This is a genomic window from Streptomyces sp. CNH189 (assembly GCF_000527195.1).
This window is the reverse complement of sequence record NZ_AZUS01000005.1, coordinates 110,536-222,619: the sequence shown is the minus strand read 5'-3', so window position 1 is coordinate 222,619 and position 112,084 is coordinate 110,536. Positions and strand designations below refer to the sequence as shown.

Below are 112,084 nucleotides of genomic sequence, written 5' to 3'. Positions count from 1 at the left end.
GCGGTCACCCAACCGGATCAGTGCGAGCACGATATCCCTGAGTGCCAGTTTTGGGGAGGGTTCGCGGCACTGAGTGCCACCCGTGAGGTTGGGCACCGCGTGTCCGTGACCCAGGCCACCGTGGGCCCTCGGGGGTGACGCGGATACGGCAGGATGACCGCGTGACCGACCGAGACGCCGTTCCCCTCGATCTCGCCTCGATGCGCAAGCAGTACCGGAGCGAGGGGCTCTCCGAGACCGACCTCGCCGCCACCCCCGTCGAGCAGTTCGCGCGCTGGTTCGCGCAGGCCGCGCGGGAGGGCGGGCTGTTCGAGCCGAACGCCATGGTCGTGTCGACCGCGGACGCGGCGGGCCGGCCCAGCTCGCGCACGGTGCTGCTGAAGCAGTTCGACGAGGCGGGGTTCGTCTTCTACACGAACTACGACTCCCGCAAGGGCCGTGACCTGGCCGAGAACCCGCACGTCTCGCTGCTGTTCCCGTGGCACCCGGTGGCCCGGCAGGTCATCGTCACCGGCACGGCGCGGCGCACCGGCCGCGACGAGACGGCCGCGTACTTCCGCACCCGGCCGCACGGCTCACAGCTGGGCGCGTGGGCCAGCGGGCAGTCGACGGTGATCGCGTCCCGCGAGGTGCTCGACACGGCCTACGACGAGCTGGCGGCGCGCTACCCGGAGCCCGAGCGGGTGCCGGTGCCCCCGCACTGGGGCGGTTTCCGGGTGGTGCCGGAGACGGTGGAGTTCTGGCAGGGCCGCGAGAACCGCCTCCACGACCGCCTGCGGTACGTGGCCGTGCCCGGCGGGGGGTGGAGCGTGGAGCGGCTCGCTCCGTGAGTTCCCTGCGGTGCTCGTCAGGGCGTCCCCGGGCTACACCGTGCGGCGCCCGCCGAACTGCCAGGCGACGCGCGCACGCCGTAGGCGGTGCCGTCGGCGGCACCCTCAGCGCAGGGCGTCGTCCAGGAGGTCCGCCCATTGGGCGACGACCCGTTCGCGGCGGGCGGTGTCGTCGGTGAGGAGATTGGCGAGGCCCAGGCCGCGGGCCATGTCCAGGAGGCCCTGGACGGTCTCCCGGGCGCCGGGGCGGGACTCGTCCGCGCCGAGGAGCTCCACCGCGATGCGGTGCGACTCGCGCCCGACGCGCAGCTCCAGCTCGGTCACGCGGGGGCGCAGCTGCTCCTCGTTGGAGGCGGCCACCCACAGGTGCAGGGCGGCGCGGAACAGCGGGCCGGTGTAGAGGCCCACGAGGGCGGCGACCACCGCGCGGCGGTCGGAGGCGGCGGCCCCCTCCGGGAAGAGCGCGCGCAGGGCCGTGGAGCGTTCCTCGGCGACGTACTCCACGGCCGCCGTGAACAGGTCCTCCCGGGTCGGGAAGTGGTGCTGGGCGGCTCCCCGGGAGACGCCGGCGCGTTCGGCGACGACGGAGACCGTGGAGCCCGCCCAGCCGTGTTCGGCGAGGCAGGCCACGGCGGCCTCCAGCAGCCGCTGACGGGTGGCCCGGCTGCGGTCCTGCTTGGGGACGCGTGCCGCACGGTCGGCCGTGCTCACCTCACCCATGCCGCGCTCACACCACCCATTCCGGATCCCGTCGTTCGAGGAACGCCGTCATGCCCTCGCGCGCCGGCGCGGAGGCGAAGAGGCGGGCCGAGAGCGCGGTCAGGGCGTCCGCGTCCCGGTCGAAGGTCTCCAGCACCCTAGCCGTGAGCAGCCGTTTCGTCTCGGCGAGGGCCTCGGGGGCGGACCGGCGCAACCCGTCGAGGACGGGGGCGAGGGTGTCGTCGGCGTCGTCACCGGCCGCCGTGAGCAGGCCGATGCGGGCGGCCTCGTCGGCGTCGAAGCGTTCCCCGGTGAGGTAGTAGCGGGCCAGGGCGCGGGGGTCGGTGCGGGGCAGCAGCGGCAGGGAGATGACCGCGGGGGCGACCCCGATCCGCACCTCGGTGAAGGCGAACGTCGCCGCGCGGGAGGCGACGGCGACGTCGCAGGCGGCGAGCAGCCCCAGCCCGCCCGCCCGGACGTGCCCGGTGACCCGGGCGACGACCGGTTTGGGCAGCTCGACGATCTGCCGGAGCAGGCCGACCAGCGCGGAAGGGGCGGGCGGGTCCTTGAGGTCGGCGCCGGCGCTGAAGGTGTTGCCGGTGTGGGTGAGGACCACCGCGCGGACGCCGGGATCCTTCCCGGCGTCGGTGAGCGCGGCGCCGAGGTCACCTACGAGGGCGGCGGACAGGGCGTTGCGGCGCTCCGAGGCGTCGAGGGACAGCGTCTCGACGCCCCGGGTGCGACTGCGGCCGATCAGGGTCACGAGGGCTCCTTGTGCGCCGCCCGGAGTTCGCGGCGCAGGATCTTTCCGGAGGCGGCGCGGGGCACGCCGTCGATGAAGGTGACGTGCCGGACCCGCTTGTACGGGGCGACGCGTTCGGCGACGTACATCATGACCTCGCCCTCGGTGAGTTCCGGGGCGGAGGGGCTACGGACGACGAAGGCGTGCGGGACCTCGTTGCCGTCGTCGTCGTAGACGCCGATGACGGCCGCGTCGGCGACACCGGGGTGGGTGAGCAGCAGCGCCTCCAGCTCGGCGGGCGCGACCTGGAAGCCCTTGTACTTGATCAGCTCCTTCACCCGGTCGACGACGAACAGCCACCCGTCGTCGTCGGCGTGGCCCACGTCCCCGGTGTGCAGCCACCCGTCCTCGTCGATCATCGCGGCGGTGGCGTCGGGGCGTCCGAGGTAGCCCTTCATCACCTGCGGGCCGCGGATGAGGATCTCCCCGGACTCGCCCGGCCCGAGGTCCTTGCCGGGGTCGTCGAGGGACACGATCCGCATCTCGGTGCCGGCGACGAGCTTGCCGACGGTGCCGGGCGGGGCCTCGTCCATGAGGTCCAGCGGGACGACGTGGGTGCCGGGCGACAGCTCCGTCATGCCGTACGCCTGGCCGACCGGAGGCAGGCCGAGCCGCTGCGCGCAGGCCGCGGCGAGCTTCGCGTCCAGGGGCGCGGCGGCGCTGATGACGTGCTTCAGGGAGGACAGGTCGTACTCGGCGACGAGGGGGTGCTTGGCGAGGGCCAGCACGATCGGCGGGGCGACGTAGAGGGCGGTGATGCGGTGGTTCTGGACAGCCGCGAGGAACTGCTCCAGATCGAAGCGCGGCAGCACGACGACGGTCGCGCCGTGCCGCAACGGGGCGTTCATCAGGGCGGTCAGGCCGTAGATGTGGAAGAACGGCAGCACGGCGAGGATGCGGTCGCCGGGGCCCGCCGTGATCGCCGGCTGGAGCTGGGCGAGGTTGGTGGCGATCTGCCGGTGGGTGAGCATCACACCCTTGGGGATGCCGGTCGTCCCGGAGGAGTACGGCAGCGCGGCGACGTCCTCGGCCGGGTCGATGTCGACGACCGGCTCCGGACCCGTGGAGGCCAGCATGTCGATCAGCGAGCGGTGTCCGGGCGCGCTGTCACAGACGAAGATCTCCTCGACCCCGCCCGCGAGTTCGGCGGCCCGGCGCGCGGAGTCCAGCAGCGGCGAGACGGTGACGATCCAGCGGGCCGCGCTGTCCTTCAGCTGCTTGGCGAACTCCTCGGGTGTGGCGAGGGGATGCACGGTGGTGACGGAGGCGCCCGCTCGGGTCGCCGCGTAGAAGGCGGTGGGGAAGGCGATCGTGTTGGGGCTGTGCAGGGCGAGCACGTCCCCCTTGCGCACGCCCGCCTCGGCGAGCCCGGCGGAGACCCTCCGGTGGAAGCGGTCCAGCTGTTCGTAGGTGAGGGTGGTGCCGTCGGTGCCGTCGATCAGCGCCGGAACGCTCCCGAACTCGGCGGCGCGCCCGAGCACCGCCTCGTGGATGGGGAGGTCGACCGGCGTGACGTCTGCGTACTCGCTGCGGAACATGGTTCCTCCAAGACGGCCGGAGAGCCTGCCTGTCGCCTAGTACGACTTGGGCAGGCCCAGGGTCTGGTGGGAGACGTAGTTGAGAATCATCTCCCGGCTCACCGGAGCAATACGAGACACGCGCGCGGCCGTTATCAGCGAGGCGAGCCCGAACTCGCGGGTGAGGCCGTTGCCGCCGAGGGTGTGCACGGCCTGGTCGACGGCCTTCACACACGCCTCCGCCGCCGCGTACTTCGCCATGTTGGCGGCCTCCCCGGCGCCGATGTCGTCGCCGGCGTCGTAGAGGTGGGCGGCCTTCTGCATCATCAGGCGGGCCAGTTCGAGGTCGATGTGTGCCTGCGCGAGGGGGTGTGCGATCGCCTGGTGGGAGCCGATGGGCGCCTTCCAGACGGTGCGGTCGCGGGCGTACTCGACGGCGCGGGACAGCGCGAAGCGGCCCATGCCGATCGCGAACGCGGCCGTCATGATGCGCTCGGGGTTCAGCCCGGCGAACAGCTGGAGCAGACCGGCGTCCTCTCCCCCACTGCCGAAAGCGTGGGAGGGACCCCCACCGACGAGTGCGTCGGCGGGCAGCCGCACGTCGTCGAGGACCAGCTCGAACTGCTTCTCCGACGCGTTGAGTTCCATGTCGATCTTCTGGTGCCGGAAGCCCGGGGTGTCGCGCGGGACGATGAACAGGCAGGGCTTCAGACTCCCGGTGCGGGCGTCCTCGGTGCGGCCGACGATCAGGGTGGCGTCGGCGATGTCCACGCCGGAGACGAACACCTTGCGGCCGGTGAGGAGCCAGTCGCCGCTGGCGGGGTCGCGGCGGGCGGTCGTGGTGATGCGGTGGGAGTTGGAGCCCGCGTCGGGCTCGGTGATGCCGAAGGCCATGGTGCGGGTGCCGTCGGCGAGGGTGGGCAGCCAGTCCCGCTTCTGCTCCTCGGTGCCGAAGCGGGCGATCACCGTGCCGCAGATGGCCGGGGAGACCACCATGAGGAGGAGGGGGCAGCCGGCGGCGCCGAGTTCCTCCAGGACGATGGAGAGTTCGGAGATGCCGCCGCCTCCGCCGCCGTGGTCCTCCGGGAGGTTGACGCCGAGGTAACCGAGTTTGGCGGCCTCCGCCCAGAGTTCGGTGGCGGGCCTGCCTTCCTCGACGGTGCGGGTGAAGTAGGCGCGGCCGTACTTGTGGCCCAGGGCGGACACCGCTGCGCGGAGGGCCTTGTGTTCTTCTGACTCGATCACCGGCATGTGGGCTCCTTGGGAGGAGGGGGCTTGAGTCGTCGGGTGGGTGCGGGTTCGTCGTGGCTGGTCGCGCAGTTCCCCGCGCCCCCTTGGGTGGTTCCGGTCGTGCGGTCCCTGCGGGTTCGTCGTGGCTTGTCGCGCAGTTCCCCGCGCCCCTGAAGGGCCCGCGGCCCTTCAGGGGGTTTCCTGCACCACCGCCAACAAGGTTCCGAGCTCCACTTGTTGGCCCTCGGTTGCGTGTAGGGCGGTGAGGGTTCCTGTGGTGGGGGCCGTGATTTTGTGCTGCATCTTCATCGCCTCCAGCCAGAGCAGGGGCCGGCCCGCTTCCACCGCCGCGCCCTCGGTGACGCCCTCGGCGATGCGGACGACCGTGCCCGGCATCGGAGCGAGGAGGGAGCCGGGGGCATGGTCGGCCTGCGGGTCGGGGAAGCGGGGCAGGACGGTGAGCGCGGTGGCGCCGACGTACACGCGGTCCCCGTAGCGGCTCACCTCGTAGCGGCGTCGTACGCCGTCGACTTCGAGGATCACCAGGGCCGCGTCCGCGTGGACGACCGTCACGCCGTCGGCCGCGAGGCCGGTGCGGGTGTGGCGGTAGCGGACCTCGTGCTCCTCCTCGTTCATCGCGTATCGCTTGACCTGCGGCTGCGAGGGCACGTTGCGCCAGCCGCCGAAGCGGGAGCGGCCGTCCGCGTCGGCGAGGGCGGCGGCGAGCGGGGCGTACGGGTCTGCGGCGGGCGCGGTGAGGGCGGGCAGGTGGCGGTCGTAGAAGCCGGTGTCCATGCGGCCCTGGGTGAACTCCTCGTGGCGCAGGGAGCGGACGAGGAGGTCGCGGTTGGTGACGGGGCCGTGGATCACCGCGCGTTCCAGAGCGGCGGCCAGCTTGCGGACCGCCTCCGCGCGGGTGGGGGCGTGGGTGACGACCTTGGCGAGCATCGGGTCGTAGTGGACGCCGATGTCGTCACCGTCGGTGTAGCCGGTGTCGAGGCGGACGGCGCCGGGGACGGCGAGGCGGTGCAGGCGGCCGGTCTGCGGGGCCCAGTCGTGGGCGGGGTCCTCGGCGTAGAGGCGGGCTTCGACGGCGTGGCCGCGCGGGGCCGGCGGCTCGGGATCCAGGGCGTGGCCCTCGGCGACCCGGATCTGCTGGGCGACGAGGTCGACGCCGAACACCTCCTCGGTGACGGGGTGTTCGACCTGGAGCCGGGTGTTCATCTCCAGGAAGTGCGCCCGCTCGCCCGCGACCAGGAACTCCACGGTGCCGGCGCCGACGTAGCCGACCGCGCGGGCGGCGCGTACGGCGAGCGTGTGGAGTTCCTCGGTGAGCGCGCCGGTGAGGCCGGGCGCCGGCGCCTCCTCGATCACCTTCTGGTGCCTGCGCTGGAGGGAGCAGTCGCGGGTGCCGAGCGCCCACACCGTGCCGTGGGTGTCGGCGAGGACCTGCACCTCGACGTGCCGGCCGTTCTCCAGGTACGGCTCGACGAACACCTCCCCGTCACCGAAGGCGCTCGCCGCCTCCGCGCGGGCGGCGGCGAGTTCGGCGTCCAGGTCGGCGAGGTCGCGGACGACACGCATGCCGCGTCCGCCGCCGCCCGCCGCGGCCTTCACCAGCACCGGCAGGTCGGCCTCGGTGACGTCGGTGAGCGGTGCGACGCCCATGAGCTGCTTGGCGCGCGTCTTGGACGCCATCGCCTCGATGGCCTTCGGCGGCGGCCCGATCCACACCAGTCCCGCGTCCTGGACGGCGCGCGCGAAGCCGGCGTTCTCGGAGAGGAAGCCGTAGCCGGGGTGCACGGCGTCCGCGCCGGCCGCGAGGGCGGCCTTCACGATCAGGTCACCGCGCAGATAGGTGTCGGCGGGCGCCGAGCCGGGGAGCCGTACGGCCGTGTCGGCGACGCGCGTGTGGAGGGCGTCCGCGTCGGCGTCGGAGTGCACGGCGACGGTGGCGATGCCGAGGTCGCGGCAGGTGCGGGCGATGCGGCAGGCGATCTCACCGCGGTTCGCGACAAGGACGGAAGTAATCACGGGTTGCCTCACATCCGGAAGACGCCGAAGCCGCCACGCGCGCCCTCGTACGGCGCGGTGTGGACGGCGGACAGGCACAGGCCGAGGACGGTGCGGGTGTCGCGCGGGTCGATGACGCCGTCGTCGTACAGCCGCCCGGACAGGAACATCGGCAGGGACTCGGACTCGATCTGCTGCTCCACCATGGCGCGCAGCGCCGCGTCCGCCTCGTCGTCGTACGGCCGGCCCTTCGCGGCGGCGGACTGGCGGGCGACGATGGACAGCACGCCGGCGAGCTGCTGCGGGCCCATGACGGCGGACTTGGCGCTGGGCCAGGCGAACAGGAAGCGCGGGTCGTAGGCCCGTCCGCACATGCCGTAGTGGCCGGCGCCGTAGGAGGCACCCATGAGCACGGACAGGTGCGGGACGCGGGAGTTGGCGACCGCGTTGATCATCATCGCGCCGTGCTTGATGATGCCGCCCTGCTCGTACTCCTTGCCGACCATGTAGCCGGTGGTGTTGTGCAGGAACAGCAGCGGGATGTCGCGCTGGTTGGCCAGCTGGATGAACTGCGCGGCCTTCTGCGACTCCTCGCTGAACAGGACGCCCTGCGCGTTGGCGAGGATGCCGACCGGGTAGCCGTGCAGGGACGCCCAGCCGGTGACGAGGCTGGTGCCGTACAGCGGCTTGAACTCGTCGAAGTCGGAGGCGTCGACGATCCTCGCGATCACCTCGCGCGGGTCGAAGGGGATCTTCAGGTCGCCGGGGACGATGCCCAGCAGTTCCTCCGGGTCGTACTTGGGCGGCTCGGCCGGGTCCGGATCGGGGTGTGCCTTGCGGTGGTTGAGGCGGGCGACGACCCTGCGGGCCTGGCGCAGCGCGTCCGGCTCGTCCACGGCGAAGTGGTCGGCGAGGCCGGAGACGCGGGCGTGCATCTCCGCGCCGCCCAGGGACTCGTCGTCGCTCTCCTCGCCGGTCGCCATCTTCACCAGCGGCGGGCCGCCGAGGAACACCTTGGCGCGTTCCTTGACCATGATCGCGTGGTCGGACATGCCGGGGATGTACGCGCCGCCCGCCGTGGAGTTGCCGAAGACGACGGCGATCGTGGGGATGCCGGCCGCCGACAGCCGGGTGAGGTCGCGGAAGATCGCGCCGCCCGGGATGAAGATCTCCTTCTGCGACGGCAGGTCGGCGCCGCCGGACTCGACCAGGCTGATCAGCGGCAGCCGGTTGGCGAGCGCGATGTCGTTGGCACGCAGGGCCTTCTTCAGCGACCAGGGGTTGCTGGCACCGCCGCGCACGGTCGGGTCGTTGGCGGTGATCACGCACTCCACGCCCTCGACGACCCCGATGCCGGTGACCATGGACGCGCCGACCGTCCAGTCGCTGCCCCAGCCGGCCAGCGGGGACAGCTCCAGGAACGGGGTGTCCGGGTCGAGCAGCAGCTCGATCCGCTCCCGGGCCAGCAGTTTGCCGCGCCCCCGGTGCCGCTCGACGTACTTCTCGCCGCCGCCCGCGAGGGCCTTGGCGTGCTCGGTGTCGAGTTCCGCCAGCTTGGCGAGCATGGCGTCCCGGTGCTCGCGGTGGTCCGGGTCGGACGGGTTCAGGGCGGACGCGAGGACCGTCACAGGAGCACCTCCGGGATGTCGGCGTGGCGGGAGCGCAGCCACTCGCCCAGCGCCTTGGCCTGCGGATCGAAACGGGCCTGCGCGGCGACGCCCTCGCCGAGGATCCCCTCGACGACGAAGTTCAGGGCGCGCAGGTTCGGCAGCGCGTGCCGGGTGACGGGCAGCTCGCGGGCCTCGGGGATCAGCTCCCGGAACCGCTCGACGGTCAGCTCGTGCGCGAGCCACCGCCAGGCGTCGTCCGTCCGCGCCCACACACCGACGTTGGCGTTCCCGCCCTTGTCGCCGCTGCGGGCCCCGGCGACCCGGCCGAGGGGCGCGCACGTGGTCGGCCCCGGCGGCAGCGGGTCGGGAAGGGCGGGTGGCGGTACGGCGTCGAGGGCGGCGGTGTCCTGGGGCGGGTCCACGGTGATCCGGCGCCCGTCATGGAGGACGGCCACATGGTCGACGTCCCCATGGGGCACGTACACATCCTCGAACACCCCGTAGGGGGAGCCCTTCCCCGGTGGCGCCACCACATGGAACCCGGGGTAGCTGGCCAGCGCCAGCTCGATCGCGGCTCCGCTGAGCACCCGCCCGACCTTCTGCTGGTCGGCGTCGCGTACGACGAGACGCAGCAGCGCGCCGGCGGTCTCCTCGGTGTCGGCGTCGGGCTTGTCGGTGCGGGCGAGGTCCCAGCGCACGTCCGCGGGCGGGGACGCGGCGAGGGCGTCGCTCATCTGCTCGCGGACCAGCGCGGCCTTGGCCTCGATGTCGAGCCCGGTGAGCACGAAGACGACCTCGTTGCGGAAGCCGCCGAGCCGGTTGCGGCCGACCTTGAGCGTGGGCGGCGGGGCCTCCCCCCGCACCCCCTCGATCCGCACCCGGTCGGGGCCGTCCTGGGTGAGCGTGACGGTGTCCAGGCGCGCGGTGACGTCCGGCCCGGCGTACCGGGCGCCGCCCGTCTCGTACAGCAGCTGCGCGGTGACCGTGCCGACGTCGACGAACCCGCCGGTGCCGGGGTGCTTGGTGACCACGCTGGAGCCGTCGGCGTGGATCTCGGCGAGAGGGAAAGCGGGGCGGCGCAGCTCGCGGGGGTCGTGCTCGCCGAAGAAGGCGTAGTTGCCGCCGGTCGCCTGCGCCCCGCACTCCAGGACGTGCCCGGCGACGACGGCGCCGGCCAGCCGGTCATGGTCGTCGGGCTTCCAGCCGAAGTGCGCGGCGGCGGGCCCGGTGACCAGGGCGGCGTCGGTGACCCGCCCGGTGACGACCACGTCGGCGCCGGCCCGCAGGCATTCGGCGATGCCGAAACCGCCGAGGTAGGCGTGGGCGGCGAGGCTGCCGGGGTGGCGGGCGGTGAGGTCGTCGCCCTCGACGTGCGCGACCCGCACGGGGATGTCCAGGCGGCCCGCCAACTCCCTGACCGCGTCCGCGAGTCCGGCCGGGTTGAGCCCGCCCGCGTTGGTGACGATCCGGACGCCCTTGTCGTGCGCGAGGCCGAGAGTGTCCTCCAGCTGGCGCAGGAAGGTGCGGGCGTATCCGGCGGACGGGTCCTTCAGCCGGTCCCGGGCCAGGATGAGCATGGTCAGCTCGGCGAGGTAGTCGCCGGTGAGGACGTCGAGGTCGCCGCCGGTCAGCATCTCGCGCAGCGCGTCGGAGCGGTCGCCGTAGAAACCGGAGAAGTTCCCGATGCGCAAGGGCGCCGCCGTCACCGCGCGTCCTCCCCCTTCGGCTCCCGTCCGCCGCCGGGCGGTCCGGCGAAGGCCTGCGCGATGTCCAGCCAGCGGTCGGCGTCGGGGCCGTCGGCGGTGAGGGCGAGGTCGGCGCGATGGGCGCGCTGGGTGACCAGCAGACAGAAGTCGAGCGCGGGGCCGGTGACGCGTTGCGGGGCGTCCTCGGGGCCGTACGCCCAGACGTCACCGCCGTCCGGCGCGGTCAGCTCGACGCGGAAGGGGTCGGCGGGCGGAGTGAGTCCGTGCACGCCGTACGCGAAGTCCCGGGTGCGTACGCCGAGCCAGGCGATGTGCCGGAGACGGTCGGTGGGCGGGCGGGTCACGCCGAGCGTGTCGGCGACGTCCTGGGCGTGCGCCCAGGTCTCCATCAGGCGGGCGGTGGCGACGGAGGCGGCGGACATGGGCGGCCCGAACCAGGGGAACCGCGCCCCCGCCGGCGCCTCCCGCAGCGCCTTCTCCAGCGCCGCGCGCCCCTCCCGCCAGCGGGCGAGCAGCGCGGCGGGCTCGGCGCGGGCGTACTCCTCGGCGCCGTCGTCGACGTACGTGTGCGGGGCGGCGAGGGCCTGTTCGACGAACGCGCGGAAGCCGTCGGGGTCGGTGACGGCGGTGCGGGCGCAGTGGTCGGTCCAGGCGAGGTGCCCGATCTGGTGGGCGACGGTCCATCCGGCGGCGGGCGTGAGCGCCCTCCACCGCTCCGGCTCCAGCCCGGCCACCAGCCGGTCGAGCTCCTCACTCTCCTCACGCAGATCGTCGATCACAGGCGTCGGATCGGACACGAGGTCGCTCCCCTCGGGGCACGGACACGGCGGTGTGCGGCGCGGTTGGGGGGAGCATGGCAGGGGGCTGAGAAACAAGCAAGCGTGCTTGCATGGATTTTCGCCGCAACAATGAAGCGCCGATTATTGGGTTGCCCTGATACCTGATGGCTCCGGCGCTGAGACGTCCGACGGTCGGTGCGATCGAGAGGAGCCGCTACCGCAACATGCGAGAGTTACGCCCGCGCGGCGGCGCAACGGTGAGCATCAGGATGCTGTTCGTCTTCGACCCCGAGCGGCGGGCGATCTTCCTGGTGGCCGGCAACAAGGCCGCCCGGCGGCAGTGGGCGGACTGGTACCCCCGAGCGGTCAAGGAGGCGGACGACAAGTACACCGCCTACCTTGAGGCGCTGGAGCAGGAGAAGAAGAAAGGGCAGGGCACATGAACCTTGGCTCCATGGACGATCTGACGGCCGACATCACCCCGGAGAAGCGTGAGCGGATCGACGCCATCAAGGCGGAGATGATCGACGCGGAGCGAGGGCACGAACTGTCGTCGCTCCGGAAGGCGCAGGGCTTCACCCAGGCCCAGGTGGCCAAGGCGATGGGGGTCACCCAGGGCCGGGTCAGCCAGATCGAGCGGGGCGCGGCTCGCCTCGACACCTCGACGATGGCGGCGTACCTGCACGCCATCGGCGGCGAGCTGACGATAACGGCCACGGTCGGCAACCTCTCGGTGCGCCTCTAGGGAACGCCGTTCACCGACCGGCCTTCTTCCCCCTCCCCCGCCCCACCTGCGTCCGCACCGCCCCCATGCTCGCCGCGATGACCAGGGCGATGGCCGCGGCCTCCGTGGCGGCGAGGGTCTGGTCGAGGATGAGGAAGCCGGCGGTGGCCGCGAGGGCCGGTTCCAGGCTCATCAGGATCGCGAAGGTCGACGCGGGCAGCCGCCGCAGCGCCAGCAGTTCGAGGGTGTACGGCAGGACGGACGACAGCACCGCGACCGCCGCGCCCAGCGCGAACGTCGTCGGGTCGAGCAGCTTCGTACCGGACTCCAGCACGCCCAGCGGCAGGAACAGCACCGCCGCCACCGCCATGGCGAGGGCCAGCCCGTCGGCCTGCGGGAAACGGCGGCCGGTGCGCGCGCTGAAGACGATGTACGCCGCCCACATGACGCCCGCGGCCAGGGCGAACGCGACGCCCAGCGGGTCGAGGCCGCTGAAGCCTCCGCCGCCGAGGAGGAACACACCGGCGAGGGCGAGCGCGGCCCACACGAGATTGACCGCGCGCCGGGAGGCCAGCACGGAGAGGGTGAGCGGGCCGAGGACCTCCAGGGTGACCGCCGGGCCGAGGGGGATGCGGGCGACGGACTGGTAGAAGAGGCCGTTCATCGCCGCCATGGCGATGCCGAAGACGACCACCGTGCCCCAGTCGGTGCGCGAGTGCCCGCGCAGCCGCGGCCGGCACACCACCATCAGCACCACCGCGGCGACCAGCAGCCGCAGGGTCACCACCCCGAGCGCCCCGGCGCGCGGCATCAGCGTCACCGCGAGTGCCCCGCCGAACTGCACCGAGATCCCGCCGGCCAGCACCAGCCCGACCGGCCCCAGGGAGCCGCGTCGGTCTCCCGGGGCGCCGGCCTGCGCGGAGGCGGGGCCGTGGGCCTGCCCGGAAGCGGTGGACGAGGTGGCGGCGCTGGGGGTGGTCACGGTGCCTTCCAGGGACGTGGGAGCCGTACGGCACGGAGGAGCCGTACGGGACGGAGGCGGATGCACGACTGCACCGAGTGTGCACCCAGATGGACTTGCCAGTCCAGCGTATTGGACTACGTCAGGACCGTGCGGCGTTTACATACCTGACGATGCGGCCCGCATCCCGTCCGGGTCAACTCCGTCCACGGGCCGGACGTCCTACCCGGTAGCGTTCCCCCTGGTGACGCCCGTGTCCGTTCCCCCGACTGCCGAGGCCCCGTGCGACGACTCCTGGTCCGTGTCTGGCGACTCCTCCGCCCGCTGCAGAGCCGCATCATGTGGCTGCTGCACGCCAAGTTCGTGGTCGGTGTGACGGGAGTGGTGCGCGACGACGAGGGGCGGGTGCTGCTGCTCCGTCACCGGATGTGGCCGCCCGGCCGCCAGTGGGGCCTGCCGAGCGGCTTCGCGCGCAAGGGCGAGGACTTCCGGGCGACCGTGGTGCGCGAGGTCAAGGAGGAGACCGGCCTCGACGTGGAGGTCGGCCGCCTGGTCATGCTGAACAGCGGCCTGCGCACCCGCATGGAGGTGGCCTTCGAGGCCCGCCTGCTGGGCGGCGAGATGCGCCTGGACCCCTTCGAGATCCTGGAGGCCCGCTGGTGCGAGCCGGACGCCCTGCCCGAGGGCGTCCAGCCGGTGTGCCACCCCCTGGTCCGGGGCGAGACGACACCCTGAGACGTGGCGTGGCTCAGCGGGGGACGCCGAGGGCGTCGAGCCGCCGATTCCGCCCACCCCCGCACCGCGGGTCAACGCCGACGATCACTGCCGTGACCTGCACGTGCGTGCGCCGCGGCCCCGCCCCGCAGGGCTACCGCACCTCGATCCCGAAGTCCTGCACCAGTTCCTCCGTGCGCCGGAGGGCCTCCGCCTTCCGGTACTCGCGGTGGTCGCGCTCCACGCGCCGCTGATGGGCCCGCGCCCGCTGCTCCTCCTGCCGGCGCCGCCTGGCGTCCGCCTCCTGCTGACGCTGCTGCTGCCGTTGCATCTCGGCCCAGACGCCGACGAAGCCGGTGGAACGACGACTCATGTGCTGCGGGCCCTCCCCCAAGGCGTTCCGGTTGTCCCCACAACCAGGTACGACGGGACGACTCTAGCCAGCGTCCGCCGCCCCGCACAGTCACTTGACACAGGCCGGCGGCGTCCGCGCGACCGTGCGCGCGGACCGCTCCGACGTCGCCACGCGGCGTGGGGTGCGCGAGATCGAGGAGCGCCCCCCTGACGCGCGCCCGGCGCGAACGCCGGTGGCGCTCGTCGAGACGCCCCTCCCGGCCGACCGGCATCGGCGTAGACGGGCCACGACGATGGGACTAGGCGTGGCTGGAACTGCGCCATCCGATTGCCCGGGTCAGCTGGGTGGTCACCCCGAACCTACAAACCCGCCCGCCCCGGGTTGACGTGATCGGCCACCCCGCCCGCCCGTCCCTCCCGCCACCATGATGGCCCGCTACACCACGGCTACGGAGCAACAGATGGCGCAACCGATGAACGGTCCGCAGCGAACGGCTGTATGGCTCAAGGCACTGGGCGTCGTCGCCGTGGTCGCCCTGGCGGCCATCGGCGCCTGGACGGCCCTGCACCGGGCCGATCCCCCGCCCACCAACGCCTGCCACGGGCAGGCGGTCTGCGGTCAGGACAACGACGACAACCACGTCGGCGGCGAGCCCGCCGCGAAGCAGTGAGGAGGGGAACGGCGGCCGCCGTGTTCGCGGCCCTCGTGCTGGTGGCGTCCGGCGCCTCCGGATGCAGCAAGGAGACCAACAACTGCAGGGAGCGGTCCGTCTGCGGCGAGGACAACGACAGCAACGGGTTGTCGGACGAGGCCGCCGGAAGCGTCGACGGCCCCGGCGAGGATCCCTCGGCCGACTCCGCCGACCCGGCCGACTTCGCCGAGGCCCCGGACCCGACCTCGACGGACCAGGAGCAGACCGCCGAGCCGTTCCCCGACGAGGAGTCCGCCGGCGACGGCCCCGGGGGCGCCGAGAAGTCCCCGTCGAAGGACGGCGAGACGCCTCAGCAGGGGCCGCGGACCCTGTTCCTGAGCGACGCGCGCCCCATCGAGAAGAACGTCGGCGAGGGCACCACCGAGATCGCGGGGACCACGTACACCTCCTCCATCTGGAAGGACATCGGACCGAGCAGCAGCCTCAACAGCGTCTACGTCGTGTACGCGCTCAACGCGGACTGGACGACCTTCACCGCGGAGGTCGGCCCCGACAGCGACTCGCGCTCCGACGTCGTGGTCGACTTCGAGGTGTACCTCGACGACAGGAAGCTCGGGGACACCCACCGGACCACCGTCACGGAGTCCGCCCGCATCGAGGAGAACGTCACGGGCGGCATCCAGCTCCGCCTCGTCGCCAAGTACGTCAGCGGGTCGAAGAGCGGCGCCTACTCGGGCCAGGCCGCCTGGGGTTCCGCCCACCTCGAATAGCCACGGCCGGAGGGCCGCCCCCTTGTTAGGGTGCCGCGATGGCAACGATCAGGCAGGTTCAGATCACCTTCGACTGTGCGGAGCCGGAGCGGCTGGCGCGGTTCTGGTGCGAGGTGCTGGGGTATGTCGTCACGGCGCCCGAGGGGTTCGCGTCGTGGGACGACTTCAACCGGGTCCAGTTCCCCGAGGGGGACGGGGCGTGGTGCGCGTGCAGCGATCCGTCCGGCGCCGGGCCGCGGCTGTTCTTCCAGCGGGTGCCCGAGGGGAAGACGGTCAAGAACCGGGTGCATCTCGACGTACGGGTCGGCACCGGGCTGTCGGGTGAGGAGCGGCTGGCCGCGCTGGAGGCCGAGTGCGCCCGGCTGATCCCCCTCGGCGCCACCCGGCAGCGGCTGCTCTACGACGGCACCGACTCGTGCATCGTCATGCAGGACATCGAGGGAAACGAGTTCTGCCTCGACTGAGGACCGGCCTCACCCGGCCTCGTCCAGGGCCGCCGCCAGAATCTCCGCCAGGTGATGTCCTCGGACGTCCGCCAGCTGCTCCAGCTGCGTCCGGCAGGAGAAGCCGTCCGCCAGGACCACCGCGCCGTCCGGTGCCTCCCGCACCGACGGCAGCAGCTGTTCCTCGGCGCAGGCGCGGGAGACGTCGTCATGGCCTTTCTCGAAGCCGAAGTTGCCCGCCAGGCCGCAGCACCCGCCCGCCAGTTCGCCCGTGAGACCGGCCGCCTCCCGGAGTCTGCGGTCGGGGCCGTCGCCCAGGACCGCGTGCTGGTGGCAGTGGGTCTGGCCGGTGACCGGACGGTTCAGGGCAGGCGGACGCCAGTCGGGGGCGTGCCGCTCCAGCACCTCCGCGAACGTCAGGACACGCGAGGCCAGTTGAGCCGCTCGGGGGTCGTCGTGCAGCAGCTCCGGGGCGTCCGTACGCAGCGCCGCCGCGCAGCTCGGTTCCAGGACCACCAGGGGCGCGTCCGTCGCGAGGACCGGCTCCAGCAGGTCCAGGGTGCGGCGGAGCACCGTACGGGCGCGGTCCAGCTGGCCCGTGGAGATGTACGTCAGCCCGCAGCAGACCCGGCCCCTGCGTGCCGTGAGCACGGACAGCGGGGAGCGTGAGCTGCCGTCGCCCAGCCGGGCGGCCGACGGCAGCCGCAGCGTCGGGGGCAGCGCCACCCGCAGCCCGGCCGCCTCCAGCACCCGTACGGCCGCCCGGCCCACCGAGGGCGACAGGTGCTCGGTGAAGGTGTCCGGCCACAGCACCACCAGCGGGCCTTCACCCGCAACAGGCCTCCGCCTCCACCAGCGGGTGAACGGCTCCGTCGCCAGCCGCGGAATCTCCCGCTCCCCCGCGATGCCGCCCACCCGCTTCACCAGCCGCGCGAGCGGCCGCACCGACGCGAGCGCGTTCGCCGCCCCCGCCGTCCGGGTCCGGGCGGCCCAGCGCAGCCACACCGGCAGCCATCCCATCGCGTAGTGGGCGGCGGGACGGCGGCGGCCCGCGTAGTGGTGGTGCAGGAACTCCGCCTTGTAGGTGGCCATGTCGACGCCGACCGGGCAGTCGGAGCGGCAGCCCTTGCAGGACAGGCACAGGTCGAGGGCGTCCCGCACCTCGGTGGAGTGCCAGCCGTCCGTCACCACCTCACCCGCGAGCATCTCGTGCAGCAGGCGGGCGCGTCCGCGCGTGGAGTGCTCCTCCTCGCCCGTCGCCCGGAACGACGGGCACATCACCGCGGACCCGGCCACCGACGTCGTACGGCACTTGGCGACGCCCACGCAGCGCCGTACGGCGGCCGAGAAGTCGCCTGCGTCGGCCGGGTAGCCGAAGGCGACGTCGACCGGTTCGCGCGGCAGGACGGAGAAGCGGAGGTCCGTGTCGAGGGGGGCGGGGCGGACCAGCATGCCGGGGTTGAGCAGGTCGTCCGGGTCCCAGAGGGCCTTCACCCGCTCGAAGAGGGCGACCGTCTCCGCGCCGTACATGCGGGGCAGCAGCTCGGCGCGCGCCTGGCCGTCGCCGTGCTCCCCGGAGAGCGAGCCGCCGTGGGCGACGACCAGGTCGGCCATCTCCTCCGAGAAGCGCCGGAAGCGGGCGACGCCCGGCCCGGTCAGCAGGTCGAAGTCGATGCGGACGTGGATGCAGCCGTCCCCGAAGTGCCCGTAGGGGGTGCCCCGCAGGCCGTGCTCGGCCAGCAGCGCCCGGAAGTCCCGCAGGTACGCGCCGAGCCGGGCGGGCGGCACCGCGCAGTCCTCCCAGCCGGGCCACGCCTCACTCATGTCCGGCATGCGGGTCGCGGTGCCGCTCGCGTCCTCCCGGATGCGCCACAGGGTGCGCTGACGGGCCGGGTCGGTGACGACCAGCGCGTCCACGACCTCCGCCGCCCGCACGACCGCCTCGGCGGCGGCGCGGGCCTCCGCCTGCGTGTCCCCGCCGGTCTCCACGAACAGCCAGGCCGCCCCGCGCGGCAGGTCCGCGCCGGCCGGCACCAGGTCGGCCGCCATGCCCTCCACCGTCAGCGGCCGGTACGGCAGCAGCCCGGCCGCCGCCTGCGCGGCCCCGCCCTCGTCCGCGTACGCCAGCACGGCGAGCGCCCGCGCGCGGGGCGCCCGTACGAGGGTGACCTCGGCCTCGGTGAGCACGGCCAGGGTGCCCTCGGAGCCGCAGAGGGAGCGGGCGACGTCGGCACGGTTCTCGGGCAGCAGGGCGTCCACCGCGTACCCGGAGATGCGGCGGGGCAGCTCGGGGAACCCCGTGCGCAGCCGGGCGAGTTCGCCATCCACCAGCTCGCGCAGGCCCTCCGGGGCGCCCGCCCAGCCGGGTCCGGGGCGCAGCCGCTCACCGCGTGCGGTGATCACGGACAGGGTGCGCACGTTGTCGGCCGTGGTGCCCCAGGCGACCGAGTGGGAGCCGCAGGCGTTGTTGCCGATCATGCCGCCGAGGGTGCAGCGGCCGTGGGTGGACGGGTCGGGGCCGAAGCGGAGGCCGTGCGGGGCGGCGGCCTCCTGGAGCCGGTCGAGGACCAGGCCGGGCTGCACGACGGCGGTGCCCGCGTCCGGGTCGAGGGACAGCAGGCGGTTCATGTGGCGTGTGAAGTCGAGCACGATGCCGGTGCCGGTCGCCTGCCCCGCGATCGACGTCCCGCCCCCGCGCGGCACCACGGGCACGCCGTGCTCCCGGCACACCGACAGCACCGCCGCCACGTCGTCGGCGTCCCGGGGCGCCACCACGCCGAGCGGAACCCTGCGGTAGTTGGAGGCGTCCATCGTGGTCAGCGCCCGCGCGGTGACCCCGAAGTCGGCCTCTCCGCGCACCGCCGCCCGCAGCGCCGCCGACAGTTCCCGGTGATCCGTCATGCCTTCAGGATGCCCCCGCCGGAGCGCGGCGCGGGCGTCGGCACACCCGCCCCTGAGCATGTCCGGGACGCCCCACCATGACGGTTTAACCAAAAACGGAAGCAGAATCTTCCCAAGCCGATCACGAACTCCCATATAGTGACCGCGAGTTGCGCGCAGTTGTCGGACCTCGTTCGCAAAGCGACCCCTGCATCAGGTCCGGCGTCGTCCCATGGAACCCGCCCGAGGGCGGCGCAGCCACGACGGTGCACGCCCGCGGACCCGACCGAGGACCTGACCGAGGACCCTGATTGATGACCTCCCCCCTGCTCCCCGGCGACCGCCCCACCCCCCGCAGTCTGCTGCCCGCCCCCGTGCTCACCGCCGCGGTCTGCGCGGTCGCGGTCGTGGCCTCCTGTTTCCTGGTGCCGGACACCGCGATCTACGCCGTCCTGGTGACCGGCGTGGCCGCCTCCGTGCTGCTGTGCGCCGCCGTCACGGCCGCCGCGTACGCCACCCTGTCGGCGCGTGCCGCCCGGGCCCGGCTCGAGGCCGTCACCCAGGACGTCGGCCGGCTGCTCCAGGAACGCTCCCGGCTGACCGAGGAGTCCCGCCGCCAGCACGAGCGGCTGACCGGCGAACTCAACCGTGAGCGCGCCCGGTTGTCCGCCGAGCTGGACCAGGAACGGGCCCGCCTCGCCGAGACCCTGGCCGCCGAGCGGGAGCGCCTCGACGAACAGCACACGGCGGAACTGGCCCGGCTGGCCCACGAGCGGGCCGAGGAGCGGACCCGGCTCGACGACGCGCACACGGCGGAGCTGGCGCGGTCGGCCGAACGGCACACCGCCGAACTGGACCGCGTCATCGCCGAACACGAAGCCGCGCTGGCCCAGGTGACCGAGGAGTACACGCGGGAGCGGGACCTGCTGCGCGAGGAGCGCGACCTGCTGGCGCGCGAACGCGAACGGTTCGCCGGGGAGAACACGCGGCTGACCACCCGGCTGCGGGAGGCCGAGGGCGCCCGCTCGGCCGCGCTGTCCGCCACCGCCAACGCGGCCGGCCGTATGCAGGCGCTGGCCACCGGCATGCTCGCCGACCTGCGCGCGATGGAGGAGAAGCACCACGACGAGGAGGTCCTCGCCGACCTGCTCCACCTCGACCACCGCACCGCCCAGGCGGGCCGCCTCGCCGACTCCGTCGCCGTCCTCACCGGCGCCCGCTCCGGCCGCCGCTGGGCCCGGCCCATCCCGATGGAGTCGATCCTGCGCGGCGCCATGGGCCGCATCGCCGGCTACCAGCGGGTCCGCGTCCACTCCGCCAGCGACACCTCCGTCGCCGGGCACGCCGCCGAGGGCGTCATGCACGCGCTCGCCGAACTCCTCGACAACGCCGCGAACTTCTCCCCGCCGACCGCCGAGGTCCATGTCTACGTCGAGGAGGTCCCGGCCGGCGTCATCGTGTCCGTCGAGGACAGCGGCCTGGTGATGGGTGAGGCCCAGCTGCGCCGCGCCGAGGGCGCCGTCTCCGGCGATTCCACCGGACTGGGCGGCCTCACCGGCACCCGGCTCGGCCTCGCTGTGGTCGGCCGGCTGGCCCGGCGGTACGGACTGCGGGTGTCGTACCGGCCGTCGGCGCGCGGCGGCACGGGTGTCCTGGTGCTGCTGCCGCAGGACCTCCTCGTACCGGCGGACGCGGCGCCCGCGAAGCCGGGAGCGGCCACGGCACCGTCCGGCGCCTCCGCCCCGGCGGCCCGCCCGCTCACGGCCACCGTGAACGGCACGAAGGTCACGAAGGTCACGAAGGACGAGCCCGGCCGCACGGCGTCCGGGCCGGCGGCCCCGGACGCCGCGGAGCTGCCCCAGCGGCGCGGCGGACGCCCCGGCGAGGCCGGGTCCGCGACCGAAGCCGGGTCCCGGGCCGGGACCGTGAGCCGAGCCGACGCCGGCGGCGAGCCCACGTCCCCGCCCGAAGCCGGGGCCCGTACCGGAACCCAGGCCCGGCCGGAGACCGGACGCGCGACCGCGGCCGGGACCCAGGCCGAGTCCACGGCCCGGTCCAGGCCCGACGCCGGCACCGAGACCGACGCCAACACCGAGACCACGGCCGGACCCGAGACCGAGGCCGGACCCGGGACCGACGCCGGGGCCCGGACCGCGCCCGACGCCGAACCCGCGTCCCGGACCGCGTCCGACACCGAGACCGGCACCCAGACAGGGGCCGGGACCACCACCGGAACCCAGGCCGCGCCCGACGCCGAACCCGCGTCCCGGACCGCGTCCGACACCGAGACCGGCACCCAGACAGGGACCGAGACCACCACCGGAACCCAGGCCGCGCCCGACGCCGAACCCGCGTCCCGGACCGTGCCCGAGGCCAACACCGGAATCCAGACCGGTACCAGGGCCGGCACCGGACGCCAGGCCGCCCCCGAGGCCGGAACCGGAGCGCAGGCCGCCACCGGAACCCACGCCGAGGCCGACACCGCGCCCCCGGCCGAACCCGAGGCCGATCACGGCTCCGCCGACGACACCACCACCACGCCCGGCGTCCCCGCCGGCCGCACGGAAACGGAGCGCACGACGGCCCTCACGCCCGACCCCACCCGCCCCGCGCCCTCCTACGCGGCGGCCCGCTCCGGCGGCGACCTCGACACCGACCCGGAGCCCACCCACACGTCCCCGTCCCCCGACGACGACGTCCCGCCCCTGGTGCTGCCCCGCCGGCGCCGCGGCCGCACCCTCGCCGAGGCGGAGCGCCGCGGTGGCGCCGCCGGCCGTGCCGCCGAGCCCCGGCCTGCCCCCACGGCCGAGGAGACCCGGGCCCGCACCGCCCGCTTCAGCAGCTTCCGCCAGGCCGTGCGCGCCCCCACCCCGGACGACACGGCCGACCCGGACGCGGGCAGCACACCGGCCGCCCGTGACCTCGTCACCGCGTCGGACGCCACCACCCCCGACCCGACCCCCGTATCGCAACCCACCCCCGTGACTTCGGAAGGCGACACCACCTCATGACCGGCACGACCACCGCGGACGAGAAGCTCACCTGGCTCATCGAGGGCCTGCTGGAGCGCACGCCGGGCGCGCGGCACGCGCTCGTGCTGTCCCGTGACGGCCTGAAACTGTGCCGCACGCCCGAGCTCTCCGCCGACCAGGCCGACCAGCTCGCCGCCATCGCGGCCGGCATCCAGTCGCTGTCCCACGGCGCCTCCGTCGAGTTCGGCGACGGCACCGGCGGAGTGCGGTCGGCGATGACCGAGTTCTACGGCGGTGTGCTGTTCATCGTGGAGGCGGGCGAGGGGGCGCACCTGGCCGTCGTCACCACGGAGGACGCGGACGCCGGGCTCATCGGCCACAACATGAGCGAGCTGGTGGAGCAGCTCGGCGAGCACCTGACCGCGCTGCCGCGCAGCTCATGAGCCGGCCCGGCAGGGACGACGCCCCCGACCGGCTGTACACCCTCACCGGGGGGCGCAGCCGGTCCGGGCCCGGCAACCCCTTCGACCTGGTGACCCTGGTCGTCGCCGAGTGCGACCCGGTGCCCGGCATGCAGTCCGAGCACGCGGCGATCCTGCGGCTCACCGGACGGCCCACCGCGGTCGTGGAGATCGCGGCCGAGCTGAAGCTGCCGGTGAGCATCACCCGGATCCTGCTGTCCGACCTCCTGGCGGCGGGCCGGGTCAGCGCCCGGCACCCCCGAAGAGCCGCCGTACCCGACCCCGACATCCTGGAGCAGGTGCTCGTTGGACTCCGCAACCTCTGAGACGCACACGGCGTCCGAGACGCGCACCCCGCTGGGCGCGTCGGCCGACAACGGCCTGAAGATCGTGGTCGTGGGCGGCTTCGGCGCCGGCAAGACGACGATGGTCCGCTCCGTCAGCGAGATCCGTCCCCTCAACACCGAGGAGACGATGACGCAGGCCGGCGAGGGCGTCGACGACGTCAGCGGGGTGCGCGGCAAGACCGCGACCACCGTCGCCTTCGACTTCGGCCGCATCACGCTCGACGAGCGCAACGTGCTGTACCTGTTCGGCGCGCCGGGGCAGGAACGCTTCTGGTTCCTCTGGGACCGGCTGTTCTCCGGCACGCTCGGCGCGGTCGTGCTGGTCGACACCCGGCGCATCGACGACTCCTGGTACGCCATCGACCGGCTGGAGCGGCACGGCACGCCGTTCATCGTGGCCTGCAACGACTTCGGCGGGCCCACCTTCACCCCGCAGGCGATCCGCGAGGCCCTGGACCTGGACCCGCACGTCCCGCTGGTCAACTGCGACGCGCGGTCCCGTGAGTCCAGCAAGATCGTGCTGATCACGCTGGTGGAGCACATCCAGGCCCTGTACGCCGATCCGGCCCGAGCCCCCCGTCAGGAGCTGGTGTGAGTCCCGCCTCCGTCCCCGACGCCGTCCCCTTCAGCGGCCCCCTGCTGCAGGACGACCCGGCGCGCGTCTACCGCGAGCTGCGCCGGCAGCACGGCAGCGTGGTGCCGGTCGTGCTCGACGGCGACGCCCCGGCCTGGCTGGTCCTCGGCTACCGCGAGCTGCACCAGATCACCGGCGACCCGGTGCTGTTCAGCCGCGACTCCGAGCTGTGGAACCAGTGGGAGAACATCCCCGACGACTGGCCGCTGCTGCCGATGATCGGCCGCCGCCAGCCGTCCATCCTCTACACCGTCGGCGAGCGGCACCGGGAGCGGGCCGCGATGATGGTGAACGCGCTGGAGGCGGTCGACCCGACCGAACTGCGCGGCCACGCCGAGCGGTTCGCGGACGAGCTGATCGATGCCATCTGCCCGCGCGGGTCGGCCGACATCATCGGCGAGTTCGCGATGCTGCTGCCGGTGCGCGTGCTGGCCCGGCTCTACGGGTTCCCCGACGACAAGGGCCCCGCGCTGGTCACCGCGCTCAACGACATGATCGACGGGCGGGAGCGGGCGCTCGCGGGCCAGACCCACCTGTTCACGTCGATGACGGAGCTGGTGGCCCAGCGCCGCAAGGAGCCCGCGGAGGACGTCGCCTCCCGGATGCTCGCCGACACCTCGGGCTTCACGGACGAGGAGATCGTCCAGGACCTGATGGTGATGATGGCGGCCGGGCACCAGCCGAGCGCCGACTGGATCGGCAACTCGCTGCACCTGATGCTCACCGACAGCCGGTTCGCCGCCTCGCTGTTCGGCGGCCGCAACAGCATCGCCGAGGCGATGAACGAGGTGCTGTGGGAGGACACCCCCACGCAGAACGTGGCGGCGCGCTGGGCCTCGCGCGACACACAGCTCGGCGGGCGCCGCATCCGGGCCGGCGACATGGTGCTGCTGGGGCTCCAGGGCGCCAACTCCGACCCGCAGGTGCGCACCGACGGTTCGGCGCTCACCGGCGGCAACAGCGCGCACTTCTCCTTCGGTCACGGCGAGCACCGCTGTCCGTTCCCGGCGCAGGAGATCGCCGAGGTGATCGCCCGGACCGGTATCGAGGTCGTGCTGGACCGGCTGCCGGACATCGACCTGGCCGTGCCGGCCGGCGCCCTCTCCCGCCGCCCGTCGCCCTGGCTGCGCGGCCTGTCCGAGCTGCCGGTCACCTTCACACCCACTCCCGCCCTTGGAGGCTCGCTCGCATGACGGCTGGTACGGATCTCACCGCGACCGACACGGAACAGACCCGCATCCCCCTCGACCCGTTCGTCTCCGACCTGGACGCGGAGAGCGCCGCGCTGCGGGCCGCCGGGCCGCTGGCCGCCGTGACCCTTCCCGGTGACGTGCCCGTGTGGGCGGTGACCCACCACGCCGAGGCGAAGAAGCTGCTCACCGACCCGCGGCTGGTGAAGGACATCAACGTCTGGGGCGCCTGGCAGCGCGGGGAGATAGCCCCGGACTGGCCGCTGATCGGGCTGGCCAACCCGCCCCGCTCGATGCTCACCGTGGACGGCGCCGACCACCGGCGGCTGCGCACCCTGGTCGCCCAGGCGCTCACCCCCAGGCGGGTGGAGCGGATGCGGGAGCGGATCACCGAGCTGACCGATTCCCTGCTGGACCAGGTGGCCGCGCAGCCCGGCGACAGCGTGGACCTGAAGGCGGTCTTCGCCTACCCGCTGCCGATGTACGTGATCGCCGACCTGATGGGGCTGGCGGAAGAGCGGCTGCCGCGGCTGAAGGAGCTGTTCGAGAAGTTCTTCTCCACGCAGACCCCGCCGGAGGAGGTCCTCGCCACGCTCACCGAACTCGCCGGGATCATGGGCGACACGGTGGCGTCCAAGCGGGAGAACCCGGGCGACGACCTGACGTCCGCGCTGATCCAGGCGTCGGAGAACGGGGACCGGCTCACCGACGAGGAGATCGTCGCCACGCTCCAGCTGATGGTGGCGGCCGGTCACGAGACGACGATCTCCCTCATCGTCAACGCGGTGGTCAACCTCTCCACCCACCCGGACCAGCGGGAGCTGGTGCTGTCCGGGCAGGCCGACTGGTCGGCGGTGGTCGAGGAGACGCTGCGCTGGTCCACGCCGACGTCGCACGTGCTGATCCGGTTCGCCACGGAGGACGTCCCCGTCGGGGACAAGGTGCTGCCCGCCGGGGACGCGCTGATCGTGTCGTACGCGGCGATCGGCCGGGACGAGCAGGAGCACGGCCCGACGGCCGGCGACTTCGACATCACCCGGGAGAGCCCGCACCGGCACATCTCCTTCGGGCACGGCCCGCACGTCTGCCCGGGGGCCGCGCTGTCCCGCCTGGAGGCGGGGGTGGCCCTGCCGGCCCTGTACGCCCGCTTCCCGAAGCTGGACCTGGCGGTCCCGGCGGGTGAGCTGCGCAACAAGCCGGTGGTGACCCAGAACGACCTGTACGAGCTGCCGGTGACGCTCGGCGGGTGAGTGACGCGGGTGGCGGACGGACCTCCCCCCGGTCCGCCCGCCACCCGTCCCGGTGACGCGTCCCGGTGACCCGTCCTGGTGACCTGTCCCGGTGACCTGTCCCGGTGAAGCGTCTCAGCGGCTCGTCTCAGCGGACGGACGATGTTGCGCCCGGGTTTCCTCCAGCCGCTAGGCTCCGGTCGTGGCTGAGATCCGGATTCCTGCTGACATCAAGCCCGCCGACGGTCGTTTCGGTGCGGGTCCCTCCAAGGTGCGGACGGAAGCGCTGGACGCGCTGGCCGCGACCGGTACGTCCCTGCTGGGCACCTCCCACCGCCAGGCGCCGGTGAAGAACCTGGTCGGCCAGGTGCGCGAGGGCATCGGCGAGCTGTTCCAGCTCCCCGACGGGTACGAGGTGGTCCTCGGCAACGGCGGCTCCACCGCGTTCTGGGACATCGCGACCCACGGTCTGATCGAGAACAAGTCGCAGCACCTCAGCTTCGGCGAGTTCAGCTCCAAGTTCGCCAAGGCCGCCAAGCTGGCCCCGTGGCTCGCCGAGCCGGACGTCATCTCCGCCGACCCGGGTACGCACCCGGAGCCGGTCGCCGAGGCGGGCGTCGACGTGTACGCCTTCACGCACAACGAGACCTCCACCGGCGTCGCGATGCCGATCAAGCGCGTGGCCGGCGCGGACGAGGGTTCCCTCGTCCTGGTGGACGCCACCTCCGGCGCGGGCGGCCTGCCGGTCGACATCGCCGAGACGGACGTCTACTACTTCGCCCCGCAGAAGTCCTTCGCCTCCGACGGCGGCCTGTGGATCGGCGTGTTCTCCCCGGCCGCGATCGAGCGCGCCGAGCGGATCCACGCGAGCGGCCGGCACGTCCCGGAGTTCTTCTCCCTGCCGACGGCGATCGACAACTCCCGCAAGAACCAGACGTACAACACCCCCGCGCTGGCGACCCTCTTCCTGCTGAACCAGCAGCTGGAGTGGATCAACGGCCAGGGCGGCCTGGACTGGGCGGTCCGCCGCACCGCGACCTCCGCGCGCACCCTGTACGGCTGGGCCGAGGACGTGAAGTTCGCGAACCCGTTCGTCACCGACCCGGCGAAGCGGTCGGCGGTCATCGGCACGATCGACTTCACCGACGAGGTGGACGCCGCCGCCGTCGCCAAGGTGCTGCGCGCCAACGGCATCGTCGACACCGAGCCGTACCGCAAGCTGGGCCGCAACCAGCTCCGCGTCGCGATGTTCCCGGCGATCGACCCGGCGGACGTCGAGGCCCTCACGAAGTGCGTCGACTACGTCATCGAGCAGCTGTAGTCCGGCCTACGCGCAAGGGGCGCCCCGGTGGAATCCACCGGGGCGCCTGTTCTGCTCACCTGCTCAGACGCCGGAACCTCCGTACCGCCAGCGGCAGGAAGACCGCCGTCAGGATCACCGGCCACACGCCCGCCATCAGCAGCGCGTGCTGTTCGACCCACGAGTCGCCGCCGCCGACCGGGGTGCCGAAGAGTTCGCGGGCCGCCACGGCCGTGGAGGAGATCGGGTTCCAGGCGGCCACCCAGCCGAGCCAGTCGGGCATGAGCTGCGGGGCGACGAAGATGCTGGAGATCATCGTCAGGGGGAAGGCCACCGCGAAGAGGCCGCCCGCCGCCTCCGGGTTGGGGACGAGGAGTCCCAGCCAGACGCCCAGCCAGATCAGCGCGAACCGCAGCCACAGCAGCAGTCCGAACGCGGCGAGGAAACCCCAGCCGCCGTCCGGACGCCAGCCCATGACCAGCGCCGTCAGCATCAGGATCGCCAGCTCCGCGCACGCGACGATCAGGTCGGTCACCCCGCGCCCGGCCACCACCGCCGACGACGCCATCGGCATCGAGCGGAAGCGGTCGATGACGCCCTTGGTGGAGTCGTAGACCACGACCGTCGCCGTGTTGATGAAGCCGAACGCCATGGTCATCACGAACATGCCCGGCATCAGGAAGTCCTTGTAGTCCCCGCCGCCCGGCACCCGCATCGCGCTGCCGAAGACATAGCCGTACAGCAGCACGGAGAGGATCGGAAAGCCCAGCTGCCAGACGATGTTGACCGGCTGGCGCCGGTAGTGGGTGAGGCCGCGGCGGACGACGTTCCAGCAGTCCGCGAGCGCCCAGTACACGCGGCCGTGCCCGGCCGGTCCGGTCAGGTCGAGCGCGCTCATGCCGCCACCTCCTTCTCCGTCGTCTCGGTGCGGTGTCCGGTCAGGCGCAGGAAGACGTCGTCGAGGCTGGGCCTGCGCAGCCCGATGTCCTCGACCCGGACGCCCTCGTCCTGGAGGGTGCGGGCGACGTCCGTCAGCGCGCCCACCCGGTCGGTCACGGGGGCGTGCACCCGCAACTCACTGTCGACCGCCTCGGGTTCACCGTCGGCGACCCGGGCGACCACCTTCACCACGCGCGGGATGTCGGACCGTTCGGCCACCACGACCTCGACGCGGTCGCCACCGACGCGGTTCTTCAGCCCGTCCGGGGTGTCGTCGGCGATGGACCGGCCCCGGTCGATGACGGTGATCCGGGAGGCCAGCCGGTCGGCCTCCTCCAGATACTGCGTGGTCAGCAGCACGGTCGTGCCGCCCGCCACCAACGCCCGTACAGAGTCCCAGACTTCACCCCGGCTGCGCGGGTCGAGCCCCGTCGTCGGCTCGTCCAGGAACAGCACGGCCGGCGTCAGGATCATCGACGCCGCCAGGTCCAGCCGGCGCCGCATGCCGCCGCTGTAGTCGCCGACGCCCTTGTCGGCGGCGTCGGTCAGGTCGAACTGCTCCAGCAGCTCCGCCGCCCGCGCCCTGGCGCGCCGCCCGCCGAGGTGGAACAGCCTGCCGAACATCTCCAGGTTCTGCCGCCCGGTGAGCACCTCGTCCACCGCCGCGTACTGCCCGGTGAGCCCGATCCGCGCCCGCACCTCGCGGGCCTGGCGCGCCACGTCCAGCCCGGCCACGGCCGCCCGCCCGCCGTCGAGCCGGAGCAGCGTCGACAGGATCCGCACGGCGGTGGTCTTGCCCGCGCCGTTCGGTCCCAGCAGTCCGTGCACCGTGCCCGCCCGCACGGTGAGGTCGAAGCCGTCCAGGGCGCGCTTCTCGCCGTAGCGCTTCTCCAGCCCCTCGGCCCGCACCGCGTTCCCGTCGTCCTTCATGGGTCCCCCTTCCAGAAACCGGGTACACCGTACCCGATTACGCGTACGGCGTACCCAGTTTTTTGGCGCGGATCTAGACTGCCCGCATGAGCAGCGGTGGAAGCGGTACGGAGACCAGCGGCAGCGGCGACATCGCGCGCACCCTCGACCTGCTCTGGGGCACCGGACAGCGGCCCAGCCGGGGCCCGAAGCCCGGGCTGACCCTGGAGCGGATCGTGGAGGCGGCGATCGAGGTCGCCGACCGGGACGGCATCGGCGCGCTGTCGATGCGCAGGATCGCCACGGAGCTGGGCACCGGCACGATGTCCCTGTACCGCTACGTCCCCGGCAAGGCCGAGCTGCTCGACCTGATGCTGGACCGGGTGCAGCGCCCGTCTCAGAACCCCGCGGACCTCGGCGACGGCGGCTGGCGGTCCGCGCTGGAGGTGCTGGGCCGGGCCACCCTCGCCCTCTACCGGCGCCACCCCTGGCTGCTGGAGGTCAACCAGTCCCGCCCGATCCTCGGCCCGAGCGCCCTGGACGGCATGGAGAAGGTGTTCTCCCGGATCAAGCCGATGGGTCTGTCCGACCCCGAGCTGCTGTCGGTGATCGTCATGATCGACGGGTACGTGGTCGGGGCGGCCCGGACACAGCTGTACCAGGAGCAGGCCGAACACAGCTCCGGGCTGACGGACGCGGAGTTCTGGGAGGCCCAGCGGCCCGCCCTGGAGAAGGCGATGAACAGCGGCCGCTATCCCGTCATGGCCGCGCTCTCGGGGGACACCTTCAGCTCCGGCTTCGACCACTTCGAGTTCGGGCTCCAGCGCATCCTGGACGGCCTGGCGGAGTTCGTCGCCCGGCGCGCGGCCGAACAGACGCCCTGACGCCCTGCGTTCAGCCCTTGCGCCGGCGCCTGGTCAGGCCGAACAGGGCCGCCACGACCACGGCGACCACCACGACGCCGCCGACCTTGACCGAGTCGCCCGTCGCGTCGTCGGAGGCGCTGCCGGCGCCGTCCGCGCGCGAGCCGGGGCCGCCGCTGGAGCCGCCCTCGTCCGCGCCCGGAGCCTCGCGGCTCACCACTCCGCTCTGCTCCCCCTCGCTGCCGAACAGCAGCCGGGAGCCGTCGGCGGAGTAGGTCACCGACTCGCCCTGCCCCTGGAGCGGCACGCTCAGCCGCCCCTTGCGCTGCGGTTTGCCGCCGTTCCAGGCGTAGTGGATGCCGCCGAAGTAGCCGCGCACGGCGAGGTCCTGGCCGTCCGGGGAGAGCGCCGCGTCGGTGGTCCACAGCTCGACGGGCGCGATCGGCTTGAACACGTTGTCGCCTTCCGGCGACAGCTTCTCCGGCCCCTCGTAGAGGTGTCCGCCGTCCTCGTGCTTGTCGACGAGGTACACCCGCCCCGTCTTCGGGTGCACGACCATCGCCTCCGCGTCCCGGGGGCCGTCGGCGTACTTCACGACGTACTGGGTGGCCCGCACGGTGGCGTCCTTGAGCTCCTTGGGCTCGGGGAGTTCGTAGATCCACACGTACGGCCAGGTGCCGCCGAGGTTGTCGCCGATGTCGCCGACGAAGAGGCGGTTGCCGGGGCCGACGGAGATCGCCTCGACGTCCCGGGGCGTGCCGATGCCGGTGAGGGTGAGGCGGGCGACGGTGTCACCCGTCCTGCTGTCGACGGCGTACAGGTAGGGGCCGTCGTCGCTGTCGTTGTGGGTCCAGTAGACGCCGGGGTGCAGACGGGAGGCGGCGAGTCCGCTGGACTCGGTGATGCGCGGGTCGTTGATGGTGAACCCCTCGTTCCCGTCGTCGTTGTCGGCGGCGGAGGCGGGCACGGCGAGCGCCGCCGTCAGGAGGGTCGCGGCGAGCAGGGCGAAGGGTCTGCGCATGACCCAAGACTGCCATCAGCCGGGCCCCGCGAGGGCGGGTGTCCGGGCTCACATCGCGGCGAACACGCTGATCCACCATGATGATCGGGTGCTCAGGTTCATGCCCGTAGGTGACTCGATGACGATCGGGAGCGCGGGTGAACACACCTGGCGCTACCGGCTGTGGCAGCACCTGTGCACCGCGTACGGCGAGCCCTTCACGCTGGTCGGCCCGCGCGAGACGCTGCACGACCCGTCGACGGACGCCCCCACCTCGTACGCGTACGCCGACCCGGCGTTCCCCCGGGCCCACCTGGCCGGCTGGGGCGAGGGCTGGTGCCACATGGCCCCGCTGATAGGCGACGCCGTGCGCTCCTGCCGGGCGGACGTGCTGCTGGTGTCGCTCGGCCTGATCGACCTGGGCTTCTACACCAACGCCGAACAGACCGCGGACAACGTGCGCGCGTTCGTCGCCGAGGCGCGCGCGGCCCGCCCAGGCGTGCGCATGGCGGTGATGCCGGTGGTCCGCAACATCCGGGTGGAGGCCGACGAGACGTTCGCCGGGCAGGTCGGGCGGTTCAACGCCCTGCTGGCCGAGACGGCCGCCGAGCTGGACGAACCGGACTCGCCGATCCTGCTCGTCCAGCCCCCGGCGACGTACGACTTCCATACGGACACCTACGACGGCACGCACCCCAACGAGAGCGGCGAGCACAAGATCGCGGGGGCGTTCGCCGAGGCGATGTGGCAGGAGTGGGGCATGGGCGGCCCCTACAAGCCGTGCTGACGAGCCGCCCCGACGCCTGAAGCGCTTGCCTGGAGCGCACTCCAAGACGTTGGCTTGACACCCATGAGGTACACGCAGCTCGGACGCACAGGACTCAAGGTCAGCCGGCTCGTCCTCGGGACGATGAACTTCGGTCCGCAGACCGACGAGCCCGAGAGCCACGCCATCATGGACGCGGCGCTCGACGCCGGCATCAACTTCTTCGACACAGCAAACCGGCAACTTTGACGCCAGGTTGCACAGTAGCGCATCGCTGACGCTCACCGCTCCTGCGGACCCCGAGTGGAAACGACGAAGCCGCCGCCTCCCACTCGCTTCGAACGCAGGCAGAAGACGACGGTCCCTCACACAGACCCGCTACCTCACCATGCGAAGGCCTCGGGAGACGGTCCGGGACCGGGGAAGATCTCGTCCAGAGACGTCAGCAGTTCCTCGCTCAGCTCCAGCTCCAGGGCACGCAGCGCCGAGTCCAGCTGCTCCTGCGTGCGTGGGCCGACGATCGGGCCGGTGACGCCGGGGCGTGTCAGCAGCCAGGCGAGCGCCGCTTCACCGGGCTCCAGGCCGTGCTTGTCGAGGAGGTTCTCGTACGCCTGGATCTGCTCGCGTGTCTTGGTGTCTTTGAGCGCGTCGGCAGCGCGGCCGCTCGCCCTGCGCCCCTGTGTGGCCTCCTTCTTGAGGACGCCGCCGAGCAGCCCGCCGTGCAGCGGCGACCAGGGGATGACACCGAGCCCGTACTCCTGCGCGGCCGGGATGACCTCCATCTCGGCGCGGCGCTCGGCGAGGTTGTACAGGCACTGCTCGCTAACCAGGCCCATGCGGCCGTGCCGGGCAGCCAGCTCGTTGGCCTGGGCGATCTTGTAGCCGGGGAAGTTGGACGACCCGGCGTAGAGGATCTTGCCCTGCTGGACCAGGACGTCGATCGCCTGCCAGATCTCCTCGAACGGCGTCGACCGGTCGATGTGATGGAACTGGTAGATGTCGATGTAGTCGGTCTGCAGCCGCTTGAGGGAGGCGTCGACGGCCCGGCGGATGTTCACCGCGGAGAGCTTGTCGTGGTTGGGCCAGACGGAGGAGTCGTCCGGGGCCATGTTCCCGTACACCTTGGTGGCGAGGACCGTCCTGTCGCGCCGCCCGCCACCCTGGGCGAACCAAGTACCGATGATCTCCTCGGTGCGGCCCTTGTTCTCACCCCACCCATAGACGTTGGCCGTGTCTACAAAGTTCAGACCCGCGTCGAGAGCGGCGTCCATGATGTCGTGGCTGGCTGATTCGTCTGTCTGCGGACCGAAGTTCATCGTGCCGAGAACGAGTCGGCTGACCTTGAGTCCGGTGCGTCCGAGCTGCGTGTACTTCATGGACCACAAGCCAACTGCTTCGAGCCCGCTCCAGGCAAGGACATCAGGTGCCGCCGTCAGGAGTCGTCTCCGAGGTGCCGGTACAGCGTGGCCCGGGAGACGCCCAGAGCCTTGGCGATGGCGCTGACACTCTCTCCCTTCGCCTTCCTCGCGCGGGCCACGGTCAGCACGTCCTCGTTCACGACGGACGGCCGTCCGCCGGTACGCCCCTGCGCCTTGGCTGCGTCGAGTCCGGCGCGGGTGCGCTCCTTGATGAGGCTGCGCTCGAACTCCGCCATGGCTCCTACCACCTGAAGCATGAGACGGCCATCGGCCGTGCCGGGGTCGATGTTGGCCAGTGCGCCCGTGAGCACCTTGAACCCGATACCACGCTCCCGAAGCGTGTGGACCATGGTCACAAGGTCGATGAGCGACCGGGCAAAGCGGTCGAGCTTCCACACGCACAGGGTGTCGCCAGCGCGAGCATAGTCGAGTGCTGACCGCAGCTCCGGCCGGTCGGCGTTCTTGCCCGATGCCTTGTCCTCGAAGATCCGGGCGCAGCCTGCGGCCGTCAGTGCGTCGCGCTGCAACTGCGCTTCCTGGTCATCGGTGGAGACGCGGGCGTAACCGATGAGCTGACCAGTGATCGTGTTCGTCGTCACGGCCGGGACTGTCTCAGAACTCATCTCAATACGTCAAGCTCGAGACGGGAGTTTCGAGACGGGTTTTGAACAGCGCTACACCTCCTTCAGGGACGCTTGCCATCTCGTCTCACAAACCTTGGTTTTCGAGACGGTCCATGCTGGCCTGTGTGGGGCGACTGCCGCACCCCTCGGGACACTTGCCCGTCTGTACGCCTTCTTTTTGGGACCAGGGTTCCAAGTTCTACTGACCCACTCTGATCGGGTGACTCCACTGGCAGGGGCGGAGTGTCTCGCTAACCCTCCTTGCCCTGGTCAGTTTCATCGTCCGCCCAGGGGTACAGGGTGGCGAAGTGACGGATTCGCTCCTGCTCGGCGGCTTCGTCGGCGGCGTCGTAGTGCCGTATCTGCTTCCACCAGCGGTCGTAGTCGTAGCCGTCGCAGTGGTTGAAGTCGAGGGCAGTGCTGCGGAGCCGCTGCCACTCACGGACGATCGCAGCCCGCTGCCACGGCTCGGGCCCCTCCACCGCGAGGAGTTGGTGCAGGAAGCCCGCTGAGTCGCTGACCAGGATGAGCAGGGACCGCATCGCGAAAGAGGTCTCGCCGGTCTCACCGACCCCCGCGGACACTCGCCCCAACTGCGCGTTGAGGAACGTCTCCAGGGCGCGGACGTTCTCGGCGGTCAGATCGACGGCGTAGATAAGGGTGCGTTCAGGTGGTGGGTTCGTCATACGGATGGGTCCTACCTTTCGTGCGGTGCCAACTGGAGCATCCCGGGTGAAGCTGAATCAACCTGGTATTTCCGTGGGCCAGAAGACCCTGGTGCGGCGGGGACCAAAGAAGTGCGTACAGACACGCAGCCCTTCAGACACTTGCCCCTTCGTCCACAGCAAGGCTCTTCGCGCCCGTCTCGCGGCCTGCCCGATGTTCGACCGGCAAGGCCAGGCGTGCACCCCGCTCGTCGATGGCAGGCAGACGTGACGGCAGGGGCAGGGGGTGGGGGGTATGACCCCCGAAGGGGGCAAACCAGACCGCCATGTCATAGCAGCCAAGATTCCGCCACGGTTCCAGGGGCCGTCTGCCCTCCCCGCAGGCTGCCACGGCGAGAGCGTATGGCCTGGTCACAGGCCTACCTTGCCTTGCTCGCAGCGGCGGAAAGCCGCAAGGAACAGGGCCTAACGACTGCACCTGCGGGGCGCGGCAGCGCCCCCTAGGGCTTGCACCTGTCGGCCCCCTCCGGGGCCGCACTGTCGTTGAGCACTGCGACTGTGGCGGCCGGTAGGGCGCCCCTCGCTGCCTTTCTCTGCGCCGTTGTCCCTCCCTAGGGGCGCTGCCGCGCCCCTACTTGCCCTCGCCTTGAAGTAGGCTGCTTCCTTCAGCCGACCCCGACAGAGGCTCGACTGCACTTGGACCAGATAGATAAGAGAGGACGCTAGCGTTCCCGCAGTTCGGATGCTGTTTGGGTACACGCCAGGCGTGCTCTGACTACACGGACAGCGTGTACTTACCGGCCCTGGTGGAGACGGCAGGGAACTGGCGCACCCTTGCCCTTCTGGAACAGGTGGGGAGGGAGCACGAGGCAAGCGGCCCCGGAGCGGGGCGACACAAGGTCCAGTTCCTTGGCGCGGGCCACCGCGTTACGGGTGCTCTGCTCGGACAGTGGCTTACCTTCCTTGCCCAGCAGTGCGGCCAGCCGGCCGGGGGCGAAGCCCGCGTGTCCGTGCCGGTCTGCCCATCCGATGGCGGCGAAGTGGACGCGGTAGGCGAGCTGGTGCGCAGGGTTCTGCGCCATGCGCCGGTACTCGTGCTGGGAGACACCGCCCCACGGGCGGTCATGGCCGAAGCTGATAGCCACCGGGTGTGGCTCCTTCCTGTGAGGCGCACACGCGTGCGCCAGTCCCCCGCCGGATGGCGGGACATGTGCCTCCCTTTCTTCGCGGGGGTGGACCGTGCACGGATGGCGCGGTCTCTCTTCACAGGTGGACGCCCAAGCCTTCGGGCCTGGACTCGGTCTCGTGCGGTCGGGAGCGACAGCGGCGACCTGCCGGGCATCTTACAAACGCGCAGGAGGCCCCGACCACAGGACCCTCCTCGTCACCTGCAGTTGTCGGTCAGCCTTCGCTGTGGACCGCCGCCATGTTGCGCAGACGCTGCTTGAAGTCCATCGGGATCAGAACCTGAACCCTCCCGACTGGGTGTTGCCACATCCCGTCATGGCCATCAGGAGCCATGAGCTGCGCGGCGGTCATCCCGGGAATCGGCTCGGCATGGATGACGGCCTTGACCCCTGCGGCGCGTAGCTCCCTGCCCTTTTCGTGCTGGGTCGACAACGTGCTCCACCGTTCCCGGTAGGTCTCTCCTGTCGGGATCTCTTCCCAGGTGTCCGGGCGCGTGGGCTGCGCGATGAGCTGTTCACGTCGCGCGTCCAACCTCTTGTAAGCCTCCCGGTACTCCTGCTTGCCCAGCTCACTGGAGTAGAGGCCCGCCTCGCGGTCCTCCCTCAGGTCCGACAGGGCGCGGTTCACTTCCGCGATGTCGCGCGTGTAGTCCACGCCCGGCCGGAAAACCTTCCGGACGATCTCGACGTCCCCGGCAGCGAGGAGGAACGCCTTTTCCACGGCGTCCTCCAGCGTGTGCGCCGCGATGCCCTTGCTTCCGGTCGGACACGGCTTGTGCGTGGTACGGGAGGCGCAGCGGTAGTAGGGCCAGTTACGGCCAGGGCCGAGATATGCCGGCTCCCCACATGTGCAGAACGCGACCCGGAGCAAGGGCGACCCACCCTTGCGGTTGCCGTTGCGCTTGCAGGTGTTCTCGTCCAGCTTCTTGTTGGCCAGCTCCCACTCCTCATGCGTGATCAGAGGCTCCGCACGCTGGAGCGGCTGGCCGTCCGCGTCCCGGACAACCCGGCGTCGTGTTGTCTTCTTTCCGTCGACCATCATCTCCTCGGATACCTCCATCTGCCCCAGGATGCAGCGGGAGCGCACGACCTTGGCCGTGTTCGCGGCGGTCCAGCGGCTCCCCTTCGGAGTTTTGCCGCTGCGGATCATCTGAGCGTCGAGTGACGTCGGGGTCTTCGACACGTCCTCGTTGAGCCACTGCGCGATGCTGTTCGCCGACTCGCCCGCGATGAGACGGCGGACGATCTCACGGAGTGTCCCGGCCGTGTCGGTCCCGTAGTCGTCAGGGACGAGCTTCCACCCCTCGCCGGTCTCCTGCTTCTCCTCGCGGTAGCCGTACGGAGTGCGGCCGCCACGCCAGCGACCCTCCTTCACCAGGTGGTTGTACGAGGACTTGGCCCGCGCCTTGATGGCTTCGAGCTCCCCTTCCGCGAAGGACGCGATCAGGCTCAGGAGGAGCTTCCCCATCTGCGTGTTGAGGTTGACCCCGTCCTCGACGGTCGCGACCTCCTTGCCGTTCTTCTCGCACCACTCCAGGAGGGTGTGCACGTGCAGCACGCGCCGCGAGAGGCGGTCGATCTTCAGCGCGCAGAGGATGTCGTACTCATCGGCGCGCGACTCCTCCATCGCGATCCGGTGCTCGATCGCGCTGACCTCCTTTCCGATCGTCGAAGGCAACCACTTGCCGAACTCTGGGCGCTTCCACGGCTCTACCCCGCCGGACACGTCGATGTCCTCGACCCATCCCACAACGACGTGCCCCTCCTGATCGGCCCATCGCTGGATGGACCGACGCTGACGCTCCGGCGATGTGGTTGTGGTCTCGTCCGACACCCTCGACAGACGGACCACACCCAGAACTCTCGCCATGCTCGGTCTCCCTCTCCCCTGTAGCACGCATCGCGCACAAGGGGTGACGGTATGTGGTTCGGATCATGGCGTCAAAATTGATCTTTGGAGACCGCCAACGTCTACGGCTGGGGCGAGAACAAGGGCCGTACCGAGAGCATCATCGGCAGCTGGTTCGCCCAGGGGGGCGGCCGCCGCGACAAGGTGATCCTCGCGACCAAGGTGTACGGCAACATGGGCGCCGACGGCGAGCCGTGGCCCAACCACGACAAGCTGTCCGCGGTGAACATCCGGCGGGCGGTCGACGCCTCGCTGAAGCGGCTGGGGACCGACTACATCGACCTGTACCAGTTACACCACGTCGACCGGTCGACGCCCTTCGAGGAGATCTGGCAGGCGATCGACGTCCTGATCCAGCAGGGCGAGATCCTCTACGTCGGCTCGTCCAACTTCCCCGGCTACAAGATCGCGCAGGCCAACGAGATCGCCGCCCGGCGCGGCGGGACGATCGGCCTGGTCAGCGAGCAGTGCCTGTACAACCTCGCCGAGCGGCGCGCCGAGATGGAGGTCGTCCCGGCCGCGCAGGAGTACGGGCTCGGGGTCATCCCCTGGTCGCCGCTGCACGGCGGTCTGCTGGGCGGGGTCATCAAGAAGGAGGCCCAGGACGGCCGCCGCGCCTCCGGACGGGCCGCGGACACCCTGGCCGACCCCGCCGCCCGCAAGCAGATCCAGGCGTACGAGGACCTGCTGGAGAAGCACGGCGTCGAGCCGGGCGAGGCGGCGCTGGCCTGGCTGCTCACCCGTCCCGGGGTGACCGGCCCGATCGTCGGCCCGCGGACGCGGGAGCAGCTCAGCTCGGCGCTGCGCGCGGTGGAGCTGGAGTTGAGCGAGGAGCTGCTGGGCTCGCTGGACGAGATCTTCCCGGGCCCGGGGCCGTCCCCGGAGGCCTTCGCCTGGTAGCGGCGGGCACGCCGTGACGGCCGGCGGCGGCGCTACCTTCCGAGCGCCGCCGCCAGAGCCACCACGACGAACATCATCACGAGCGCACCGGCCATGATCCGGTTTCGGGTCTTCGGGTCCACGCCGTCGAGCCTAACCGGCCGCGCCGAGTGCCTGTCGGGCGACCGCCTCGTAGCGGGGCTGTTCGCCCGGAACGCCCGACCTGGGCAGGTGGCTGCGCACCAGCACCAGCTCCTCCACGGTCCAGCTCCGGCTGCGGAACTCCTCCAGCGCCGTGAGGTACGGCCGTACGTCCACGGCGTCCCGGCTGCGGGCCACGGTCAGGTGGGCCTTGTAGCGCCGGTGCTCGTCCATCGCCACGCCCGCCTTGCGCCCGGCCGCCTCGGACCGCTCGGCCAGCAGCCGCATCGTCCGCAGGTCACCCGCCGCGCCGGTCCACAGCGCCCGTCCCCGGCCGAACTGGCCGCCGCCCGCCAGGGCGAGCCGGAACGGCTCGGTGCGGTCCGCGGCCCGTGCCAGCCGCGCGGTGAGTTCCGGCACGGTCTCCTCGTCCACCTCGCCGTAGAAGGCGAGCGTGAAGTGCCACCCGGCCCGCTCGGTCCACCGCAGGGCGCCGGCCCCGTCCAGGTTCCGCAGCCCGTCCACCTCGACGGCCAGCGCCTCGATCACGTCCTCGGGCGGCAGCACGGCGGCGAAGAGTCTCATGCCTCCAGTGTCCCGCGTGCCCTGGTCACCGTGCGTATCGTTGTACTGCGCGGCTGTACGCATCGAGCGTCGGCCGGGGAGGAGCGCCACGATGACCGTCCTCGAAGACAGGATCGAGATGGCCGAGAGCGGCGACGAACTCACACTCGACACGATGTTCGAGTGGCTGGAGAAGATGCCCGTCCCCGAGGGTTACAAGGCAGAGATCGTCGGGGGGCACATCTTCATGACGCCGCAGCGGGACACCCACTGGGACATCATCGCGGACGTTTACGATCAACTGCGTACGAAATACCCGCGCAGGCGTTTGAAGTCCGACGTCCGCATCGACTACCCGGGGCACCTGAACGGTTTCGCCTCCGACGTGACCCTGCTGGCCGAGGGAGCGACCAAGAACAGCAAGGGGCGGTGGCGTCATGAAGATGTCGTCTTCATCGCCGAAGTGATCTCGCAGAAGACCTCGGACAACGACTACGGGCCGAAGAAGGACGCATACGCCGCCGCCGGTGTGCCGGTGTACCTGATCGTCGATCCGTACACCGGTGAGTGGCATGTGCACACGCTGCCGAAGGACGGGAAGTACCACGGCAGCGTGTGCTTCGGCTTCGGCATCGAGATCGACCTGACCGGGACGGTTGTCGGTCTCGTTCTCACAACCGACGACTTTCCGCGCGGCTGACGGCGGCCGGGCCGTCCGGCCCGGCGGCTCACGCCGCCGGGGCCAGGGCCTTCCGGTGGTCGCGGGGGACGAAGCGGACGCGCGGGTGGCCGTGGTTCCAGCCGAAGGACAGGCGCAGGCCGCCGGCGCGGGCCAGGATCAGGCCGATGACGGCCGCCGCGGTCATCGCGACGGCGCCGCCTGCCGCGAAGCCGGCGCGGGCGCCGTGGGTGTCGGTGATCCAGCCGACGATCGGGGCGCCGACGGGGGCACCGCCGAGGAAGACCATCATGTAGAGGGCCATGACCCGGCCGCGCACCGACGGGTCGGTGGACATCTGCAGGCTGGTGTTGGTGGTGACGTTGACCGTCATCGACACCAGGCCCAGCGGCACCATGATCAGAGCGAACATCCACAGCTCGGGCGACGCCGCGGCGAGGATCTCCAGCGCGCCGAAGGCCAGCGCGGCCATGATCAGCAGCCGCAGCCGGGCCGTGCCGCGCCGGGCGGCGAGCAGGGCGCCGGAGACGGAGCCGACCGCCATCAGCGTGTTGAACATGCTGTAGACGCCCGCGTCCCCGTGGAACACGTCGTCGGCGAAGGCCGACAGGTACACCGGGAAGTTGAAGGCGAACGTGCCCATGAAGCCGACCAGCACGATCGGCCAGAGCAGGTCGGGCCGTCCGGCCACGTAGCGCAGGCCCTCGCGGAGCTGCCCCTTGCCGCGCGGTGCGCGCTCGACGGGGTGCAGCTCACGGGCGCGCATCAGCATCAGGCCGGTCAGGGGCGCGACGAAGGACAGGCCGTTCAGCAGGAACGCCCAGCCGGTGCCGACGCCGGTGATCAGCAGGCCCGCGACGGCGGGGCCGACCAGCCGGGCGGACTGGAAATTCGCGGAGTTCAGGCTGACCGCGTTCTGCAGCTGGCCGGGGCCGACCAGCTCGGACACGAAGGACTGGCGGGCCGGGTTGTCGACGACGGTCGCGAAACCGAGGGCGAGGGCGGCGACGTAGATGTGCCAGACCTCGACCATGCCGGTCAGGGTGAGGACGGCGAGCGCGAGGGACGTGAGGGCCATCGCGGACTGGGTGACCATCAGGGTGGGCCGCTTGCGCAGCCGGTCGACGAGGACACCGCCGTACAGGCCGAACAGCAGCATCGGCAGGAACTGCAGGGCCGTGGTGATGCCGACGGCGGCCGAGGACCCGGTGAGGCTGAGCACCAGCCAGTCCTGGGCGATGCGCTGCATCCAGGTGCCGATGTTGGAGACGACCTGGCCGAGGAAGAACAGGCGGTAGTTCCTGATCCTCAGCGAGGAGAACATCGAGTTCTTGCGCGAGGCGTCGAGGGTGGTCTTCGTGTCGTAGGGGTCAGGTGCGGGGGCGGAAGCTGCTCCGGATCCCGTACTCAAAAGGTTCGCCTCCTGTTGCTGCGGGGGTCAGATGTGCGCCAGTTTCTCCAGCACGGGGGCGGCGGCGCGCAGGGTGGCCCACTCGTCCTCGTCCAGCTCCTCGACCAGCGTGGCGAGGAAGGCGTTCCGCTTGCGACGGCTCTCCTCGAGCATCGCCTCGGCCCGCTCGGTCTGCGTGACGACCTTCTGGCGGCGGTCGTCGGGGTGCGGCTCCAGCCGGACGAGTCCCTTGGCCTCCAGCAGCGCCACGATGCGGGTCATCGACGGCGGCTGGACGTGCTCCTTGCGGGCGAGCTCGCCCGGGGTGGCACTGCCGCAGCGGGCCAGGGTGCCGAGCACCGACATCTCGGTGGGGCTGAGCGACTCGTCGACGCGCTGATGCTTGAGCCGACGGGACAGACGCATCACGGCGGATCGAAGGGCGTTCACGGCGGCTGCGTCGTCGCCATGGCTGAGGTCCGGCATGTTCCTTAGCGTAACTCATTACTCTCGCTAAGAACCACCCGGCACGGCGGCCCCGCCGTGAGTCCCGACACTCCCGCCCCACCCGGCGGTCCGCCCTCCGGCGGCCTGGCTTCGGCATGAACGCGCCCGCCGGAATCAAGACACCCGGGGAAATCAAGACACCCGGGGGACGAGATCACCCATATGAGTGAGCGAAGCGCGAAAGGCCACGCGCCGCACCCTGAGGTGCGGCGACGCTCAGGGCATGGGGACCGACGTGCTCAGCCTGCGGATGGACCATGAACTGCTCGAACGGCTCCGCGACCATGCCGCCAAACGCGGCATGAGCGTCCAGGACTATGTCGTCCGGACGCTCATGCGCGATGACTTCGACCAGCGGTTCCGCACCGCCGTCGAGGAGACGGAGAAGTTCTACGGGGTCACCTGAGCCCGCGGCCCTGGCCCTTCCCGGAGCCCGCTCTCCCCCGGCGTGGATCAGGTCAGGCCCAGCGCCGGCAGCAGGTAGTAGAAGGCGAAGACCGCCGCCACCACGTACATCGCCTTCGGGACCTCCCGGCCGCGGCCGGCCGCCAGACGCAGCGCCACGAAGGTGAGGAAGCCCATGCCGATGCCGTTGGTGATCGAGTAGGTGAACGGCATCATCACCATCGTCACGAAGGCCGGGATGGCGATCGTGTGGTCCGCCCAGTCGATCTCCTTGATGGAGCCGGCCAGGATCAGGAAGCCCACCGCGAGCAGCGCGGGGGTGGCCGCCTGGGACGGGACCATGGTGGCGACGGGCGTGAGGAACAGCGCCAGGGCGAACAGTCCGCCCGTCACGACGCTGGCGAAGCCGGTGCGCGCGCCCTCGCCGACACCGGCCGTGGACTCCACGAACGCGGTGGTGGCCGAGGCGGAGCTGGCGCCGCCCGCGGCGACCGCGACACCGTCGATGAACAGCACCTTGTTGATGCCGGGCATCTGGCCCTCGCCGTCGGTCAGCTTGGCCTCGTCCGAGACGCCCATGATCGTGCCCATCGCGTCGAAGAAGCACGACAGCAGCACCGTGAAGACGAACAGGACGCCCGTCAGCACGCCCACCTCGGAGAATCCGCCGAACAGGCTGACCTGGCCGATGAGGCCGAAGTCGGGGGTGGCCACCGGGTTGCCGGGCCAGTCGGGCGCGGTCAGGCCCCAGGAGGGCACGTCGGCGACGGCGTTGATCACGACCGCGACGACGGTCATCGTGACGATCGAGATGAGGATCGCGCCGGGCACCTTGCGCACGATGAGCGCCAGCGTGAGCAGCGCGCCGAGCACGAAGACGAGGACCGGCCAGCCGTTGAGGTGGCCGTCGGCGCCGAGCTGGAGCGGGACGGTGGTCTGGGCGGCGTCCGGGATGCGGGAGACGAAGCCGGAGTCGACCAGCCCGATGAGCATGATGAACAGGCCGATACCGATGGCGATGGCCTTGCGCAGCCCGTAGGGCACGGCGTTCATCACGCGTTCGCGCAGGCCCGTGGCGACCAGGATCATCACCACGAAACCGGCCAGCACGACCATGCCCATCGCGTCCGGCCAGGACATGCGGGGCGCGAGCTGGAGGGCGACCACGGAGTTCACGCCGAGTCCGGCGGCCAGCGCGATCGGGACGTTGCCGATGACGCCCATGAGCAGTGTGGTGAACGCGGCGGTCAGGGCGGTCGCGGTGACCAGCTGGCCGTTGTCCAGCTGGTTGCCGAACGCGTCCTTCGCGCTGCCCAGGATGATCGGGTTCAGCACGATGATGTAGGCCATCGCGAAGAAGGTGGCGAAACCGCCGCGGACCTCGCGCGACAGCGTGCTGCCGCGCTCGGAGATCCGGAAGTAGCGGTCGAGGGCGCCGGACGCGGCACCGGACCCCGGCTGCTCGGGGACGGGCGCCTTGGCGGGGGCCGACGTGGACATGTGCAGAGACCTCATCACCGGCGGGCTCCCCCCGAAGCCGGGCCTTTGGTGTTTTCTACGAATGAAAGCGGTCAGAGGCAAACGAATTCAGTATGAACATATAACGTCGTCGAAGCCATCTCCGCGCGTAGACCCGGGGCGGCGGGTGTGATTCCCGCGCCATCGCCCCTCCCGCCCTCCTGCCGTCCCCTCTCTTGCCGTCGCCTCTCCCGCCCCCTGCGGGCGACCGGGCGCCCACCGCTCCTCGTAAGCTGTCCGCATGGCGAAGTGGACCCCCAAGCACGAGGCGCCGGAGCCCTTGGAGGGCCCCGTGGTCGCCACCATCACCGGCGGCACGATCGTCTGGTTCGTCCTCTTCCTGGTGCAGCTGCCGTTCTACGGCTGGTTCGACGACCACGGGCACACCTGGTGGCTGTGGACCTGCCTGGCCGGCGGCGGCCTCGGTTTCATCGGCATCTGGTACGTCCGCAGGCGCGACGCGGCGATCAAGCGGGCGCGGGCCGAGGCGGCCGGCGCCGGCCCCGGACACACCCCGGCCACCCACGCCGACTGAGCCTGGGCCCGAGCCGACTGAGTAGCGTCAACTCACCGCGCAAGTACCGCGGTTGAGCCTGCCGCCACCGCGGTACGACCCCGGTACGACGGCCGTCCTCCCCTGGTCGGATCTTCCCCGCTCCGGTGGGTGAAGCGCAGACTCCGCACGTACTGTCGATTGCATGACGCATCTCGACGCGGGCGACCGTACCGATGCCGTCCAGCCCGTCACGGCCACGTCGCCGGTGACCGGGCTGACGTCGGCGGAAGTGGCCGAGCGGGTGGCGCGCGGACAGGTCAACGACGTACCCGTGCGCAGCAGCCGGTCTGTCGTCGAGATCGTCCGGGCGAACGTCTTCACCCGGTTCAACGCGATCATCGGCGTGCTCTGGGTGATCATGCTGATCGTCGCGCCCTTCCAGGACAGCCTGTTCGGTTACGTGATCCTCGCCAACACCGGCATCGGGATCATCCAGGAGTGGCGGGCGAAGAAGACGCTGGACTCCCTCGCGCTGATCGGCGAGGCGAAGCCCACGGTGCGCCGGGACGGGGTGCCCGCCGAGATCGGCACCTCGCGGATCGTGCTGGACGACCTGATCGAGATCGGGCCGGGGGACAAGGCCGTCGTCGACGGGGTGTGCGTCGAGGCGGACGGCCTGGAGATCGACGAGTCGCTGCTCACCGGTGAGGCCGACCCCGTGGTGAAGCAGCCCGGGGACCAGATCATGTCCGGCAGCTTCGTCGTCGCGGGCGGCGGCTCCTTCCAGGCGACCCGGGTGGGCCGCGAGGCCTACGCCGCGCAGCTCGCCGAGGAGGCGTCCCGCTTCACCCTGGTCCACTCCGAGCTGCGCAGCGGCATCTCCACCATCCTCAAGTACGTCACGTGGATGATGGTGCCGACCGCGATCGGCCTGATCATCAGCCAGCTGGTGGTCAAGGACAACGAGCTGAAGGACTCCATCGCCCGCACGGTCGGCGGGATCGTGCCGATGGTCCCCGAGGGGCTGGTGCTGCTCACCTCGGTCGCCTTCGCGATCGGCGTGATCCGGCTGGGCCGCAAGCAGTGCCTGGTGCAGGAGCTGCCCGCGATCGAGGGCCTGGCCCGCGTGGACACGGTGTGCCTGGACAAGACCGGCACGCTCACCGAGGGCGGCATGGACGTCACCGAGCTGCGGGTGCTGGACGACGCCGACGAGACGTACGTACGCAAGGTGCTGGGCGAGCTGGGATCGGCGGACCCGCGGCCGAACGCGTCCCTGAAGGCGATCATCGAGGCGTACCCGGACACCACCGGGTGGCGGCTGACGGACACGCTGCCCTTCTCCTCCGCCCGCAAGTACAGCGGCGCGACCCTCGACGAGGGCGACGGTCGGCCCGTCAGCTGGCTGCTGGGCGCCCCGGACGTGCTCCTCCCCCACGACGACCCGGCGCTGGCCGAGACCGAGCGGATGAACCGTGAGGGGATGCGGGTGCTGCTGCTGGCCCGCGCCCGCGACGGCGCGGATGTCGACGACCCGGCCGCCGTGGACGGCGTGCGGGCGGTGGCACTGGTGGTGCTGGAGCAGCGGCTGCGGCCGGACGCCGCCGACACCCTGCGCTACTTCGACGAGCAGAACGTCCGCGCCAAGGTGATCTCCGGCGACAACGCGGTGTCGGTCGGGGCGGTCGCCGCCAAGCTGGGCCTGTCGGGGACGACGGTGGACGCGCGCAAGCTGCCCGCCGAGCCGGAGGCCATGGCCGACGAGCTGGAGGCCGGCACGGTCTTCGGGCGGGTCACGCCCCAGCAGAAGCGGAACATGGTCGGCGCGCTGCAGTCGAAAGGCCACACGGTCGCGATGACCGGGGACGGCGTGAACGACGTGCTGGCGCTGAAGGACGCGGACATCGGCGTGGCGATGGGCTCGGGGTCGGAGGCCACCCGGGCGGTCGCGCAGATCGTGCTGCTGAACAACAGCTTCGCCACGCTGCCGTCGGTGGTCGCCGAGGGCCGGCGGGTGATCGGCAACATCACCCGGGTCGCCACGCTGTTCCTGGTGAAGACGGTGTACTCGGTGCTGCTGGCGGTGCTGGTGGTGGCGACGCAGGTGGAGTACCCGTTCCTGCCGCGCCATCTGACCCTGCTGTCCACGCTGACCATCGGCGTCCCCGCCTTCTTCCTGGCCCTCGCCCCCAACAAGGAGCGGGCGCGGCCGAACTTCGTGAAGCGGGTCATGCGGTACGCGATCCCGGGCGGGGTGCTGGCCGCACTGGCCACCTTCGCGACGTACCTGCTGGCCCGGCAGCACTACAGCGGGGCCGGCGCGCTGGGCGCGGAGACCAGCGCGGCGACGCTGACGCTGTTCCTGATCTCCATCTGGGTGCTGGCGATCATCGCCCGCCCCTACACCTGGTGGCGCGTCGCCCTGGTGGCGACGATGGCCGGGGCCTTCCTGCTGGTCCTCGCGGTGCCCTGGCTCCAGGACTTCTTCGCCCTGCGCCTGGTCGGCATGACGATGCCGTGGACGGCGGTCGCCATCGCGGCGGTCACGTCGGCGGTCCTCGAGGTCATCTGGCGCTGGGTGGACCGCCGCTTCCCCGTCTGACCGGCCCGCGGCGGCCCCGTATCTTCCCCTTCGATGACATACGCCACTTGTGTGAATAGTGGGACGAAGCGCGGACATTTGACCGGGGTGCGGCTTCGGCGACCGGGCGGTATGCCCGGTATGTGAGTGACGATGGAGGATGCCGCCGCAGGGATCGGAGACGGAAGACCTCATGAAGCTGCCCGGGAAGAAGTCCGAGGAGTCGCAGTCCCGGTCGAGCAGGGGTGAGCTCGCGGCCCAGCTGGCTGCGCCGGTGCGCAACTTCCTGGCGACCGAGGCGGGCAGCTCCGGGCTGATGCTGTTCGCCGTGGCGGTGGCCCTCGTCTGGGCGAACTCCCCCTGGTCGGAGTCGTACTTCTCGCTGTGGCACACGGACGCGTCCGTCGCGGTGGGGAACGCGCAGCTCTCGATGGACCTGGCGCACTGGGTCAACGACGGGCTGATGGCGCTGTTCTTCTTCGTCATCGGCCTGGAGGTCCGCTACGAGCTGTCCGTCGGCTCGCTGAACGACCGCCGCCGCATCATGATCCCGGGACTCGCCGGCATCGGCGGCATGCTCGTGCCGGTCGCCTTCTACCTGCTGATCGCGCCCGGCACGGACGCCGCGAACGGCTGGGGCATCGTCATCGGCACCGACACCGCCTTCATGCTGGGCGCGCTCGCCGTCGTGGGGCCCCGCTTCGTCACCCAGCTGCGGATCTTCCTGCTGGCCATCACGGTCATCGACGACATCGTCGCGGTCACCGTGATCGGGGTCGTCTACTCCGGGAGCATCCAGATCCCGGAGCTGGTCACCGCTCTGGTGCTCGGCGCGATCCTGTCGTCCCTGTCCCGCTTCGACGTCTGGCGGGCCGTCCCGTACGTGCTGATCGTGCTGGTGATGTGGTGGGCCACGCTGCAGGCGGGACTGCACGCGTCCATCGCCGGCATGCTCGGCGGTCTGCTCATCCCCGCCCGTGAACCGTCCCGCGAGGGTGTGGCCCAGGCCGTGCGGCTGTTCCGCGCGTTCCGCCAGTCTCCCCGCGCGGACGTGGGCAGGACGGCACGCAAGGGGCTCCAGAAGGCCGTCTCGGTCAACGAGCGGCTGCAGATGTACCTCCACCCCTGGTCGAGCTACGTCGTCGTCCCGGTGTTCGCCCTGGCCAACGCCGGCGTCGACCTGCGCGACGGGGTCCTCACCGACGCGCTGGGCTCGGCGCTCACCTGGGCCGTGGTGGTGGGACTCGTCGGCGGCAAGCTCATCGGCATCTCGGGCGGGGCCCGGCTCGGCACCCGGTTCGGCCTCGGCCGGCTGCCCGGCGGGGTGGGAGAGGGCCATGTGCTGGGCGGCGCGGCCCTGTCCGGCATCGGGTTCACCGTTTCCCTGCTGATCGCCGGGCTCGCCTTCGAGGACGACGCGGACCTCCTGGCCCGGGCGACCGTCGGCGTGCTGCTCGCGGCGCTGATCGCCACGCTGGTCGGCTGGCTGGTGTTCCGGCTCTCCACCGTCCTCGGCGGGAAGACGGACGCGGACCTGCCCCGCTACCTGGACCGCCTGGTCGACCCGGAGACGGACCACATCCTCGGGCCCGTCGACGCGCCCCTGACGCTGGTGGAGTACGGCGACTTCGAGTGCCCCTTCTGCGCCCGCGCCACCGGCGTCACCAAGGAGCTGCGGAACCGCTTCGGCGACCGGTTCCGGTACGTGTTCCGGCACCTGCCGCTGCCGGACGTCCACCCGCACGCGGAGCTGGCCGCGCGGGCGGCCGTCGCCGCGGACGCGCAGGGCCGTTTCTGGGACATGCACGACCTGCTCTACAAGCACCAGGACGAGCTGGAGTACGAGGACACCGTCGTCTACGCCATCGACCTCGGCCTCGACATGGAGAGGTTCCTGAAGGACCTCGAGTCCGACTGGGCGGCCGAGCGGGTGCGGCGGGACGCCGCCAGCGCGGAGGCCAGCGGGGTCCAGGGCGCGCCCACGTTCTTCATCGGCAACCGCCGGCACACGGGTCCGTACGACGCGGAGAGCCTGGCGCGGGAGCTGGAGCAGCTCGCATCCGAGGGCTCGGGCGCCACCCCGACCGAACCGTGAGGGTCAGTCCCGCCGCGGGGCTGCGCCCCGGACCCCCTTGTCGGCCCTGGCGGGCCTCGTCCTCAAACGCCGGACGGGCTGATGTCAGCCCCTCCGGCGTTTGAGGAGCGGGGTCCGGGGCGGAGCCCCGGGGGGTCAGTCGAACCAGCGGTCCCTTGCCAGTTCCTCCGTGCGGGACGGGTCTTCCATGAGCGCCCCCACCTCGAAGCGCCGCGGCCACTGCCCCGCCGCCCAGGCGAGCCCCGCGGCGACCCCCTCCAGCGTCGCCGCGTGCAGCACCCCGTCGTCGGTGAGCCGCCAGTCGATCTCCACCCCGTCCACGACGAGCTCCTCGTGCTCGACGTAGACGGCCGGGGTACGCGGCCCCAGCAGCACCCGTACCGGCTCCGGCACCTCGTGCTCCGTGCCCTCGGAGTCCACCCGCCCGGTGACGGACTCGCTCAGCCGCCGCACCTGGAACAGCTCCGCCAGCTCCGCGGCCCGCGCCGGGCGGACCGGGAGCAGGGGGACGCCGGAGGTGAACGGCAGCAGGTCGGGCGAGTCGACGACCACCGCGTCGGCGGCGTCCACCACCTCCACCCGCCCGTCGGTCACCGCGCGCAGCTCGTCCGGCAGGGTCACCTGCTCGGGGTCCAGCTCCGCCAGCGCCCCGTACAGGCCGTGCAGCTGGGCGGCGGTGACCGGCCGGTCCGGGTCGGCGAGGCGTTCCAGCAGCTCCGCCGCCCCGCCCGGCTCGTCCAGCAGCGCGGCGACCGACGTGCGGACGCCCAGCGCGTGCAGCACCTGCTCGTCGTCGAAGCCGGCCGCGTCGGCCTCGTCGTACAGCCCGCGCAGCAGCGGGTCGCCGCCCGCGGCACGCAGTCCGGCCGGGCGGCGCCCGCCCAGCACGGGGTGGCCGCGCAGCCACCACGCGGTGTACGGCCGTACGGTCTCGTGGGTGCCGTCGTGGAGCAGGATCCGCACCGGCTCGACCAGCGCGTCCCGCAGCGGCGGCCGGGACAGCAGGGCCAGCGCCTGCGGCCAGCGGTCGTCGTCCACCAGGTCCAGGTCGCGCACGGCGACGATCTCGGGGGCGACCGGCGGCACGGGCGCGTCGGGGAAGCGGTCGAGGATGTCCTCGCTCCACACGTCCACGGCGTCCAGCAGCCCCGGGTCGTCCGGCTCGGCGTAGTCGCTCTCGCGGGGCTCCAGCTCGTCCGGGTCGAGCACCACGTCCGTGGCCCGCACCAGCGCGAAGTCCACCAGCACCCCGCACGCGGCCAGCGGCTGCTCGCCCCACCGCCCGGCCAGCTCCGCGTCCACCGCGGCCAGTTCCCCCTCCCGCATGACCTGCGCGAACGGGCCGCCGGCGAAGACGAGTTCGCAGGCCGGGGACACTTCGCCGTCCTCGTCGGGCAGGGCGAGCGCGCCCAGCCAGGGCTCGTCGCCCGGTTCCAGGCCGGCGTCCCGCACCAGCCCGAGCACGGTGTCGGCGAGTTCCTCGGCGTCCGGGACGTCCTCCTCCCAGTTCACCGCGCCCTCGTCGTCGAGGGACGCGGCGACGGCGGCCCGCACCTGCGGAGTCGTGAGGACGGCGCGCGGGGTGGCGGGCAGCGCGCCCAGCTTCTCCAGCAGCGGATGCGCGGCGTCCGGGTGGGCGACCTTCAGACCGAGCCGGGCCAGCAGCTCGGCGTCCAGGGCCGCGTCGGGGGTGGGCAGCAGCACCTGCCGGGGGCCGATGGTGGTCCGCCCGTCGGCGAGCGGCACCGGCAGCCCGGACAGCCGGTCGGGGTCGACGCCGGCGAGGCTGTCGTAGAGCCGCCGCCACCAGTCGGGGGACTTCTCCAGTCCGGCGAGCCGGTCGACCGCGTCGGTGAGCGGTACCCGGGCCACCCCGAGCGTGCGCAGCTCCACGCGCCGTTCGAGTCCTGCGGGCAGCAGCGTGGGCAGCACCTCCGCCAGCACCCGTACGGTGTCGGCGCCCGCGCCCTCGACGATCTCGGCGTCCCTCGGGCGCAGCGCCTCGGGCAGTTCGGAGTCGTCGTCGGCGACGGGGACGGCGGCGGGCGGCAGGAAGGCGGTGCGCGGCAGCCGCTCCAGGACCGCCGCGCGCAGGGCGCCGTCCAGCTCGCCCTTGCCGAGGGGCCCCGGCACCAGGCCGATGACGCCGGTGCCCACCGGACGCCAGTCGGCGAGGAGCCCGGCGTAGGCGTCGGCGGCGCGCTGCACGAGGAAGTCGGTGAGCGGGCCGGGGGCGGCGTGCCGGCGGGTGGAGTCCAGCGGCAGGGAGGCGATGAGCAGGGCGGGCACGCCGAGCGGCTCGTCGCTGGGGGTGGGCGCGTGCACGACCGGCGCGGTGCGCGGGCGGGCGGGCGCGCCGTCGGTGTCGACGGGGACGGCCCAGGTGACCGACCAGTGCGGCCGCAGCCGCTCCTCGACGGGCCGGTCGGCGAGCAGTTCGGGGGCGAGGTCGCCGTGCGCGGTGGCGGTGCGCCAGCGGGTGGTGCCGTCGCGGGAGTCCGTCACCACGGTCAGTTCGCCGTCGGTGCCGCGGCGCACGGTGCGGGGCGTGTCGTCGCCGATCTCGACGACGACCTCCTCCAGGCCGGGCAGGGCGAGCAGCAGGGCGTCGTCGACGGCGTGCAGCAGCCGCTCGGCGAGGTCGGCGGCGGCGGTGTCGCGCAGCGGCAGGATGACGGCCGTGTCGTACGGGTCGGGGGCGGTGCCCTCGGCGGCGAACGGCAGCCGCAGCAGCGGTACGTGCCCGTCGCGGCGGCGGATCTCGTCGCCGAGGCCGGGGCTGTGCCGGGCGGTGTCCCGCGCCAGGTCCCGCGCCTCGGCGAGCGACCAGCGCACCCCGCCGTGCCGGCCGACGACGGCGGGTTCGTCGGTGACGGCGAGCACGGCCGCGAAGCCGACGCCGAACCGTCCGACGGCCCGGTCGGGCGCGTCCCGCTTGGCGGAGGCCCGCAGCGTGGACAGCGACTCGACTCCGGCCGCGTCCAGCGGGGCACCGGTGTTCGCGGCGACCAGCACCCCGTCGCGCAGGGTGAGCCGCAGCCGGCCGGGCACGCCGGCCCGGGCGGCGGCGTCGGCGGCGTTCTGCGCGAGCTCGACGACGAGCCGGTCCCGGTACCCGCCGAGGACGAGGTCCTCCTCGGCGTTGGCGTCCTCACGGAAACGGGCGGGACTGGTGGCCCAGGCGTCCAGGACCCCGCGCCGCAGACGCGCCGTACCGAACGGGTCGGCACCTTCGGCGGCGGGCCGCACGAACTTGCTCACGTTGACTCTCCTCATCGGGCCCTGATCTGCGTGAGGTCGAAGGTACCGCTCCGCGACATCCCGGAGACGCGGTGTCCGCGGGGCACCGCATCGTGTGGATGATCAGCACTGTGCTGCTCGAATCGCTGTCCGTCGTCGCGCTGGCCGTGGTGCTGGTGTGTGCCGTCGTCCGTCCCTTCCGCTGGCCGGAGGCGGCGTTCGCGGTGCCCGCCGCCGGGGTCGTGATCGCGACGGGCGCGATCAGCCTGGAAGCGGTGCGGGAGGAGGCCGAGCGGCTCGGTCCGGTGATCGGTTTCCTCGCCGCGATCCTGGTGCTCGCCAAGCTGTGCGACGAGGAGGGCCTCTTCCACGCCTGCGGGACCTGGATGGCCCGCTGGTCGCGCCACCGCCCGCGCCGGCTCCTCGGTGCGGTGTTCGCGCTCGCCTCGCTGATCACGGCGGTGCTCAGCCTGGACGCCACGGTGGTGCTGCTGACGCCGGTGGTGTTCGCGACGGCGACCCGCATGGGCGCCCGGCCCGCCCCGCACGTCTACGCGGGCGCGCACCTGTCGAACACGGCGTCCCTGCTGCTGCCGGTGTCGAACCTGACCAATCTGCTCGCCTTCACCGCCACCGGGCTGACCTTCACCCGCTTCGCACTGCTGATGCTGCTGCCGTGGCTGGCGGCGATCGCCGTGGAGTACGCCGTCTTCCGCCGCTTCTTCGCGGTCGACCTCGCGGCGGAGCCGACCGCCCCGGACACGGCGGACGAACGGGTGGAGGTGCCGCTGTTCGCCCTGGTCACGGTGGCGGCCACGCTGGCCGGGTTCGCCGTGGCGTCCGCGGTGGGCGTCGACCCGGCGTGGGCGGCGGCGGCCGGCGCGGCCGTGATGGCGGTGCGTGCCCTGGCCCGCCGCCGTACCGGCCCGCTGCGGCTGCTGCGCGCGGCCGACCTGCCGTTCCTGGCGTTCGTGCTGGCCCTGGGGGTGGTGGTCCGGGCGGTCCTGGACCACGGGCTCGGTGACGCGTTCGACGCGGTCCTGCCCGACGGCACCGGCCTGCTCTCCCTGCTGGCCGTCGCCGGTCTCGCGGCGCTGCTGGCCAACCTGATCAACAACCTGCCCGCCGTCCTCGCCCTGGTCCCGCTGGCCGCGCCGTCCGGCCCCGGCGCGGTCCTCGCGGTCCTGCTCGGCGTGAACATCGGCCCGAACCTCACCTACGCGGGCTCGCTGGCCACCCTGCTGTGGCGCCGCATCGTCCACCGCCATGACCACGAGGTGAGCCTGCTGCGCTTCACCCTGCTGGGGCTGGCGACCGTTCCGGCCGGGCTCGTGGTGTCGACGGTGGCCCTCTGGGTGTCGCTGGAGCTGTTCGGCGGCTGAATCCGGGGGAATTGCCGGAGACCCACGCCACATTCCTGGAGGGCGCCCGGTGACATGCTCCACAGGGTCCGCCGGGTGTACTAGACGGAATAGTGAAGAAATGCCCGATTCAAAATCGGACATATGCCGCACAAGGCTGATCGATCAGCTTGAAATGGGGGGTTTCGCCCCGTAGAGGGTGCTCCGTCAAGAGACGTGCATCTCATGCCGTATCTACGAGGTTTCGTCGTAGGTCACACCTTTGCGGCTTTTGGGCGGCGCCGGTTACCAAGGAACAGCCAGCGCGGCACGGACCTGTTCCGCGGATGGCATCCCCCCGCCCCCTCCCCCATGAGGTTTCGATGTTCGAGCGCGTCATCTCCCGTTTCCCCCGTACGACCGCCACCCGCACCCGCGCCGCCGTCCTGGCCGCCGGTCTGGGCTCCACGGCCGTCCTGGGAGCCGGAGTCGCGGTCGCCGCCTCCGGCAACTCCGCGCCGACCGCCACCGCGGTCCAGGCGCAGGCCGCCGCGCAGGCCGAGGCCGCGAAGACGCAGGCCGTGAAGGCCTCGGCGGTGAAGAAGGCGACCCAGGCCGCCAAGAAGAGCACCCCGTCCTGGGTCTCCCCGGTCAAGAACTACACGCTGTCGGCGAGCTTCGCGGCGAACGGCGGCATGTGGGCCCACAAGCACTCCGGCCAGGACTACGCCGTCCCGACCGGCACCCCGGTGAAGGCCGCCCACGGCGGCACCGTCGTCAAGGCCGGCGGCAACGGCGCCGGTGACGGCCCCGCGTACGGCAACGCCATCGTGATCAAGCACGGCAACAAGACGTACTCCCAGTACGCCCACCTGTCGTCCGTGAAGGTGAAGGTCGGCCAGGTCGTCAAGACCGGCCAGAAGATCGCCCTGTCCGGCAACACCGGCAACTCCAGCGGTCCCCACCTGCACTTCGAGATCCGCACCACCCCGAACTACGGCTCCGCCGTCAACCCCGTGACCTTCCTGCGCGGCCACGGCGTCTCCCTCTGACGCACGGCCCCGCAACCCGCGACCCCCGAGTCGGCTACGGCCGCCTCGGGGGTCGCGTCGTCGTCCCAACGGCGAGAACGCCCCCTTCGGCGCGGTTCCGGATCAGGCCGCGTACCCCTCGAACCGGAACTCGGGACTGCGACGAGGATCGATGCGACGTCCTCCTCGGAGAGCTCACTTAGACGATCGGTTCCGCCTGCCTCTGGAGCAGGCGGAGCAGAGCTCGATCACCCCTCGGACACGTACGGGACGAATCGCGCCCACGCGTCGGGGGCGAAGGCCAGCCGGGGGCCGGCGGTGTCCTTGGAGTCCCGGACGTGGACGGTACGGGGGGTGAGGGCGAGTTCGACGCAGGAATTGCCGTCGGTGCCATCGCTGTAACTGCTCTTGAACCAGTTCAGCTCACTGCTCATGTTTCTCCCAGCAGTAGGTGCTCGATGAAGGCCAGCGACTCCCGGGGCGAGAGCGCCTGCGCGCGAATGGTGCTGTACCGCAGCTCCAGGATGCGCAGTTGTTTCGGATCGGAGGTCGGCCGACCGCTGAACGCACCGTCGGAGCGCCCCACCGCCGTGCCGTCCGCGAATTTCAGCACTTCGATCCTGCCGTCCACCCCCGGGTGGGCTTCGGTCTTCGTCGGCATCACCTGAAGCGTGACGTTGTGCAACCGCCCTACGTCCAGCAGGCGTTCGAGCTGTTGTCGCCACACCATTGTGCCTCCGACCTCCCTTTGAAGCGTCGCCTCTTCCAGCACGAAGCTGATCGAGGGAGCCGGATCGCGCTCGAACACCGAGCGCCGTGCCATGCGGGCGGCCACCATCCGCTCCACGTCGTCCGAGGCGTATGGCGGCTGCGCCGCCCGGAACAGCGCCCGAGCGTGTTCGGGGGTCTGCAGCAGGCCGTGGATGCTGGTGCACACGTACACGCCGATTTCGACCGCCCGTTCTTCCAACTTGGCAAGGGCCCGCACGGTCTTGGGATAGCGGACCTTCTTGACGTCCTCCCACGCGGCCGAGAGGAGGCCGCCCGCCTGCAAGATCTCGTCCGCCCGGTCCAGGAACTCCTGACGAGGGATCCGCTTGCCGCCCTCGATCTTGTAGATCATGTCCTCGCCGTAGCCGACGGCCCGCCCGAAGTCGGGCACCCGCAGGCCCGCCGCCTCGCGGCGCAGCTTCAGCTGGCGTCCCACGGTCGTGATGACCGCGACGCCCCACTCGTCGTCCGGGTCGACCTCCCAGCCCGGCTCGTCCGCCTCGTCGTCGTGCCGACCCGGCTCCGCCTCCACCGCCGTCATGCCGCACCTCTCCCTCGGATCCGTGACGCACCCCGGCGCCCTGCCCGCGTCAACGGCGGGCACGGCGCCGACGGCTACGGACGACCTCCGGACAGTGACCGGACACACACGACGGGTGCGGGCGGGTCAGCGGGTGAAGAAGTTGACGAGGTTGCCGTCGGGGTCGCGGAACAGCAGGGAGCGGTTGCCCCAGGGCATGGTCGTGGGGCCGTTGACGACGTCGGTGAGGAAGTCACCGAGTTCCTTGTGGACGCGGTCCACGTCGTCGACGTGGAACTCGATGATCGCGCTGTCGTTGGCCGCCGGGCGGGCGGAGCCGGGGGCGAACATCGGGACGGTGGCGGTGCCGGCGATCGCGAGGGTGGCGCCGTCGGCCCTCAGCTCGGCGAAGTGCTCCGTGGCCCAGGTCGCGGTCACGCCCAGGGCCCGCTCGTAGAACGCGACGAGGCGCGCGACGTCGGCGGTGATGATGCGGACGGAAGCGAACTGCATAGGGGAACTCCTCGGCCGTACGGATGGCGTGCACGGCCGACGGTAGGAGCAATAGCGGACAGGATCGGCCCGGTATCCGCAGTAGCTTTGTGCGCATGGCCCGACCCGCCGCCCGTGTACTGACCCTGCTGGAGCTGCTGCAGTCCGGCGGCACCCGGACGGTGGCCGAACTGGCCGGCCGGCTCGGCGTCGACGGGCGGACCGTGCGGCGGTACGTGGACCAGCTGATCGACCTGGACGTGCCGGTGGAGTCGGTGCGCGGGCGCTACGGCGGGTACCGCCTCGGACCCGGTTACCGGGTACCTCCGCTGATGTTCGGCGACGAGGAGGCGCTGGCCGTGCTGCTCGGCCTGGTGGCCGGGCGCAGGATGGGGCTGACGACGGCGCAGCGCACGGCGAACGAGACGGCGGCGGCGAAGATCCGGCGCGTGCTCCCCCGGCACCTCGCCCGGCGGCTGGACACCCTGCTGGAGTCCCTGTCGTTCACCGAGCAGCCCGGGGAGTTCGCGAGCCCGGACGCGGGAGTGCTGCTCACCCTGGCCGACGCGGTGCACCACCGCCGGCCGGTCTCGGTGCGCTACACCGACCGCGAGGGGCGCCGCAGCGACCGCACGCTGCACGCGTACGGGATCGTGGCGCACGCGGGCCGGTGGTACGTCACCGGCAAGGACGCGGAACGCGACGAGGACCGCACGTTCCGGCTGGACCGCATCGCGGACGTGCGCACCCTGCCCGGCACGTTCGAGGCGCCGGAGGGGTTGGACCCGGCGGAACGGGTGGTGACGGCCTTCGCCACGGCCGCGTACCGGTACGAGGTGACCGTGCGCGTCCGGACGACGCCCGAACACATCCGCGCCCACCTGCCCGCGACCGTCGCGACCCTGGAGGAGGACGGGCCGGGATGGCAGCGGGTCGCGATCCGCGCGGAACGCCTGGACTGGCTCCCGCCCGTCCTGGCCGCCCTGAACCGCCCCTTCGTCATAGAGGCCCCTGACGAACTTCGCGCCCTGACGTCCGAGTTCGCCACCCGCCTCACGGCGTACGCCCACCGGACCGGCCCGACCACCACTGAGGCACCGGAACCCGGGACTTGATGCTCCGGTGCCGTCGGCGCCTTACCGAGCAAGAACCCGGGGAGAAAGAACCCCACCAAGCCCCGCCCCTCCCGCCCACGGGACATGATCACTCGGGCGGGTGAACATCAGCCGCTCAGCTGGATTTTCGAACCCCCGGCACCTCTACGCTCAGCGCAGCACACCCCGAAAATGACTTCGGCCCCCGCCAGGATTGCCGTCCCGGCGAGGACCTGACCACCAAGGAAGCAAGACCCTTCCCGATGGATACCCAAAACCCTAACGCGCCCTCGCGCGCCCAGTCAGCCGCCGACCGCGATCCGACCCGATCGCGTCACCACACCGGCGGCGTCATCCACGACAACACCCGCCACACCACCCGCTTCACGGTGATCGGCAACCACCTCACCCAGCACCCGGAGCTCTCCCTGCTGGCGATCGGACTCGGCTGCCACATCCAGTCCCTCCCCACCGGCACCCCGGCCGACATCAAGTCACTGGCCGCCCGCTTCAAGGAGGGGACCACCCGCATCTCCGCCGCCCTGCGGGAACTGGAAGACCACGGCTACCTCCGCCACAAGCTCCGCACCTGCGACACCTGCGACCGCGCCTTCCGCGCCCCGGAGACGGAAACCCACTGCCGCGACTGCCGCCCCGCAACCACCACCCACCGCTGACGCCACAAGGAAACCCATGGTCAGTCCACCCCACGAGGCGATGCACCGCATCTTTCAGCACGACCCCGGACTCTTCAGCCGCGTCTCCCGCTTCCTCGGAGTCGACATCCCCACCCCGGTGAAGGCGACAGCGCTGCCCACCGACCTGACGGAGACCAACCCGGTCGAACGCCGGGTAGACACGCTCCTCCGCCTGGAAACCGCCGATCGAGGGCCGTTTCTCCTGGCCGTCGAGGCCCAGGGCAAGAAGCACCCGGACAAGCCGGCGAGCTGGGCGTACTACACGGCGTACCTGTGGACGAAGTACCGGCTGCCCACGGCTCTCCTGGTCGTCTGCCAGGACCACGCCACGGCCAGGTGGGCCCAGCAGCCGGTGAGCTGCGGACCACCTCAACTGCCTACCCTCACCGTGCAGCCGTTGGTCGCCGGACCGCACAACATGCCCGTGATCACGGACCCGGAAGAAGCGCGCGCCGACCTGGTTCTGGCCAGCCTGGCGGCCATCACTCATGCTGCCGAACCGGACGTCGGTGCGATACTGAAGGCCCTGTCCACAGCGCTCCGGGACGCACCCGAAGACATCGCGAAGCCCCTCATCGAATTCACCGCACAGGGCCTGGCCAAGCGCCCGGCGAAGAACCTCTGGAGGAATCTGGTGGCCGTGGACCTCTCCTTCTACAAGTCCTATCTCGCGGAAGAAGTACGCAAAGAAGTACGCAAAGAAGTCCGCGACGAAGTCCGCGACGAAGTCCGCGACGAAGTCCGCAAAGAGGTACAGGACGAAGCCCTCACCCAAGGTGAGGCTCGGCGTGCCGCTGCGGACGTCCTGGCCGTGCTCGCGGAACGCGGCCTCACCGTGTCCGAAGCCGTCCGCGAGCGCATCGGCAGCTGCGACGACCCCGAGATCTTGAGTCGCTGGCTGCGTCGGGCCGTCACGGCCTCGACGGCCGAGGAAGTGGTGGCCGGCGCGTGAGGTGACAGGCGGGTGGCGACGCCGGTGAGCGGCGTCACCACCCGTCGCCCGCTAAGAGTGCCCCAGTTCCGCCGATGACTCGTCCTCCGTGGCCGGGACCGAGCCGGAGTCCGGGGACGGGCGGAGGGGGAAGGGGTCGACGCGGGTCTCGTCGATGACCGGCGGGGCCGGCTGCGGGGGCTTCGGCATGACCGCGGCCTCCGAGTGGCCGCCGCAGCCGTAGGCCAGGGAGACCACGCGGCCGTCGGCCGGGGAGAACTCGTTGGCGCAGACGCCGAACGCCTGGCCCAGCGAACCGCCGATCGGGGCGAGGAAGCCGCACGAGTCGCAGGACGCGGGGGCCGCCTGCGCCATCGGCGTCTTGGCGCCGAACGCCTCCTCCCAGCGGTCGGCGGCGGCGTGCAGGCCGTAGCGGGACAGGACCCGGGCGCGGCGCATGCCCAGTTCCTCGGCGAGCGCGGCGATCGAGCCGCGGGACGGGGCGACGGCCTGCTCGGCCGGGGTGCCCTCGGTGACCTCGGCGTCCTCGGCCTCCGCCAGGTCCGCGAGGTCGCCGGTCAGCGCCGAGTTCGGCGGCGGCTCGTCCTCGCCGGTGTAGCCCGGCTCCAGCCGCAGGTCGTCCGCGTCGGTGGGCAGCAGGTCACCCGGTCCCATGTCGCCCGGGCGCAGCCGCTCGCTCCACGGCACCCACTCGGGCGCGAGGACCGCGTCGGGTCCGGGCAGCAGCACGGCCTCGTCGACCGTGACGATCTTGGCGCGGGAGGCGCGGGCGACGGTGACGGCCCACCGCCAGCCGCGGTAGCCGAGCTCACGGCACCCGAAGAAGTGCGTGACGACGCGGTCGCCCTCGGAGACCAGCCCCTCGTGCTCGCCCACGACCCCGGGCGCGGCGGCCTCCTCGGCTGCGGCGCGGGCGAGGTCGACGGCCTCGGCGCACAGACGGTCGGGGGTGCGGCTTCGCGTTGTCGCTGCGCTCACAGGTATCGCTTCTCTCCTACGCCGTCTCACGAGTGCGCCACTCCCAGCGCGGGGGGCGGACGGAGCGGACCGGGGGACCGCGTCGACGTCCGCGCCGCAACGTGCTCGGGCGCGCCACCATCCATTCTGCGGGATGGCTGAGATAGGCACGCTACCTGCTCGCGTGCGCTGGGCCTACACCGACGGTTGTTACGGAACGGCGCGCGCCGGTCAATCCGGGCGGCGGGGGGGCGTCCCGGGCGGCCTCCGCGCGCACCGGCGCGTTCGGCCGTACAGCGGCACGGCGGGCCCCGTCCCCGGTGTTACTGCACTACGCGCCGCCATCTCGGGGCACTATGACGTCGTGGCCACCGCGAGGACACCCCAGGGCGCCACCGGAACCGGTGGGCCCCAGAAGGGCAAGGGACGCGGCCGCCGCCTCGGTTCGGGCCGGGCGGGCGGCCGTCTCCGCGCGTTCGGCAGGGCCCTGCGGTTCCCGGTGACCAGAACCGCGCGCGGCATCCGCAAGGTGACCCACGCGCACGGCGCCGGCGAGTCGGGCCTCGGCAAGCTGATCGAACTGCACGGGGTGAACGGCGCGGGCGACGTGATGATCACCGTGGCGCTGGCGTCCACCGTGTTCTTCTCCGTCCCGACCGACGAGGCGCGCGGGCGCGTCGCCCTGTACCTGGCGATCACGATGGCGCCGTTCACGCTTCTCGCCCCCGTCGTCGGCCCGCTCCTCGACAAGCTGCCGCACGGCCGCCGGGCGGCCATGGCGGGCGCGATGCTCGCCCGGGCGCTGCTCGCGCTGGTGCTGTCCGGTGCCGTGGTCAGCGGCGGTCTCGAGCTGTACCCGGCCGCGCTGGGCGTGCTGGTGGCCTCCAAGGCGTACGGGGTGGTCAGAAGCGCGGTCGTACCAAGACTGCTGCCCCCCGCCTTCTCCCTCGTGAAGGCGAACTCCCGGGTCACCCTGGGCGGGCTGCTGGCGACCGGGATCGCCGCCCCGATCGGCGCGGGGCTGCAGCAGGTCGGGCCCCGCTGGCCGCTGTACGGGGCGTTCGTGCTGTTCGTGGCGGGGATGCTGCTGTCGTTCCGGCTGCCGCCGAAGGTGGACTCCGCCAAGGGCGAGAGCGTGGCGCTGCTCGCCGCCGACGACCAGCATCTGCACGGCCCGCACCGCAAGACGGAGAAACCGGGGCTGCGCACGGTCGGCCCGGCCGTCACCCACGCGCTGGCCGCCAACGCCTCGATCCGCTGCCTCACCGGCTTCCTGATCTTCTTCCTGGCGTTCCTGCTGCGCGAGCACCCGATGACCGGGCAGAGCGCGGCGGTGTCGCTGGGCATCGTCGGCGTGGCGGCCGGCGCGGGCAACGCGCTGGGCACGGCGGTCGGCGCGGGGCTGCGGTCCCGCGCGCCGGAGATCATCATCGTGACGGTGGTGGCGGTGGTGCTGGGCGCGGCGATCACGGCCGCGGTGTTCTTCGGCGCGGTGCTGGTGGCGTGTCTCGCGGCGGTCGCCGGGTTCGCGCAGGCACTGGCCAAGCTGTCGCTGGACGCGCTGATCCAGCGGGACGTGCCCGAACAGGTGCGGACGTCCGCCTTCGCCCGGTCGGAGACACTGCTCCAGATGGCGTGGGTGCTGGGCGGCGCGGTCGGCATCGCGATGCCGCTGATCGGCGGTCTGGGGCTGGCGGTGGGCGCGGCGATCGTCGCCACGGGCTGGCTGACCACCGTCCGCGGACTGCTCCGTTCGGCGCGGCATGGCCAGGCCGGGCGGCCGCGTGTGGCGTAACCGGGGGCCACGCCGTACCCCACGTGGCGGGCGGGGCACACCTGCCCGATAGCCTTCGGCCATGACCACGTTGCAATCCGCTGTGCGACGCCGCCGCGCCGTCGCCGCCGCCGGCGCCGTATCCGCCGGACTGCTCGTCCTGGCCGCCTGCGACAAGCCGACGCCGATCTCCACCGTCACGGTGGGCAGCGACTCGGTGAGCTCCGAGGCGACCTGTGGTGGCGAGGGCAAGGCCCTGACCACCGAGGCCCTGAACAAGTGCCTCCAGGACAAGGGCATCGACGAGATCAAGGTCGACCCCACGGAGAACGTCCGCTTCGGCGTCGACCCCGACATCGCCAAGCACGGCTGGACGATCCTGCTGAACGGTCAGCCGCTCGTCGATCCCATGAAGAAGAAGACCTACCAGTCCATCCCGGGCAGCGTGTTCTTCAACGCCCAGTACGGCGCCCAGGGCGACTCGACCCTGGTGTCGATCAAGGAGGGTGGCGAGAACGAGGCCACCGGTCTGTGGTCCTTCCGGCTGAAGAAGGACGAGGACTGATCACGTCCCTCGTACGCGTTCTCGTGGCCACCGCGGTCCCCGTCGAGCGGGACGCGGTGGCCGAGGCGTTCCCGGGGCCGGTGCGGGAGGCCGAGCTGCCCGGCGCGGTCCTGCACCGGACCGACGGCGGGCCCGACGTGCTCGCCGCCGGGGTCGGTCCGGCGCTCGCCGCCGCCTCCACGGCCACCGCGCTGACCGCCGCCGCCCTGGACGGCCGGCCCTACGGCCTCGTCGTCTCCGCGGGGATCGCCGGCGGCTTCGCGCCGCACGCGCCCCTCGGGTCCCTCGTCGTCGCCGACGAGATCACCGCGGCCGATCTGGGTGCCGAGACGGCCGACGGCTTCCTGCCGGTCACCGGCCTCGGCTTCGGCACCGTCACCCACCGCCCGCCCGAGACCCTGGTCCGGGCCGCCGCCACCGCGTCCGGCGCGCGCACCGGAACGGTGCTCACCGTGTCGACGGTGACCGGCACCGCCGCCCGCGCCGACACGCTGCGCGCCCGCCATCCGCGTGCGCTCGCCGAGGCCATGGAGGGCTTCGGCGTCGCCGAGGCCGCCACCGCGCACGGCGTGCCCGTGCTCGAGGTGCGGGCGGTGTCGAACCCGGTCGGCCCGCGCGACCGCGCCGCCTGGCGCATCGGCGACGCCCTGGCCGCCCTCACCGCGGGCTTCGGGAAGCTCGCGCCCGTATTGGAGAGTTGGAACCGGCATGACCACCGTTGAGCAGCAGCAGCTGCGGATCGCCTACTCGCCCTGCCCGAACGACACCTTCGTCTTCGACGCCCTCGCCCACGGCCGCGTCCCCGGCGCGCCCGCCCTCGACGTCACCTTCGCCGACATCGACATCACCAACGGCATGGCCGAGCGCGGCGAACTGGACGTGCTGAAGGTGTCGTACGCGGTGCTGCCGTACGTCCTCGACGCGTACGCGCTGCTGCCCTGCGGGGGCGCGCTGGGCCGGGGCTGCGGGCCGCTGGTGCTGACCCGCGAGGCCGGTGCGGACCTGACCGGGCGGACGGTCGCGGTGCCGAGCGAGAAGTCGACGGCGTACCTGCTGTTCCGGCTGTGGGCGGCGGACGTGGTGCCCGGCGGCGTCGGGGAGATCGTGGTGATGCCGTTCCACGAGATCATGCCGGCCGTGCGGGACGGGAAGGTCGACGCCGGCCTCGTCATCCACGAGGCGCGCTTCACGTACCAGAACTACGGGCTGCACAAGCTCGCGGACATGGGCGAGCACTGGGAGAACACCACGGGGCTGCCGATCCCGCTGGGCGCGATCCTCGCCCGGCGCTCGCTCGGCGCGGAGACACTGACCCGGCTCGCGGACGCGATCCGCACGTCCGTGCGGACGGCCTGGGACGACCCGGAGGCCTCGCGGCCGTACGTCATGGAGCACGCCCAGGAGATGGACCCGGCCGTCGCCGACCAGCACATCGGGCTGTACGTGAACGAGTTCACCGCCGACCTCGGCGAGGACGGGTACGCCGCCGTACGCGGGCTGCTCACGCGCGCGGCGGCCGAGGGGCTGGTTCCGCCCCTCGGCCCGGACGCGCTGCGGTTCCCCTGACGGCGGTCTAGACGTCGAGCTGGTCGGCGACCGCGCGGAGCAGTCCGGCGATCTTCTTGCCGGCCGCGCGCTCGGGGTAACGGCCACGCTCCAGCGACGGCGTGATGTTCTCGAGCAGGGTCGTGAGGTCCTGCACGATGGACGCCAGTTCGTCGGGCTTCTTGCGCTGGGCGGCCGCGACCGACGGGGTCGGATCCAGGATGGTCAGGGAGAGGGCCTGGTCGCCGCGCTGTCCGGCGACCACGCCGAACTCCACGCGCTGGCCCGGCTTCAGGGCCTCGACTCCGGCGGGGAGGACCGAGGAATGCACGAAGACGTCACCGCCGTCGTCACGGGAGAGAAAGCCGAAGCCCTTCTCACTGTTGAACCACTTGACCTTGCCGGTAGGCACGTCTGTCCTCGTCCTCGTACTCGTCGGGAAAACTGCATCGGAAAACGGCTCTTGATAGCACTCGGGCGGGCCCGATGACCCGCCGGTACCAAGGCTAATGGTCTTCAGGCCGGTGACAAGACGTCACCGGGTTGTTCCTTCGCGCAGGGAACTACCCTGGTCCGGTGCGTGACAAAACCCAAGCGAATTCCGCTGCGCCCGGTGACGGCCTGGTCCGTGCCGGCGCCATCGTCTTCTTCGTCGGCGCCGTGGCCACTCTGGTCACGGTGGCCCCGCTGTTCCTCGGCACGACGCCCTTTCCGACGTACATGTTCGGATTGAGCATGCTCATGGGCGTCGGATTCCTCATCGCCGGGGCCGGCGTACTGCGTTCCGCCGCTGCGGGGCGGCGCCGGGCGCGGGCGAGTGCCGTTTCCGGTCAGTTGTCCGAGCAGTAGTCCGAAAACCAGCGGGGGAATTCCGTCAGGTCACCGAGAACGGTGTCCGCGCCGGCCTCCCGCAGTTCGGCGGCGTCGCACGGGCCGGTGGCTACGGCGACCGACACCGCGCCCGCGGTGCGCGCGCCGCGCACGTCGCCCGTGTGGTCGCCGACGTACACGGACGCGCCGTGCTCGCGCAGCGCCAGCGCCTTCTGCTCGGCCCACAGGTCGCCGATCACGGCGTCCGGCTCGATGCCGAGGTGCGCCAGGTGCAGCTTGGCGTTGGGCTCGTACTTCGCGGTGACCACGATCGCCCGGCCGCCGCGCGCCCGCACGGCGGCTATCGCCTCCCGGGCGCCGGACATCGCGAGGGTGGGCGTGATCGCGTACTCCGGGTACATCGCCCGGTACAGCTCGGCCGTCTCCTCGACCCGCTCGGCCGGGAACCAGTGCACCAGCTCCTCCACCAGCGGCGGCCCGAGCCGGCTGACCGCGAGATCGGCGTCGACGTACGTCCCGGTCCGCTCGGCGAGCGCCTGGTAACAGGCCCGGATCCCGGGCCGGGAGTCGATGAGCGTCATGTCGAGATCGAACCCGACGGTGGGCGCGGCGGGGGTGTTCGTGTTGACCATCCCGCCATTGTCCGCCACCGCCCCAACGGCCTCGGGCCGGCGCCCTGTGGGCGCTGCCCCCGCCAACCGCGGGCAGTCGTGCCGCTGGGGCGGCACGGGCGGGCGCGACGGCACCCCGTGAGCGCCGGGCTGCGCAGTAGCCGCGACGGCCACCGGGGTGCCGGGAGCCCTCGCACGCCGGGTGCCGGCCGCCACCGGGCGGTCGCGCAGTTCCCCGCGCCCCTGAAGGGCGCTCCCCCCGCCCTCCGCGGGCAGTCGTGCCGCTGGGGCGGCACGGGCGGGCGCGACGGCACCCCGTGAGCGCCGGGGACTACGCGCACGCCCGGCGACAGCGCACCTCACCGTTCGCGTTGGGACCGCCACAGAAGGAACAGCGCCGAGGTGATCGCCGCCGTGCGGATGACCCACGGCCAGGTCTCGGCGAGAGCCCCGTTCATCTGTCCCTCGGCGATCGGCTCGCCCCAGCGCCCCGCCGTCCGCCCCCAGATCCACACGATCCCGCCGACGAGGGACAGGCCGGGGAGGACGACCACCGCCGCCTTGACCTCCGCGCGGGTGAGGCGGCGGGAGGCGTAGGCGATGAGCCAGCCGAGGATCAGGGCGAACCAGTTGCCCAGCACCGCACCCACGACCAGGGAGGCGGCGGCGACCAGCAGCAGGGGGTTGCTCCAGCGGCCGGACGGCAGGCGCAGCAGACGGCGGCGCCGGACCGCGGGCACCGCCTCGGCCCCGCCGGCGGCAGCGGCCGGGGCACCCGGCTCGGCGGGCGCCGCCTCGGCGGCGGGCTTCTCCCGCGCCGACGGCGGCGGCTTGAGGAGCTCGGGGATCTCCACGCCGCCCACAAAACCCGGCACCTCGTCCCCGGCCCCGAACGGGCTGTTGTCCACCCGCCACCAGTCGGGCTGGGTCGCGCTGTCGCCGAGCTCGTCCGAACCGGCCCGGTGCGGCGGTGACGGCACGTCGGCGGGGGCGGGCGTGGGCGGCGGCGCGGACGGGCGGGGCCGGGGCACGACCCGGCGCAGCACGCCACCGCCCCGGCCCCCACCGCCTCTGCCCCCACCGGCCTTGGCGCCACCCGACTTCGCGTCGCCGGACGTGCCACCACCCGCCTTCGCCCCCCGCTCCGGCTCACGCTGCACCGGCACGGCCGCGGACTGCTCCGACGCGCCCGGGACGGCACCGGGGGAATCCTCGGCCGCGGCGACCACCTCGGTCGGCGTGCCCATGCGGGCGATGATGCGGCGGACGGCGGCGGGCGAATCGACCACGGCCTTCGCGCGGCGCCGGTCGATCTCGTCGCGCAGCTCCGCGACCAGCCGCATCCGCGCCGCCGACGGCAACTGCCGCTGCTGCGCCACGTCACCGACGCGGCTCAGATACTCGTAGACGACCTGGTCACTCTCGATACCCACGAAGTCCCCTCCGGGACGGATGCGTCGGGACACCGTCGCCCGACGGTATCGCGACTGCGGCGGGCCGACCCAACTCCCGGCACGCCACGGACGTACCCACCCGCTAACGTGAGGCGGATGAGCACCGAGGAGAACCCCGCGGCGGCCCCCCGATCCCTCGCCGAGGCGCTCCGGGGGCGCGACGACGTCTCCCTGGCCGCGCTCCTGCGCAGCCGGCCGGATCTCATCACGCCCGTACCCACGGACCTCACCCAGCTCGCCACCCGCGCGGGCACGCGCGCCTCGGTGGTCCGCGCGCTGGAGCGCCTCGACCGGTTCACGCTGCAGACCGCGCAGGCGCTCGCGGTGGCGCCGGACCCGGCGACGTACGACGAGCTGCTCGGGCTGCTGGCCGGCGACGACGGCGACCCGGCGGTGGCGGCCGCGCTGCCGCACGCTCTCGGCGCGCTGCGCGAACAGGCCCTGGTGTGGGGCCCCGACGACCGGCTGCGGCTGGTCCGCACCGCCCGCGAGCTGCTGTCGCCGTCCCCGCAGCACCCCTCGCCCACCGGTCTGGGCCCCACCGTGCGGGAGGCGACAGCGGGGATGTCGCCGGGCCGGATCCAGGAGATCGTGGCGACGGCCGGGCTGCCGTCGACGCACGACCCGGTCTCCGCCGTGGCCGCGCTGACCGGTCTCTTCGACGACCCGAAGCGGATGTCCGCGCTGCTGGACCAGGCGCCGAGCGAGTCGGTGGAGGTGCTGGAGCGGCTGGTGTGGGGGCCGCCGTACGGGCAGGTCACCGCCGAGCCGGCGGCCCGGCTGCGCTGGCTGCTGGACCGCGGGCTGCTGCTGCCGACGGCGCCCGGCACGGTGGTGCTGCCGCGCGAGGTGGCGCTGCGGCTGCGCGCCGGGCGGGCGCACCGCACGACGGAACCGGTGCCGCCGCCCGTGGAGGCGGCCACCGCGCACCCTCCCCAGGTGGTGGACGCGACGGCCGCCGGACAGGCGTACACGGCGCTGACGACGGTCGAGGAGCTGCTGAAGGACTGGCACGAGGGCGGCCCTGCGGTGCTGCGGGCCGGCGGGCTGAGCGTGCGGGACCTCAAGCGGACCGCCGTGGCCCTGGACGTGACCGAGCCGGTGGCCGCCTTCTGGGTCGAACTGACCTACGCGGCCGGGCTGCTGGCGTCGGACGGCGAGGCCGACGAGCGGTACGCGGCGACCCCGGCGTACGACGAGTGGCTGGAGCGGCCCGCCGGGGAGCGGTGGGCGCGGCTGGCCACGGCGTGGCTCGCGGCGACCCGCACGCCGGGGCTGGTCGGGGAGCGGGACGCAAAGGACCGCACGCTGTCCGCGCTCGGCCCGGGCCTGGACCGCTCGGCCGCCCCGGAGGTACGGCACCGGGTGCTGACCCTGCTGGCGGCGCTCCCGGAGGGGGCCGCGCCCGCCGCCGAGTCGGTGCTGGCCCGCCTGCGCTGGGAGCGGCCCCCGCGGGTGGTGCGCACCGGTGGCGCGGCTCCCGCGGGCGTCCGCAGGGCGCAGGGGCAGGCCGCCGAGGGGGCGCGGGGCACGGCGGTCCGCGCGGGCACGGGCGGTTACGGCGCGCCGGGGTATCCGGGCGACGGCGGGCGCGGCACCGGCGGGGACGGCGACGACCTGCGGTCCCGGCTGGCCCGCTGGACGCTCGCCGAGGCCGAGATGCTGGGCGTCACCGGGCGCGGCGCCCTCGCCGCCCACGGACGCGCGCTGATCGGCGCACCCGCGCCCCGCCGTCCGAAGGAGGCGGAGCCCACGGGTCCGGGCGACAAGCTGCCCGTGCACCACCGGCCGGCCCCGCCGCCGCCCGCCCTCTCCCCCGCCGAGCAGGCGGGCGCCGCCGCGGCCGCCGCCCGGCTGCTGGAGCCCCTGCTGCCCGAGCCGCTGGACCATGTGCTGCTCCAGGCCGACCTGACGGCGGTCGCGCCGGGACCGCTGGAGCGGCCGCTCGCCGACATGCTGGGGGTCCTCGCGGACGTGGAGTCGAAGGGTGGCGCGACCGTCTACCGGTTCACGCCCGGCTCGGTGCGGCGCGCCCTGGACGCCGGGCAGTCGGCCGCCGAGCTGCACGCCTTCCTCGCCGCGCGGTCCCGCACCCCGGTGCCGCAGCCGCTGGCCTACCTCATCGACGACGTGGCCCGTCGGCACGGTCATCTGCGGGTGGGCGCCGCCTCGGCGTACGTGCGCTGCGACGACGACGCGGTGCTCAACGAGATCATGGCCGACAAGCGGGCCGCCGGGCTGGGCCTGCGCCGGCTCGCCCCGACCGTGCTGGCCGCGCGGACCGATCCGGCGGGGCTGCTGGAGGGGCTGCGCGCGATGGGTTTCGCGCCGGCCGCCGAGTCCGCCGAGGGTGACGTGCTGATCGCCCGCGCCGACGCCCGCCGCACGCCGCCGCGTACGCCCCCGGAGCCGGTGCCGGACGGGCCTCCCGTCCCGGACGACACGCTGCTCGCGGCGGCGATCCGCGCCGTCCGCGCGGGTGATCTGGCCGCCACGGCGCCGCGTAAGCCGGCCGGCGGTGAGGCGGCGGGCGCGGCGCCGGGCGAGTTGCCCCGCACCACCGCCGCGGACACCCTGGCCACCCTTCAGGCCGCCGTTCTCACCAACGACACGTTGTGGATCGGGTACGTCAACGCGGAGGGGGCCGCCAGTCAGCGGGTCATCGCCCCGATTCGGGTCGAGGGCGGGTTCGTCACCGCGTACGACCACACTGCCGACGAGGTGCGGACGTATCCCCTCCACCGGATCACGGGTGTCGCGGAACTGGCGGAGTGACACGACGGGCGGGTGCATGCGGGTTCGTCGTGGTTGATCGCGCCCACGCGGCGGCAGCCGCACATCGGTACAGCCCGGCGCCCCTGAGGGAGGCTTCGGGGAACGGTGTGGAATGCGATCAGGCAAACTGGACGTTTGGCCGTGCAGTGCCCGTGCCGAGCCCGTCGCAGAAAGGCAGCCGCGCGTGAATGGTCCGCTCATCGTCCAGTCCGACAAAACTCTGCTCCTCGAGGTCGACCACGAGCAGGCCGACGACTGCCGTCGCGTCATCGCGCCGTTCGCCGAACTGGAACGGGCCCCCGAACACATCCACACCTACCGCGTGACCCCGCTCGGCCTGTGGAACGCGCGCGCCGCCGGCCACGACGCCGAGCAGGTCGTCGACGCGCTGGTGCAGTACAGCCGCTACCCGGTGCCGCACGCGCTGCTCGTCGACATCGCCGAGACCATGGACCGCTACGGCCGGCTCAGCCTGGTCAAGCACCCCGCGCACGGACTCGTCCTCACCACCACCGACCGCCCGGTGCTGGAGGAGGTGCTGCGCTCAAAGCGCGTCGCCCCGCTCGTCGGCGCCCGGATCGACCCGGACACGGTCCAGGTGCACCCCTCGGAGCGCGGGCAGATCAAGCAGACCCTGCTGAAGCTGGGCTGGCCGGCCGAGGACCTCGCCGGGTACGTGGACGGCGAGGCGCACCCGATCGAGCTGGCCGAGGACGGCTGGGCGCTGCGCCCGTACCAGAAGCAGGCCGTGGAGAACTTCTGGCACGGCGGCTCCGGCGTGGTCGTCCTGCCCTGCGGCGCCGGCAAGACGCTGGTCGGCGCGGGCGCGATGGCGCAGGCGAAGTCGACCACGCTGATCCTCGTCACCAACACCGTCTCGGCCCGGCAGTGGAAGCACGAGCTGGTGAAGCGGACGTCGCTCACCGAGGAGGAGATCGGCGAGTACAGCGGCACGAAGAAGGAGATCCGCCCCGTCACCATCGCCACCTACCAGGTGCTGACGACGAGGCGGAAGGGCGTCTACCCCCACCTGGAGCTGTTCGACTCCCGGGACTGGGGCCTGATCGTCTACGACGAGGTGCACCTGCTGCCCGCGCCCGTCTTCAAGTTCACCGCCGACCTCCAGGCCCGGCGCCGGCTCGGCCTGACGGCCACCCTGGTCCGTGAGGACGGCCGCGAGTCGGACGTCTTCTCGCTGATCGGCCCGAAGCGGTTCGACGCGCCGTGGAAGGAGATCGAGGCGCAGGGCTACATCGCCCCCGCCGACTGCGTCGAGGTCCGGGTGAACCTCACCGACTCCGAGCGGCTGGCGTACGCGACGGCCGAGCAGGAGGAGAAGTACCGCTTCTGCTCGACGACCGCCACCAAGCAGAAGGTGACGGAGGCGATCGTCCGCCGGTTCGCCGGGCAGCAGATCCTGGTCATCGGGCAGTACATCGACCAGCTCGACGAGCTGGGCGAGCACCTGGACGCGCCGGTCATCAAGGGCGAGACGTCCAACGCCCAGCGGGAGAAGCTGTTCGAGGCGTTCCGGCAGGGCGAGCTGAGCGTGCTGGTGGTGTCGAAGGTCGCGAACTTCTCGATCGACCTGCCGGAGGCGACGGTCGCCGTGCAGGTGTCGGGCACCTTCGGGTCGCGGCAGGAGGAGGCGCAGCGGCTCGGCCGGGTGCTGCGGCCGAAGGCGGACGGGCACAAGGCGCACTTCTACTCCGTGGTCGCCCGCGACACCATCGACCAGGACTTCGCGGCGCACCGCCAGCGGTTCCTGGCCGAGCAGGGGTACGCCTACCGGATCATGGACGCGGACGAGCTCCTCGCGGGGAACTGACCCGTCAGCTGTCCCGCGTCATCCCTCGGGCAGGTTGAGCACCAGCGCCAGGACGCACAGCCAGGGCAGCAGCGACAGTCCGGCCAGCCAGACGCGGGCGACCGCCCAGCGGCGGGTCCACGGCAACAGCCAGGAGGCGGCGCAGGCGGCCACCGCGAGGAGGCCGCCGAGGAACAGGGTGCCGTGGACGACGTCCAGGGCGGTCGTCAGGGCCGGCGAGCAGTCGTCGGGGCCGCAGCTGTCCGTCGCCATGACGGACAGCGCCCCGAACAGCAGCGCGAGCGGCGCCAGCATCACCCCGAGCACGGTGGCGAGAGCGGGCGCCACCCACGCGCGGGGGTCCCGCTCGGCCCGGTACTGCCGGTCCGGCGGGGCGGGGGCGAGGGCGCCGTGGTGACTCATACGGCCAGTGAAGCGGCCCCGGGCGACTGCTCGCACCGGGGCCGCTACTCAACTGGGCGGGTGTACACGTACTCACGTCGGGTGGCGGGCGCCTCACTTCCGGTGGCGGGCGCCTCACTTCCGGTGGCGGGTGCCTCACTTCGGGTCGCGGGCGAAGGAGGCCGTCGACCAGAAGTAGCCGAGCACCGTCAGGGCCACGCACCAGCCCAGCGCCAGCCACCCGTTGTGGCCGATCTCGCTGCCCAGCAGCAGCCCGCGCAGGGTCTCGATGGCCGGCGTGAACGGCTGGTACTCGGCGACCGGCCGGAACCAGCCCGGCATCCCGTCGACCGGGACGAAGGCGCTGGACAGCAGCGGCAGCAGGATCAGCGGGGTGGCGTTGTTGCTGGCGGCCTCGGCGTTCGGGGCGCCGAGGCCCATGCCGACCGCGATCCAGGTGAGCGCCGTCGCGAACAGCACCAGCAGGCCGAGGGCGGCCAGCCACTCCAGCGCCGTGGCGTCCGTCGAGCGGAAGCCGATCGCCACGGCCACCGCGCCCACGACGACCACGCTCAGGACCGCCTTCAGCACACTGCCGACGACGTGCCCGACGAGCACCGAGCCGCGGTGGATGGCCATGGTGCGGAAGCGGGACACGATCCCTTCCGTCATGTCCATCGACACGGAGACCGCGGTGCCGATGGCGGTGGAGCCGATGGTCATCAGCAGCAGGCCCGGCACCAGGTAGGCGACGTACGCGGACCGGCCGCCGCCGCCCAGTCCGGCGCTCATCACGTCGCCGAAGACGTACACGAAGAGCAGGAGCAGCATGACCGGGGTGAGCAGCAGGTTGAGCGTGAGGGACGGGTAGCGCCGCGCGTGCAGCAGGTTGCGGCGCACCATCGTGGACGAGTCGCGCAGCGCGAGGGAGAAGCGGCCCGGGCGGGCGGGAGTCTGGACGGCGGTCATCGGACGGTCTCCTTCGAGGGGGCGGCGGACGGGGCGGGGACGGCGGCGCCCTCGGTCAGGGCGAAGAAGACGTCGTCGAGGTCGGGGGTGTGCACGGTCAGCTCGTCCGCCTCCACACCGGCGGAGTCGAGCCGGTCCAGGACGGCGCGCAGTTCGCGCTGGCTGCCGCCGCTGGGGATGCGCAGGGTGAGTGAGGCGTCGTCGGGGGCCGCGCCGGGCAGGACGGCGGCGGCGGACCGGTAGCCGGCCGGATCGGTGAAGCGGAGCCGGACGTGCCCGCCGGGGACGATCCGCTTCAGTTCCTCCGCGGTGCCGTCGGCGGCGATCCGTCCGTCGTGGAGGACGGCGATGCGGTGGGCGAGCTGGTCGGCCTCCTCCAGATACTGCGTGGTGAGGAAGACGGTCACGCCGCCGGTGACCAGCTCGCGGATGATGCCCCACATGGTGTGGCGGGAGCGGGGGTCGAGTCCGGTGGTGGGCTCGTCGAGAAAGATGATCCGCGGGGAGCCGACCAGGGTCATGGCGATGTCGAGGCGTCGCTTCATGCCGCCCGAGTAGGTGGCGGCGGGCCTCATCGCCGCGTCGGCGAGGTCGAAGCGCTCCAGCAGTTCGGCGGCGACCCGCCGGCCCTCGCGGCGGGACAGGTGGTGCAGGTCGGCCATCAGGAGCATGTTCTCCTCTCCGGTGATCAGACCGTCGACGGCGGAGAACTGGCCGGTGACGCCGATCGAGGCCCGTACGGCCTGCGGGTCCGCGGCGAGGTCGTGACCGCCCACCCGGATGTCGCCCGCGTCCGCGCCGACGAGCGTGGAGAGGATCTTGACGATCGTGGTCTTGCCCGCGCCGTTCGGCCCGAGCAGGGAGAAGATCGTGCCTTCCTCCACGGCGAGGTCGACGCCGTCGAGCACGACCTTGTCGCCGTAGGACTTGCGCAGCCCGCTCGCCGCGATGGCCGAACCGGTCATGGGTGTCTCCTTCATGGGCAGAGGGTGGTCACAGGCACTGGCAGAGGGTGGTCACAGGCTGCGCGCGGTGATGTCGCCGTAGGCGGTGGTCGCGTGGACCGTGAGGCCGGCGGCGGCGCCGTCGGCTTTCCTGAGCGTGTTGTGGATCCGGCCGTAACCGGTGCCGGCGTCGAGGGAGGCGGAGACCCCGCGGGCGGCGCCGACGGCGATGTCGCCGTGCTCGGTGCGCAGCGTGACCGTGCCGCGCAGAGCCTCGGTGACGCGGATGTCGCCCTTCCGGGTGCTGATCTCGGCGGGGCCGCCCAGGCGGCCGACCGAGACGTCGCCGGCGAGGACGGTGAGGCCGGCGCTCGCGGTCTCGTCGAGCTCGACCGGGCCCTGCGCGCCCTCGATGACGACGTCGCCGAGCCGGCCTTCGCTCCGCAGCTCCGCGCCGACGGCCTTCGCCTCGACGCGGGAGCCGGCGGGCAACTGGACGGTGATGGCGACGGACCCCGACGGGCCGAGAAGCTGCTTCTTCGCCTGCGGGCCGTCGATCCGCAGGACTCCGTCGCGATACTCGACCGTGGTCTGCTCCGCCGCCTTGGTGTCGCGGCTCTTCGTGGCGTCCACGGGCAGGACCTCGACCACGGTGTCGGCCCGGTCGGCGGCGACGAACCGGATGCGGCCGGCGGCGACGTCGAGAGCAACCGAGATGGGGGCGGGCGTCTCGAACTGCATCGTGCGCTCCTTCGGGTCGTTGTTTCTGACACCGAAAACGCTACGTTGCGTTCATAATTTGGGCAACATCTTTGTTGCATCAGAACTGCATCTGTGCAGTTCAGCCCCTTTAAATCGTTGCAACGGTTTGCGATTTAACGCAACAGAGGGAGGGTGGTTCGTAGCAACGAGAAGAAAGTGAACGCTATGCTCGACGCACCCACGGACCACGAAGGAGACCCGCGGTGCCAGGAGGCAGGCTCACTCAGCAGGAACGCCAGGAGATCTCGTCGGGGCTGGCCGACGGGCTGGCGTACGCGGAGATCGCGCGGCGGCTCGACCGTCCGACCTCGACGGTCACGCGGGAGGTGATGCGCAACGGCGGCCCCACCGCCTACCGCCCTGAGCTGGCGCAGCGCGCGAGCGAGCAGCGCGCCCAGCGGCGCAGGCGGGGTGCGCGGCAGGCGAAGGCGGCGCCGGACGCGTACGGGCGGGATCCGGAGGCGGTGCGGGCGTACGAGGAGACGCTCACCACGGTCTTCATCGCCTCGGGCACGCCCAGGATGATGGCCAGGGTCATGGCCTGTCTGACCCTCAGCGACTCCGGCAGCCTCACCGCCGGCGAGCTGGCGGAGCGGCTTCAGGTCAGCCCGGCGTCGGTGTCGAAGGCGATCGCGTTCCTGGAGAGCCAGGACCTCGTCCGCCGCTTCCGCGACGAAGGGCGCCGTGAGCGCTACGGCTTCGACGAGGACATCTGGTACCGGTCGATGGTCGCCAGCGCGCGCTCCACCGCACAGATCGCGGTGGCCTCACGGGAGGGGGTGGACGTCATGGGGCCGGGAACGCCGGCCGCCACGCGTCTGGAGAGCGTCGCGCGGTTCCTCGACTTCGTCTCCGCGACCATGATCCGCGCGGCGGAGGAGGCGCGTGACCTGCTGTTCGTGCAGCCGGCACCCGACGCGGAGGCGGACGCGGACGGCGCGGAGGCGCAGGTGGCCGGCACGGAAGCGCAAGCGGACGCGGACGGCGCGGAAGGGCGGGAGTAGGGCGGCGCGGAAGGGCGGGAGTAGGGCGGGCGGGGCCGGAGGAGCGAGGGCGTCTACCGGCGGCGGACGCCCGCCTCCTGGCCGTACTCGCCGAGAAGGATCACGTCGAAGGCCGCGCCGAGGAACACCTTCACGGCGCGCAGGGCGTCACCGACGCGGTGCGGGTGACTGCCCTCGACCGGGCTGGCGCCGCTCGGGCGGACCGGCGGACTGGTGGGGTGGACGGTGGCTGCGCTCATGTGTCCATGGTTGCTCGCGGGCCCCCGTACCGGCATCGGCCCAGGGGACCGATCCGCCGGCCCGCCGCGTACGCCTGCGGAACGAGCCGTCCCTCTCAGGCAGGACGGGGTCACCCCTAGGGGTGTTCCCCTCGGACCTAGGGGTTGTTCTCCGGGCTGCGGGCGGCCCGGAGGGGGTCAGCGGCCGATCGTGTCGAGGGCGGCCAGGTCCTCCTCGGTCAGGTCCAGGCTCGCACCGGCGATGTTCTCCCGTAGGTGCGCCACCGACGAGGTGCCCGGGATCAGCAGGATGTTCGGCGAGCGCCGCAGCAGCCAGGCCAGGGCGACCGCCATCGGGCGGACCCCGCGCCGCTCGGCCACGGCCCAGAGCGTCGCGGACTGCAACGGGGTGAACCCGCCGAGCGGGAAGAACGGCACGTAGGCGACGCCCTGTTCGGCGAGCCGGTCGACGAGGTCGTCGTCCTGCCGGTGGGCGAGGTTGTAGAGGTTCTGCACGCAGACGAACGGGGCGATGGTCTCCGCCTCGGCGATCTGCTCGGGGGTCGCGTTGCTCAGACCGAGGTGCCGGACCAGGCCCTGCTCCTGGAGCTCGACGAGGGTCTCGTACGCCGTGGCGAGCGAGCCGGGACGCGGTCCCGTGGCGTCACCGAGCCGCAGGTTCACCAGGTCCAGCGTGTCGACGCCGAGGGTCTCCAGGTTGGCGTCCACGGCCCGGCGCAGGTCGTCGGGCTTGCGTGCCGGGGGCCAGCCGCCGTCGGCGTCGCGGTGCGCGCCGACCTTGGTGACGACGTGCAGCGGGCCGGGGTAGGGGTGCAGGGCCTCACGGATCAGCCGGTTGGTGACGTGCGGGCCGTAGGCGTCGGCGGTGTCGATGTGGGTGATGCCGAGGCGCACGGCCTCGCGCAGCACGGCGAGGGCGCCGTCGTGATCGGCGGGCGGACCCATCACGCCCGGCCCCGCGAGCTGCATGGCGCCGTACCCGAACCGGGTGACGGTCAGGTCGCCCATCGTCCAGGTGCCGCCGGGGAGCGTGGGAGTCGGAGTGCTGTCGGAAGTGGTCGCGGTGGTCATGCCCCCACCGTCCGCCGCGGCCGGCGCCCCGCCCAGCCCCCTGGCGATCCTGGGAGTGACAGGACCAGGGACGGACGGTCCCGCGCGCCTACGATGGAACGCATGTCTGAGGAGAACCGGCTCGGTGACTATCTCCGGGCGCGCCGCGAGCTGGTGACACCGGCCGACATGGGCCTGCCTGTTCACGGGATCCGCCGGGTGCCGGGGCTGCGCCGTGAAGAGGTCGCCCTGCTCGCCGGCATCAGCTCCGACTACTACCTGCGGCTGGAGCAGGGCCGCGACCGCAATCCCTCGGCGCAGGTCCTCGACGCGCTCGCCCGGGTGCTGCTGCTCGACGACACCGCCACCGCGTACCTGCACCAGCTCGCCGCGCCCCGGCCCAAGGCCCGCCGCCGCCCGTCCCGGCGCCCGGCCGTCCCGCCGGCGACGGCGCAGCTGCTGCAGTCGGTCGGGCTGCCGGCGTTCGTGACGGACCGGACCCTCGACGTGATCGCGGTCAACCCGCTCGCGTCCGCGCTGGTGCCGTCCGTGCGGGTGGGCGAGAACCGGCTGCGGTCGTTCTTCCTCGACCCGGCCGAGCGGGACCTGCACGCGGACTGGTCGCACACGGCGGCCCAGTGCGTGGCCGTCTTCCGGCGGCGGCTCGGGTCCGACGTCGACGACCCTCGCGTGGTGCGGCTCGTCGGGGAGCTGTCGCTGGCGAGCGCCGAGTTCCGCGAGGTGTGGGCCCGCCACGACGTGCGGCCGGTCGTCGACAAGCCGATCCGGATGAACCACCCGCAGGTCGGGGAGCTGAGCCTGACCCTCTCCAAGCTGGACGTCGACGGCCCGGACGGGCTGATGCTCGCGGCCTACCACGCGGCACCGGGCAGCGAGGACGCCGAGCGGCTGGCGCTGCTGGCGTCCCTGACGACGGGGCCGGCGCGGCGCGCGACGGGGTCGGCACGGCACGGGGTGTCCGGCGGCGCGGACCGTCGTCCGGGGCACGCGGACCGTCGTCCGGGGCACGCTGAAAACCGTTTGGACGGCCCCCGCCCCACGCCCTAGAATCGCCGCTTCCCCCGCCTCCCCCGATGGAGCGCAGCCGCCCGGACGGAAACCGGCCGGCATCGTCGCAGCACACCCGCAGCACGTTCCCGGAGGCACCCTCTTGTCCGCGTCCACGCCTGTAGACGAGCCCTTGGACGGCCCCGCCGGCATCCCCGCCGACGACCCCCTGGCCCGCGAACGCTCCCACCTCGCCGCGTCCCGCTCCGCCCTGCGCGCCATGCGGGAGGACGTCGAGGCGCTCGACATCCGCGACGTCACGGCCAACTGGGTGAACGCGGCGGTGCTGGAGCGCCAGATCGGGGAGCGGATCAAGGCGCTGGCCGACCTCAGCGGCACCCCGCTGTTCTTCGGCCGCCTCGACTACCTGCACGCCCCCGGCGCGGAAGCGGCCGAGGGCGCGGAGGGGGAGCTGTTCTACATCGGGCGCCGCCATGTGCACGACGCGGACGGCGACCCGATGGTGATCGACTGGCGAGCGCCGGTGTCGCAGCCGTTCTACCGGGCGTCCAAGAAGGACCCGATGGACGTCGCGCTGCGCCGCCGCTTCGGCTACACCGGCGGCGACCTCACCGCGTACGAGGACGAGCACCTCTCCGACCCTGCCGAGGCGGCCACCACCAGCAAGCTGCTCCAGCGGGAGATCGAACGTCCGCGCGTCGGCCCGATGCGGGACATCGTCGCCACGATCCAGCCGGAGCAGGACGAGATCGTCCGGTCCGGGCTGTCGGGCAGCGTGTGCGTGCAGGGCGGCCCCGGCACCGGGAAGACGGCCGTCGGCCTGCACCGCGTCGCGTACCTGCTGTACGCCCACCGTGAGCGCCTGGCCCGCACCGGCACGCTGGTCGTCGGGCCGAACCGGTCGTTCCTGCACTACATCGAGCAGGTGCTGCCCGCGCTGGGCGAACTCACCGTCGCCCAGGCCACGGTGGACGACCTGGTGGCGCACGTCGAGGTGCGCGGGACGGACGGCGCGACGGCGGCGGTGGTCAAGGGCGACGCCCGCATGGCGGAGGTGCTGCGCCGGGCGCTGTACTCCCACGTGGCCATGCCCGCCGAGCCGGTCGTGATCGTGCGCGGATCACGCCGCTGGCGGGTCCCGGCGTACGAACTCGAGGAAATCGTGCGGCAGTTGCTGGACCGGGGCATCCGCTACGGCGCCGCCCGTGAGGCGCTTCCGCAGCGGATCGCGCACGCGGTGCTGGTGCAGATGGAGCGGGCGGGCGAGGCGCCGGACGACCGGGTGCAGGACGCGGTGGCGCGCAACGCGGCGGTGAAGACGGCCGTGAAGGCGGTCTGGCCGGCCGTGGACCCGGCGAAGCTGGTGCTGCGGCTGCTGGGCGACGCGGAGTTCCTGGCGGAGCACGCGGAGGGGCTGCTCGACGAGCAGGAGCAGGAGCAGGTCCTCTGGGCGAAGCCGGCCCGTTCGGTGAAGTCGGCGAAGTGGTCGGCCGCGGACGCGGTGCTGATCGACGAGGCGACGGACCTGATCCAGCGCACTCCCTCCCTCGGCCATGTCGTCCTCGACGAGGCGCAGGACCTGTCCCCCATGCAGTACCGGGCGGTGGGGCGGCGCTGCACGACCGGTTCGGCGACCGTGCTGGGGGACCTGGCGCAGGGCACCACCCCGTGGGCGACGCGCAGCTGGGAGGAGGCCCTGTCCCACCTGGGCAAGCGGGACGCGGTGGTGGAGGAGCTGACGGCCGGTTTCCGTGTCCCGACGGACGTCATCACGTACGCGTCCCGGCTGCTCCCGCACATCGCCCCGGGCCTCACCCCGGTCGCGTCGATCCGCGAGAACCCCGGCTTCTTCGAGGTACGCCGCTCCGAGGGCCCGGACGACGTCGTCGCCGCGTGCCGCGAACTGCTGTCCTGTGAGGGCTCGGTGGGCCTGATCGCGGCGGACCCCCGCGTCCCGGAACTGGCCGAGGCCCTCGAGACGGCGGGCCTGACCCACGTCTCCCCCGGCGAGGAGACGACGGAGGCCACCCGCCTCACCCTGGTCCCCGCGTCCCTGGCGAAGGGCCTGGAGTACGACTACGTCCTCCTCGACGAACCCCAGGCGGTGGTGGACGCCGAACCCGACGAACGCACCGGCCTCCGCCGCCTCTACGTCACCCTGACCCGAGCGGTCTCCGGCCTGATCATCACCCACACGACCCCACTCCCGGCCCAGCTGGGCTGACCCGTCGCCCCCTGGCTGCGGCGGCGCTGCAGGTGGAACTCCGGGTGCCGCAGCCAGGCCCGAGAAGTCCCGCGCCCCCGCCCGGCGTCAGAGGGGGCTCACTCGCCCAGAACCCCCCGCCACCGGGCGACGGCGTCCGCCGAGACCGGGCCGGTCCAGCCGTCCGGACGTGCCGCGCCGCCGATGTGGAAGGCGTCCACGCCCGCGTCCCGCAGGCCCGGTACGTGGTCCAGGCGGAGGCCGCCGCCCACCAGCAACTGCTGCCCGTACCCGGGCTCACCGCACCGGTCCGCCTCCGCGAGGAGGACCGGAAGGCCCGTGTCCACGCCCGCCGCCGAGCCGGCGGTCAGGTACGTGTCCAGGCCGGGGAAGTCCGCGAGCTGCTTGCGCAGGGCGTCACGGTCGGCCGCGTGGTCGATGGCGCGGTGGAACGTCCACCGGCACCCCTCCAGCTCGCCCGCGATCCGCTCCACCGCCGCCAGGTCCACCTCACCGTCCGCGTCGAGGAAGCCGAGGACGAACTCCTCCGCCCCCGCCTCCCTCATCTCGCACGCCGCCGCGAGCAGCCGTTCGTGGGCCCCCGCCGCGAAACCGTCCGCCAGCCGCAGCATGACCCGTACCGGGATGTCCACGGCCGCGCGGATCCCCGCCACCGTCGCCGCCGTCGGCGTCAGCCCGTCCGCCGCCATGTCGGTGACCAGCTCCAGACGGTCCGCACCTCCGGCCTGGGCGGCGACGGCGTCCTCGACGTCGAGGGCGATCACCTCCAGGACTGCACGCTTGCTCATGGGGCCCCATTCGTCGGCTCGGGTCGGCTCCTACAGGTCTAGTCCAATCCAAGCCTACGCCCGGCCGCCGGCCCACGGCCCCCCACCCGCCGGTCAGCCGAAGATGTTCAGCTCCGCCGCCTCCGCCCCGGCCAGCTCGTACGACACCCCGTCCACCGGGCGTCCGGCGTACAGCCGTACCAGCGTGGGGGCGTCGCCGATGAAGCGCGCCGGGGGCCGCTCCCCGGAGACGCCGCCCAGCCGCAGCGGTTCGTCGACGTCGTCGAGGTCGGCGTGCAGCGACAGATGCCCCCGCGCACTGGTGACCTGGGCCAGCAGGGCGAGCGCGAACGGCAGCCCCGCGCCCGCGTACGCGCCCGGCTCACCGAACGCGACCCGTACGTCCCCGGCGTGCACCCACTCGCCGAGCGCGGCCCCGTCGAGCAGCCCGCCCGCCTCGGCGATGACCGGCCCCGCCGCGGTCATCCCGCGTTCCAGCTCGTCGAGGACCTCCGCGTTGCTCCAGCCGGCCCGCTCGGCGATGTCGCGTTCGTTGCACTCGGGCGAGAACACGTCCTTGTCGTACCGGCTCTCCACCACCCGGGACAGCGCCGCCGAGCAGTGCGCCAGCAGGTCCCGGACCGTCCAGCCCGGACACGCCACCACCGGCAGCGCGAAGTCGCCCTCGTCCCTCGCCCGCAACAGCGGGAGCAGCGCGTCCCGTTCGACGACCAGCAGCCGTCCCGGCAGTTCGGGGTCCCGTACCTCGTGCACATCCGCAGGAGTCGTCATGCCGTCCACGCTAGGGCCTGAGCCGCCGCCGTGACGGCAATCGCTCCGGCACGGCCACGGGAGTCACCCCCGGCCGGGGAACGTCACGGCCGGACGGACGGGGCGGTGAGGTCCGCGAGTTCACCCAGGAGGCGGGCCGCCGGCGCCGGGTCGACCAGCCACTTCAGGTGGCTGCCCGGGAGGGTGCGGACGTCGTAGGGGTTGTCCGGCGTCAGCTCGTCACCCTCGCGGATCAGCCGGTCCTGCAGGGCGAGCGGCATGCTCGCGTCGTCGGCCAGGCGGACGTACGTCTTCGGGATCGTGCCCCAGGTCGCGGCCTGCGCCCGGTCGGCGGAGGTGCCGACGTCCAGGTTCTCGTCGGGCTGGAAGGTGTTCAGGAAGGTCAGGAACTCCTCGTCGGTGCCGTCGGCGAGGAAGGCCGCCCTGAACGCCGCGAGGGCGGCCGGGTCCGCGGTGCGGAAGTTGACGCGGAGCAGGCCGAGTTCGGCGGGGTTCCCGGACGCGGCCAGGGCCAGCGAGGCGGCGTCGACCTTGGCCATCTCCGGCTCGGCGTAGTAGTCGCCCACGTCGAGCGCGACCGGGCACCAGGCGGAGACGTAGACGATGCGGTCGATCAGGTCGGGCCGCGCGTTGGCCGCGGCCGTGGCCGTGGCGCCGCCCCGGCTGTGCGAGACGAGGATCACCGGGCCGTTCCGCTTCGCCCGCTCCAGGACGCCGATCAGGTGCGCGGCGTTGTCGGCGAGCGTGACGCCCTTGATCGCGCCGGGCGCGGTGGCGAGCCCTTCGGGGTCCTGCGGTGCCTGGTAGGCGCGGGTGTAGGTGGCCGCGAAGCCGTGGCCGGGCAGGTCGACGGCGACCGAACGGTGCCCGAGCAGGCCGAGTTCGGCCTGGAGCGGCGCGAAGGAGAAGGAGTTGGCGAAGGCCCCGTGGACCAGGACGAACGTCGGTTGCACCTGGTTGCTCACTACGTACGGTCTCCTTCGGGTCGGGGGCCCGCGGAGTGGTGTGCGGGCGGTGGTTCGCGCTCCGGCGGGCCACACTACTCAGCGGAAGATCACCGGCACCAGCCGTTATCAGCCCTTCCGTTTGTGTACATGCCCCGCGGTCGGCGTCCGCGGGGCGCCGGAGACGAAAGGCGGTTGCGCCGGGCGTCACGTCCGGCCAGGGTGCCGGGGATGACCGTCCCACCGGGAGTTGATGTGCCGTCCCCGCGTACCCCCTCCGTCAGCACGTTCCGCCTCACGGACGAGAAGGCCGGACCCTACGGCATCACGGCCGGCCCCGACGACGCCCTCTGGATCACCTTGGTGCACCGCGGAAGCGTCGCCCGCCTCACCCTCGACGGCGCGTTCCGGGAGTACGCCCTGGACGCGCCCGACTGCCGTCCCACGGTCATCACGCCCGGACCGGACGGCGCGCTGTGGTTCACCCGCTTCCAGGACCACCGGATCGGCCGCGTCACCGTCGACGGCGAGGTGACGTCCTTCGCGCTGCCGTCCTCCGACGGCGGACCGTACGGCATCACGTCCGGTCCCGACGGCGCGCTGTGGTTCACGGAGACGACCGGTGACCGCATCGGCCGCGTCACCGTCGACGGGGAGGTCACCGAGTTCGCCCTCCCGGTCGCGGGCGGCTTCCCCTCCGCGATCACGACGGGGCCGGACGGCGCGCTGTGGTTCACCCTGAACGGCGCGAGCGCGATCGGCCGCATCACCGTCGACGGCGACACCGCCGTGCACCCCCTGCCCACGGACACCGCCGGGCCGGTCGGCATCGCCGCCGACGGCCACGCGGTCTGGTTCACCGAGATCCTTGCAGGCCAGATCGGCAGGATCTCGCCCGACGGCCGGATCACGGAGTTCCCCCTCCCCGACCGCTCGGCCAAACCGCACGCGATCGTCGCCGCGGCCGACGGCGAGTACTGGTTCACGGAATGGGGCACGGGCCGCGTCGGCCGCGTCACGGAGGCCGGCGAGATCACGGAACACGCCCTCCCGGACCCGGCCTCCGAGCCCCACGGCATCACCGTGGGGCCCGACGGCGCCCTGTGGACCGCCTTGGAGACGGGCGGCGTCGCCCGCGTGGAACGGCGGTCGTGACGACGGTTCGGTACTCGTCAGCGCATCCGTCGCGCATGCGCGACGAACACGGACCACGCGGCCGGCGTCACGGCGAAGGCGCCCCGCCCGATGTCCTTCGAGTCACGCACGTGGACAGCGGTGGGGAGGGCGGCGACTTCCAGGCAGTCGCCCCCGGCTCCGCCGCTGTGACGGGACTTGAACCAGTGGAGCGACTGGCCGTTGTACTGCACGCTTGTCATAAGACTCCTTGCAGCAGTTGCTCGATGCGGCGCAGGGACTCCGCCGGGGTCAGTGCCTGGGCCCGGATGATTCCATACCGCGCCGCGATGCCCCGGACGATCTCCCTGTCGGTGATCACCCGACCGCTTCCCTGACTCTCCAAGTGGGCCACCGGCTCCCCTCCTTCCGGCACCATCAACGTGAACGGACCGTCCACACAGGCGTGGTCGGTCGCCTCGGTCGGCATCACCTGGATCTCAACGTTCGGGTTCCGGCCGGTGCCGAGCAAGTGCTCGAGTTGGTTCCGCAGCACGTCTCTTCCGCCGATGGGCCGCTGCAGGACGGCTTCCTCCAGGACGAAGCTCAGCACGGGCGCGGGTTCGCGGGGCTTCCCCTACGCGTCCGAGGTGAACGAGACCGTGACGCTCGTCGTGGCGGAGCTCGCCGCGAACGCGGTGACCCACGGCCGGGTGCCGGGCCGCGACGCTGGCTGGCCTTGGCGCTGAGCGCCGCCCGTGACCTCGTCCGCGTCGAGGTGACCGACACCCGGGACGACCGCCCGCCCGTGGACGCGCCCCGCCCGCCTGCCGACCCGGAGGCGGAGACCGGCAGCGGACTGTGGCCGGTGTCGCAGCTCGCGAGCCGGGTCCGCGTCGTACCGCGTGCGGACGGCGGCCCCGGGAAAACGGTGCGCGCGGAGCTGACGCTGTGACGCACCGGGCCCGGACCGGAAACAATGGGCGCATGGCCGACACCCAAGACCTCCGTGACCGTTTCGTCCGTGCGCTGGAAGGGGCCCGGGGATCCGCGGAGGGTCCGGACCCCGTGCCGTACGCGGAGAACCTGTTCGCCCGCTGGCAGGAGCCGCAGCGGCGCTACCACACGCTCGACCACCTCACCGCCGTGCTCGACCGCGTCGACGAGCTGGCGGAGTACGCCGGCAACCCCGACCTCGTGCGGCTCGCCGCGTGGTTCCACGACGCCGTGTACCTGCCGGACCGGTCGGAGAACGAGGAGCGGTCCGCCCGTCTCGCCGAACGGGCGCTCCCCGAGGCCGGGGTGTCCGAGGAGAAGGCCGAGGAGGTGGCCCGCCTGGTGCGGCTCACCGTGTCGCACGACCCCGCGGACGACGACCGCGACGGCCAGGTGCTGTGCGACGCCGACCTCGCGGTCCTCGCCGCGTCGCCGTCGTCGTACGCCGCCTACACCGCCGCCGTCCGCGAGGAGTACCACTTCGTGCCGAACGACGCCTTCCGCGAGGGCCGCGCCGACATCCTGCGCCAACTCCTCGGCCTGCGCCGCCTGTTCCGCACCCCCTACGGCCAGGAGCACTGGGAGACCACCGCCCGCTACAACCTGCGCGGCGAGCTGGAAATGCTGTCGACCCCGCCCCCGCCTTCCGCCTAGCCTCCCCGTCATGCATGGATCGGGAGCGGAACAGGTGGAGGAAGCCGTCGCGCACTGCGTGGCGGCGCTGGGGGCGGTCGCCGGCCGTGACTGGACGGCGGTGCGGGCGGGCCGGCTGGACTGGAGCTGCCGGGACACGGCGGTGCACGTCGCGGGTGACTTGATCTCGTACGCGGGCCAGCTGGCGGGCCGGGCGCAGGACGCGTACGTGCCCTTCGACATCACCCTGGACGGCGGCGACGACGGCCTGGACCCGGCCGACAACGCGGGCGTGCTCCAGGTGATCGCCACGACCGGCGCCCTCCTCGCCGCCGCCGTGCGCACCACCCCCCGGGCCGTGCGCGCCTTCCACCCGTATCCCTTCCGGCACGCGAACCGCGAGGGCTTCGCCGCGATGGGCGTGGCCGAGGTGCTGCTGCACACCCACGACATGGCCGAGGGGCTGGGTGTGGCGTACGACCCGCCCGCAGCGCTCTGCGAGTTCGTGCTGACCCGGATCTTCCCGCAGGTGCGGCCGGGCCCCGCGCCCTGGCCGACGCTGCTGTGGGCGACGGGCCGGGGCGAGCTGCCCGGGCGGGAGCCGGTCACCGCGTGGCGCTGGAGCAACAACCCGGTGCTCCGCTCGGAGCGGCTCACCCTGGAGGGCGTCACCCCGGCCGTCGCGGCGGACCTGTCCGTGGCGGGCGACGGCGGCTTCACCTGGGCGGGCGGGGCGCCCGCCGACGGGACCCGCGTGGGCGCGGGGATCACGGTCAAGCAGTACGAGGACGGCGCGTTCGCCCCGGAGTGGGGCATGTACGTGCTGGTGCGGCGGGAGGACGACCGGGCGGTGGGCGCGATGGGGTTCCACAGCGCCCCCGACGCCGACGGCCGGGTGGAGATCGGCTACGACCTCGTCGCGGACGCGCGCGGGAACGGCTACGCGACCGAGGCGCTGCGCACCCTGTCGGCGTGGGCGCTCGCCCAGGACGCGGCGGACACCGTGGTGGCCGTCGTCGAGGAGGGCAACGTGCCCTCGCAGAAGGTCGTCACCCGCGCCGGGTTCACCGAGGTCTCCCGCCAGGAGGGCCGCATCACCTACGAACTGCGGCCCTAGCCGGAAAGGCCCGTCCGCCCGGCTCCCTTGCGCCGCCGCAGGCCCGCCCCGTGCAGCAGCCGCACCACCTCGCGGCTGCTGACCTCGACCGCGCCCGCGCGCACCGCGTCGGCGTACCGGTGGGCGGGGATGTCGTAATGGTCACGTTCGAAGGCGCGGCGCGGCACGCCCAGGCCGTCGGCGAAGAGGTGCAGCTCGGCGTAGGAGACATCGCTCACCAGGTGCGACCACAGGCGGCCGTGCCCCGGCCAGGTGGGCGGGTCGATGTACAGGGTCACGAGGGGTCCGCCTCGCCCAGTCCGCCGACCGCCGCGACCTTCACGCCCGCCTTGTGGCACACCCAGTGCGGGTCCGGGCCCAGCTCCGGTTCGATGTCCAGTGCGTGCGGGTCGCCGCTGCGGCACACCGGGCACAGCGGCCAGCGTCCGTACCGCTCCAGCAGGGCGTCCTGCACGTCCTGGGCGACCAGGCCGGCCAGGAAACCGGCGCCCTCCGGCCACTGTTCGACCCACCAGCGGCGGTGCGAGACGGAGTCCTCGACCAGGGACACCACGTCCGCCTCGGCGACCCCGCGGGCGACCAGATCGGCCAGCACGAGGGCCCGTGCCGCGTGCAACGCTTGTTCCAGGGGGCCGACCGGAGGGGTGCCGGGTTCACGCTCGGGGTGCATGTGCTCCATTGTGCGCACTCTTGACCCGGACCCCGGGGCGAAAATATCTTTCATTTCGTGACCAATGACGTGAAGGAAATTTTCGGGAACGGTTCGGCCGGTGCTCCGCCCGCCCCGCCCGCGCCCGCCGCCCTCGCGGCCAAGGTGCGCACGCTGGCCCCGTCGATGACCCGCTCCATGCAGCGCGTCGCCGAGGCCGTCGCCGACGACCCGGCCGGCTGCGCGGCGCTCACGGTCACCGGCCTCGCCGAGCTGACCGGCACCAGCGAGGCCACCGTCGTCCGCACCGCCCGCCTGCTCGGCTACCCGGGCTACCGCGACCTGCGGCTCGCCCTGGCCGGCCTCGCCGCCCAGCAGCAGTCCGGGCGCGCCCCCGCCATCACCACGGACATCGCGGTGGACGACCCCATCGCCGACGTCGTGGCCAAGCTCGCCTACGACGAGCAGCAGACCCTCGCCGACACCGCCGCCGGGCTGGACACCGTCCAGCTCGCCGCCGCCGTGACCGCCCTCGCGGGCGCCCGCCGCACCGATGTGTACGGCGTCGGCGCGTCGGGGCTGGTCGCCCAGGATCTCACCCAGAAGCTGCTGCGCATAGGTCTGATGGCGCACGCCCACAGCGACCCGCACCTCGCCGTCACCAACGCGGTGCAGCTGCGCTCCGGCGACGTGGCGATCGCGATCACCCACTCCGGTTCGACCGGGGACGTCATCGAGCCGCTCCGGGTGGCCTTCGAGCGCGGCGCCACCACGGTCGCGGTCACCGGCCGCCCCGACAGCCCCGTCACGCAGTACGCCGACCACGTCCTGACCACGTCCACGGCCCGCGAGAGCGAACTGCGCCCGGCAGCGATGTCCTCCCGGACGAGCCAACTGCTGGTCGTGGACTGCCTGTTCGTGGGTGTCGCCCAGCGGACCTACGACGCGGCCGCACCGGCACTGTCGGCCTCGTACGAAGCACTGGCACACCGGCACCGGGCGGGCCGCAGGGGTCCGTGAGGACACCCGCGCGCGTACGCGGCCGCCGATGCCCGCGGCCGCGTACGGGCGCGCCCCCGCCCCACCCGTCCCGTGCCGCCAGGACCCAGACCGAAAGACACCGCCCATGACCTCCACCTCCCGTGACCGCGACCTGCGCTCCCAGCTGGAGACCCTGACCACCGAGGCGTTCCGGCCGGAGCTGGCGGACGTCGACCGGCTGCCCACGCTCGAGATCGCACGGCTGATGAACGCCGAGGACGCCACGGTCGCGGGTGCCGTGGCCGAGCAGGTGCCGGCGATCGCCGCCGCCATCGACGCCGTGGCGGAGCGGATGGCCCGCGGCGGACGGCTGGTCCACGCCGGCGCGGGCACCGCGGGACGGCTGGGCGTGCTGGACGCCTCCGAGTGCCCGCCCACCTTCAACACCGACCCGGCGCGGGTCGTCGGCCTGATCGCGGGCGGCCCGGACGCCATGGTCACCTCGGTGGAGGGCGCCGAGGACTCCGCCGAGCTCGCCGAGGCCGACCTGGACGCGCTGGGCCTCACCACCGACGACACGGTGGTCGGCATCTCCGCCTCCGGCCGCACCCCCTACGCGGTCGGCGCCGTCACGTACGCCCGTGAGCGGGGCGCTCTCACCGTGGGGCTGTCCTGCAACCGGGGCAGCGCACTCGCGGCGGCGGCCGAGCACGGCATCGAGGTCGTCGTCGGCCCGGAGTTCCTCACCGGTTCCACCCGCCTCAAGGCCGGCACGGCACAGAAGCTCGTGCTGAACATGATCTCGACGATCACAATGATCCGGCTCGGCAAGACCTACGGGAACCTGATGGTCGACGTGCGCGCCTCCAACGAGAAGCTGCGCGCCCGCTCCCGCCGCATCGTCGCCCAGGTGACGGGCGCGGACGACGCCGCCGTCGAGCAGGCCCTGGCCGCCACGGACGGCGAGGTCAAGCACGCGATCCTGGTACTGCTGGCCGGGGTGGACGGGCCGACGGCCGCCCGGCTGCTCGACGAGTCCGACGGCCATCTGCGGGCGGCGCTGGACCGCTCGGGTGGGTGAGGGGCGGCCCCGCCGGTCCACGGCCGGCCCTCGGCACCGGCCCTCCGGTGACGGTCCGGTGACCTGAGTCGGCGATTCGGGTCACCGGCCCCGGCGCCGCAGTCCGGCGAAAGCGGTGGTGCCGAGGACGAGCGCGGTCAGGCCGACGGCGGCCGCGAGGGTGATCCGGCGGCTGTCCTCCTGCCCCGGGCCGTCCGGCATCCGCGGGTCGAGGAGGCCGAGCGGGTCCTCGGTGATCGTGACCCGGTCGCCCGCCTTCGCCTGCCCGAAGCAGTTCTCCTGCTGGGAGACCCGGTGGACGCGCCGCTCGCCGTCCAGCTCCTGGAGCGTGCAGAACAGGTCCGGTCCCCGCCGGCGGTCCTCGTCCACGACCTGGAGGACCACGGCGTCCACCGGCTCGCCCACCGCCCCCATGTACCCCTCGTACACGGCGGGCGTCGCGAACAGCATCAGGGCGAAACCGGCGACGGAGACCATGACCGCCGCACCGGGCCGGTGCCACGCGCCGCCCACGAGACACGCCGCGACGGCAACGGCCACCAGCCCGACGACGACCCCCAGCCACGTGACCCACGAGGCGACGACGGCGCCCAGGAGCAGCCCGGCCGTCACCGCGACGGCCCAGAACAGGGAGTTCGCGACCCTGCGCCGCTCCCCCGCGGGCCGGGCGTCCTCGACGTCGGCCCGCACCGGTACCGCCCCTGTCCCCGTCATCTCTTTCCCCGCCCCTTCGACAGCTGTCCGCCCGACCAGGCATCGTAGGGGGTCCGGCGTTCCCGCCCCCGGGGCGCCCTGGCCGCCCTTCGTGGTGCACGCTGGGAACACCGGCCCCACCGACACGGAGATCACCATGAACCACGCACAGCTCACCGCCCTGGGCCGGGCCCTGCGCGTGCTCGGTGAGCACGGCGAGGCCCTGTCCGCGGACACCACGGACGGCCGGCTGCACGAGGTGCGGGCCGACCTGCGGCGCGCGCTGGACCTGCTGGAGGACAGCGTCACCACGGCCGCACCCAGCACCCGCTGCGCCGAGCACCCCACCGGACCGGTCGACGAGAGCGCCCCCGACCTGTGCCTGCTCTGCGAGACCCGACGCCGCGCCGCGCGCCGCGCCGAGTTCAACGGCCCGGCCCCGCAGGCCCGCCCCGCCGACCCGGCGCCCTCCCGCTACGGGGTGCGCGGCGACCGCCCACAGCCCCAGCAGCGCTGGCTGCCGGAGCTGTGGAACGGCCAGGCGTGGCAGCTGTGCGGGACCCCGCGCCGGGACCGGCACGAGGCGGAGCTGTTCGTCGCGGCCCAGCGGCGTGGACCCCACGCGGCCATGGCGTACCGGATCGTGCACGAGTTCACCGACTACGAGGTGCTGCGCGTCTGGGGCACCCCGGTCCGCGTCGACATCGAACCGATGGGCAACCTCTGAGCCCACCGGCCCCCACGGCTCCGTGAGCCGGGGCCACGACATGCGGCGGCCGCCGTCCCGAGGTCTCCGGGACGGCGGCCGCCGTTCACTCACCACGTCCCGCGCTACGCCTTGGCGGCTTCCGCGGCCTCCGGCGCGCCGCCCTCGGCGAGAAGCGCCTCCGCCTCGGCGGAACCCCGCTGCTTCGGGATGAACGCGGCGACGACGAAGCCCAGCAGCGCCGCGCCGGCACCGAGCGCGAGGACCGTGCGGAACGCGTCCTCGGACGGCAGCGCGTACGGACCGAACTGCGTGGTCATCTGCGCCAGGACGACACCGGCGACGGCGCTGGCCACGGAGGTGCCGATGGAGCGCATCAGGGTGTTGAGGCTGTTGGCGGCACCCGTCTCGGAGGCGGGCACGGCACCCATGATCAGCGTGGGCATGGCGCCGTAGCAGAAGCCGATGCCGGCGCCGATGACGCACGACGCCAGCACGAAGTGCCAGACCTCGCTCATCAGCGCGACGTTCAGCCCGTAGCCCGCGGCCACGATCAGCGCGCCGATCATCAGCGTCACCTTCGGCCCACGGGCGCGGGAGACCAGCGCCGAGACCGGGGCCAGCGCCATCATCACCAGGCCCGACGGGGCCATGACCAGACCGGCGCTCAACAGGGACTGGCCGAGACCGTAGCCGGTCTGCTCGGGCAGCTGCAGCACCTGCGGGATGACCAGCGACATGGAGAACATCGCGAAGCCGATCGCCACGGAGGCGAGGTTGGTGACCAGCACCTGCGGGCGGGCGGTGGTGCGCAGGTCCACCAGCGGGCGCTCGGTGCGCAGCTCGAAGAACCCCCAGGCGAGCAGTACGACGACGGACGCGGCGAACAGGCCGAGCGTGGTGCCGCTGGACCAGCCCCAGTCACCGCCCTTGGAGATCGCCAGCAGCAGGCAGATCAGTCCGGCGGCCATACCGGCCGCGCCCACCAGGTCGAAGCGTCCGCCGGTCCGCACCTTCGACTCGGGCACCAGCGCGAGGACCAGGACGAGGGCGACCACGCCGAGCGCGGCGGACGTCCAGAACAGCGCGTGCCAGTCGAAGTTGTCGGCGATCAGCGCGGCGATGGGCAGGCCGAGCGCGCCGCCGACGCCGAGCGAGGCGCTGATCATCGCGGTGGCCGAGCCGAGCCGCTCCGCCGGAAGTTCGTCACGCAGGATGCTGATGCCCAGCGGGATGACACCGGAGGACAGGCCCTGGAGGGCACGGCCGACGATCATCGGGGTCAGGGTGTCGCTGAACCCGGCGACGACGGAGCCGACGACCAACATGGTCATGCTGACCAGCAGCATGCGGCGCTTGCCGTACATGTCGCCGAGCCGGCCCATCATCGGCGTGGCGACGGCGGCGGCCAGCAGGGTGGCGGTGATGGCCCAGGCGGTGTCCGACGCCGAGGCGTTCAGGTACTGCGGCAGCTGTCCCACGATCGGGATGACCAGGGTCTGCATCAGCGAGACCACGATGCCGCTGAGTGCCAGCACGGGGACCACGGCACCCGTCCTGGGCGGCTCGGCGGTGCCGGTCGTGACGGATTTCTCGGGTGCGTCGGACATGAAGGAGTTCTCCGGATGAGTCAGCTCTGCTTGACTCAGGCAACTTTAAGTCACTTGATTGACGCAAGCAAATGAAAACGGTGTGACAGTCGCATGACATCCACCACGCGGGGCGTATGAGAACGGGCGCGGCGCCCCGGCAAGGGGGCACCGCGCCCGGCACCGGCCGAACCCGGTTCAGGTCGTTTCCGGCCGGTCGTCCCGCCGGCCCGCCGTTCAGCTCACCTCAGCTCGGCTCACGTCGGCTCGGCTCGGCTGCCGTCGGCTGGGCTGACGTCGACTCGCTCGGCTCAGCTCAGCGACGTGAGCGACGCCGCGTCGTACGCCTTCAGTTCGTCGAAGCGGCCGCCCAGGACCTTCGCCGCCCACTCGGGGTCCTGGAGGACCGCGCGGCCCACCGCGACCATGTCGAACTCGTCGCGCTCCAGACGGTCGAGCAGGTCGTCGATGCCGCGCAGCTCGGCCCCCTCGCCCAGGAAGGCGCGCCCGAACTCGCCGTCCAGGCCGACCGAGCCGACGGTGACGGTGGGCCGGCCGGTCAGCTTGCGCGCCCAGCCGGCCAGGTTGAGGTCGGAGCCGTCGAACTCGGGGAGCCAGTAGCGGCGGGTGGACGCGTGGAAGGCGTCGACACCGGCGGTCGCCAGCGGGGCGAGGACCGCCTCCAGCTCCTGCGGGGTCTCGGCGAGCCGGGCGCCGTAGTGGTCGGACTTCCACTGCGAGAAGCGGAAGACCACCGGGAAGCCGGGCGACACGGCCGAACGCACCGCCTGCACGATCTCGACGGCGAACCGGGTGCGGGCCACCAGGTCACCGCCGTAGGCGTCGGTGCGGCGGTTGGTGCCGGCCCACAGGAACTGGTCGATGAGGTAGCCGTGGGCGCCGTGCAGCTCCACACCGTCGAAGCCGATGCGCTCCGCGGCGGCGGCCGCCTCGGCGAACGCGGCGACGACGGCGTCGATGTCGGCCTGGGTCATGGCCTTGCCGCCCTCGGTGCCGTCCAGGCGCAGGCCCGACGGGCCGACCGCCGGCGCCTCGGGGAACGGCGGCTGCCCCTGCTCGCGCACCATGCCGACGTGCCACAACTGCGGCATGATCCGGCCCCCGGCCGCGTGCACGGCGTCGGCGACCTTCGCCCAGCCCGCGAGCTGCTCCTCACCGTGGAACCGGGGGATCCGGTCGCTGATGCCCGCGGACGGGTGGTCGACGTAGGTGCCCTCGGTGACGATCAGACCGATCCCGGCGGCGGCCCGGCGGGCGTAGTACGACACGACGTCCTCCCCCGGCACACCGCCCGGCGAGAACTGACGGGTCATGGGCGCCATGACGAGACGGTTCGGCACGGTCAGCCCGTTGAGGGCGACCGGGCGGGCCAGGACGTCGGCGGCACGGCCGGTGGCTTCGGAGGCGGCGACGGTCATCGGTGGGGGCTCCTCGCGATACTGGACGGTATGTGTACGTGCATGCATGTACCCACTGTGTTCGAACCGACACGCGTGCTTCGCCATTCCCGCCCCGCCCCCGCGCACCCCCGTGACGCCGGTCACTCCGGCGGCGCCCGGACACGCCGAAGGGCGGCACCCCCGCGTACGGGAGTGCCGCCCTCCGGACCGTAGGACGGGTCCGAACCTGACGGATCAGGCTCAGAAGTCCATGTCACCGCCCGGCATGCCGCCGCCGGCCGGGGCCGCGGCCTTCTCCGGCTTGTCGGCGATGACGGCCTCGGTGGTGAGGAACAGCGCGGCGATCGACGCGGCGTTCTGCAGCGCGGAGCGCGTCACCTTGGCCGGGTCGATGATGCCTTCGGCGATCATGTCGACGTACTCGCCGGTCGCGGCGTTCAGACCGTGGCCGACCGTGAGGTTGCGGACCTTCTCCACGACGACGCCGCCTTCGAGACCACCGTTGACGGCGATCTGCTTCAGCGGGGCCTCCAGGGCGAGCTTCACGGCGTTGGCGCCGGTCGCCTCGTCACCCTCGAGCTCCAGCTTCTCGAACACCTGGGAGGCCTGCAGCAGGGCCACGCCACCACCGGCGACGATGCCTTCCTCGACGGCCGCCTTGGCGTTGCGCACGGCGTCCTCGATGCGGTGCTTGCGCTCCTTGAGCTCCACCTCGGTGGCGGCACCGGCCTTGATGACCGCGACACCGCCGGCGAGCTTCGCCAGGCGCTCCTGCAGCTTCTCGCGGTCGTAGTCCGAGTCGCTGTTCTCGATCTCGGCGCGGATCTGGTTCACGCGGCCCTGGACCTGGTCGGCGGAGCCGGCACCGTCGACGATGGTGGTCTCGTCCTTGGTGATGACCACCTTGCGGGCCTTGCCCAGCAGGTCGACGGTGGCGTTCTCCAGCTTGAGGCCGACCTCCTCGGAGATGACCTCGCCGCCCGTGAGGATGGCGATGTCGCCGAGCATGGCCTTGCGGCGGTCACCGAAGCCCGGGGCCTTGACGGCGACGGACTTGAAGGTGCCGCGGATCTTGTTGACCACCAGGGTCGACAGGGCCTCGCCCTCGACGTCCTCGGCGATGATCAGCAGCGGCTTGCCCGACTGCATGACCTTCTCCAGGAGCGGGAGCAGGTCCTTGACGTTGGAGATCTTGGAGTTGGCGATCAGGATGTACGGGTCGTCGAGGACGGCCTCCATACGCTCCATGTCGGTGGCGAAGTACGCCGAGATGTAGCCCTTGTCGAAGCGCATACCCTCGGTGAGCTCCAGCTCCAGACCGAAGGTCTGGGACTCCTCGACGGTGATGACGCCTTCCTTGCCGACCTTGTCCATGGCCTCGGCGATGAGCTCGCCGATCTGGACGTCGGCGGCGGAGATGGAGGCCGTGGAAGCGATCTGCTCCTTGGTCTCGACGTCCTTCGCCTGCTCCAGCAGGGCGGCGGAGACGGCCTCGACGGCCTTCTCGATACCGCGCTTCAGGGCCATCGGGTTGGCGCCGGCGGCGACGTTGCGCAGGCCCTCCTTGACCAGGGCCTGGGCGAGAACGGTCGCGGTGGTCGTACCGTCACCGGCGACGTCGTCCGTCTTCTTGGCGACTTCCTTGACCAGCTCGGCGCCGATCTTCTCGTACGGGTCCTCGAGCTCGATCTCCTTGGCGATGGAGACACCATCGTTGGTGATCGTGGGGGCGCCCCACTTCTTCTCGAGGACGACGTTGCGGCCCTTGGGGCCGAGCGTCACCTTCACGGCGTCCGCGAGCTGGTTCATGCCGCGCTCGAGGCCGCGCCGCGCCTCCTCGTCGAACGCGATGATCTTGGCCATGTGAAGTGGTCCCTCCAGGACTGGGGGTGATTCCTTCGGACCGCGCCCGCGCCCGCGACGGACGGCTCGCCGGCCTGTGGTTCCTTGCCCCACGTGACCTGGCGGGCCTCACCGACCCGGTCCTTCGTTGTCACTCTCACCTTCAGAGTGCTAACGCCAATGATTAGCACTCGACCCCCGAGAGTGCAAGGCACACCGGCGAAGCGGCGTCGCGGCGGGCGGACCCCCGGCAGCCGTCCGGCCCAGGCGTACCAAGGGCTCGGGCCCGGTCTCAGCCGCGCGCGAACACGGCGCGCGCGGCGCACGCGCCTGTCACGCCCCTAGCGGACTTCGAGCGCCACCGCACCGGGCGTTCCGGTGTTCCGGGCATGACGAAGGGCCCGCACCCCGAGAGGTGCGGGCCCTTCGCCGGCAGAAGATGTGCGTGCGGCTGGTAGCGCGTTCAGGCGGTGACGCGAACCATGTCGGCCTGCGGGCCCTTCTGACCCTGCGAGATCTCGAACTCGACCCGCTGGCCCTCTTCAAGGGTGCGGTAGCCGTCCATCTGGATGGCGCTGTAGTGGACGAAAACATCCGCACCACCGTCGACCGCGATGAAGCCGTACCCCTTCTCCGCGTTGAACCACTTGACGGTGCCCTGAGCCATGCCTAACTCCCCTATTACTGGCCCTTGCACAGATCCACACTTCGCGGACCCGGGTCAGACCTCACCCCCCAACGGTTGGGGGCGTGCGCCGGAACGCGTCGACCGCGGCTGAATGTATCTGTCCAACTGCCGTCTGCAACAGGTCAATCGGACGAGAAATCTGGACGCCACCGGTCCGGAATGTGACAAGAATTCGCCAGAATTCAGGGCAAGTCGGGCCGGGCGAAGGAGACAAAAGCCGCGAAAGGAGCCCGCACTTTGGCTACATCCAGTCGGGTCAGCGGCAGGAATTCAGGCTTCTCGATCAATGGATCGGGAGCGCGTTCCCCAACTCTACCGCGCTCAATCACATGGAATTGCCCCCTCCGCATCTCTCACGGAAGGGGCAATGTCGCAAACGCTCGGTAACCGTCATTACCGAAGGTAATGATCAGCCTCCGGCGACCGCCGGGATGATCGACACGCCGGCCCCGTCCGGGGTGGCCGTTTCGAGGCCCTGCTCGAACCGCACGTCGTCGTCGTTCACGTAGACGTTGACGAACCGGCGCAGCTTGCCCTGGTCGTCCAGGACCCGGGCGGCGATGCCGGTGTGGTTCTTCTCCAGGTCCTTGATGACCTCGCCGAGGGTCCCGCCCTCGGCGGCGACCTCGGCCTTGCCCCCGGTGTAGGTACGCAGAATGGTAGGAATACGGACGGTAACACTCACTTTGAACCTCCGGTCGGATGACTTCCCAGGGGCGCGGGGAACTGCGCGACAAACCCCCACCGGCCCGCGGATGAGAGACGAAGCGGCCTTCAGACGAGCCCGGCCTCACGGAACGACTCCAGGCTGGGACGAATCGTCGCCGTCAGCCCGGTCCCCGCCACAGCGTCCAACGTCTTGAGCCCGTCCCCGGTGTTCAACACCACCGTGGTGAGGGACGGATCCAGCGCCCCGCTCTCGATCAGCTTCTTCGTCACGCCCACCGTGACCCCGCCCGCGGTCTCCGCGAAGATCCCCTCGGTGCGCGCGAGCAGCTTGATCGCGTCGACGACCTGCTCGTCCGTGACGTCCTCCACCGCGCCGCCGGTGCGCCGGGCGATGTCGAGCACGTACGGGCCGTCCGCCGGGTTGCCGATGGCCAGCGACTTGGCGATGGTGTTCGGCTTCTGCGGCCGGACCACGTCGTGCCCCGCCTTGTACGCGGTGGACACCGGCGAGCAGCCCTCGGCCTGCGCACCGAAGATCTTGTACGGCCGGTCCTCGACGAGCCCGAGCCTGATCAGCTCCTGCAGCCCCTTGTCGATCTTCGTGAGCTGCGAGCCGGAGGCGATCGGGACCACGATCTGGTCCGGGAGCCGCCAGCCGAGCTGCTCGCAGACCTCGTACGCGAGGGTCTTGGAGCCCTCGGCGTAGTACGGCCGCAGGTTGACGTTGACGAAGCCCCAGCCCTCGCCGGCCGGGTCGCCGATCAGCTCGGAGCAGAAACGGTTCACGTCGTCGTAGTTGCCCTCGATGCCGACGAGCTCGCCGCCGTACACGGCGGCCATGACGATCTTGCCCTGCTCCAGGTCGTGCGGGATGAACACGCAGGAGCGGAAGCCGGCCCGGGCGGCGGCGGCACCGACCGCGCCGGCCAGGTTGCCGGTGGAGGAGCAGGAGAGCGTGGTGAAGCCGAAGGCGCGCGCGGCCTCCAGGGCCTGGGCGACGACGCGGTCCTTGAAGGAGTGCGTGGGGTTGCCGGAGTCGTCCTTGACGTAGAGACCGCCGGTGACGCCCAGCTCGCGGGCCAGGTTGTCGGCCTGGACCAGCTTGGTCCAGCCCGGGTTCAGGTTGGGCTTGGTCGCCACGTCCGCGGGGACGGGCAGCAGCGGCGCGTAGCGCCAGATGTTCGCGGGGCCCGCCTCGATGCGCTTGCGGAGCTCTTCGGTGTCGTAACCCGAGAAGTCGTAGGCGATCTCCAGCGGGCCGAAACACTCCTCGCAGGCGAAGACCGGACCGAGAGGCACGCGGTGGCCGCACTCGCGGCAGGACAGCGCGGCGGCGGGGCCGAGGTCGACGGTGTTCGCGGAGTCGGTGGTGCTTGCGGTGGTGCTTGCAAAAGTCTGCACAGCCATGGAGGCGAGGCCCTTTCTCCTCATCTTCCTCACGACGCATCTCGCCGTGAGACGGATTTGGCACCTTCCCTAGCCGGGAGCCTCGCCACGTCCGCGTGACAGGAACCGACTGGAGGGTTGCCGGGGCTTCATCGGGCCGTATCCCTCTGCCCCTCTGGATGAGCGGTGTTCAGTTGTGCGCCCGGCGACCCCGGCATGCGAGGGTCGCTGGCGTTGTTCAAGACTGTAACCGAAGGCCCGGACGGCGGCGGGAGCCGTCCGAACCCCGAGATGGATCACCGGCCAGTGAGGAGCCCGGACCGTGCTGGAAGAAGTCGAGCGCTGGCTGATCGAGCGCTCCTGGTCGCTGGCCGACCGTCCCCTGCACCGGATCCTGGCGGCGAAACGGGCCTCGGGGCAGACCGTGAGCGTGGTGCTGCCCGCCCTCAACGAGGAGGCCACGGTCGGCGAGATCGTCTCGGTCGTCCGGCACGACCTGGTGCTCCAGGTCCCGCTGGTCGACGAGGTGGTGGTGATCGACTCCGGCTCCACCGACCGCACCGCCGAGGAGGCCGCGGCGGCCGGCGCGCGGGTGGTGCACCGGGACGCGATCCTGTCCCGCATACCGGCCGTGCCCGGCAAGGGCGAGGTGCTGTGGCGGTCGCTGCTGGTCACCCGCGGCGACATCGTGTGCTTCGTCGACGCCGACCTCAGGGACTTCTCCTCCGACTTCGTCACCGGCATCGTCGGCCCGCTGCTCACCGACCCCGACCTCCAGCTGGTCAAGGCCATGTACGACCGGCCCCTGACCCTGGCCGACGGGAGCACCACCGGCGCGGGCGCCGGGCAGGGCGGCCGGGTCACGGAGCTGATGGCCCGCCCGCTGCTCAACATGCACTGGCCGCAGCTGGCCGGTTTCGTCCAGCCGCTGGGCGGCGAGTACGCGGCCCGCCGCGGCCTCCTCGAACAGCTCCCGTTCCCCGTCGGGTACGGCGTCGAGCTGGGCATGCTGGTCGACGCCCTGCATCTGGTGGGCCTGGACGCGCTGGCGCAGGTGGACGTCGGGGTGCGCAAGCACCGGCACCAGGACGGCCAGGCGCTCGGCCGGATGGCCGCCGCGATCTACCGCACCGCGCAGCTGCGGCTGGCCCGCGGCCATCTGCTGCGTCCCTCGCTGACCCAGTTCGAGCGGGCCGGGGACGCCTTCGAGCCCCGCACGTACTCGGTGGACACGGAGGAACGGCCGCCGATGACGGAGATCGAGGAGTACCAGGCGCGCCGGGTGGCCTGACCCCGACCGTCGCCGGCCGGTGTGACGCACCGGCACGTTTGAGGCCCGGGGGGCCGGGCTAGGTTGAGGCGTATGGCTTCAAGCTTCGGTGCAGCTCAGGTGCTGGTCGCCTCCAACCGGGGGCCGGTGTCGTACGAGGTGGTGGACGACGGTTCGCTGCGGGCCAAGCGGGGTGGCGGCGGACTGGTGTCCGGCCTCTCCGCGATCGGTCCTGAGACGGGTGCGCTGTGGGTGTGCTCGGCGCTGTCCGACGGCGACCGCGAGGCCGTGCGGCGCGGGGTGGGCGAGGACGGCGTGCGGATGCTGGACGTCCCGGCGGACGTGCACGCGGACGCGTACAACGGCATCGCGAACTCGGTGCTGTGGTTCGTGCACCACATGCTGTACCAGACCCCGCTGGAGCCCGCCTTCGACGCGGAGTTCCGCCGGCAGTGGGCCTCCTACGAGACCTACAACCGGGCGTTCGCCGAGGCGCTGGCCCAGGAGGCGGCCGAGGGCGCGGCGGTGCTGGTGCAGGACTACCACCTCACCCTGGTCCCCGGGATGCTCCGCGAACTCCGCCCCGACCTGCGCATCGGCCACTTCTCGCACACCCCGTGGGCGCCGCCCGAGTACTTCGCGATGCTGCCCGACGACATCGCGCGCCAGGTGCTGCGCGGGATGCTCGGCGCCGACCGGCTCGGCTTCCTCACCCGCCGCTGGGCGGACGCGTTCACCGCGTGCTGCGAGCGCTTCGCGGGCGGGCTCGGCGACACCCGGATCGGGGTGCACGGCCTGGGCGCCGACGCGGACTTCCTGCGCGCCCGCTCCCACGAGGCGGACGTGGACGAGCGGATGGCCGCGCTGAAGGAGGAGATCGGTGAGGGGCGCCGGACGATCGTCCGGGTGGACCGCACCGAGCTGTCCAAGAACATCGTGCGCGGCCTGCTGGCGTACCGGCAGCTGCTGGACGGCCGCCCCGAGTGGCGCGAGCGCGTGGTGCACGTCGCCTTCGCCTACCCCTCCCGGCAGGACCTCGCCGTCTACCGCGACTACACCGCCGAGGTGCGGCGGCTCGCCGACGAGATCAACGAGCAGTACGGCACCCCGGGCTGGCGTCCGGTCGTGCTGCACGTCAAGGACGACTTCGCGCGCTCGCTGGCCGCCTACCGGCTGGCCGACGTCGCCCTGGTCAACCCCATCCGCGACGGCATGAACCTGGTCGCCAAGGAGGTCCCGGTGGTCTCCGAGGCGGGCTGCGCGCTGGTGCTGTCCCGGGAGGCCGGCGCCCACGAGGAGCTGGGCGACGACGCGATCACCGTCAACCCGTACGACGTCGTGGAGACCGCCGAGGCACTGCACGAGGCCCTGTCGATGCGCCCGGAGGACCGCACGGAACGCTGCAAGCGGCTGGCCGCGGCGGCGACGGCGCTGCCACCGGCACGGTGGTTCCTGGACCAGTTGGAAGCGCTGCGCGAGGCGTGACACGGGGCGTGCGTGGATAGGTTGGGGCACATGGCCAGTCACACGGATTCCACGGACCCCGGAGCCCTGCCGACGCCCGCCACGCAGGCCGGGCGGGAGGGACTGGACGCGCTGCTCGCCCGTCCCGGCAAGGCGCTGATCGGGCTCGACTTCGACGGGACCCTCGCGCCGATCGTCGCCGATCCGGAGCAGGCCCGTGCGCACCCGGACGCGGTGCCCGCGCTCGCCGCGCTCGCCCCGAAGGTCGCGGCGGTCGCGGTCGTCACCGGCCGGCCTCCGGGCGTCGCCGTGCGGCACGGGGGCTTCGCGGGCGTATCCGGTCTGGAGCACCTGGTGGTGCTCGGTCACTACGGCGCCGAGCGCTGGGACGCCGTCACCGGCACGGTCACCGCGCCCGCCCCGCATCCCGGCGTCGCCGCCGCCCGCGCGGAGCTGCCGGGGCTGCTGGACCGGGTGGGTGCCTGGCAGGGCACCTGGATCGAGGAGAAGGGGCGGGCGGTCGCCGTCCACACCCGCAGGGCCGCCGATCCGCAGGCCGCCTTCGAGGCCCTGCGCGAGCCGCTCACCGGTCTCGCGACCCGGCACGGCCTGGTCGTCGAGCCCGGCCGCATGGTCCTGGAACTGCGGCCGCCGGGCATGGACAAGGGGGTCGCGCTGCTGGAGTACGCGCGGGAGATCGGGGCGGAGGCGGTGCTCTACGCCGGTGACGACCTGGGGGACCTGGCGGCCTTCACCGCCGTCGACAAGCTGCGGGCGTCGGGCACGCCGGGGGTGCTGGTGTGCAGCGGCAGCGAGGAGGTCACGGAGCTCCGCGAACGAGCCGACCTGGTGGTCGACGGCCCGTCCGGGGTGGTGCGGCTTCTGCGCACACTGGCAGCCCGCCTCGCCTGAGGGGGTTTCGCCCCCGCCGCCCCTTCCCGTCCCGGCCCCGGGGCTCCGCCCCGGACCCCGCTCCTCAGACGCCGGAGGGGCTGAGATCAGCCCGTCCGGCGTTTGAGGACGAGGCCCGCCAGGGCCGACAGGGGGTCTGGGGGCGCAGCCCCCAGGGACGGGAGGTCACCGCTCGGCGCGCCGCGCCTCTCGCACGCGCCGCAGGCGGTTCACCGTCACGGGGTCGTGGGCCAGGGCCCGCGGGTCGTCCAGCAGGGCGTTCAGCAGCTGGTAGTACCGCACCGGCACCAACCCCAGCTCCTCCCGGATCACCCGCTCCTTCGCCCCCGGCGACACAGCCCCCCGCCGCTCCAGCGCGAGCACATCCCGCTCGAGGCGCCCCAGCTCCTCACCGTCACCCATGCCGGCAGGCTACCCCGCGCTCTCCGCCCGTACGGCCGTCGCCTGCAGCCCGCCCAGCACGCCCGCCGGGCTGCCGTTCGGCTCCACGGCCTTGCCGATCTGCTTCTTGACCTCGGCGTTCACCGCCGCCCAGGACGTCTTGCCCACCGGGTACAGCTCCGAGAGCGGCAACTGGTCGATGAACGGCTTGAGTCCCTTGTCCTGCCCGGACGAGGACATCGCCCGCGACGCGGAGTTGGTGACCGGCATCAGGTCGTACTCACGGGAGAAGGCGACCACGTTCTTCTCGCTGTAGACGAAGTCGAGGAAGTCCCCGATCTCGTCGCGGTGCCCGTTCTTCTCGAACGCCGTCATCCAGTCGGCGACACCCAGCGTGGAGGACGTCGGGCCGTCGGCCCCCGGCGTCGGCACCATGCCGTACTTCACGCCCTTCTTCTCGGCCATCTCCATCAGTGAGGGATGCCCGTTGAGCATGCCGACCTCACCGGCGGCGAACGCCTCGAACGCCTTGGCCCGGTTCAGCTTGCCCGGCGCGACGGGTCCGGTGAGGCCCTTGCCGACCAGTTCGTCCCGCAGCCAGCTGAAGGTCTCGACGTTCTCGGTGGAGTCGATGCCGTAGGTGCCGCCGACGTCGGTGTAGCCGCCGTCGCCGCTCAGCATCCACTGCATGGTCTCGGCCTGCGCCTCCTCCGGGCCGAGCGGCAGCGCGTAGGGGTACGTCACCCCGCGCGCCTTGAGGGCCTCGGCGCACTCGGTGAGCTCGTCCCAGGTCGTCGGCGGGGTGAGCCCGGCCTCCTTGAACAGCTCCTTGTTGTAGAAGAGCAGCCGCGTGGACGCGGCGAACGGCATGCCGTACTGCACGCTGTTGACCTCGCCCGCGGTGGACAGCTGCGAGAGGAAGTCCGCCTGAACGGGGATGGAGAGCAGGTCACCGGCCTTGTAGAGCAGGCCCTCGGAGGCGTAGTCGGCGTACGCGCCGATCTGTGCCATGTCCGGCGGGTCGCCGGCGTCGACCATTTCCTTGACCTTGCGGTCGACGTCGTTCCACGAGTAGACGCTGACGTCGACGGTCACGCCCGGGTGGGCGGACTCGTAGCGATCGACCAGGCCGGCCCAGTATTTCCTGGAGCTGTCGGCCGCGCCGTTGCCGTAGTCGGCGGCGACCAGGGTGAGCGTCACGTCGGAGGATTCGCCGCCGACCCCGCATCCGCCGAGGACCGCTGCGAGTCCCAGCGCGGACACCGCCGCGATCGTCCTTGTCCTGACCCGCCGCTGCACGTGCTCTCCCCTGCCCGGCGCCGAGCGCCGCCCGTGGTTCCGATAATCGGATTAAGGTCTACACCACGTGAGTGGACTAGACCTCTCGCGGGTCGGCGGGCCACACTGTTTCCCGTGAAACATGTCATCGCCCTCGATGTGGGCGGCACCGGGATGAAGGCCGCCCTGGTCGGGGCGGACGGCGAGCTGCTGCACCAGGCCCGCCGCCCCACCGGCCGTGAGCACGGCCCGGACGCGGTCGTCGACGGCATCCTCGGCTTCGCGGCGGACCTCCGCGCCCACGGCATCCGTGAACTCGGCGAACCGGCGTCGGCCGCCGGGGTCGCCGTCCCCGGCATCGTCGACGAGGCGGAGGGCATCGCCGCCTTCGCGGCGAACCTCGGCTGGCGGGACGTCCCGCTGCGCGCCCTGCTCACCGAGCGGCTCGGCGGCGTCCCCGTGGCGCTCGGCCACGACGTGCGCACCGGCGGCCTGGCCGAGGGCCGGATCGGGGCGGGGCGCGGCGCCGACCGCTTCCTGTTCGTCCCGCTCGGCACCGGCATCGCGGGCGCCATCGGTATCGACGGCCGGGTCGAGGCGGGGGCGCACGGCTTCGCGGGCGAGATCGGCCACATCGTCGTACGGCCCGGCGGCACCCCGTGTCCCTGCGGTCAACGCGGCTGTCTGGAGCGGTTCGCGTCCGCGTCGGCCGTGAGCCAGGCGTGGGCGGCGGCCTGCGGCGACCCTGACGCGGACGCGGCGGACTGCGCCAAGGCCGTGGAGTCGGGGGACGCCCGGGCGGTGCGGGTGTGGCAGGACGCGGTGGACGCGCTCGCCGACGGGCTGGTCACCGCGCTCACCCTGCTGGACCCCCGCACGCTGATCATCGGTGGCGGGCTCGCCGAGGCGGGGGAAACCTTGTTCACACCGCTGCGGGAGGCCGTCCGACGGCGGGTCACCTTCCAGAAGCTCCCGTCCCTGGTCCCCGCGGCTCTCGGGGACACCGCCGGATGCCTGGGCGCGGGGCTTCTCGCCTGGGACCTGATCGAGACCACCAACCCCTCGATCGAGACCACTGACCCCTCGGAGGTAACCACCTGATGGCCCCCACCAAGGTTCTCACCGGTGCCCGGGTGGTCCTGCCCACCGGGACCGTGGACGGCGCAAGCGTGACCGTCGAGGGCACACGCATCGCGGCCACGGCCCCCGGCCCGGCACCGGCGGAGGGTGCGGCCGAGACGGTCGACCTGAGCGGTCACTGGCTGGTCCCCGGCTTCGTCGACCTCCACAACCACGGCGGCGGCGGGGCGTCCTTCGCCGGCGGCGACGCCGAGGACGTCCTCCAGGGCGTGCGTACCCACCGCCTGCATGGCACCACCACGCTGGTCGCCTCCGCCGTCACCGGCGACCTGGACTTCCTCGCCCGGCACGCCGGAATGCTGGCGGAGCTGGCCCAGCAGGGTGACATCGCCGGCATCCACTTCGAGGGGCCGTTCATCTCCCCGTGCCGCAAGGGCGCGCACGACGAGAGCCTGCTGCGCGACCCCGACCCGGCCGAGGTCCGCAAGCTGATCGACGCGGCCCACGGCCACGCTCGGATGATGACCCTGGCCACCGAGCTCCCGGGCGGCCTGGACTCCGTACGGCTGCTCGTCGAGCACGGGGTGATCGCGGCCGTGGGCCACACCGACGCCACCTACGAGCAGACCCTGGCGGCCGTCGACGCGGGCGCGAGCGTCGCCACCCACCTGTTCAACGCGATGCCGCCGCTCGGCCACCGCGCCCCCGGCCCGATCACCGCGCTGCTGGAGGACGAGCGGGTCACCGTCGAGCTGATCAACGACGGCACGCATCTGCACCCGGCCGCGCTGCAGTTGGCGTTCCACCACGCGGGCCGCGAGCGGGTCGCCTTCATCACCGACGCGATGGACGCGGCCGGCTTCGGCGACGGCCGCTACATGCTCGGCCCGCTGGAGGTCGAGGTCGCGGACGGTGTGGCGCGGCTGGTCGAGGGCAACTCGATCGCCGGCTCCACGCTCACCCTGGACCGCGCCTTCAAGCGGGCGGTGACGGTGGACAAGCTGCCTGTGGAGGACGTCGTCGCGGCGATCTCCGCCAACCCGGCGCGGCTGCTGAATCTGGACGACCGCATCGGCTCGCTGGAGCCCGGCAAGGACGCCGACCTGGTCGTGCTGGACGCCGCCTTCGACCTGGTGGGCGTGATGCGCCGGGGAGAATGGGTGGTCGCTCCCCAACTGGCCTGATCCGTCCCCGGGATCGGCACAGGGTGGCCGGTCCTGGGGGTGGGCCGACCGCCTTCCTTTTGGCATGATCGTGACGCCAGGGGCCCATGGAAGGCAGGCAAGAGGGGGAGGTCGGCCCGGTGATTCTCACGGTCACACTGAACACCGCTCTCGACGTCACCTATCGCGTCCCGTCCCTGCGGGCGGGCGCCTCCCACCGGGTGTCCGAGGTGCTGGAACGCCCCGGCGGCAAGGGCGTCAACGTGGCGCGGGTGCTGGCCGCGCTCGGCCACGAGGTGACCGTCACGGGTTTCGCCGGCGGTCTGACGGGACGTGTCCTGCGGGACCGGCTCACCGAGGTCCCGCGCCTCACGGACGCCCTGGTCCCGGTCTCCGGCACCACCCGGCGCACGGTGACCCTGGTCGACGGGCGCACGGGCGCCACCACCCACGTCAACGAGCCCGGCCCGGACATCACCCACGCCGAGTGGTCCGCCTTCCAGGAGGTCTACGAGGACCTGCTGGCGTCCGCCTCCGCGGTGGCCCTGTGCGGCAGCCTGCCCCCGGGCGTCCCGGTGGGCGCGTACGCGGGACTGGTCCGCACGGCCCGCGCCGCCCGGGTACCGGTGCTGCTCGACACCAGCGGCGCGGCGCTGCGCCGCGGCGTGGCCGGCCGGCCCGACATCATCAAACCGAACGCCGACGAACTGGCCGAACTGACCGGCTCCCACGAGCCGCTGCGCGCCACCCAGGACGCCCGCCGCCGGGGCGCCGGCACGGTCGTCGCCTCACTGGGCGCGGAGGGCCTGCTCGCGGTGACCCCGGAGGGCCACTGGCGCGCGACCCCGCCGGCCCGCCTGGCCGGCAACCCGACCGGCGCGGGCGACTCGGCCGTCGCGGGCCTGCTGTCCGCCCTGGTGGAGCACCGCCCCTGGCCCGACCGCCTGACCCGCGCGGTCGCCCTGTCCACGGCAACGGTCGTCTCCCCGGTTGCCGGGGAGTTCGACCGCGGCACTTACCAGGAGCTGCTGGCGAAGGTCACGGTGACCAAGGAAGTCAGTGCGGCCTGAGATCGACTACGCCTGAAAAGCACGCTGGGTCGCTGCTCCGTGCGTCGAGGTCGGACGCATCTGACAGCCTTGGGCGGCGGTCGCCGGTGTGCAGCACGCCGACGGCCGCCGCCTCGCTGCTGCTTACTTCTTGACCTGACCTTCCTTGATCCACAACTGGTCCAGCAGGACGTTGCACTTGTCGCCGTCGCCGCAGGACAGCGAGATGGTGTTGGTGCCCTTGGTCAGCGTCGGCCAGGCGTAGGTCTTGGTCCAGCCCTTGGAGAAGTCGCCGTCCTTGGCACGGGCGAAGTTGTCCATGTTCAGCTTGTTGCCGAAGGGCTTGCCGTTGACGGTGAGCGTCATCGACTGGGGCTCGTCGGCGGTGCTGTAGCGGAAGAAGACCGTGTACGGGCCGTCCTTCGGAATGCCGTCGACGGTCCAGGTGACCGAGGCTCCCGGCTGGTTGAGGTTCGTGAGGTAGACGCCGCCGTCGGACTCGGCGCCCTCGACGTCCGAGGCGGTCGTCACCCCCGGCGACAGACGGAGCGCCTTCGCGTCGATCGTCGGCGACTCAAACTGCTCCTCGGCGCTCTCGCTCGCCGAAGGGCTCGGCTTGCCGGTGTCCTGGGTGGCGGTCGGGGTGGGGCCCGCCTCGTTGCCGCCCTTGTCGTCGTCGTCACCGCTGATCATGGCCACGCCGATGCCGATCACGACCGCGGCGACCACGGCGATCGCGCCGATCAGCAGCCCCTTGGTGTTCGGGCCGCGGCCCCGGCCGCCCCCGCCGTGCGACGGCTGCGGGGAGTGCGCGGTCGTCGCGCCGCCCGGCAGCGTCTCCGGGGCGGCGTAGTGGGTGTTGGGCTGGCCGTAGGCGCCCTGCTGGGGCGGTGCCTGCGGGGCGGGGCCCGGCTGGCCGTACTGGCGGGTCCCGACCGGCCGCACCCGGTTGACCGAGTTCGGGTAGCCGTAGCCCCCGGACGGCGGCTGGGCTCCGTTGGCCTGCCCGTCGGCGTACAGGTAGCCGAACGGGTCGTCGTCCTCGGGCGTGCTCGCGCCGTTGTTGCCGGGCGTCATCCCCTGTGCTCCTAGCTGCGGATCGGGTGCGTACGTGTGCGGAGAAGGCGAGCCTACCCGGTCTCCCTGACCCGAAAGGGTGATGCGGACCGCATCAATCGGCCGACCTGCACGTCAGCCGGCGCGCCGGTGCTGTTTGGGACGAGATCGTTTCTCGACGTACATCCGTTCGTCGGCCGATTTCAATACTTCGTCGGCCGTCATCCCGCAGTGGGCCCACCCGATGCCGAAGCTGGCCCCGACCCGGACGGCCCGCCCCTCGGCCCGGATGGGCTGGATGATCTCGTTGCGCAGCCGGACCGCGAGGTCCTGTGCGTCGGCCCTGCCGAGGCCGTCGGCGAGGATGACGAATTCGTCACCGCCGAGCCGGGCCACGGTGTCGCCGTCCCGCACGCCGTTGCTGAGCCGGCGGGCGACCTCGATGAGCACCGCGTCGCCCGCGTTGTGCCCGAAGCGGTCGTTGATCGACTTGAAGCCGTCGAGGTCGCAGAAGAGCACCGCGAGCCCCTTGGTGCCGTCGTCGGCGTCCGGTGCGGGCGCGACGGTGTGCACATGGTGGTCGTAGCCGTCGTAGTCGTCGCTGCCGGGCGGGAAGTCGAAGTCGTGCCCCCGGTCGAAGGCGGGCGGGCCGTAGGCGTCGTGGGAGTCGAAGGACTCGTAGGGCTCCATGGAGTCCACGGCGGCGGGCAGCGTCTGCGGCTGCTGCCGGCACAGCCGGGAGGAGAGCCGGGCGCGCAGTTCGGCGGAGTTCGGCAGTCCGGTGAGGGAGTCGTGGGAGGCGCGGTGGGCGAGCTGGAGCTCGCGGCGCTTGCGCTCCTCGATGTCCTCGACGTGGGTGAGCAGGAAGCGCGGGCCGTCGGCGGCGTCGGCGACCACGGAGTTGCGCAGGGAGACCCAGACGTAGCTGCCGTCGCGGCGGCACAGCCGCAGCTCCGCCCGGCCGCCCTCGGCGGAGGTGCGCAGCAGGGTGCCTATGTCCTCGGGGTGGACCAGGTCGGAGAAGGAGTAGCGGCGCATCGCGGAGGCGGGCCGGCCCAGTAGGCGGCACAGGGCGTCGTTGGTGCGCAGGATGCGGCCGTGCTGGTCGCCGCCCATCTCGGCGATGGCCATGCCTGAGGGGGCGTACTCGAAGGCCTGCCGGAAGCTCTCCTCGCTGGCCCGCAGCGCCTGCTGCTCGCGCTCCAGGCGGACCAGGGCGCGCTGCATGTTGGAACGCAGCCGGGCGTTGCTGATGGCGATGGCGGCCTGGAAGGCGTACATCGTCAGGGCCTCACGGCCCCAGGCGCCGGGCCTGCGGCCGTTGCGCGGGCGGTCGACGGAGAGCACGCCGATCAGCTCGCCGGAGGTGCCGCCGCCCTGCGGTCCGGGCGCGTACATGGGGGCGAAGAGGCGGTCGGCGGGGTGCCACTCGTCCTCGAAGCGGGGAGCGGGACCGTCGGTGTACCACTGCGGGACGTCGTCGTCGTCGAGGACCCAGCCCTCGGTGTGCGGTATGAAGATCAGATCGCCCCAGCGCTCGCCCATGGTGAGCCGGCGCTCCCAGGAGTCCCGCGAGCCGACCCGGCCGGTGATGAGGGCCTCGGCGGCCGCGTTCCCTGCGAGGGCGGCGACCACGAGATCGCCGTCGGGGCGTACGAGATTGACGCAGGCCAGCTCGTACCCGAGGGCGCCCACGACGCCGTCGGCGACCGTCTGCAACGTGTCCGCCAGGCTGCGGGCCGTGTTCATGTCGGCCATGGCCCGGTGGAGTTGTCGCAGGGATGCCAGACGGACGTAGGGTTCCGACTCGGTCTCCATCCTCGCCCTCCCCCCGAGACCTCGCAGCGCATCAAGGGTCATCTTCGGCGTATCGTCGCAGCAGCTTCCCCGCCACTGAATCACAGCGCGCTGCTCACCCGGTACACAGGGTCAACAATTCTTGCCCCTTGTGACTCAAGTCACAGCCAAACGTGAACAATTGCGTGGTCTACACGCGGTATCCCGACCCATGTCCGCGACGCGGATTGTGTGGTGATTGTGCATGATTCGTGCCCGGATCGGCCGCTGGTCCTAGGTCCTGGTTCGGGCCAGGGTCCGATGCGGTGCCCGTGAAGCGGAGATTAGCGTTCCCGGTGTGCTGAACACTCCCGCCGCCCCCGTCCCGATCACCGTTCCGTCCGCCGCCCTGCATGCTGAGGGGGTGAGCAACGACGAGTTTCGTGCCGCCATGTCCCGTCTGGCCGCCGGAGTGGTCCTGGTGACCGCCGTGGAGCCGCCGCTGGACCCGGACGACCCCGGGGCACCGGCCGGCGAGGACGTCGGCATGACCGCGACCGCGTTCCTGTCGGTCTCCCTGGACCCGCCGTTGGTGCTGGTCGGCCTGCGCGAGGGCTCCCGCATGGACGAGCTGCTCGAGGAGCAGCCGCTGTGGGCGGTGTCCGTGCTGTCCGAGAGCCAGCGCCACGTCGCGGGGCGTTTCTCGATGAAGGGACGGGTCAGCGACCGCCTGCTGTTCGCGGACATCCCTTACCGGCGCGGCGAGTACACCGGGGCCCCACTGGTGGGCGGCGCGCTGGCGACGCTGGAGTGCCGTACCGAACAGCGGGTGCGGGCCGGCGACCACACGCTGGTGATCGGCCGCGTGATGACGGCCGCCGTGCCGAGCGCGGAGGGCGGCCCGCTCGCCTACTTCCGGGGCCGTTACCGCCAGTTGGGCTGAGCGCTCCCGAAATCCCTTTTACCGCCGCCGTTGCCGCCGCCTACCCTCCCCGCATGACGACCACCAGGGCCCCGCGCCTCGAAGAGCTCACGCCGGCCAATCTCGAGGCCGCCCTCGCCCTGCGGGTCCGCCCGGAGCAGGAGTTCGCGGTCCACCCGGTGGCCGACTCCCTCGCGGAGGCGTACGTCCGCCCCCGGGCCGCGTGGCCCCGCCTGATCGTCGACGGCGACCGCGTGGTCGGCTTCGTGATGGCGTTCCTCGACATCGACTGGCGCGACGACGGCACCGACATCCGCTCCGGCCTGTGGCGCCTGAACATCGCGGCGGACGAACAGGGCAAGGGCTACGGCCGCTTCGCGGTGGACGCGGTGGCGGAAGAACTACGCCGCCGCGGCACGAAGGCCCTCCACGTCACCTGGCACCCCGGCGAGCACGGCCCGGAGAACTTCTACCTCGCCCTGGGCTTCGAGAAGACGGACGAGAAGGTCGACGACGAACACGTAGGCGTCCTCCCCTTGTAAAGACCGCCCACCGGAGCGCCCAAGGGGCGCGGGGAACTACGCGCCCAACCCCCACCGGAGCGCCCAAGGAGCGCGGGGAACTGCGCAACCAACCCCCACCGGCCCGCAGCGACCCGAACACCCCAAGGGGCGCGAGGAACTGCGCGCCAAGCCCCCACTCACTCGCAGGTGACCCCGCGACCCGAACCACCCCAAGGGGCGCGGGGAACTGCGCGCCAAGCCCCCGCCGGCCCGCAGGTGAAAACCAACGGCACAGCCCACCCCCCTCTCACCAGTCCCGCGCGGAGCGCCCCCGCTTGGTCTCCGACCGCCGCTTCTTCTCCCTGAGCCGCCGCTCGTTGATCCCCCGCGGCACCCGCGTGGCCCTCCGCGGCCGAGGCGGCGGCGCCGTCGCCTCCGCCAGCAGCGCGGCCAGCCGCACCGCCGCCGCCTCCCGGTTCCGCCACTGCGACCGGTGCTCCGACGCCCGTACGGTGATCACCCCGTCGTGCAGCCGCCCCGCCAGCCGCTCCAGCGCCCGCTGCTTCCACACCTCGGGCAGCGCCTCGGTCCCGGCAAGGTCGAACCGCAGTTCGACCTGCGTGTCGCTGGTGTTGACGTGCTGCCCGCCGGGCCCGGACGACCTGGAGAAACGCCACATGAGCTCGGCCTCGGGAAGGGAGACGGAGCCGCGTACGACATAGGGACCGGACATGACATACAGGTTCCCGCGCCGGCACCGGCCACGTCACCCGAATATCCGCAGTCGGGTAAAGAAAGTAAAGAGACCCGGAACCTCGCACACCCCCTCCGGCGTTCAAGGTGGTAGCTGTAGCTTCATAGCCGTACGTAAACGAGGGAAGGGACTCCCAACAATGGCTGTAAGCCTGTCCAAGGGTGGCAACGTCTCGCTCACCAAGGAGGCTCCGGGCCTGACCGCCGTCACCGTGGGCCTCGGCTGGGACGTCCGCACCACCACGGGAACGGACTTCGACCTCGACGCATCGGCGATCGCGGTCAACACGCAGGGCAAGGTCTACTCCGACGCCCACTTCGTCTTCTTCAACAACAAGCAGACCCCGGACAACACCATCGTCCACACCGGTGACAACCGCACCGGTGAGGGTGAGGGCGACGACGAGGCGATCAACGTCAACCTGGCGGCCCTCCCGGCCGACGTGGACAAGATCGTCTTCCCGGTCTCGATCTACGACGCCGAGAACCGCAGCCAGAACTTCGGCCAGGTGCGCAACGCGTACATCCGTATCATCAACCAGGCCGGCGGCGCCGAGATCGCGCGCTACGACCTGTCGGAGGACGCCGCCACCGAGACCGCCATGGTCTTCGGCGAGCTCTACCGCAACGGCGCGGAGTGGAAGTTCCGCGCCGTCGGCCAGGGCTACGCCTCGGGCCTCGTGGGCATCGCCCAGGACTTCGGCGTGAACGTCTGACGGTCGCCCCGCGACCGACCTGACGAAAGCCCCCGCCCCGCGACCGGCCGGGCGGGGGCTCCGTCGTACCCGCCCCGCCGCGCGCTACGTTGCCCCCGTGTTCCTCGACCCCCTGCGCCCGTCCCCGGACGGTGACCTCCCCGGCCCCGTGCTGACCGAGATCACCGCCCTGTACGCCTCCCACCACGCGTTCCACGCCCTCAGCGGCGACTTCCCCGACCCGTACGACATCCGGCCCGAGCAGGTGGCGGCCGAGCTCGCG

General features: G+C 72.4%; 108 protein-coding genes, 3 pseudogenes and 1 riboswitch (1 of these 112 cut by a window edge). Of the genes and pseudogenes, 55 read left to right on the top strand and 56 right to left on the bottom strand.

Annotated features, from left to right (window positions below; all coding sequences use genetic code 11):
- Positions 1 to 161 precede the first annotated feature (161 nt).
- Complete coding sequence (pdxH, locus tag B100_RS0109675) at positions 162 to 830, top strand: pyridoxamine 5'-phosphate oxidase (RefSeq protein WP_024884238.1); 669 nt, start codon at positions 162 to 164, stop codon at positions 828 to 830.
- 105 nt (positions 831 to 935) lie between these two features.
- On the opposite strand, the gene B100_RS0109670 is transcribed toward pdxH, so the two are convergent.
- The 8 genes from B100_RS0109670 to B100_RS0109635 form a co-directional block, all read right to left on the bottom strand.
- Positions 936 to 1,550 carry a TetR/AcrR family transcriptional regulator gene (locus B100_RS0109670; RefSeq protein WP_024884237.1) on the bottom strand — a complete coding sequence of 205 codons (615 nt, stop codon included), beginning with the start codon at positions 1,548 to 1,550 and terminating at the stop codon, positions 936 to 938.
- Positions 1,551 to 1,557: 7 nt separating this feature from the next.
- Entirely contained in the window at positions 1,558 to 2,292 is a 735-nt protein-coding gene (locus B100_RS0109665; protein WP_024884236.1) for an enoyl-CoA hydratase family protein, read from the bottom strand.
- Positions 2,289 to 3,869: a 4-coumarate--CoA ligase family protein gene (locus B100_RS0109660; RefSeq protein WP_024884235.1), complete on the bottom strand. Its 1,581-nt coding sequence runs from the start codon at positions 3,867 to 3,869 to the stop codon at positions 2,289 to 2,291. The genes B100_RS0109665 and B100_RS0109660 overlap by 4 nt, the downstream gene beginning before the upstream one ends.
- Positions 3,870 to 3,905: 36 nt before the next feature.
- A complete protein-coding gene (locus tag B100_RS0109655; RefSeq protein ID WP_024884234.1) occupies positions 3,906 to 5,099 on the bottom strand; it encodes an acyl-CoA dehydrogenase family protein in 1,194 nt (397 codons plus the stop codon).
- Positions 5,100 to 5,267: 168 nt separating this feature from the next.
- Positions 5,268 to 7,112 carry an ATP-binding protein gene (locus B100_RS0109650; protein ID WP_024884233.1) on the bottom strand — a complete coding sequence of 615 codons (1,845 nt, stop codon included), beginning with the start codon at positions 7,110 to 7,112 and terminating at the stop codon, positions 5,268 to 5,270.
- Positions 7,113 to 7,120: 8 nt separating this feature from the next.
- Positions 7,121 to 8,719, bottom strand: a complete 1,599-nt coding sequence (locus B100_RS0109645) for a carboxyl transferase domain-containing protein (RefSeq protein ID WP_024884232.1) — start codon at positions 8,717 to 8,719, stop codon at positions 7,121 to 7,123.
- Positions 8,716 to 10,407 carry an acyclic terpene utilization AtuA family protein gene (locus B100_RS0109640; RefSeq protein ID WP_024884231.1) on the bottom strand — a complete coding sequence of 564 codons (1,692 nt, stop codon included), beginning with the start codon at positions 10,405 to 10,407 and terminating at the stop codon, positions 8,716 to 8,718. Before B100_RS0109640 ends, B100_RS0109645 begins: the two co-directional genes overlap by 4 nt.
- Entirely contained in the window at positions 10,404 to 11,204 is an 801-nt protein-coding gene (locus B100_RS0109635; RefSeq protein ID WP_024884230.1) for a TIGR03084 family metal-binding protein, read from the bottom strand. The genes B100_RS0109640 and B100_RS0109635 overlap by 4 nt, the downstream gene beginning before the upstream one ends.
- A 146-nt stretch (positions 11,205 to 11,350) precedes the next feature.
- Between B100_RS0109635 and B100_RS33825 the strand changes: the two genes are divergently transcribed.
- Positions 11,351 to 11,629, top strand: a complete 279-nt coding sequence (locus tag B100_RS33825) for a type II toxin-antitoxin system RelE/ParE family toxin (protein ID WP_078540778.1) — start codon at positions 11,351 to 11,353, stop codon at positions 11,627 to 11,629.
- An 11-nt stretch (positions 11,630 to 11,640) separates the two neighbouring features.
- Positions 11,641 to 11,931, top strand: a complete 291-nt coding sequence (locus B100_RS0109625; protein ID WP_486585613.1) for a helix-turn-helix domain-containing protein — start codon at positions 11,641 to 11,643, stop codon at positions 11,929 to 11,931.
- 10 nt (positions 11,932 to 11,941) lie between these two features.
- Here B100_RS0109625 and B100_RS0109620 read toward each other — a convergent pair whose 3' ends face one another.
- Positions 11,942 to 12,892 (bottom strand): EamA family transporter, encoded by a 951-nt coding sequence (locus B100_RS0109620; RefSeq protein WP_024884228.1) that lies wholly within the window; start codon positions 12,890 to 12,892, stop codon positions 11,942 to 11,944.
- A 261-nt stretch (positions 12,893 to 13,153) separates the two neighbouring features.
- Between B100_RS0109620 and B100_RS0109615 the strand changes: the two genes are divergently transcribed.
- Entirely contained in the window at positions 13,154 to 13,606 is a 453-nt protein-coding gene (locus B100_RS0109615) for an NUDIX hydrolase (RefSeq protein ID WP_024884227.1), read from the top strand.
- A 133-nt stretch (positions 13,607 to 13,739) separates the two neighbouring features.
- On the opposite strand, the gene B100_RS0109610 is transcribed toward B100_RS0109615, so the two are convergent.
- Positions 13,740 to 13,958, bottom strand: coding sequence for a hypothetical protein (locus B100_RS0109610; RefSeq protein ID WP_024884226.1), 219 nt, complete (start codon positions 13,956 to 13,958; stop codon positions 13,740 to 13,742).
- Between the two features lie 442 nt (positions 13,959 to 14,400).
- On the opposite strand from B100_RS0109610, the gene B100_RS36930 reads away from it, so the two are divergent.
- Genes B100_RS36930 through B100_RS0109595 form a run of 3 tightly spaced genes read left to right on the top strand, consistent with a single transcriptional unit; the run spans position 14,401 to position 15,826 of the window.
- On the top strand, positions 14,401 to 14,610 hold the full coding sequence (locus B100_RS36930) for a hypothetical protein (protein ID WP_024884225.1): 210 nt from the start codon (positions 14,401 to 14,403) through the stop codon (positions 14,608 to 14,610).
- A 20-nt stretch (positions 14,611 to 14,630) separates the two neighbouring features.
- Positions 14,631 to 15,362 carry an NPCBM/NEW2 domain-containing protein gene (locus B100_RS0109600; protein ID WP_024884224.1) on the top strand — a complete coding sequence of 244 codons (732 nt, stop codon included), beginning with the start codon at positions 14,631 to 14,633 and terminating at the stop codon, positions 15,360 to 15,362.
- Positions 15,363 to 15,400: 38 nt separating this feature from the next.
- Complete coding sequence (locus B100_RS0109595; RefSeq protein WP_024884223.1) at positions 15,401 to 15,826, top strand: VOC family protein; 426 nt, start codon at positions 15,401 to 15,403, stop codon at positions 15,824 to 15,826.
- Between the two features lie 9 nt (positions 15,827 to 15,835).
- Here the strand turns inward: B100_RS0109595 and B100_RS0109590 are convergent, their stop codons facing one another.
- Complete coding sequence (locus tag B100_RS0109590; RefSeq protein ID WP_024884222.1) at positions 15,836 to 18,706, bottom strand: FAD-binding and (Fe-S)-binding domain-containing protein; 2,871 nt, start codon at positions 18,704 to 18,706, stop codon at positions 15,836 to 15,838.
- Positions 18,707 to 18,999: 293 nt separating this feature from the next.
- On the opposite strand from B100_RS0109590, the pseudogene B100_RS35380 reads away from it, so the two are divergent.
- The 7 genes and pseudogenes from B100_RS35380 to serC form a co-directional block, all read left to right on the top strand.
- A pseudogene (locus B100_RS35380) lies at positions 19,000 to 20,379 on the top strand (ATP-binding protein); the annotation flags it as partial.
- Between the two features lie 1,313 nt (positions 20,380 to 21,692).
- Positions 21,693 to 22,100, top strand: coding sequence for a roadblock/LC7 domain-containing protein (locus B100_RS0109580; protein ID WP_024884220.1), 408 nt, complete (start codon positions 21,693 to 21,695; stop codon positions 22,098 to 22,100).
- Entirely contained in the window at positions 22,097 to 22,444 is a 348-nt protein-coding gene (locus B100_RS0109575; RefSeq protein ID WP_024884219.1) for a DUF742 domain-containing protein, read from the top strand. Before B100_RS0109580 ends, B100_RS0109575 begins: the two co-directional genes overlap by 4 nt.
- Entirely contained in the window at positions 22,425 to 23,060 is a 636-nt protein-coding gene (locus B100_RS0109570) for a GTP-binding protein (protein WP_024884218.1), read from the top strand. Before B100_RS0109575 ends, B100_RS0109570 begins: the two co-directional genes overlap by 20 nt.
- Positions 23,057 to 24,292 carry a cytochrome P450 gene (locus B100_RS0109565; RefSeq protein ID WP_024884217.1) on the top strand — a complete coding sequence of 412 codons (1,236 nt, stop codon included), beginning with the start codon at positions 23,057 to 23,059 and terminating at the stop codon, positions 24,290 to 24,292. Before B100_RS0109570 ends, B100_RS0109565 begins: the two co-directional genes overlap by 4 nt.
- A complete protein-coding gene (locus B100_RS0109560) occupies positions 24,289 to 25,539 on the top strand; it encodes a cytochrome P450 (protein ID WP_024884216.1) in 1,251 nt (416 codons plus the stop codon). Before B100_RS0109565 ends, B100_RS0109560 begins: the two co-directional genes overlap by 4 nt.
- A 181-nt stretch (positions 25,540 to 25,720) precedes the next feature.
- Complete coding sequence (gene serC, locus B100_RS0109555; RefSeq protein ID WP_024884215.1) at positions 25,721 to 26,839, top strand: phosphoserine transaminase; 1,119 nt, start codon at positions 25,721 to 25,723, stop codon at positions 26,837 to 26,839.
- A 55-nt stretch (positions 26,840 to 26,894) separates the two neighbouring features.
- Here the strand turns inward: serC and B100_RS0109550 are convergent, their stop codons facing one another.
- Both B100_RS0109550 and B100_RS0109545 read right to left on the bottom strand, forming a co-directional pair.
- A complete protein-coding gene (locus tag B100_RS0109550) occupies positions 26,895 to 27,716 on the bottom strand; it encodes an ABC transporter permease (protein ID WP_024884214.1) in 822 nt (273 codons plus the stop codon).
- A complete protein-coding gene (locus B100_RS0109545; RefSeq protein WP_024884213.1) occupies positions 27,713 to 28,687 on the bottom strand; it encodes a daunorubicin resistance protein DrrA family ABC transporter ATP-binding protein in 975 nt (324 codons plus the stop codon). The genes B100_RS0109550 and B100_RS0109545 overlap by 4 nt, the downstream gene beginning before the upstream one ends.
- A gap of 86 nt (positions 28,688 to 28,773) precedes the next feature.
- Here B100_RS0109545 and B100_RS0109540 point away from each other — a divergent pair, with 86 nt between their 5' ends.
- Entirely contained in the window at positions 28,774 to 29,550 is a 777-nt protein-coding gene (locus B100_RS0109540; protein ID WP_024884212.1) for a TetR/AcrR family transcriptional regulator, read from the top strand.
- 10 nt (positions 29,551 to 29,560) lie between these two features.
- Here the strand turns inward: B100_RS0109540 and B100_RS0109535 are convergent, their stop codons facing one another.
- Positions 29,561 to 30,550, bottom strand: coding sequence for a hypothetical protein (locus B100_RS0109535; protein ID WP_024884211.1), 990 nt, complete (start codon positions 30,548 to 30,550; stop codon positions 29,561 to 29,563).
- A gap of 88 nt (positions 30,551 to 30,638) precedes the next feature.
- Between B100_RS0109535 and B100_RS0109530 the strand changes: the two genes are divergently transcribed.
- Positions 30,639 to 31,316 carry an SGNH/GDSL hydrolase family protein gene (locus B100_RS0109530; protein WP_024884210.1) on the top strand — a complete coding sequence of 226 codons (678 nt, stop codon included), beginning with the start codon at positions 30,639 to 30,641 and terminating at the stop codon, positions 31,314 to 31,316.
- Positions 31,317 to 31,379: 63 nt separating this feature from the next.
- Positions 31,380 to 31,532 (top strand): annotated as a pseudogene (locus B100_RS35375) (aldo/keto reductase); the annotation flags it as partial.
- Between the two features lie 146 nt (positions 31,533 to 31,678).
- Here the strand turns inward: B100_RS35375 and B100_RS0109520 are convergent.
- The 5 genes from B100_RS0109520 to B100_RS0109500 form a co-directional block, all read right to left on the bottom strand.
- On the bottom strand, positions 31,679 to 32,671 hold the full coding sequence (locus B100_RS0109520) for an aldo/keto reductase (RefSeq protein WP_024884209.1): 993 nt from the start codon (positions 32,669 to 32,671) through the stop codon (positions 31,679 to 31,681).
- A 56-nt stretch (positions 32,672 to 32,727) separates the two neighbouring features.
- Entirely contained in the window at positions 32,728 to 33,312 is a 585-nt protein-coding gene (locus tag B100_RS0109515; protein ID WP_486585612.1) for a recombinase family protein, read from the bottom strand.
- 275 nt (positions 33,313 to 33,587) lie between these two features.
- Positions 33,588 to 34,022, bottom strand: coding sequence for a hypothetical protein (locus B100_RS34805; protein ID WP_051489957.1), 435 nt, complete (start codon positions 34,020 to 34,022; stop codon positions 33,588 to 33,590).
- Between the two features lie 773 nt (positions 34,023 to 34,795).
- Positions 34,796 to 35,146, bottom strand: coding sequence for a hypothetical protein (locus tag B100_RS37555; protein WP_024884207.1), 351 nt, complete (start codon positions 35,144 to 35,146; stop codon positions 34,796 to 34,798).
- A 256-nt stretch (positions 35,147 to 35,402) separates the two neighbouring features.
- Positions 35,403 to 37,058: a recombinase family protein gene (locus B100_RS0109500; protein WP_024884206.1), complete on the bottom strand. Its 1,656-nt coding sequence runs from the start codon at positions 37,056 to 37,058 to the stop codon at positions 35,403 to 35,405.
- A gap of 84 nt (positions 37,059 to 37,142) precedes the next feature.
- Between B100_RS0109500 and B100_RS0109495 the strand changes: the two genes are divergently transcribed.
- Entirely contained in the window at positions 37,143 to 37,997 is an 855-nt protein-coding gene (locus tag B100_RS0109495; protein WP_024884205.1) for an aldo/keto reductase, read from the top strand.
- Positions 37,998 to 38,129: 132 nt separating this feature from the next.
- Here B100_RS0109495 and thpR read toward each other — a convergent pair whose 3' ends face one another.
- Positions 38,130 to 38,702 (bottom strand): RNA 2',3'-cyclic phosphodiesterase, encoded by a 573-nt coding sequence (gene thpR / locus B100_RS0109490; RefSeq protein WP_024884204.1) that lies wholly within the window; start codon positions 38,700 to 38,702, stop codon positions 38,130 to 38,132.
- Positions 38,703 to 38,793: 91 nt separating this feature from the next.
- On the opposite strand from thpR, the gene B100_RS0109485 reads away from it, so the two are divergent.
- A complete protein-coding gene (locus tag B100_RS0109485; protein ID WP_024884203.1) occupies positions 38,794 to 39,381 on the top strand; it encodes a Uma2 family endonuclease in 588 nt (195 codons plus the stop codon).
- 28 nt (positions 39,382 to 39,409) lie between these two features.
- Here B100_RS0109485 and B100_RS0109480 read toward each other — a convergent pair whose 3' ends face one another.
- A complete protein-coding gene (locus B100_RS0109480) occupies positions 39,410 to 40,771 on the bottom strand; it encodes an MFS transporter (protein ID WP_024884202.1) in 1,362 nt (453 codons plus the stop codon).
- Positions 40,772 to 40,798: 27 nt separating this feature from the next.
- Positions 40,799 to 41,236, bottom strand: a complete 438-nt coding sequence (locus tag B100_RS0109475; RefSeq protein ID WP_019524522.1) for a MarR family winged helix-turn-helix transcriptional regulator — start codon at positions 41,234 to 41,236, stop codon at positions 40,799 to 40,801.
- A 244-nt stretch (positions 41,237 to 41,480) separates the two neighbouring features.
- Here B100_RS0109475 and B100_RS0109470 point away from each other — a divergent pair, with 244 nt between their 5' ends.
- Positions 41,481 to 41,663, top strand: a complete 183-nt coding sequence (locus tag B100_RS0109470) for a hypothetical protein (protein WP_024884201.1) — start codon at positions 41,481 to 41,483, stop codon at positions 41,661 to 41,663.
- Between the two features lie 47 nt (positions 41,664 to 41,710).
- Here the strand turns inward: B100_RS0109470 and B100_RS0109465 are convergent, their stop codons facing one another.
- Complete coding sequence (locus B100_RS0109465) at positions 41,711 to 43,162, bottom strand: NCS2 family permease (RefSeq protein WP_024884200.1); 1,452 nt, start codon at positions 43,160 to 43,162, stop codon at positions 41,711 to 41,713.
- Between the two features lie 259 nt (positions 43,163 to 43,421).
- Between B100_RS0109465 and B100_RS0109460 the strand changes: the two genes are divergently transcribed.
- The 3 genes from B100_RS0109460 to nhaA all read left to right on the top strand — a co-directional run bounded on the left by B100_RS0109460 (position 43,422) and on the right by nhaA (position 48,352).
- Complete coding sequence (locus B100_RS0109460) at positions 43,422 to 43,715, top strand: DUF2530 domain-containing protein (protein ID WP_024884199.1); 294 nt, start codon at positions 43,422 to 43,424, stop codon at positions 43,713 to 43,715.
- Positions 43,716 to 43,878: 163 nt separating this feature from the next.
- Positions 43,879 to 46,278: a cation-translocating P-type ATPase gene (locus B100_RS0109455; protein ID WP_024884198.1), complete on the top strand. Its 2,400-nt coding sequence runs from the start codon at positions 43,879 to 43,881 to the stop codon at positions 46,276 to 46,278.
- A gap of 172 nt (positions 46,279 to 46,450) precedes the next feature.
- Entirely contained in the window at positions 46,451 to 48,352 is a 1,902-nt protein-coding gene (gene nhaA / locus B100_RS0109450; protein WP_024884197.1) for a Na+/H+ antiporter NhaA, read from the top strand.
- Between the two features lie 135 nt (positions 48,353 to 48,487).
- Here the strand turns inward: nhaA and B100_RS0109445 are convergent, their stop codons facing one another.
- Positions 48,488 to 51,613, bottom strand: coding sequence for a sacsin N-terminal ATP-binding-like domain-containing protein (locus B100_RS0109445; RefSeq protein WP_024884196.1), 3,126 nt, complete (start codon positions 51,611 to 51,613; stop codon positions 48,488 to 48,490).
- Positions 51,614 to 51,711: 98 nt separating this feature from the next.
- Between B100_RS0109445 and B100_RS0109440 the strand changes: the two genes are divergently transcribed.
- Positions 51,712 to 52,974 carry an SLC13 family permease gene (locus B100_RS0109440; RefSeq protein WP_024884195.1) on the top strand — a complete coding sequence of 421 codons (1,263 nt, stop codon included), beginning with the start codon at positions 51,712 to 51,714 and terminating at the stop codon, positions 52,972 to 52,974.
- A 341-nt stretch (positions 52,975 to 53,315) separates the two neighbouring features.
- Positions 53,316 to 53,984, top strand: a complete 669-nt coding sequence (locus B100_RS0109435; protein ID WP_024884194.1) for a M23 family metallopeptidase — start codon at positions 53,316 to 53,318, stop codon at positions 53,982 to 53,984.
- A gap of 227 nt (positions 53,985 to 54,211) precedes the next feature.
- On the opposite strand, the gene B100_RS0109430 is transcribed toward B100_RS0109435, so the two are convergent.
- The 3 genes from B100_RS0109430 to B100_RS0109420 form a co-directional block, all read right to left on the bottom strand.
- Positions 54,212 to 54,397, bottom strand: a complete 186-nt coding sequence (locus tag B100_RS0109430; protein ID WP_024884193.1) for a DUF397 domain-containing protein — start codon at positions 54,395 to 54,397, stop codon at positions 54,212 to 54,214.
- Entirely contained in the window at positions 54,394 to 55,275 is an 882-nt protein-coding gene (locus B100_RS0109425) for a Scr1 family TA system antitoxin-like transcriptional regulator (RefSeq protein WP_024884192.1), read from the bottom strand. Before B100_RS0109425 ends, B100_RS0109430 begins: the two co-directional genes overlap by 4 nt.
- Before the next feature lie 126 nt (positions 55,276 to 55,401).
- On the bottom strand, positions 55,402 to 55,767 hold the full coding sequence (locus tag B100_RS0109420) for a VOC family protein (RefSeq protein WP_024884191.1): 366 nt from the start codon (positions 55,765 to 55,767) through the stop codon (positions 55,402 to 55,404).
- A 95-nt stretch (positions 55,768 to 55,862) separates the two neighbouring features.
- Here B100_RS0109420 and B100_RS0109415 point away from each other — a divergent pair, with 95 nt between their 5' ends.
- From B100_RS0109415 to B100_RS0109405, 3 genes are all read left to right on the top strand, one after another.
- The gene (locus B100_RS0109415; RefSeq protein WP_024884190.1) at positions 55,863 to 56,861 is read left to right on the top strand and encodes a helix-turn-helix transcriptional regulator; all 999 of its coding nucleotides are present in this window, start codon (positions 55,863 to 55,865) and stop codon (positions 56,859 to 56,861) included.
- A 242-nt stretch (positions 56,862 to 57,103) separates the two neighbouring features.
- Positions 57,104 to 57,517: a helix-turn-helix domain-containing protein gene (locus B100_RS33805; protein ID WP_024884189.1), complete on the top strand. Its 414-nt coding sequence runs from the start codon at positions 57,104 to 57,106 to the stop codon at positions 57,515 to 57,517.
- Positions 57,518 to 57,533: 16 nt separating this feature from the next.
- Positions 57,534 to 58,490: a hypothetical protein gene (locus B100_RS0109405; RefSeq protein WP_024884188.1), complete on the top strand. Its 957-nt coding sequence runs from the start codon at positions 57,534 to 57,536 to the stop codon at positions 58,488 to 58,490.
- A 51-nt stretch (positions 58,491 to 58,541) separates the two neighbouring features.
- Here the strand turns inward: B100_RS0109405 and B100_RS0109400 are convergent, their stop codons facing one another.
- Entirely contained in the window at positions 58,542 to 59,468 is a 927-nt protein-coding gene (locus B100_RS0109400) for a DUF3027 domain-containing protein (protein ID WP_024884187.1), read from the bottom strand.
- Between the two features lie 343 nt (positions 59,469 to 59,811).
- Here B100_RS0109400 and B100_RS0109395 point away from each other — a divergent pair, with 343 nt between their 5' ends.
- The 4 genes from B100_RS0109395 to B100_RS0109380 all read left to right on the top strand — a co-directional run bounded on the left by B100_RS0109395 (position 59,812) and on the right by B100_RS0109380 (position 63,352).
- Positions 59,812 to 61,242, top strand: coding sequence for an MFS transporter (locus B100_RS0109395; RefSeq protein WP_024884186.1), 1,431 nt, complete (start codon positions 59,812 to 59,814; stop codon positions 61,240 to 61,242).
- 82 nt (positions 61,243 to 61,324) lie between these two features.
- A complete protein-coding gene (locus B100_RS0109390; protein ID WP_024884185.1) occupies positions 61,325 to 61,786 on the top strand; it encodes a hypothetical protein in 462 nt (153 codons plus the stop codon).
- Between the two features lie 23 nt (positions 61,787 to 61,809).
- On the top strand, positions 61,810 to 62,508 hold the full coding sequence (locus B100_RS0109385) for a futalosine hydrolase (protein WP_024884184.1): 699 nt from the start codon (positions 61,810 to 61,812) through the stop codon (positions 62,506 to 62,508).
- The gene (locus tag B100_RS0109380; RefSeq protein WP_024884183.1) at positions 62,495 to 63,352 is read left to right on the top strand and encodes a 1,4-dihydroxy-6-naphtoate synthase; all 858 of its coding nucleotides are present in this window, start codon (positions 62,495 to 62,497) and stop codon (positions 63,350 to 63,352) included. The genes B100_RS0109385 and B100_RS0109380 overlap by 14 nt, the downstream gene beginning before the upstream one ends.
- 7 nt (positions 63,353 to 63,359) lie before the next feature.
- Here the strand turns inward: B100_RS0109380 and B100_RS0109375 are convergent, their stop codons facing one another.
- Positions 63,360 to 63,743 (bottom strand): cold-shock protein, encoded by a 384-nt coding sequence (locus tag B100_RS0109375; RefSeq protein WP_004929962.1) that lies wholly within the window; start codon positions 63,741 to 63,743, stop codon positions 63,360 to 63,362.
- Between the two features lie 164 nt (positions 63,744 to 63,907).
- On the opposite strand from B100_RS0109375, the gene B100_RS0109370 reads away from it, so the two are divergent.
- Complete coding sequence (locus B100_RS0109370; RefSeq protein ID WP_024884182.1) at positions 63,908 to 64,180, top strand: hypothetical protein; 273 nt, start codon at positions 63,908 to 63,910, stop codon at positions 64,178 to 64,180.
- On the opposite strand, the gene B100_RS0109365 is transcribed toward B100_RS0109370, so the two are convergent.
- Complete coding sequence (locus B100_RS0109365; RefSeq protein ID WP_024884181.1) at positions 64,162 to 64,794, bottom strand: HAD family hydrolase; 633 nt, start codon at positions 64,792 to 64,794, stop codon at positions 64,162 to 64,164. The two genes, B100_RS0109370 and B100_RS0109365, sit on opposite strands and share 19 nt — an antisense overlap.
- Before the next feature lie 338 nt (positions 64,795 to 65,132).
- Complete coding sequence (locus B100_RS0109360; RefSeq protein ID WP_024884180.1) at positions 65,133 to 66,206, bottom strand: membrane protein; 1,074 nt, start codon at positions 66,204 to 66,206, stop codon at positions 65,133 to 65,135.
- A 117-nt stretch (positions 66,207 to 66,323) separates the two neighbouring features.
- On the opposite strand from B100_RS0109360, the gene B100_RS0109355 reads away from it, so the two are divergent.
- Entirely contained in the window at positions 66,324 to 69,002 is a 2,679-nt protein-coding gene (locus B100_RS0109355; protein WP_024884179.1) for a helicase-associated domain-containing protein, read from the top strand.
- A 184-nt stretch (positions 69,003 to 69,186) separates the two neighbouring features.
- On the top strand, positions 69,187 to 70,830 hold the full coding sequence (locus B100_RS0109350; RefSeq protein ID WP_024884178.1) for a DNA repair helicase XPB: 1,644 nt from the start codon (positions 69,187 to 69,189) through the stop codon (positions 70,828 to 70,830).
- Positions 70,831 to 70,848: 18 nt separating this feature from the next.
- On the opposite strand, the gene B100_RS0109345 is transcribed toward B100_RS0109350, so the two are convergent.
- The 4 genes from B100_RS0109345 to B100_RS0109330 all read right to left on the bottom strand — a co-directional run bounded on the left by B100_RS0109345 (position 70,849) and on the right by B100_RS0109330 (position 73,865).
- Entirely contained in the window at positions 70,849 to 71,232 is a 384-nt protein-coding gene (locus B100_RS0109345) for a hypothetical protein (protein WP_024884177.1), read from the bottom strand.
- Between the two features lie 135 nt (positions 71,233 to 71,367).
- Positions 71,368 to 72,180 carry an ABC transporter permease gene (locus tag B100_RS0109340; RefSeq protein WP_024884176.1) on the bottom strand — a complete coding sequence of 271 codons (813 nt, stop codon included), beginning with the start codon at positions 72,178 to 72,180 and terminating at the stop codon, positions 71,368 to 71,370.
- The gene (locus B100_RS0109335; RefSeq protein ID WP_024884175.1) at positions 72,177 to 73,145 is read right to left on the bottom strand and encodes an ATP-binding cassette domain-containing protein; all 969 of its coding nucleotides are present in this window, start codon (positions 73,143 to 73,145) and stop codon (positions 72,177 to 72,179) included. Before B100_RS0109335 ends, B100_RS0109340 begins: the two co-directional genes overlap by 4 nt.
- A 51-nt stretch (positions 73,146 to 73,196) precedes the next feature.
- Positions 73,197 to 73,865 carry a DUF4097 family beta strand repeat-containing protein gene (locus B100_RS0109330; protein ID WP_024884174.1) on the bottom strand — a complete coding sequence of 223 codons (669 nt, stop codon included), beginning with the start codon at positions 73,863 to 73,865 and terminating at the stop codon, positions 73,197 to 73,199.
- A gap of 224 nt (positions 73,866 to 74,089) precedes the next feature.
- Here B100_RS0109330 and B100_RS0109325 point away from each other — a divergent pair, with 224 nt between their 5' ends.
- Positions 74,090 to 74,890: a helix-turn-helix domain-containing protein gene (locus tag B100_RS0109325; protein WP_024884173.1), complete on the top strand. Its 801-nt coding sequence runs from the start codon at positions 74,090 to 74,092 to the stop codon at positions 74,888 to 74,890.
- 53 nt (positions 74,891 to 74,943) lie between these two features.
- Here the strand turns inward: B100_RS0109325 and B100_RS0109320 are convergent, their stop codons facing one another.
- Positions 74,944 to 75,129, bottom strand: coding sequence for a hypothetical protein (locus B100_RS0109320; protein ID WP_024884172.1), 186 nt, complete (start codon positions 75,127 to 75,129; stop codon positions 74,944 to 74,946).
- A 177-nt stretch (positions 75,130 to 75,306) separates the two neighbouring features.
- On the bottom strand, positions 75,307 to 76,200 hold the full coding sequence (locus B100_RS0109315; protein WP_024884171.1) for an aldo/keto reductase family oxidoreductase: 894 nt from the start codon (positions 76,198 to 76,200) through the stop codon (positions 75,307 to 75,309).
- Positions 76,201 to 76,293: 93 nt separating this feature from the next.
- Here B100_RS0109315 and B100_RS0109310 point away from each other — a divergent pair, with 93 nt between their 5' ends.
- Both B100_RS0109310 and B100_RS0109305 read left to right on the top strand, forming a co-directional pair.
- Positions 76,294 to 77,247, top strand: a complete 954-nt coding sequence (locus B100_RS0109310) for an MmyB family transcriptional regulator (RefSeq protein ID WP_024884170.1) — start codon at positions 76,294 to 76,296, stop codon at positions 77,245 to 77,247.
- A gap of 103 nt (positions 77,248 to 77,350) precedes the next feature.
- Positions 77,351 to 79,432 carry an AAA family ATPase gene (locus B100_RS0109305; protein ID WP_024884169.1) on the top strand — a complete coding sequence of 694 codons (2,082 nt, stop codon included), beginning with the start codon at positions 77,351 to 77,353 and terminating at the stop codon, positions 79,430 to 79,432.
- 98 nt (positions 79,433 to 79,530) lie between these two features.
- Here the strand turns inward: B100_RS0109305 and B100_RS0109300 are convergent, their stop codons facing one another.
- The 3 genes from B100_RS0109300 to B100_RS0109290 form a co-directional block, all read right to left on the bottom strand.
- Positions 79,531 to 80,220, bottom strand: a complete 690-nt coding sequence (locus tag B100_RS0109300) for a copper homeostasis protein CutC (protein ID WP_024884168.1) — start codon at positions 80,218 to 80,220, stop codon at positions 79,531 to 79,533.
- A 93-nt stretch (positions 80,221 to 80,313) separates the two neighbouring features.
- Entirely contained in the window at positions 80,314 to 80,991 is a 678-nt protein-coding gene (locus B100_RS0109295) for a maleylpyruvate isomerase family mycothiol-dependent enzyme (RefSeq protein WP_037722556.1), read from the bottom strand.
- Positions 80,992 to 81,074: 83 nt separating this feature from the next.
- Complete coding sequence (locus B100_RS0109290; protein ID WP_024884166.1) at positions 81,075 to 81,956, bottom strand: alpha/beta fold hydrolase; 882 nt, start codon at positions 81,954 to 81,956, stop codon at positions 81,075 to 81,077.
- 210 nt (positions 81,957 to 82,166) lie between these two features.
- Here B100_RS0109290 and B100_RS0109285 point away from each other — a divergent pair, with 210 nt between their 5' ends.
- Positions 82,167 to 83,090 carry a virginiamycin B lyase family protein gene (locus tag B100_RS0109285; RefSeq protein ID WP_051489956.1) on the top strand — a complete coding sequence of 308 codons (924 nt, stop codon included), beginning with the start codon at positions 82,167 to 82,169 and terminating at the stop codon, positions 83,088 to 83,090.
- A gap of 17 nt (positions 83,091 to 83,107) precedes the next feature.
- On the opposite strand, the gene B100_RS0109280 is transcribed toward B100_RS0109285, so the two are convergent.
- Positions 83,108 to 83,311, bottom strand: a complete 204-nt coding sequence (locus B100_RS0109280; RefSeq protein WP_024884164.1) for a DUF397 domain-containing protein — start codon at positions 83,309 to 83,311, stop codon at positions 83,108 to 83,110.
- Positions 83,308 to 83,676, bottom strand: a pseudogene (locus B100_RS0109275) (DUF5753 domain-containing protein); the annotation flags it as partial. The gene B100_RS0109280 and the pseudogene B100_RS0109275, both read right to left, overlap by 4 nt.
- Positions 83,677 to 83,787: 111 nt before the next feature.
- Here B100_RS0109275 and B100_RS33800 point away from each other — a divergent pair.
- Genes B100_RS33800 through B100_RS0109260 form a run of 3 tightly spaced genes read left to right on the top strand, consistent with a single transcriptional unit; the run spans position 83,788 to position 85,794 of the window.
- Positions 83,788 to 84,003, top strand: coding sequence for an ATP-binding protein (locus tag B100_RS33800; RefSeq protein WP_486585611.1), 216 nt, complete (start codon positions 83,788 to 83,790; stop codon positions 84,001 to 84,003).
- A gap of 32 nt (positions 84,004 to 84,035) precedes the next feature.
- Positions 84,036 to 84,698: an HD domain-containing protein gene (locus B100_RS0109265; protein WP_024884162.1), complete on the top strand. Its 663-nt coding sequence runs from the start codon at positions 84,036 to 84,038 to the stop codon at positions 84,696 to 84,698.
- A gap of 34 nt (positions 84,699 to 84,732) precedes the next feature.
- A complete protein-coding gene (locus B100_RS0109260) occupies positions 84,733 to 85,794 on the top strand; it encodes a GNAT family N-acetyltransferase (RefSeq protein ID WP_024884161.1) in 1,062 nt (353 codons plus the stop codon).
- Here the strand turns inward: B100_RS0109260 and B100_RS0109255 are convergent.
- Positions 85,791 to 86,072: a DUF4031 domain-containing protein gene (locus B100_RS0109255; RefSeq protein WP_024884160.1), complete on the bottom strand. Its 282-nt coding sequence runs from the start codon at positions 86,070 to 86,072 to the stop codon at positions 85,791 to 85,793. The two genes, B100_RS0109260 and B100_RS0109255, sit on opposite strands and share 4 nt — an antisense overlap.
- Complete coding sequence (locus B100_RS0109250; protein ID WP_024884159.1) at positions 86,069 to 86,464, bottom strand: hypothetical protein; 396 nt, start codon at positions 86,462 to 86,464, stop codon at positions 86,069 to 86,071. Before B100_RS0109250 ends, B100_RS0109255 begins: the two co-directional genes overlap by 4 nt.
- Positions 86,465 to 86,521: 57 nt before the next feature.
- On the opposite strand from B100_RS0109250, the gene B100_RS0109245 reads away from it, so the two are divergent.
- Positions 86,522 to 87,463 carry a MurR/RpiR family transcriptional regulator gene (locus B100_RS0109245; protein WP_024884158.1) on the top strand — a complete coding sequence of 314 codons (942 nt, stop codon included), beginning with the start codon at positions 86,522 to 86,524 and terminating at the stop codon, positions 87,461 to 87,463.
- Positions 87,464 to 87,569: 106 nt separating this feature from the next.
- Positions 87,570 to 88,505, top strand: a complete 936-nt coding sequence (gene murQ / locus B100_RS0109240; protein WP_024884157.1) for an N-acetylmuramic acid 6-phosphate etherase — start codon at positions 87,570 to 87,572, stop codon at positions 88,503 to 88,505.
- An 81-nt stretch (positions 88,506 to 88,586) separates the two neighbouring features.
- Here murQ and B100_RS0109235 read toward each other — a convergent pair whose 3' ends face one another.
- Positions 88,587 to 89,219 (bottom strand): hypothetical protein, encoded by a 633-nt coding sequence (locus B100_RS0109235; protein ID WP_037722537.1) that lies wholly within the window; start codon positions 89,217 to 89,219, stop codon positions 88,587 to 88,589.
- A gap of 136 nt (positions 89,220 to 89,355) precedes the next feature.
- Here B100_RS0109235 and B100_RS0109230 point away from each other — a divergent pair, with 136 nt between their 5' ends.
- A complete protein-coding gene (locus tag B100_RS0109230; RefSeq protein ID WP_024884155.1) occupies positions 89,356 to 89,925 on the top strand; it encodes a hypothetical protein in 570 nt (189 codons plus the stop codon).
- Positions 89,926 to 90,029: 104 nt separating this feature from the next.
- Here the strand turns inward: B100_RS0109230 and B100_RS0109225 are convergent, their stop codons facing one another.
- The 6 genes from B100_RS0109225 to thrC form a co-directional block, all read right to left on the bottom strand.
- Entirely contained in the window at positions 90,030 to 91,514 is a 1,485-nt protein-coding gene (locus B100_RS0109225) for an MFS transporter (protein ID WP_024884154.1), read from the bottom strand.
- Between the two features lie 290 nt (positions 91,515 to 91,804).
- Complete coding sequence (locus tag B100_RS0109220; protein WP_024884153.1) at positions 91,805 to 92,932, bottom strand: NADH:flavin oxidoreductase; 1,128 nt, start codon at positions 92,930 to 92,932, stop codon at positions 91,805 to 91,807.
- Between the two features lie 222 nt (positions 92,933 to 93,154).
- Complete coding sequence (gene groL, locus B100_RS0109215; RefSeq protein ID WP_024884152.1) at positions 93,155 to 94,777, bottom strand: chaperonin GroEL; 1,623 nt, start codon at positions 94,775 to 94,777, stop codon at positions 93,155 to 93,157.
- A gap of 442 nt (positions 94,778 to 95,219) precedes the next feature.
- Positions 95,220 to 95,423, bottom strand: coding sequence for a cold-shock protein (locus tag B100_RS0109210; RefSeq protein WP_004986573.1), 204 nt, complete (start codon positions 95,421 to 95,423; stop codon positions 95,220 to 95,222).
- A gap of 430 nt (positions 95,424 to 95,853) precedes the next feature.
- Positions 95,854 to 96,129, bottom strand: coding sequence for a MoaD/ThiS family protein (locus B100_RS0109205; RefSeq protein WP_024884151.1), 276 nt, complete (start codon positions 96,127 to 96,129; stop codon positions 95,854 to 95,856).
- An 89-nt stretch (positions 96,130 to 96,218) separates the two neighbouring features.
- Positions 96,219 to 97,520, bottom strand: coding sequence for a threonine synthase (thrC, locus tag B100_RS0109200; RefSeq protein ID WP_024884150.1), 1,302 nt, complete (start codon positions 97,518 to 97,520; stop codon positions 96,219 to 96,221).
- Positions 97,521 to 97,537: 17 nt separating this feature from the next.
- Positions 97,538 to 97,685, bottom strand: a riboswitch (SAM riboswitch).
- A 136-nt stretch (positions 97,686 to 97,821) separates the two neighbouring features.
- On the opposite strand from thrC, the gene B100_RS0109195 reads away from it, so the two are divergent.
- From B100_RS0109195 to otsB, 3 genes are all read left to right on the top strand, one after another.
- A complete protein-coding gene (locus tag B100_RS0109195; RefSeq protein WP_024884149.1) occupies positions 97,822 to 98,790 on the top strand; it encodes a glucosyl-3-phosphoglycerate synthase in 969 nt (322 codons plus the stop codon).
- 72 nt (positions 98,791 to 98,862) lie between these two features.
- Complete coding sequence (locus tag B100_RS0109190; protein WP_106966972.1) at positions 98,863 to 100,254, top strand: trehalose-6-phosphate synthase; 1,392 nt, start codon at positions 98,863 to 98,865, stop codon at positions 100,252 to 100,254.
- Positions 100,255 to 100,284: 30 nt separating this feature from the next.
- Positions 100,285 to 101,145, top strand: coding sequence for a trehalose-phosphatase (gene otsB / locus B100_RS0109185; protein ID WP_024884147.1), 861 nt, complete (start codon positions 100,285 to 100,287; stop codon positions 101,143 to 101,145).
- A gap of 165 nt (positions 101,146 to 101,310) precedes the next feature.
- Here the strand turns inward: otsB and B100_RS0109180 are convergent, their stop codons facing one another.
- Both B100_RS0109180 and B100_RS0109175 read right to left on the bottom strand, forming a co-directional pair.
- On the bottom strand, positions 101,311 to 101,547 hold the full coding sequence (locus B100_RS0109180) for a DUF3263 domain-containing protein (protein ID WP_024884146.1): 237 nt from the start codon (positions 101,545 to 101,547) through the stop codon (positions 101,311 to 101,313).
- A 9-nt stretch (positions 101,548 to 101,556) separates the two neighbouring features.
- Complete coding sequence (locus B100_RS0109175) at positions 101,557 to 102,825, bottom strand: extracellular solute-binding protein (RefSeq protein ID WP_024884145.1); 1,269 nt, start codon at positions 102,823 to 102,825, stop codon at positions 101,557 to 101,559.
- A gap of 114 nt (positions 102,826 to 102,939) precedes the next feature.
- Here B100_RS0109175 and B100_RS0109170 point away from each other — a divergent pair, with 114 nt between their 5' ends.
- From B100_RS0109170 to B100_RS0109160, 3 genes are all read left to right on the top strand, one after another.
- Entirely contained in the window at positions 102,940 to 103,905 is a 966-nt protein-coding gene (locus B100_RS0109170) for an ROK family protein (RefSeq protein ID WP_024884144.1), read from the top strand.
- Positions 103,905 to 105,068: an N-acetylglucosamine-6-phosphate deacetylase gene (gene nagA, locus B100_RS0109165; protein WP_024884143.1), complete on the top strand. Its 1,164-nt coding sequence runs from the start codon at positions 103,905 to 103,907 to the stop codon at positions 105,066 to 105,068. Before B100_RS0109170 ends, nagA begins: the two co-directional genes overlap by 1 nt.
- 119 nt (positions 105,069 to 105,187) lie before the next feature.
- Positions 105,188 to 106,117, top strand: coding sequence for a 1-phosphofructokinase (locus B100_RS0109160; protein WP_024884142.1), 930 nt, complete (start codon positions 105,188 to 105,190; stop codon positions 106,115 to 106,117).
- A 123-nt stretch (positions 106,118 to 106,240) separates the two neighbouring features.
- On the opposite strand, the gene B100_RS0109155 is transcribed toward B100_RS0109160, so the two are convergent.
- Entirely contained in the window at positions 106,241 to 107,173 is a 933-nt protein-coding gene (locus tag B100_RS0109155) for a carbohydrate-binding protein (protein ID WP_024884141.1), read from the bottom strand.
- Between the two features lie 114 nt (positions 107,174 to 107,287).
- On the bottom strand, positions 107,288 to 108,970 hold the full coding sequence (cdgB, locus tag B100_RS0109150) for a diguanylate cyclase CdgB (RefSeq protein ID WP_024884140.1): 1,683 nt from the start codon (positions 108,968 to 108,970) through the stop codon (positions 107,288 to 107,290).
- Positions 108,971 to 109,286: 316 nt separating this feature from the next.
- Here cdgB and B100_RS0109145 point away from each other — a divergent pair, with 316 nt between their 5' ends.
- Both B100_RS0109145 and B100_RS0109140 read left to right on the top strand, forming a co-directional pair.
- Positions 109,287 to 109,871, top strand: coding sequence for a flavin reductase family protein (locus B100_RS0109145; protein ID WP_024884139.1), 585 nt, complete (start codon positions 109,287 to 109,289; stop codon positions 109,869 to 109,871).
- Between the two features lie 53 nt (positions 109,872 to 109,924).
- On the top strand, positions 109,925 to 110,392 hold the full coding sequence (locus tag B100_RS0109140) for a GNAT family N-acetyltransferase (RefSeq protein WP_024884138.1): 468 nt from the start codon (positions 109,925 to 109,927) through the stop codon (positions 110,390 to 110,392).
- Positions 110,393 to 110,660: 268 nt separating this feature from the next.
- Here the strand turns inward: B100_RS0109140 and arfB are convergent, their stop codons facing one another.
- A complete protein-coding gene (arfB, locus tag B100_RS0109135) occupies positions 110,661 to 111,086 on the bottom strand; it encodes an alternative ribosome rescue aminoacyl-tRNA hydrolase ArfB (RefSeq protein WP_024884137.1) in 426 nt (141 codons plus the stop codon).
- 160 nt (positions 111,087 to 111,246) lie between these two features.
- Here arfB and B100_RS0109130 point away from each other — a divergent pair, with 160 nt between their 5' ends.
- Both B100_RS0109130 and B100_RS0109125 read left to right on the top strand, forming a co-directional pair.
- Positions 111,247 to 111,822, top strand: coding sequence for a TerD family protein (locus B100_RS0109130; protein WP_024884136.1), 576 nt, complete (start codon positions 111,247 to 111,249; stop codon positions 111,820 to 111,822).
- A gap of 97 nt (positions 111,823 to 111,919) precedes the next feature.
- Positions 111,920 to 112,084: the beginning of a GNAT family N-acetyltransferase gene (locus tag B100_RS0109125; protein ID WP_024884135.1), read on the top strand. 402 nt of this gene lie beyond the right edge of the window; the window shows 165 of its 567 coding nt (coding positions 1-165); the start codon lies at positions 111,920 to 111,922; the stop codon falls past the right edge of the window.

Bases quoted from the DNA above. Each gene is read 5' to 3' on its own strand.
- B100_RS0109230 (WP_024884155.1), top strand. From the start codon at position 89,356: ATGAACCACGCACAGCTCACCGCCCTGGGCCGGGCCCTGCGCGTGCTC.
- B100_RS0109190 (WP_106966972.1), top strand. From the start codon at position 98,863: ATGGCTTCAAGCTTCGGTGCAGCTCAGGTGCTGGTCGCCTCCAACCGG.
- B100_RS0109220 (WP_024884153.1), bottom strand. From the start codon at position 92,932: ATGACCGTCGCCGCCTCCGAAGCCACCGGCCGTGCCGCCGACGTCCTG.
- B100_RS0109625 (WP_486585613.1), top strand. From the start codon at position 11,641: ATGGACGATCTGACGGCCGACATCACCCCGGAGAAGCGTGAGCGGATC.
- B100_RS0109285 (WP_051489956.1), top strand. From the start codon at position 82,167: ATGACCGTCCCACCGGGAGTTGATGTGCCGTCCCCGCGTACCCCCTCC.
- B100_RS0109425 (WP_024884192.1), bottom strand. From the start codon at position 55,275: ATGACGGCGGTGGAGGCGGAGCCGGGTCGGCACGACGACGAGGCGGAC.
- B100_RS0109225 (WP_024884154.1), bottom strand. From the start codon at position 91,514: ATGTCCGACGCACCCGAGAAATCCGTCACGACCGGCACCGCCGAGCCG.
- B100_RS0109500 (WP_024884206.1), bottom strand. From the start codon at position 37,058: ATGGCGAGAGTTCTGGGTGTGGTCCGTCTGTCGAGGGTGTCGGACGAG.
- B100_RS0109315 (WP_024884171.1), bottom strand. From the start codon at position 76,200: ATGACCACCGCGACCACTTCCGACAGCACTCCGACTCCCACGCTCCCC.
- B100_RS0109365 (WP_024884181.1), bottom strand. From the start codon at position 64,794: ATGGTCAACACGAACACCCCCGCCGCGCCCACCGTCGGGTTCGATCTC.
- B100_RS0109550 (WP_024884214.1), bottom strand. From the start codon at position 27,716: ATGAGCGCGCTCGACCTGACCGGACCGGCCGGGCACGGCCGCGTGTAC.
- B100_RS34805 (WP_051489957.1), bottom strand. From the start codon at position 34,022: ATGACGAACCCACCACCTGAACGCACCCTTATCTACGCCGTCGATCTG.
- nhaA (WP_024884197.1), top strand. From the start codon at position 46,451: ATGAAGCTGCCCGGGAAGAAGTCCGAGGAGTCGCAGTCCCGGTCGAGC.
- arfB (WP_024884137.1), bottom strand. From the start codon at position 111,086: ATGTCCGGTCCCTATGTCGTACGCGGCTCCGTCTCCCTTCCCGAGGCC.
- B100_RS0109345 (WP_024884177.1), bottom strand. From the start codon at position 71,232: ATGAGTCACCACGGCGCCCTCGCCCCCGCCCCGCCGGACCGGCAGTAC.
- B100_RS0109575 (WP_024884219.1), top strand. From the start codon at position 22,097: ATGAGCCGGCCCGGCAGGGACGACGCCCCCGACCGGCTGTACACCCTC.
- B100_RS0109535 (WP_024884211.1), bottom strand. From the start codon at position 30,550: ATGCGCAGACCCTTCGCCCTGCTCGCCGCGACCCTCCTGACGGCGGCG.
- B100_RS0109380 (WP_024884183.1), top strand. From the start codon at position 62,495: ATGACCACCGTTGAGCAGCAGCAGCTGCGGATCGCCTACTCGCCCTGC.
- B100_RS0109610 (WP_024884226.1), bottom strand. From the start codon at position 13,958: ATGAGTCGTCGTTCCACCGGCTTCGTCGGCGTCTGGGCCGAGATGCAA.
- B100_RS0109475 (WP_019524522.1), bottom strand. From the start codon at position 41,236: ATGCCGGACCTCAGCCATGGCGACGACGCAGCCGCCGTGAACGCCCTT.
- B100_RS0109545 (WP_024884213.1), bottom strand. From the start codon at position 28,687: ATGAAGGACGACGGGAACGCGGTGCGGGCCGAGGGGCTGGAGAAGCGC.
- B100_RS0109210 (WP_004986573.1), bottom strand. From the start codon at position 95,423: ATGGCTCAGGGCACCGTCAAGTGGTTCAACGCGGAGAAGGGGTACGGC.
- B100_RS0109520 (WP_024884209.1), bottom strand. From the start codon at position 32,671: ATGAAGTACACGCAGCTCGGACGCACCGGACTCAAGGTCAGCCGACTC.
- B100_RS0109540 (WP_024884212.1), top strand. From the start codon at position 28,774: ATGAGCAGCGGTGGAAGCGGTACGGAGACCAGCGGCAGCGGCGACATC.
- murQ (WP_024884157.1), top strand. From the start codon at position 87,570: ATGACCTCCACCTCCCGTGACCGCGACCTGCGCTCCCAGCTGGAGACC.
- groL (WP_024884152.1), bottom strand. From the start codon at position 94,777: ATGGCCAAGATCATCGCGTTCGACGAGGAGGCGCGGCGCGGCCTCGAG.
- B100_RS0109265 (WP_024884162.1), top strand. From the start codon at position 84,036: ATGGCCGACACCCAAGACCTCCGTGACCGTTTCGTCCGTGCGCTGGAA.
- B100_RS0109250 (WP_024884159.1), bottom strand. From the start codon at position 86,464: ATGCACCCCGAGCGTGAACCCGGCACCCCTCCGGTCGGCCCCCTGGAA.
- B100_RS0109300 (WP_024884168.1), bottom strand. From the start codon at position 80,220: ATGAGCAAGCGTGCAGTCCTGGAGGTGATCGCCCTCGACGTCGAGGAC.
- nagA (WP_024884143.1), top strand. From the start codon at position 103,905: ATGGCCCCCACCAAGGTTCTCACCGGTGCCCGGGTGGTCCTGCCCACC.
- B100_RS0109130 (WP_024884136.1), top strand. From the start codon at position 111,247: ATGGCTGTAAGCCTGTCCAAGGGTGGCAACGTCTCGCTCACCAAGGAG.
- B100_RS0109320 (WP_024884172.1), bottom strand. From the start codon at position 75,129: ATGAGCGCAGCCACCGTCCACCCCACCAGTCCGCCGGTCCGCCCGAGC.
- B100_RS0109295 (WP_037722556.1), bottom strand. From the start codon at position 80,991: ATGACGACTCCTGCGGATGTGCACGAGGTACGGGACCCCGAACTGCCG.
- B100_RS33805 (WP_024884189.1), top strand. From the start codon at position 57,104: ATGGATACCCAAAACCCTAACGCGCCCTCGCGCGCCCAGTCAGCCGCC.
- thpR (WP_024884204.1), bottom strand. From the start codon at position 38,702: ATGAGACTCTTCGCCGCCGTGCTGCCGCCCGAGGACGTGATCGAGGCG.
- B100_RS0109280 (WP_024884164.1), bottom strand. From the start codon at position 83,311: ATGACAAGCGTGCAGTACAACGGCCAGTCGCTCCACTGGTTCAAGTCC.
- B100_RS0109465 (WP_024884200.1), bottom strand. From the start codon at position 43,162: ATGTCCACGTCGGCCCCCGCCAAGGCGCCCGTCCCCGAGCAGCCGGGG.
- B100_RS33825 (WP_078540778.1), top strand. From the start codon at position 11,351: ATGGCTCCGGCGCTGAGACGTCCGACGGTCGGTGCGATCGAGAGGAGC.
- B100_RS0109405 (WP_024884188.1), top strand. From the start codon at position 57,534: ATGGTCAGTCCACCCCACGAGGCGATGCACCGCATCTTTCAGCACGAC.
- B100_RS0109310 (WP_024884170.1), top strand. From the start codon at position 76,294: ATGGAACGCATGTCTGAGGAGAACCGGCTCGGTGACTATCTCCGGGCG.
- B100_RS0109340 (WP_024884176.1), bottom strand. From the start codon at position 72,180: ATGACCGCCGTCCAGACTCCCGCCCGCCCGGGCCGCTTCTCCCTCGCG.
- B100_RS0109330 (WP_024884174.1), bottom strand. From the start codon at position 73,865: ATGCAGTTCGAGACGCCCGCCCCCATCTCGGTTGCTCTCGACGTCGCC.
- B100_RS0109180 (WP_024884146.1), bottom strand. From the start codon at position 101,547: ATGGGTGACGGTGAGGAGCTGGGGCGCCTCGAGCGGGATGTGCTCGCG.
- B100_RS0109140 (WP_024884138.1), top strand. From the start codon at position 109,925: ATGACGACCACCAGGGCCCCGCGCCTCGAAGAGCTCACGCCGGCCAAT.
- otsB (WP_024884147.1), top strand. From the start codon at position 100,285: ATGGCCAGTCACACGGATTCCACGGACCCCGGAGCCCTGCCGACGCCC.
- B100_RS0109335 (WP_024884175.1), bottom strand. From the start codon at position 73,145: ATGACCGGTTCGGCCATCGCGGCGAGCGGGCTGCGCAAGTCCTACGGC.
- B100_RS0109590 (WP_024884222.1), bottom strand. From the start codon at position 18,706: ATGACGGATCACCGGGAACTGTCGGCGGCGCTGCGGGCGGCGGTGCGC.
- B100_RS0109655 (WP_024884234.1), bottom strand. From the start codon at position 5,099: ATGCCGGTGATCGAGTCAGAAGAACACAAGGCCCTCCGCGCAGCGGTG.
- B100_RS0109670 (WP_024884237.1), bottom strand. From the start codon at position 1,550: ATGGGTGAGGTGAGCACGGCCGACCGTGCGGCACGCGTCCCCAAGCAG.
- B100_RS0109485 (WP_024884203.1), top strand. From the start codon at position 38,794: ATGACCGTCCTCGAAGACAGGATCGAGATGGCCGAGAGCGGCGACGAA.
- B100_RS0109440 (WP_024884195.1), top strand. From the start codon at position 51,712: ATGATCAGCACTGTGCTGCTCGAATCGCTGTCCGTCGTCGCGCTGGCC.
- B100_RS0109415 (WP_024884190.1), top strand. From the start codon at position 55,863: ATGGCCCGACCCGCCGCCCGTGTACTGACCCTGCTGGAGCTGCTGCAG.
- B100_RS0109435 (WP_024884194.1), top strand. From the start codon at position 53,316: ATGTTCGAGCGCGTCATCTCCCGTTTCCCCCGTACGACCGCCACCCGC.
- B100_RS0109355 (WP_024884179.1), top strand. From the start codon at position 66,324: ATGAGCACCGAGGAGAACCCCGCGGCGGCCCCCCGATCCCTCGCCGAG.
- B100_RS0109560 (WP_024884216.1), top strand. From the start codon at position 24,289: ATGACGGCTGGTACGGATCTCACCGCGACCGACACGGAACAGACCCGC.
- B100_RS0109420 (WP_024884191.1), bottom strand. From the start codon at position 55,767: ATGCAGTTCGCTTCCGTCCGCATCATCACCGCCGACGTCGCGCGCCTC.
- B100_RS0109155 (WP_024884141.1), bottom strand. From the start codon at position 107,173: ATGACGCCCGGCAACAACGGCGCGAGCACGCCCGAGGACGACGACCCG.
- B100_RS0109430 (WP_024884193.1), bottom strand. From the start codon at position 54,397: ATGAGCAGTGAGCTGAACTGGTTCAAGAGCAGTTACAGCGATGGCACC.
- B100_RS0109595 (WP_024884223.1), top strand. From the start codon at position 15,401: ATGGCAACGATCAGGCAGGTTCAGATCACCTTCGACTGTGCGGAGCCG.
- B100_RS0109580 (WP_024884220.1), top strand. From the start codon at position 21,693: ATGACCGGCACGACCACCGCGGACGAGAAGCTCACCTGGCTCATCGAG.
- B100_RS36930 (WP_024884225.1), top strand. From the start codon at position 14,401: ATGGCGCAACCGATGAACGGTCCGCAGCGAACGGCTGTATGGCTCAAG.
- B100_RS0109460 (WP_024884199.1), top strand. From the start codon at position 43,422: ATGGCGAAGTGGACCCCCAAGCACGAGGCGCCGGAGCCCTTGGAGGGC.
- cdgB (WP_024884140.1), bottom strand. From the start codon at position 108,970: ATGGAGACCGAGTCGGAACCCTACGTCCGTCTGGCATCCCTGCGACAA.
- B100_RS0109235 (WP_037722537.1), bottom strand. From the start codon at position 89,219: ATGACGGGGACAGGGGCGGTACCGGTGCGGGCCGACGTCGAGGACGCC.
- thrC (WP_024884150.1), bottom strand. From the start codon at position 97,520: ATGGCTGTGCAGACTTTTGCAAGCACCACCGCAAGCACCACCGACTCC.
- B100_RS0109660 (WP_024884235.1), bottom strand. From the start codon at position 3,869: ATGTTCCGCAGCGAGTACGCAGACGTCACGCCGGTCGACCTCCCCATC.
- B100_RS0109455 (WP_024884198.1), top strand. From the start codon at position 43,879: ATGACGCATCTCGACGCGGGCGACCGTACCGATGCCGTCCAGCCCGTC.
- B100_RS0109470 (WP_024884201.1), top strand. From the start codon at position 41,481: ATGGGGACCGACGTGCTCAGCCTGCGGATGGACCATGAACTGCTCGAA.